General features: G+C 49.3%; 93 protein-coding genes, 2 rRNA genes, 3 pseudogenes and 1 riboswitch (2 of these 99 running past the window's edge). Of the genes and pseudogenes, 84 read left to right on the forward strand and 14 right to left on the reverse strand.

Annotated features, from left to right (window positions below; translation table 11 throughout):
• The 12 genes from NNL35_RS06750 to NNL35_RS06805 form a co-directional block, all read left to right on the forward strand.
• A 23S ribosomal RNA gene (locus NNL35_RS06750) occupies positions 1-2,284 on the forward strand; it begins 644 nt to the left of the window's first position.
• Positions 2,285-2,344: 60 nt separating this feature from the next.
• Positions 2,345-2,461, forward strand: a 5S ribosomal RNA gene (gene rrf, locus NNL35_RS06755).
• 212 nt (positions 2,462-2,673) lie between these two features.
• Positions 2,674-2,886, forward strand: a complete 213-nt coding sequence (locus NNL35_RS06760; RefSeq protein WP_006679060.1) for a hypothetical protein — start codon at positions 2,674-2,676, stop codon at positions 2,884-2,886.
• A 186-nt stretch (positions 2,887-3,072) separates the two neighbouring features.
• A complete protein-coding gene (locus NNL35_RS06765; RefSeq protein ID WP_138985669.1) occupies positions 3,073-3,345 on the forward strand; it encodes a hypothetical protein in 273 nt (90 codons plus the stop codon).
• Between the two features lie 135 nt (positions 3,346-3,480).
• Positions 3,481-4,473 carry a hypothetical protein gene (locus tag NNL35_RS06770; protein WP_006679061.1) on the forward strand — a complete coding sequence of 331 codons (993 nt, stop codon included), beginning with the start codon at positions 3,481-3,483 and terminating at the stop codon, positions 4,471-4,473.
• 31 nt (positions 4,474-4,504) lie between these two features.
• Positions 4,505-5,512 carry a hypothetical protein gene (locus NNL35_RS06775; RefSeq protein ID WP_006679062.1) on the forward strand — a complete coding sequence of 336 codons (1,008 nt, stop codon included), beginning with the start codon at positions 4,505-4,507 and terminating at the stop codon, positions 5,510-5,512.
• 220 nt (positions 5,513-5,732) lie between these two features.
• Complete coding sequence (locus tag NNL35_RS06780; RefSeq protein ID WP_254553039.1) at positions 5,733-6,674, forward strand: extracellular solute-binding protein; 942 nt, start codon at positions 5,733-5,735, stop codon at positions 6,672-6,674.
• Positions 6,675-6,959: 285 nt separating this feature from the next.
• Positions 6,960-8,297 carry an ABC transporter substrate-binding protein gene (locus NNL35_RS06785; protein ID WP_040733825.1) on the forward strand — a complete coding sequence of 446 codons (1,338 nt, stop codon included), beginning with the start codon at positions 6,960-6,962 and terminating at the stop codon, positions 8,295-8,297.
• 542 nt (positions 8,298-8,839) lie between these two features.
• Positions 8,840-10,183 carry an ABC transporter substrate-binding protein gene (locus NNL35_RS06790; protein ID WP_006679065.1) on the forward strand — a complete coding sequence of 448 codons (1,344 nt, stop codon included), beginning with the start codon at positions 8,840-8,842 and terminating at the stop codon, positions 10,181-10,183.
• Between the two features lie 34 nt (positions 10,184-10,217).
• Positions 10,218-10,754, forward strand: coding sequence for a MauE/DoxX family redox-associated membrane protein (locus NNL35_RS06795; protein WP_006679066.1), 537 nt, complete (start codon positions 10,218-10,220; stop codon positions 10,752-10,754).
• Positions 10,755-10,759: 5 nt separating this feature from the next.
• Complete coding sequence (locus NNL35_RS06800) at positions 10,760-11,338, forward strand: hypothetical protein (RefSeq protein WP_006679067.1); 579 nt, start codon at positions 10,760-10,762, stop codon at positions 11,336-11,338.
• 22 nt (positions 11,339-11,360) lie between these two features.
• On the forward strand, positions 11,361-13,166 hold the full coding sequence (locus tag NNL35_RS06805) for an ABC transporter ATP-binding protein (RefSeq protein WP_006679068.1): 1,806 nt from the start codon (positions 11,361-11,363) through the stop codon (positions 13,164-13,166).
• Positions 13,167-13,302: 136 nt separating this feature from the next.
• Here NNL35_RS06805 and NNL35_RS06810 read toward each other — a convergent pair whose 3' ends face one another.
• Genes NNL35_RS06810 through NNL35_RS06820 form a run of 3 tightly spaced genes read right to left on the reverse strand, consistent with a single transcriptional unit; the run spans position 13,303 to position 16,797 of the window.
• Complete coding sequence (locus tag NNL35_RS06810) at positions 13,303-14,388, reverse strand: Ger(x)C family spore germination protein (protein ID WP_006679069.1); 1,086 nt, start codon at positions 14,386-14,388, stop codon at positions 13,303-13,305.
• Positions 14,381-15,451, reverse strand: a complete 1,071-nt coding sequence (locus tag NNL35_RS06815) for a GerAB/ArcD/ProY family transporter (protein ID WP_006679070.1) — start codon at positions 15,449-15,451, stop codon at positions 14,381-14,383. The genes NNL35_RS06810 and NNL35_RS06815 overlap by 8 nt, the downstream gene beginning before the upstream one ends.
• Positions 15,448-16,797, reverse strand: coding sequence for a spore germination protein (locus NNL35_RS06820; RefSeq protein WP_006679071.1), 1,350 nt, complete (start codon positions 16,795-16,797; stop codon positions 15,448-15,450). Before NNL35_RS06820 ends, NNL35_RS06815 begins: the two co-directional genes overlap by 4 nt.
• Before the next feature lie 236 nt (positions 16,798-17,033).
• Between NNL35_RS06820 and NNL35_RS06825 the strand changes: the two genes are divergently transcribed.
• Together NNL35_RS06825 and wrbA are read left to right on the forward strand one after the other, a co-directional pair.
• Positions 17,034-17,807: a pirin family protein gene (locus NNL35_RS06825; protein WP_006679072.1), complete on the forward strand. Its 774-nt coding sequence runs from the start codon at positions 17,034-17,036 to the stop codon at positions 17,805-17,807.
• A gap of 66 nt (positions 17,808-17,873) precedes the next feature.
• Positions 17,874-18,491: an NAD(P)H:quinone oxidoreductase gene (gene wrbA / locus NNL35_RS06830; protein ID WP_006679073.1), complete on the forward strand. Its 618-nt coding sequence runs from the start codon at positions 17,874-17,876 to the stop codon at positions 18,489-18,491.
• Between the two features lie 78 nt (positions 18,492-18,569).
• Here wrbA and NNL35_RS06835 read toward each other — a convergent pair whose 3' ends face one another.
• Together NNL35_RS06835 and NNL35_RS06840 are read right to left on the reverse strand one after the other, a co-directional pair.
• On the reverse strand, positions 18,570-19,160 hold the full coding sequence (locus NNL35_RS06835; protein WP_006679074.1) for a hypothetical protein: 591 nt from the start codon (positions 19,158-19,160) through the stop codon (positions 18,570-18,572).
• A gap of 139 nt (positions 19,161-19,299) precedes the next feature.
• Entirely contained in the window at positions 19,300-20,706 is a 1,407-nt protein-coding gene (locus tag NNL35_RS06840) for an ABC transporter substrate-binding protein (protein ID WP_006679075.1), read from the reverse strand.
• A gap of 490 nt (positions 20,707-21,196) precedes the next feature.
• Between NNL35_RS06840 and NNL35_RS06845 the strand changes: the two genes are divergently transcribed.
• Positions 21,197-22,144: a transglycosylase domain-containing protein gene (locus NNL35_RS06845; RefSeq protein ID WP_006679076.1), complete on the forward strand. Its 948-nt coding sequence runs from the start codon at positions 21,197-21,199 to the stop codon at positions 22,142-22,144.
• Positions 22,145-22,482: 338 nt separating this feature from the next.
• Here the strand turns inward: NNL35_RS06845 and NNL35_RS06850 are convergent, their stop codons facing one another.
• Positions 22,483-23,928 (reverse strand): transposase, encoded by a 1,446-nt coding sequence (locus NNL35_RS06850; RefSeq protein WP_006679700.1) that lies wholly within the window; start codon positions 23,926-23,928, stop codon positions 22,483-22,485.
• 840 nt (positions 23,929-24,768) lie between these two features.
• Here NNL35_RS06850 and NNL35_RS06855 point away from each other — a divergent pair.
• The 15 genes from NNL35_RS06855 to NNL35_RS06925 all read left to right on the forward strand — a co-directional run bounded on the left by NNL35_RS06855 (position 24,769) and on the right by NNL35_RS06925 (position 41,917).
• Entirely contained in the window at positions 24,769-25,047 is a 279-nt protein-coding gene (locus tag NNL35_RS06855; protein ID WP_006678217.1) for a DUF1294 domain-containing protein, read from the forward strand.
• 110 nt (positions 25,048-25,157) lie between these two features.
• A complete protein-coding gene (locus NNL35_RS06860; protein WP_006678218.1) occupies positions 25,158-25,592 on the forward strand; it encodes a universal stress protein in 435 nt (144 codons plus the stop codon).
• 198 nt (positions 25,593-25,790) lie between these two features.
• Positions 25,791-25,891: riboswitch (purine riboswitch) on the forward strand.
• Between the two features lie 197 nt (positions 25,892-26,088).
• A complete protein-coding gene (gene purE, locus NNL35_RS06865) occupies positions 26,089-26,583 on the forward strand; it encodes a 5-(carboxyamino)imidazole ribonucleotide mutase (RefSeq protein WP_006678219.1) in 495 nt (164 codons plus the stop codon).
• Positions 26,580-27,779 carry a 5-(carboxyamino)imidazole ribonucleotide synthase gene (gene purK, locus NNL35_RS06870; protein WP_050979464.1) on the forward strand — a complete coding sequence of 400 codons (1,200 nt, stop codon included), beginning with the start codon at positions 26,580-26,582 and terminating at the stop codon, positions 27,777-27,779. Before purE ends, purK begins: the two co-directional genes overlap by 4 nt.
• A complete protein-coding gene (gene purB / locus NNL35_RS06875; protein WP_006678222.1) occupies positions 27,776-29,077 on the forward strand; it encodes an adenylosuccinate lyase in 1,302 nt (433 codons plus the stop codon). Before purK ends, purB begins: the two co-directional genes overlap by 4 nt.
• A 359-nt stretch (positions 29,078-29,436) precedes the next feature.
• Entirely contained in the window at positions 29,437-30,381 is a 945-nt protein-coding gene (locus NNL35_RS06880) for a phosphoribosylaminoimidazolesuccinocarboxamide synthase (protein ID WP_006678223.1), read from the forward strand.
• Between the two features lie 15 nt (positions 30,382-30,396).
• The gene (purS, locus tag NNL35_RS06885; RefSeq protein WP_006678224.1) at positions 30,397-30,639 is read left to right on the forward strand and encodes a phosphoribosylformylglycinamidine synthase subunit PurS; all 243 of its coding nucleotides are present in this window, start codon (positions 30,397-30,399) and stop codon (positions 30,637-30,639) included.
• Between the two features lie 4 nt (positions 30,640-30,643).
• Positions 30,644-31,327 carry a phosphoribosylformylglycinamidine synthase subunit PurQ gene (gene purQ / locus NNL35_RS06890; protein ID WP_006678225.1) on the forward strand — a complete coding sequence of 228 codons (684 nt, stop codon included), beginning with the start codon at positions 30,644-30,646 and terminating at the stop codon, positions 31,325-31,327.
• 82 nt (positions 31,328-31,409) lie between these two features.
• Positions 31,410-33,641 (forward strand): phosphoribosylformylglycinamidine synthase subunit PurL, encoded by a 2,232-nt coding sequence (purL, locus tag NNL35_RS06895; protein WP_040732428.1) that lies wholly within the window; start codon positions 31,410-31,412, stop codon positions 33,639-33,641.
• Entirely contained in the window at positions 33,626-35,098 is a 1,473-nt protein-coding gene (gene purF / locus NNL35_RS06900) for an amidophosphoribosyltransferase (RefSeq protein WP_006678228.1), read from the forward strand. Before purL ends, purF begins: the two co-directional genes overlap by 16 nt.
• Positions 35,099-35,311: 213 nt before the next feature.
• Complete coding sequence (gene purM / locus NNL35_RS06905) at positions 35,312-36,352, forward strand: phosphoribosylformylglycinamidine cyclo-ligase (RefSeq protein ID WP_006678229.1); 1,041 nt, start codon at positions 35,312-35,314, stop codon at positions 36,350-36,352.
• Positions 36,352-37,035 carry a phosphoribosylglycinamide formyltransferase gene (gene purN, locus NNL35_RS06910; protein WP_006678230.1) on the forward strand — a complete coding sequence of 228 codons (684 nt, stop codon included), beginning with the start codon at positions 36,352-36,354 and terminating at the stop codon, positions 37,033-37,035. Before purM ends, purN begins: the two co-directional genes overlap by 1 nt.
• Positions 37,036-37,274: 239 nt before the next feature.
• The gene (gene purH, locus NNL35_RS06915; RefSeq protein ID WP_006678231.1) at positions 37,275-38,822 is read left to right on the forward strand and encodes a bifunctional phosphoribosylaminoimidazolecarboxamide formyltransferase/IMP cyclohydrolase; all 1,548 of its coding nucleotides are present in this window, start codon (positions 37,275-37,277) and stop codon (positions 38,820-38,822) included.
• 70 nt (positions 38,823-38,892) lie between these two features.
• Positions 38,893-40,191 carry a phosphoribosylamine--glycine ligase gene (gene purD / locus NNL35_RS06920; protein WP_006678232.1) on the forward strand — a complete coding sequence of 433 codons (1,299 nt, stop codon included), beginning with the start codon at positions 38,893-38,895 and terminating at the stop codon, positions 40,189-40,191.
• Positions 40,192-40,951: 760 nt separating this feature from the next.
• On the forward strand, positions 40,952-41,917 hold the full coding sequence (locus NNL35_RS06925; RefSeq protein WP_254553041.1) for a hypothetical protein: 966 nt from the start codon (positions 40,952-40,954) through the stop codon (positions 41,915-41,917).
• Between the two features lie 849 nt (positions 41,918-42,766).
• On the opposite strand, the gene NNL35_RS06930 is transcribed toward NNL35_RS06925, so the two are convergent.
• Positions 42,767-42,940 carry a hypothetical protein gene (locus tag NNL35_RS06930; RefSeq protein WP_158000464.1) on the reverse strand — a complete coding sequence of 58 codons (174 nt, stop codon included), beginning with the start codon at positions 42,938-42,940 and terminating at the stop codon, positions 42,767-42,769.
• Between the two features lie 276 nt (positions 42,941-43,216).
• Here NNL35_RS06930 and NNL35_RS06935 point away from each other — a divergent pair, with 276 nt between their 5' ends.
• The 8 genes from NNL35_RS06935 (at position 43,217) to NNL35_RS06970 (ending at position 52,660) form a co-directional block, all read left to right on the forward strand.
• Positions 43,217-46,306, forward strand: coding sequence for a polysaccharide lyase family 8 super-sandwich domain-containing protein (locus tag NNL35_RS06935; RefSeq protein WP_254553042.1), 3,090 nt, complete (start codon positions 43,217-43,219; stop codon positions 46,304-46,306).
• 262 nt (positions 46,307-46,568) lie between these two features.
• A complete protein-coding gene (locus NNL35_RS06940; RefSeq protein ID WP_254553044.1) occupies positions 46,569-47,519 on the forward strand; it encodes an ABC transporter ATP-binding protein in 951 nt (316 codons plus the stop codon).
• A 2-nt stretch (positions 47,520-47,521) separates the two neighbouring features.
• Entirely contained in the window at positions 47,522-48,313 is a 792-nt protein-coding gene (locus NNL35_RS06945) for an ABC transporter permease subunit (RefSeq protein ID WP_006678238.1), read from the forward strand.
• A gap of 58 nt (positions 48,314-48,371) precedes the next feature.
• On the forward strand, positions 48,372-48,956 hold the full coding sequence (locus tag NNL35_RS06950) for a TetR/AcrR family transcriptional regulator (RefSeq protein ID WP_006678239.1): 585 nt from the start codon (positions 48,372-48,374) through the stop codon (positions 48,954-48,956).
• A gap of 58 nt (positions 48,957-49,014) precedes the next feature.
• Positions 49,015-49,248, forward strand: a complete 234-nt coding sequence (locus NNL35_RS06955; RefSeq protein ID WP_006678241.1) for a hypothetical protein — start codon at positions 49,015-49,017, stop codon at positions 49,246-49,248.
• Positions 49,249-49,551: 303 nt separating this feature from the next.
• Positions 49,552-50,382: an alpha/beta hydrolase gene (locus tag NNL35_RS06960; protein WP_006678242.1), complete on the forward strand. Its 831-nt coding sequence runs from the start codon at positions 49,552-49,554 to the stop codon at positions 50,380-50,382.
• A gap of 566 nt (positions 50,383-50,948) precedes the next feature.
• On the forward strand, positions 50,949-51,560 hold the full coding sequence (locus NNL35_RS06965) for a DUF47 domain-containing protein (protein ID WP_006678243.1): 612 nt from the start codon (positions 50,949-50,951) through the stop codon (positions 51,558-51,560).
• 98 nt (positions 51,561-51,658) lie between these two features.
• Positions 51,659-52,660, forward strand: coding sequence for an inorganic phosphate transporter (locus tag NNL35_RS06970; RefSeq protein ID WP_006678244.1), 1,002 nt, complete (start codon positions 51,659-51,661; stop codon positions 52,658-52,660).
• 94 nt (positions 52,661-52,754) lie between these two features.
• Here NNL35_RS06970 and NNL35_RS06975 read toward each other — a convergent pair whose 3' ends face one another.
• Positions 52,755-53,390 (reverse strand): hypothetical protein, encoded by a 636-nt coding sequence (locus NNL35_RS06975; protein ID WP_006678245.1) that lies wholly within the window; start codon positions 53,388-53,390, stop codon positions 52,755-52,757.
• Positions 53,391-53,689: 299 nt separating this feature from the next.
• On the opposite strand from NNL35_RS06975, the gene NNL35_RS06980 reads away from it, so the two are divergent.
• From NNL35_RS06980 to NNL35_RS07020, 9 genes are all read left to right on the forward strand, one after another.
• The gene (locus NNL35_RS06980; RefSeq protein ID WP_006678246.1) at positions 53,690-53,980 is read left to right on the forward strand and encodes a YerC/YecD family TrpR-related protein; all 291 of its coding nucleotides are present in this window, start codon (positions 53,690-53,692) and stop codon (positions 53,978-53,980) included.
• Positions 53,981-53,983: 3 nt separating this feature from the next.
• The gene (locus tag NNL35_RS06985; protein WP_276540122.1) at positions 53,984-54,940 is read left to right on the forward strand and encodes a sirohydrochlorin chelatase; all 957 of its coding nucleotides are present in this window, start codon (positions 53,984-53,986) and stop codon (positions 54,938-54,940) included.
• 176 nt (positions 54,941-55,116) lie between these two features.
• A complete protein-coding gene (locus NNL35_RS06990) occupies positions 55,117-56,031 on the forward strand; it encodes a diacylglycerol kinase (RefSeq protein WP_006679189.1) in 915 nt (304 codons plus the stop codon).
• An 802-nt stretch (positions 56,032-56,833) separates the two neighbouring features.
• Positions 56,834-58,366: a 23S rRNA (uracil(1939)-C(5))-methyltransferase RlmD gene (gene rlmD, locus NNL35_RS06995; protein WP_006679190.1), complete on the forward strand. Its 1,533-nt coding sequence runs from the start codon at positions 56,834-56,836 to the stop codon at positions 58,364-58,366.
• Between the two features lie 969 nt (positions 58,367-59,335).
• Positions 59,336-60,268: a VirB4-like conjugal transfer ATPase, CD1110 family gene (locus NNL35_RS07000; protein ID WP_476638821.1), complete on the forward strand. Its 933-nt coding sequence runs from the start codon at positions 59,336-59,338 to the stop codon at positions 60,266-60,268.
• Positions 60,269-60,500: 232 nt separating this feature from the next.
• A complete protein-coding gene (locus NNL35_RS07005) occupies positions 60,501-60,908 on the forward strand; it encodes a hypothetical protein (RefSeq protein ID WP_254553048.1) in 408 nt (135 codons plus the stop codon).
• A gap of 98 nt (positions 60,909-61,006) precedes the next feature.
• Positions 61,007-61,897: a helix-turn-helix domain-containing protein gene (locus NNL35_RS07010; protein WP_006679193.1), complete on the forward strand. Its 891-nt coding sequence runs from the start codon at positions 61,007-61,009 to the stop codon at positions 61,895-61,897.
• A gap of 40 nt (positions 61,898-61,937) precedes the next feature.
• Positions 61,938-62,915: an ABC transporter substrate-binding protein gene (locus NNL35_RS07015; RefSeq protein ID WP_006679194.1), complete on the forward strand. Its 978-nt coding sequence runs from the start codon at positions 61,938-61,940 to the stop codon at positions 62,913-62,915.
• A gap of 53 nt (positions 62,916-62,968) precedes the next feature.
• Complete coding sequence (locus NNL35_RS07020) at positions 62,969-63,307, forward strand: cupin domain-containing protein (RefSeq protein ID WP_006679195.1); 339 nt, start codon at positions 62,969-62,971, stop codon at positions 63,305-63,307.
• 548 nt (positions 63,308-63,855) lie between these two features.
• Here the strand turns inward: NNL35_RS07020 and NNL35_RS07025 are convergent.
• A pseudogene (locus tag NNL35_RS07025) lies at positions 63,856-65,062 on the reverse strand (IS1634 family transposase); the annotation flags it as partial.
• Between the two features lie 224 nt (positions 65,063-65,286).
• Between NNL35_RS07025 and NNL35_RS30620 the strand changes: the two are divergent.
• The 8 genes from NNL35_RS30620 (at position 65,287) to NNL35_RS07065 (ending at position 74,132) form a co-directional block, all read left to right on the forward strand.
• The gene (locus NNL35_RS30620; RefSeq protein WP_202947086.1) at positions 65,287-65,646 is read left to right on the forward strand and encodes a recombinase zinc ribbon domain-containing protein; all 360 of its coding nucleotides are present in this window, start codon (positions 65,287-65,289) and stop codon (positions 65,644-65,646) included.
• Complete coding sequence (locus NNL35_RS07035) at positions 65,615-66,157, forward strand: hypothetical protein (protein ID WP_050979484.1); 543 nt, start codon at positions 65,615-65,617, stop codon at positions 66,155-66,157. The genes NNL35_RS30620 and NNL35_RS07035 overlap by 32 nt, the downstream gene beginning before the upstream one ends.
• A gap of 286 nt (positions 66,158-66,443) precedes the next feature.
• The gene (locus tag NNL35_RS07040) at positions 66,444-67,148 is read left to right on the forward strand and encodes an ABC transporter ATP-binding protein (RefSeq protein WP_006679197.1); all 705 of its coding nucleotides are present in this window, start codon (positions 66,444-66,446) and stop codon (positions 67,146-67,148) included.
• A gap of 2 nt (positions 67,149-67,150) precedes the next feature.
• Positions 67,151-69,475 carry an ABC transporter permease gene (locus NNL35_RS07045; RefSeq protein ID WP_006679198.1) on the forward strand — a complete coding sequence of 775 codons (2,325 nt, stop codon included), beginning with the start codon at positions 67,151-67,153 and terminating at the stop codon, positions 69,473-69,475.
• A gap of 341 nt (positions 69,476-69,816) precedes the next feature.
• A complete protein-coding gene (locus tag NNL35_RS07050; RefSeq protein ID WP_006679199.1) occupies positions 69,817-70,353 on the forward strand; it encodes a hypothetical protein in 537 nt (178 codons plus the stop codon).
• A 203-nt stretch (positions 70,354-70,556) separates the two neighbouring features.
• Entirely contained in the window at positions 70,557-71,645 is a 1,089-nt protein-coding gene (locus tag NNL35_RS07055; RefSeq protein ID WP_006679200.1) for a serine hydrolase domain-containing protein, read from the forward strand.
• Positions 71,646-71,951: 306 nt separating this feature from the next.
• A complete protein-coding gene (locus NNL35_RS07060; RefSeq protein ID WP_006679201.1) occupies positions 71,952-73,166 on the forward strand; it encodes an MFS transporter in 1,215 nt (404 codons plus the stop codon).
• Between the two features lie 432 nt (positions 73,167-73,598).
• A complete protein-coding gene (locus NNL35_RS07065; protein ID WP_006679202.1) occupies positions 73,599-74,132 on the forward strand; it encodes an SMI1/KNR4 family protein in 534 nt (177 codons plus the stop codon).
• A 103-nt stretch (positions 74,133-74,235) separates the two neighbouring features.
• Here NNL35_RS07065 and scfB read toward each other — a convergent pair whose 3' ends face one another.
• Entirely contained in the window at positions 74,236-75,615 is a 1,380-nt protein-coding gene (gene scfB / locus NNL35_RS07070) for a thioether cross-link-forming SCIFF peptide maturase (protein ID WP_006679203.1), read from the reverse strand.
• Positions 75,616-75,710: 95 nt separating this feature from the next.
• Entirely contained in the window at positions 75,711-75,860 is a 150-nt protein-coding gene (gene scfA, locus NNL35_RS07075) for a six-cysteine ranthipeptide SCIFF (RefSeq protein ID WP_006679204.1), read from the reverse strand.
• Between the two features lie 573 nt (positions 75,861-76,433).
• On the opposite strand from scfA, the gene NNL35_RS07080 reads away from it, so the two are divergent.
• The 3 genes from NNL35_RS07080 (at position 76,434) to NNL35_RS07090 (ending at position 85,892) form a co-directional block, all read left to right on the forward strand.
• Positions 76,434-82,778 (forward strand): DUF7601 domain-containing protein, encoded by a 6,345-nt coding sequence (locus NNL35_RS07080; protein WP_254553052.1) that lies wholly within the window; start codon positions 76,434-76,436, stop codon positions 82,776-82,778.
• A 19-nt stretch (positions 82,779-82,797) separates the two neighbouring features.
• Positions 82,798-83,577 carry a class B sortase gene (locus NNL35_RS07085; protein WP_006679320.1) on the forward strand — a complete coding sequence of 260 codons (780 nt, stop codon included), beginning with the start codon at positions 82,798-82,800 and terminating at the stop codon, positions 83,575-83,577.
• A gap of 578 nt (positions 83,578-84,155) precedes the next feature.
• Positions 84,156-85,892 (forward strand): S8 family serine peptidase, encoded by a 1,737-nt coding sequence (locus NNL35_RS07090; RefSeq protein ID WP_006679321.1) that lies wholly within the window; start codon positions 84,156-84,158, stop codon positions 85,890-85,892.
• A 229-nt stretch (positions 85,893-86,121) separates the two neighbouring features.
• Here the strand turns inward: NNL35_RS07090 and NNL35_RS07095 are convergent, their stop codons facing one another.
• The gene (locus NNL35_RS07095) at positions 86,122-87,060 is read right to left on the reverse strand and encodes a helix-turn-helix transcriptional regulator (protein WP_006679322.1); all 939 of its coding nucleotides are present in this window, start codon (positions 87,058-87,060) and stop codon (positions 86,122-86,124) included.
• A 108-nt stretch (positions 87,061-87,168) separates the two neighbouring features.
• On the opposite strand from NNL35_RS07095, the gene NNL35_RS07100 reads away from it, so the two are divergent.
• The 12 genes and pseudogenes from NNL35_RS07100 (at position 87,169) to NNL35_RS07155 (ending at position 102,376) form a co-directional block, all read left to right on the forward strand.
• Positions 87,169-87,618 (forward strand): VOC family protein, encoded by a 450-nt coding sequence (locus NNL35_RS07100; protein ID WP_006679323.1) that lies wholly within the window; start codon positions 87,169-87,171, stop codon positions 87,616-87,618.
• 131 nt (positions 87,619-87,749) lie between these two features.
• A complete protein-coding gene (locus NNL35_RS07105) occupies positions 87,750-88,280 on the forward strand; it encodes a GNAT family N-acetyltransferase (RefSeq protein WP_040734055.1) in 531 nt (176 codons plus the stop codon).
• Positions 88,281-88,458: 178 nt separating this feature from the next.
• Positions 88,459-90,816, forward strand: a complete 2,358-nt coding sequence (locus NNL35_RS07110; protein ID WP_006679325.1) for a helix-turn-helix domain-containing protein — start codon at positions 88,459-88,461, stop codon at positions 90,814-90,816.
• A 201-nt stretch (positions 90,817-91,017) separates the two neighbouring features.
• Complete coding sequence (locus tag NNL35_RS07115; protein WP_006679326.1) at positions 91,018-92,229, forward strand: M20 family metallopeptidase; 1,212 nt, start codon at positions 91,018-91,020, stop codon at positions 92,227-92,229.
• Entirely contained in the window at positions 92,204-93,625 is a 1,422-nt protein-coding gene (locus tag NNL35_RS07120; protein WP_006679327.1) for an MFS transporter, read from the forward strand. The genes NNL35_RS07115 and NNL35_RS07120 overlap by 26 nt, the downstream gene beginning before the upstream one ends.
• A 79-nt stretch (positions 93,626-93,704) precedes the next feature.
• A complete protein-coding gene (locus tag NNL35_RS07125; protein WP_006679328.1) occupies positions 93,705-94,892 on the forward strand; it encodes an amidohydrolase in 1,188 nt (395 codons plus the stop codon).
• Between the two features lie 380 nt (positions 94,893-95,272).
• Positions 95,273-95,713 carry a helix-turn-helix transcriptional regulator gene (locus NNL35_RS07130; protein WP_254553054.1) on the forward strand — a complete coding sequence of 147 codons (441 nt, stop codon included), beginning with the start codon at positions 95,273-95,275 and terminating at the stop codon, positions 95,711-95,713.
• On the forward strand, positions 95,710-96,891 hold the full coding sequence (locus tag NNL35_RS07135; protein ID WP_254553056.1) for a macrolide family glycosyltransferase: 1,182 nt from the start codon (positions 95,710-95,712) through the stop codon (positions 96,889-96,891). Before NNL35_RS07130 ends, NNL35_RS07135 begins: the two co-directional genes overlap by 4 nt.
• 54 nt (positions 96,892-96,945) lie before the next feature.
• Positions 96,946-97,407, forward strand: a pseudogene (locus tag NNL35_RS07140) (M20/M25/M40 family metallo-hydrolase); the annotation flags it as partial.
• A 272-nt stretch (positions 97,408-97,679) separates the two neighbouring features.
• The gene (locus NNL35_RS07145) at positions 97,680-98,636 is read left to right on the forward strand and encodes a HamA C-terminal domain-containing protein (protein WP_006679106.1); all 957 of its coding nucleotides are present in this window, start codon (positions 97,680-97,682) and stop codon (positions 98,634-98,636) included.
• A complete protein-coding gene (locus NNL35_RS07150) occupies positions 98,626-100,839 on the forward strand; it encodes a DEAD/DEAH box helicase (RefSeq protein WP_040733847.1) in 2,214 nt (737 codons plus the stop codon). Before NNL35_RS07145 ends, NNL35_RS07150 begins: the two co-directional genes overlap by 11 nt.
• 526 nt (positions 100,840-101,365) lie before the next feature.
• Positions 101,366-102,376, forward strand: coding sequence for a DUF4062 domain-containing protein (locus tag NNL35_RS07155; RefSeq protein ID WP_006679104.1), 1,011 nt, complete (start codon positions 101,366-101,368; stop codon positions 102,374-102,376).
• A gap of 219 nt (positions 102,377-102,595) precedes the next feature.
• Here NNL35_RS07155 and NNL35_RS07160 read toward each other — a convergent pair whose 3' ends face one another.
• On the reverse strand, positions 102,596-103,153 hold the full coding sequence (locus NNL35_RS07160) for a hypothetical protein (RefSeq protein WP_006679103.1): 558 nt from the start codon (positions 103,151-103,153) through the stop codon (positions 102,596-102,598).
• Positions 103,154-103,569: 416 nt separating this feature from the next.
• Here NNL35_RS07160 and NNL35_RS07165 point away from each other — a divergent pair, with 416 nt between their 5' ends.
• From NNL35_RS07165 to NNL35_RS07200, 8 genes are all read left to right on the forward strand, one after another.
• Positions 103,570-104,019: a beta-ketoacyl synthase N-terminal-like domain-containing protein gene (locus tag NNL35_RS07165; RefSeq protein ID WP_238535440.1), complete on the forward strand. Its 450-nt coding sequence runs from the start codon at positions 103,570-103,572 to the stop codon at positions 104,017-104,019.
• 55 nt (positions 104,020-104,074) lie between these two features.
• The gene (locus NNL35_RS07170; protein ID WP_254553057.1) at positions 104,075-104,239 is read left to right on the forward strand and encodes a hypothetical protein; all 165 of its coding nucleotides are present in this window, start codon (positions 104,075-104,077) and stop codon (positions 104,237-104,239) included.
• Positions 104,211-104,534, forward strand: coding sequence for a 3-oxoacyl-[acyl-carrier-protein] synthase III C-terminal domain-containing protein (locus NNL35_RS07175; RefSeq protein WP_238535439.1), 324 nt, complete (start codon positions 104,211-104,213; stop codon positions 104,532-104,534). Before NNL35_RS07170 ends, NNL35_RS07175 begins: the two co-directional genes overlap by 29 nt.
• A gap of 120 nt (positions 104,535-104,654) precedes the next feature.
• Positions 104,655-105,509, forward strand: coding sequence for a restriction endonuclease (locus NNL35_RS07180; protein ID WP_254553059.1), 855 nt, complete (start codon positions 104,655-104,657; stop codon positions 105,507-105,509).
• Between the two features lie 34 nt (positions 105,510-105,543).
• On the forward strand, positions 105,544-106,455 hold the full coding sequence (locus NNL35_RS07185; RefSeq protein ID WP_254553061.1) for a restriction endonuclease: 912 nt from the start codon (positions 105,544-105,546) through the stop codon (positions 106,453-106,455).
• Positions 106,456-106,796: 341 nt separating this feature from the next.
• A complete protein-coding gene (locus NNL35_RS07190) occupies positions 106,797-107,747 on the forward strand; it encodes a nucleoside hydrolase (RefSeq protein ID WP_111157217.1) in 951 nt (316 codons plus the stop codon).
• Positions 107,747-108,703 (forward strand): nucleoside hydrolase, encoded by a 957-nt coding sequence (locus tag NNL35_RS07195; RefSeq protein WP_254553063.1) that lies wholly within the window; start codon positions 107,747-107,749, stop codon positions 108,701-108,703. Before NNL35_RS07190 ends, NNL35_RS07195 begins: the two co-directional genes overlap by 1 nt.
• A gap of 121 nt (positions 108,704-108,824) precedes the next feature.
• The gene (locus tag NNL35_RS07200; RefSeq protein ID WP_006679098.1) at positions 108,825-110,039 is read left to right on the forward strand and encodes a NupC/NupG family nucleoside CNT transporter; all 1,215 of its coding nucleotides are present in this window, start codon (positions 108,825-108,827) and stop codon (positions 110,037-110,039) included.
• A 106-nt stretch (positions 110,040-110,145) separates the two neighbouring features.
• Here NNL35_RS07200 and NNL35_RS07205 read toward each other — a convergent pair whose 3' ends face one another.
• Positions 110,146-111,678, reverse strand: a complete 1,533-nt coding sequence (locus tag NNL35_RS07205; RefSeq protein ID WP_254553064.1) for a flavocytochrome c — start codon at positions 111,676-111,678, stop codon at positions 110,146-110,148.
• Positions 111,679-111,957: 279 nt separating this feature from the next.
• On the opposite strand from NNL35_RS07205, the gene NNL35_RS07210 reads away from it, so the two are divergent.
• From NNL35_RS07210 to NNL35_RS07230, 6 genes and pseudogenes are all read left to right on the forward strand, one after another.
• Entirely contained in the window at positions 111,958-112,497 is a 540-nt protein-coding gene (locus tag NNL35_RS07210; protein WP_254553066.1) for a histidine phosphatase family protein, read from the forward strand.
• Positions 112,498-112,567: 70 nt separating this feature from the next.
• A complete protein-coding gene (locus NNL35_RS07215) occupies positions 112,568-112,771 on the forward strand; it encodes a DUF2281 domain-containing protein (RefSeq protein ID WP_254553068.1) in 204 nt (67 codons plus the stop codon).
• A 207-nt stretch (positions 112,772-112,978) separates the two neighbouring features.
• Entirely contained in the window at positions 112,979-113,113 is a 135-nt protein-coding gene (locus NNL35_RS30330) for a hypothetical protein (RefSeq protein WP_276540123.1), read from the forward strand.
• A gap of 253 nt (positions 113,114-113,366) precedes the next feature.
• Entirely contained in the window at positions 113,367-113,582 is a 216-nt protein-coding gene (locus tag NNL35_RS07220) for a DUF4241 domain-containing protein (protein WP_254553070.1), read from the forward strand.
• Positions 113,583-113,740: 158 nt separating this feature from the next.
• Positions 113,741-113,886, forward strand: a pseudogene (locus tag NNL35_RS07225) (N-acyl homoserine lactonase family protein); the annotation flags it as partial.
• A gap of 329 nt (positions 113,887-114,215) precedes the next feature.
• Positions 114,216-115,343, forward strand: partial view of a copper amine oxidase N-terminal domain-containing protein gene (locus tag NNL35_RS07230; RefSeq protein WP_254553975.1) — the 5' portion only. It continues 105 nt past the right edge of the window; only the first 1,128 of its 1,233 coding nucleotides appear in the window; its start codon is at positions 114,216-114,218; its stop codon lies beyond the right edge, outside the window.

Consider the following 115,343-nt stretch of genomic DNA (forward strand, 5'->3'; position numbering starts at 1 on the left):
TGCAAGGTTAAGGTGAAAAGCCGTAGCCGCAGCGAAAGCGAGTCTGAATAGGGCGAATGAGTACGTAGGCGTAGACCCGAAACCGTGTGATCTACCCCTGTCCAGGGTGAAGGTGCGGTAACACGCACTGGAGGCCCGAACCCACGAATGTTGAAAAATTCGGGGATGAGGTGGGGGTAGCGGAGAAATTCCAATCGAACTCGGAGATAGCTGGTTCTCCCCGAAATAGCTTTAGGGCTAGCCTCGGAGGAAGAGTCGTGGAGGTAGAGCACTGATTGGGTGCGGGGCCCGCCAAGGGTTACCAAGCTCAGTCAAACTCCGAATGCCATGGACTTATTATCCGGGAGTCAGACAATGGGTGCTAAGGTCCGTTGTCAAGAGGGAAACAGCCCAGACCATCAGCTAAGGCCCCTAAGTGTACGTTAAGTGGGAAAGGATGTGGAGTTGCCCAGACAACCAGGATGTTGGCTTAGAAGCAGCCATCATTTAAAGAGTGCGTAATAGCTCACTGGTCGAGTGACTCTGCGCCGAAAATGTAACGGGGCTAAACGTACCGCCGAAGCTATGGATTGATGCTTGCATCAGTGGTAGGGGAGCGTTGTGTACCGGGTTGAAGGCAGACCGGAAGGACTGCTGGACTGTACACAAGTGAGAATGCCGGTATGAGTAACGAAAAGACATGTGAGAATCATGTCCGCCGAAAGCCTAAGGGTTCCTGGGGAAGGCTCGTCCGCCCAGGGTAAGTCGGGACCTAAGGCGAGGCCGAAAGGCGTAGTCGAAGGACAACAGGTTGAAATTCCTGTACCACCGTAGCCGTTATGAGCAATGGGGGGACGCAGAAGGATAGGGACGCGAGCTGATGGATGCTCGTCCAAGCAGTGAGGCTGGTCAGTAGGCAAATCCGCTGACCGTAAGGCTGGGCTGTGACGGGGAGGGAAAATTACAGTACCGAAGGTCTTGATTTCATGCTGCCAAGAAAAGCCTCTAGCCAGGTAAAGGTGCCCGTACCGCAAACCGACACAGGTAGGCGAGAAGAGAATTCTAAGGCGCGCGGAAGAACTCTCGTTAAGGAACTCGGCAAAATGACCCCGTAACTTTGGGAGAAGGGGTGCCCCGGTAGGGTTTATAGCCCGAGGGGGCCGCAGTGAATAGGCCCGAGCGACTGTTTAGCAAAAACACAGGTCTGTGCGAAGCCGTAAGGCGAAGTATACGGGCTGACGCCTGCCCGGTGCTGGAAGGTTAAGGGGAGTGGTTAGCCGCAAGGCGAAGCTATGAACCGAAGCCCCAGTAAACGGCGGCCGTAACTATAACGGTCCTAAGGTAGCGAAATTCCTTGTCAGGTAAATTCTGACCCGCACGAATGGCGTAACGACTTGGGCGCTGTCTCAACGAGAGATCCGGTGAAATTTTAATACCTGTGAAGATGCAGGTTACCCGCGACAAGACGGAAAGACCCCATGGAGCTTTACTGCAGCTTGATATTGGACTTTGGTACGGTCTGTACAGGATAGGTGGGAGCCTGGGAAGCCGGAGCGCCAGCTTCGGTGGAGGCGCCGTTGGGATACCACCCTGATCGTATCGGAGTTCTAACCTGGGACCGTGGAACCGGTTCGGGGACAGTGTCAGGCGGGCAGTTTGACTGGGGCGGTCGCCTCCTAAAGAGTAACGGAGGCGCCCCAAGGTTCCCTCAGAATGGTTGGAAATCATTCGAAGAGTGCAAAGGCAGAAGGGAGCTTGACTGCGAGACCTACAAGTCGAGCAGGGACGAAAGTCGGGCTTAGTGATCCGGTGGTACCGCATGGAAGGGCCATCGCTCAACGGATAAAAGCTACCCTGGGGATAACAGGCTTATCTTCCCCAAGAGTCCACATCGACGGGGAGGTTTGGCACCTCGATGTCGGCTCATCGCATCCTGGGGCTGAAGTAGGTCCCAAGGGTTGGGCTGTTCGCCCATTAAAGCGGTACGCGAGCTGGGTTCAGAACGTCGTGAGACAGTTCGGTCCCTATCTGTCGCGGGCGTAGGAAATTTGAGAGGAGCTGTCCTTAGTACGAGAGGACCGGGATGGACGTACCGCTGGTGTACCAGTTGTCTCGCCAGAGGCATAGCTGGGTAGCCAAGTACGGAAGGGATAAGCGCTGAAAGCATCTAAGCGTGAAGCCCCCCTCAAGATGAGATTTCCCACATTGGTAAGACCCCTTGAAGACGACGAGGTAGATAGGTTGGAGGTGGAAGTGCAGCAATGCATGGAGCTGACCAATACTAATCGGTCGAGGGCTTATCCTAACGAAGATGATTTGATGATTTGCTTTCGCATTCAGTTTTTAAGGTACAATACCTTATCTGTTTGGTGGCGATAGCGGAGGGGTTCCACGCGTACCCATCCCGAACACGACCGTTAAGCCCTCCAGCGCCGATGGTACTTGGACCGCAGGGTCCTGGGAGAGTAGGACGCTGCCAAGCAGACAAAGACCACTGACTTCTGTCGGTGGTTTTTTTCTATATATTCGGAGGAATACAGGGAATGCGGCGAACAGGAGGACGGCGAACCAGACTGAAATGACATCACATTCTGAGGCGTTATCCTAGAGGTATCGTTGCATTCTGATGCGTCATTGCCTCCCGGGGCTGAACTGTAGAGGGAATTGCTGCGATTTTACAGGAATTTCTGCCCAATGAGCCCACATCCAGAGGAATTCCTGCAAATCTACATCATTTTAGTCCCTTTTACTCCAAATCGAAGCGAATCGGGGGAAATTCCTGCAGCTTTGCAGGATTCCCTTTTTGGTGAAGTCGTGGATATCGAATTGATGCACTTTTACAGGATTTTCGGGGCAATACGGCGTTACAACGCTCTGAGCTTGCTCGTCGTTGGTGTTCCCGGCTGACGGTGGGAAATTGTCCAATCTCAGAGAACTCTTCAATTTGAAATAACGTCTTAACTAGTCAAAGCATCCATTATGGGTGCATTTTTTGTATATTGTGACCCAGAGAGTAAGGGCAAGCATTTGAATAGTTATTAAGATTTTCTTAAAAAGGTTTAATCAATTGTTTCGTGGAGTCAATCCCTTATCGTGGGTAATATTAGTAGTGAGCAGGCAGATGAGAAGGGAAGAACAGATGAATACATGAATGCAACTGGCAATCGCTGTTTTAAGCGTCGTCGTCTAGTTGGCTCCATCAATGGCGGCAGTGGAAGCTTCATGATCAGCAGCAAGCAATCTGGCGACAAAAACGGAAGCCATGGAATAATGAACGGGCCAGATTATATAAGTTGCTTAATGTATTCAGATGCCAAAGACAGTGATTACTCTGCTCAATATAGTGAAGCCAATGATCAAAAGTAACTGTTATATCCTGCTGGTTAGTATTAACGTTTTCTTAATTAATATTAATAGAATGTTTTGTGGTTTTTTTCCAATTCGTTCGCTAGGATAGTATGGGTGACCAAGTATTCAAGTAATTACATAGGAGGATTTACCGTGAATTTGAAAAAAGCTATCGTCGCAACGCTGGTCGTATCCGGCATGTTGGCCGCATTGGCAGGTCCGATTCCTGCGAGTGCGGAGGCAGCGCAAGAGAAGCAGCAAGAACAGCAGCAAGCGAAGAGCAAAGAAGTGAAAATCGACAAAAAGATGGCTGCCAAGCTGCAAAAAGCGGTAAATGCATTGGCGGGGAAAGAGATTAAGCTTAAGGATGTCGGCGAACTTAACAATGGGCAGGTCACGGCTCAATCTGCAGACGGAAAATACGGTGTTCACTTTGATCCTAAAAGCGGAAAAATATGGAGTGTTTCCGTCGAGACAACAATCGACAAAGTCGACAAAAAGTTTCAAGACGAAGCCTTAAAACAGTTAAAGAGTACCTACTCAAAGAAGAAATACGTATTTAACAAAAACGTTAGACAGTCACGATCCTACGATAATAGCAAGGGGAAACTTGGCGATTATGTATATTATACATTGGACGGGAAAGATTTTCGCGCTCTAGTACATGCTAATATTTCAGAAGGTTATGCTAGCGCCAGTGTGACGATCGATATTGACAAAAAAGAACTTGATCCGAAATTGCTGAAATCGGCAACGGAAGCGATCAAAACGGCGTTCGATCATCAATTTGACGTGACGAAGGCCGAGATTGAGAGTCAGTGGACGCATCATACGTGGGTACTTGAGGACGACAAAGTGACGGTTTATATGGAGAACGGGAAAGCAATCAGCCTGATCAATGAACAAGGCAATAAGGTCACGACGAACAAAGAGATGACAGAAAAAGAAGCCAAAGAAGCGGTCGCCCCGCTCGCGAAGAAATTATTCAATATCGACATTACGAGATATGAAGTAAAATGGGACAGCTTATTTAAAGATTACCGCTTCATCGAAAAAGATGATATTACGGCGGTGAGAGCCGCATTGGATGCCGAGAAAAATGTCGTGTACATAAAGTCTGGGAGCAGAGCGGCCGCAGGGAATTAAAAAACACAAATAGATGCTAGGAGGATTTATCATGAATTTGAAAAAAGCTATCGTAGCCACACTGGTTGTATCCGGCATGCTGACTGCATTGGCCGGTCCGATTCCTGCGGGCGCGGAGGCAGCGCAAGAGAAGCAGCAAGAACAGCAGCAATCCAAGAGTAAAGAAGTGAAAATCGACAAGAAGCTGGCTGCCGAGCTGCAAAAGGCCGTAAAACAATTTGCGGGGAAAGAGATTAAATTGCAGGATGTTGGCGAGCTTGACGAAATGTCAGGGTGGGTGTGGGTTCGTTCTGAAGATGAAACTTATAGTGTAGCCTATATACAAGAGACAAAAAAAATATGGAGTATTAGAGGAAAGCAAAGCATCGATAGAATCAGCAAAAAGGATCAGGATGAAATCCTGAAAGTGCTGAAAGGAATGCATGCCAAGAAAAAATACACATTTAATAAAGAAGTTGACGTGTCCGAGTACTATGAAAATCCAAAGCAACCTTTTACCCAGTATTCTTTAAGCGGGAAGGATTTTTCCGCCTTTATGATGAAAAATATTCCAGGGTCGACAGAGAAAACTCGTATTGGGGCCGCGATCGAATTTAGCAAGAACGAGCTTGAACCGAAATTACTGAAAGCGGCGGCGGAAGCAGTGAAAACGGCTTTAGATCGTGACTTGGACGTGACGAAAGCAGTGCTTGAGGGTGGCGTTGAGAATAAGACGTGGAAGCTTAATGGCGGCAAGGTTACGCTTGCTCTGGATGCCAAGACGGGGAAGGTACAATACGTTCATGACGGCGGACGAAAACAAGTGTTGAAGAAAGAGATTACCGAAAAAGAAGCGAAAGAAGCGGTGGCTCCGATCGCGAAGAAATTGTTCAATATGGATCTCCAGGGACTTGAAGTGAAATGGGACAACTCGGCTAGAGATTTCAGCTTTATCCAAAATAAGGAGACCAAGATGGTAGCGGCGCTGGATGCCGACAAAAACGTAGTTTTCTTGATGCACGGAGAAAGAGTCTATATTAAAGAATTGTATGAAGAATAAAGCATAGATAGGTAAAAAGGAAGATTGAAAAAGTAGATTCGCAACCGCGCACATGATTAGCAGCCCGTTGGTAACCCGCCGACGGGCTGTTCGGCGTAACGCTGACCAGAATCGTTGCTAAGTATTGTTGAATTATTGAAAATTATAAGAAATAGTTGTTGTGAAGGGGGCGCTGCTGCTCCTGGCAGGGTGCAGCGGCGAAAAGGCAATTCTGCCTGATATGCCAAAGGACGGCAAGGGCGTCGTCAAAGCCATGTATTTTCATGAACAGAGCTTTCATCAAAAATACGGTGATGGGCTGAACCAATTCATAGAAAAAGAAAATCCCGATCTGATCCTGGTTGATGCGGAACAGTTAACAGCGCTGGCGGAAAAGGGAAAGCTGCTGCCCTTGGATGCGGTGCTGAAGCAGGAGCGGTTCGATACGGCAGGCATTCCCTTTTTGACGGTGGATTTTTTCCGTCAGTTGGGGGGCGGCCACATTTATGCGTTGTCTCCTACTTACAATGTCGAAGCGATTTACTATAATGTGGATCTGTCCCGGGAGCATGGGATAGAGCCGCCACTCAACCAGATGACGTGGGAGGAATTGTTCGAGCTGGCTTCCCGATTCGGACAACTCGGCAATTCTCCGACTTCGTCCAAGTCGCTGCAGGGAAATTCGACATTTGAGGTAGGCATTGTCACCATGCCGGTCAATCCGGCCAACCCCGGCGTATCGCCTTTTATGTCCTTCAATGAAATGTTCGCCATCAATTCGAACTCCGCCAATAAGCGAATTGCCTGGGAACTGCTATCGTATATGTGCAGCCCGGAAATGGCCAAGACGCTGGTATCCGGCTATAGCCTCAGACTGCCAATCCGCAATGAGGGCATAGCTGAGATAGGCGGCTTGCCGGCCGAGCCGTTCACGATGCTGAAGCCTTATGCGGGGGGCGGCCCTGGCCGAAACGTACTTGAGAGGGTGAAGGCATCTCCGGAATTCAACGCGCAGATCTATCAGACGATGAACCAGACGCTGATCTGCATTGTCAAGGAGGATAAACCGGTGGATGAAGCGCTGGCCGCGATGCAGAAGGAGCTGCAGGAGAGGCTGGAATTGGAGAAGAAAAAAATAATACCAGAAGCTCCGTGTTTGAACACTAATGCTGTGAATAGTTGAAAAGTATAACATTTAGTTGATTTTTATAACATATATTTGTTGTTTATTGGAAAATGACACGATAAAATATTTGTAAATAGATCTTATGATAAAATTATTCTTTTATATATTTAATTTACAAAAAATGAAGGGTACATTATTTGATCTATATAGCTCATTTCTAACTTGCGCGCCGTAAAGCATGAATTTTTCAGAACATCGAAAAATTTTTTTCCGCAAGGTTGGACGAGGTGGAATGAAAAAATGCGGGTATCCTCTTGGAGAAATAGAGCAAGGAAAATGATTATGGTTGAGATGTATTGTGTAGGCATCATCGTCATCCTGCTGTTCGCAAGCGGCTGTGCTCAGGGGAAAAATACGCTTCTTCCTGACCACCCTGCAGAAGGTGAAGGAATGTTAAAAGTGCTTTACTATGATGAACAATCCTTTCAGCAGAAGTATGGGGATTTTTTTAGCAAGAAGTTCCCTCGGGTTCAGATACATGTAATTAGCACCAAGACGCTGCAAGAAGACAGCAGGCATGAACAACTGGAGATTGAAGAGCTTACGAGGCTTATCGAACAAGAAAATCCCGATCTGATCTGGCTCCAGGATAATCATATCATCCCGCTGGCTGACAAAGGCATGCTTCAGCCGCTTGATGTCATCATCGAACAAGATCAATTCGATCTCACCGGTATTCCGGATAATACGATGGATTACTTCCGCCAGAAAGGCGGGGGAATCCTGTATACATTGTCCCCGACCTACACCACGCAAGCGATTTACTACAATGCGGATCTGTTCAAAGCACATCATATTGATCTTCCACGCAACCAGATGACTTGGGAAGAACTGTTCTCGTTGGCATCCAGGTTTAGTGAATTAGGAACGAAGGAAGAGCCTGTATATGGACTTTCTCTCCATGTTCCTGTAACGATGATGAACCTGTTGTATGTCGCTCAGACGGACAATTTGAGAGTAATCGATGCAAGAGGCGAGAAGCTGCAGTTCGATACGGAGGGATGGAGGCGAGTCTTCCATTTAGTAGCAGAGGCCATCAAGACAGGGACACTATATACGTCAGGGCCGGAGGTTACAGCCAAGAATCTGCTTGAGAATCCATTCTCCCAAGGAAGAGTGGCCATGACGATCAAGGAACCGTCGATGTCATCCATACGAGGCTCATCTACCTTCGAAATTGGAGTCGTAACGATGCCGATCAACCCCATGCAGCCGGATATCAATCCATTTCTATATTACCCGGATTTGTTCGCCATTCATCAGCGCAGCGAAAATAAGCGGTTGGCTTGGGAGATGTTGTCGTACATGCTTAGCCCAGAAATGGCCAAGACGATGGCGCAAGGGTGGGCAGTGCGTTTACCTACCCGCAACGGTGATCTAAAGCAAGTCGGCGAGTGGAGCGCTGAACCATTTACGATGCTTAAACCGTCCTTGCACGGAGGCCCGAGCTATAACATTGTAGAGCGAGAGAACTTTTCCGAGTCATTTAAAAATGAAATATACGGTGCGCTTGTGGAGACGTTAGATGAAATCGTTAATAATAATAGGCAAGTGGAAGAAGCTCTGGCTAGTATGCAAGAAGAGCTTGAAGTCAAGTTAGAGCAGGAAAGAAATAAATAGTTTGCGCTTCTTTATTTTTGCCGATGGGTACAGCTCAAGCTCGATTGTTACCACTCCATAGGAGTGAAACAATAAAATGACTCTAGTGAAATTAGGCAGGAGTGTACACTGGAAACATTTCCGCAATGGAAGTGAAAGGAGGTGAAAAGAATGAATACTATGACTTGTTATGAAGAGTCATCCTGGTGTCTCGATGTAAGATGTCCGAATCAGGATGGTAAGATTAGACAACATTATGTAAGCTGCATTGGCGAAGTAGGTACTACGTGTTCATGCTAGTTCTGTGGAAGGAACCTGACTCCCTCATTGATTGATAGTAAGGTTCCTTCTTTTACTTTATGGTCAATTAAGGTAGCGCCTCATCCGTATGCTTGAGTATAGCATGTCCACCGGAATTGGGCCCGAATCGATATATCCGACAACACTATGTTAATGGGCTTCCAGTAAGTAAATCGTGCTCATGCTAGATCATTAAAAAATGGAAGCCGATCTGAAAAGTCGTTTCATTTCCCTTCATATCTAGAGGTGTGGGAGGTTCCGTCATGGGCAAAAAATTGTATCTAACATGTGTATGGCTAAGTATCATGTTGATGCTGTCTATGGTTGGATGTGCAAAGGAACCTTTGCCGGATCAAGCAGTGACGCTCAAAGTTATGGTCTATGATAAGGACACATTTACTAAGGAATATGGTTCGCAGTTAACCGTTGCATTTCCAAATGTTGAGTTGCAGGTTATTGAAACGCTAACATTAAGGCAAGACGATAGTCCTGAGGAGGAACCCGGGGAGAAGTTAATCAAGTTCATTGAGCAAGAGAATCCTGACTTAATTTTGCTAGAACCCGATCAGGTGATGCCGTTGGCAGATAAGGGGAAATTACTAGAACTGGATCCTGTAATGAAGCAAGAAAATTTTGATCCGACCGGTATCCCGGAAAATATGATGGATTATTTTCGTCAGACAGGTAACGGTACATTATATGCGATAGCTCCTACATACACACCATCTGTTATTTATTATAATATCGATCTGTTCAAGCGGCATCGTATCGAATTTCCCCGTAACCAGATGACATGGGAGGAATTGTTTACACTTGCTGCACGTTTTGGCCAATTGGGGACGATGGAGAAGCCTATATACGGAATTGCTGATCATTTATATGCATATAAGTTAACCTCTATATTTAACGTAGCTCACACACTCAATCTAAGCATTACAGACCCACGGGGCGAGAAGCTGCAGTTTCAGGCCGAAGGCTGGAAATACGTTTTTCGGATGGTAACCGATATGATGAAAAATAAAGCTTTATACACGACAGATGAAGAAGTTATGTCCTCGAATGCCAATGACAACCCATTTTCACGGGAAGAAGTAGCTATGCAGGTTCATACCCCGATAACCTCCAAGTATACGCTAATTGGTGAATCGAGTGCCCAATTGGGCGTTGTTACTATGCCGGTCAATCCAGGTAATCCCGAGGAATCTCCATTTATTTCTCTTGATAGTATGTATGCGATAAATGCTGCCTCCGATCAGAAGCAGCTGGCTTGGAAAGTGTTGGACTATATGATTGGTCCGGAAATGGCAAAACTGAATACACAGAACTTTATATCTACCGGATCTCTCCCCATTCGAAATGCACACATACAAAAGGTTGGCGAATGGGAGGCACAGCCTTATGTTATGCTGAAGCCTTCTGTACACGCCGGATGGTCGGGCGATATCATCCGGAAATCAAAAATTTCAGATTCAATGAAAGAGGAGACTATCAATGCCATGGAAAATGCGGTAGATGAAATCGTAAAAAATAATAAACCGGTTGATGAAGTGTTGGCAGCGATGCAGAATGAACTCCAGGCCAAATTAGACATCGAGCTGAACAAATAAAGTCACGAAAAAAAGTTTGCAAGGAGAGCCGTCTGTGAATATAAGTTTGATTTGCCTATGGTTGCTTATTGTCACTTTTATTTTCTCGGGAGTTGTAAAGTTGTTCGCACTTCAAAATTTCAAGTCTACACTTGAAAGTTTGCGTCTACCCGTTCGACGTTTCCCTTTTATTCCTGCTTTTATCTGCGTGTTTGAAATATTGACGGCAAGTTGTTTGCTCTTTTCCGTTAGCAGAGTATTTGGACAATTGGCGATTTTTGTTATGATGATAGGTTTCACCTGGGCTATATATCAGGCAAAAGTTGTCCAGAAGGAGAAAATCTCTTGCAACTGTTGGGGGAATATGACTTCGGAGATACTGGGAACGAGCACGATGATTAAAATAACGATCCTGACTTTACTAAATGGATATGTGCTATGGGATGCTCCGCAACTTACGATAGCAGAGAAGACACCATCAACAGACCATATCCTTTATTTCTTGTTCGCTTTGGGAACCATATTCTTGCTATTACTAGGTCAGAATTACTATGCGCTTCATCGATTGCAAAAAGAAAGGAGAGCACAGTAATCGATATGATCATCTACGTACTGGTACTAGAGTTTTTATTAATTGTAGCGATTTCCTTATTTGTGCTCAAGCTTTTTCGCTTTGTACAAAATATGAGAACAATGAATGTTCCTTTCGCAGCAGAGTTGATCCCAGATGATGGACTTGACATAGGACATCGCCTCGTTGGACACGAATTCCAATCCCTGAATGGAGAGGTGATAGACCTGCAAGACAACAAACCTAAAATGCTGGTCTTTACCATGGCCAATTGCAGCTCCTGCAATGATACATATGGCGCAGTGAAGACTTTTGTGAATATTAATCCCCATATATCCGTAACGATGTTCCTTAAGACGGATACTTGGGAAGAGGCTGTCGCATTGGCCGAATCCAAGGACCTTCCATCCTCTGTAAGATGGGTATGGGCGAGTGATGAGGTAAGAAGTGTGTTTAAATTATCGAAGTTTCCTCTAGCCTTCTTTCTGTCAAAGGATCATATTATTTTGAACAAAGCGATCGTGAATAATCTGAAGCAAATGTTGACGATGGTGAACCATTTACCAGATTTGAAATGGCTAAAATCCCTGACAAAGCCGGCATGATTGTCCCTGCGGAGGATGTGTCGTGAAAAATCTAAAACTCTTGTTCATTGTCCTGGGCCAAGTGTACCGTGTCTCGCCAATGATATTCGCGGGGATAGCGGGAATTCATCTTCTCCAGGCTTCCCTGCCTGTCCTGCAAATTTATTTTACGGCTCAAGTTGTAAATATGGTAACCGCTGTTTTGACGGGAGATGCGCTTGTTGCCGAAGCTTATATCTGGTTATCGCTCCAAATGGTTGTGCTTATAGCAGGAATGCTTTTAGCATCTCTAAGAACGTTTATGGAGCAGAGAATGAATGCATATGTGTCGTTCTGGTTCCAACATCGTGTCGCCGAGAAATTAAATGAACTTCCGTTTATCTTCTTTGAGCAGCCTGAAAGCTATGATAAGCTGCAGCGCGCACTTCGCAACTTAGATTTTTGCGGCGTTAAAATTGTTTTCTACATATTCTCCATTATCCAGAGCTTTATTACACTGACGGGGCTGCTCATCTTACTAGCTAATTTTCATTACACCCTTCCTCTCGTCATGTTGCTATTCATACTTCCGCTACTTGTTGTTCAAAAAAAAGAGGGAAGCTCTCGATTTATTGTAGTCCATATGCAAACAGCCTCATCCCGGATGGGGTATTATTTGAACGAACTGCTTCGATCAAAAGAATCAGCCAAGGAAGTGCGACTGTTTAACGCCAAGGACTTCCTTGTTCAGAGATGGAGGGATATATACTTCCGAAATACGGAGGAGAAGCTTCAGGTAGAACGAAAAAACGCTATCAATCGCTTCTCAGCCGAGTCGATCGTGACCATATCATCTTTCGCCATTCTCGCAGTATTTATCTGGTTCGGCACACGGTTGAAGCTAACCATCGGCAGCTACGTTGCGTTGTATCAGGCAATTCAAGATACCCGTTCTTCGATTCAGAGTATTAGCTACAATTTAGGCCAAATTTATCAGGATAGTCTGTTCATTAAGGAATTATTTAACTTCATGGAGATCCCTGTATCAACCCGTAATCCCGACTTACTGCCATTCCGAACCCCTCTCAGCAAGGGAATCGAAGTAAGGCATGTGTCATTCCGCTATCCCAACCAGCAGAAGGACATGTTGCGCAATATTTCATTCACGATTAAGCCGGGAGAAAAAATCGCCATTGTCGGAGAGAATGGCGCGGGTAAAAGTACATTGGCAAAGATTATGCTCGGACTTTATCAACCGACAGAAGGTGAGGTTCGTTACGATAATCGATTGATTGATGAATATGATCCCGCAAGCTTTCATGAGCGAATTACGGCAGTATTCCAGGACTTCTTCCAGTATGAATTTACGCTCAGAGACAATATTGTCTTACATCGTCCAGCGGAAGATAGGATGGACGATTCTAAACTGCGGGAAGCAATAAAAAAAGCGGAGTTGGATTCATTAGTAGAGACACTAACAGAGGGAGTAGATTCTCAACTGGGAATTCGCTTTTCGGGGGGGCGTGAATTATCACAGGGACAATGGCAGAAGGTTGCCATAGCAAGGGCATTTTATCGGGACTTTGATATGATCTTTCTGGATGAGCCAACAGCGGCAGTAGACCCGCTGACAGAATCCGCAATCTTCGAAAATTTAATGGAATTGACGAAAGGAAAGACAGCCGTATTTATTTCCCATCGATTAGGCAGCTGCCGCCATGCAGACCGGATCCTTGTCCTTCATGAAGGGACGATTTGTGAGGAGGGGAGCCATGAAGACTTAATCGCAACCGGAGGTGTGTACGCGAACATGTTCGAAAAACAGGCCAAGTGGTATAGAGAGGGATGCTTGCAAGCGGGGGCTGGCTAGGAAACTTTTGTTCGAAACAAAACCGGCAGCGATCGAGGATAGAGGCACAACTTGCTTCCGCTGGCGCATAGGTAAACATAACAAAGCCAGCCAAGCCGCAAACTGCTTCTGAGCGATGGCTGGCCTTCCGGTCGAGTTATTCAATCTCGCCTGTGCTGTCCAAGGTGACATCCGCCTTGACGTTGAACTTGACAAGAGGATATAGCGTCTTCCATTCCTCCCAATCTTGATCTCCTCCATGCCGTGTCGCAATATAGCGCAATCCGAATCCGATCGGATCCAACTGCTTTTTTTTCATGCTGTTCAATAGCTCAAGATAAGATGTTGCGATCGTTCGTTCGGCCGCCCGCTCGATTTCTTTCTTGCTGGACTCGATCGTAGTATCGGCAGACTCTTCCGCAATCCCTCTCAGCTTCACAACGAAATCTATCGTAGGCTGGCTGCGGTTAGAGGTGTTGATCTTGTAACGGTAATCATATTTATGGACGGCCAGGGAGACTTTCAGGTTCTCTTCCCTAATGTTTACTTCAAAGCGGGGATGTCTGTACATCAATTGATTGAGGATAAGGGTTTGATCCGGATCGAGCACCATTTGGATATTACGCTTATCGAATAGGGCAACCTGATTAATCTCATAGGTTTGATTTCTGATTTTAATGACCGGCAAATAAGGGTCTTTTCCTTTCTCTAAAAGGCGTTCATAAAAATCGTACAGGTATTCGGTAATAATATAGGACGATTCGGTTCCTTCCCGGCCAAAGCTGAGAATCAGGGAATTGCCTGCCAACCGCTCCGACCGCTGGCTGAGCGCAAGGATGTCCTTGGCGGAAGCTTCCGCGACGGCTACATATTCGATCCGCTGGACTCCGCGGCGGCGTACGAACCAGTCGACATGCTTCTTCATGTCTCCTTGGGCAATCTTGTTGCCGAATATCGTAACTTTGGCATGGCTCAGATCCAGTTGTTTATCCACATCGGATTTCATCAGTTCCAATGCTTCGGAGATACTGTCCGCTTCTTTGCTAACGATTTGGAAGTTGGATTTGCCGGGTTCCGTCAATGTCGTGGGAATAATGAGTTTGACGGTTACCTCATATTTTTTCTCCGTTCCTTGATCGATACCCAGCGCCACAATCAGAAAACGCTTGTCAATATCCTTGAACCCGCACCCCGGGAGCAAGAGGACAGCGATCAGGAGCAGGGCCAACCATCCTTTATGCATTTCTCCCCCTCCTACCGACTCCAACCATGACGGCGACCAGAAGCAGTTCTGCGGCGAAGCGAACCGAGAACCAGTAATGAGTGAGTGTGATTAATTGCTTTTCGTTCACGTAATAACCGGCGGCCAATACGGCAATCGCGGCAACTCCTACCAGTATGCGCTTGACCTGAGCCGGGCGGGCCTGGAAGACGCCGCTCATCCATTCGGCTGCTACATTCCAGCATGTCGCCGCAAATAGCAGTGACATGATGATGTAGCTGAATAAAAGCAGAAACACTCCACGCTCAATGATTCCATACTTGAACTGGATCGAATCGGCCGTATTTACCCAAATATGTATATATTGATCGACCGCCTGAGTGCCGTGGATTCCGAGCGGAATGAAGACTACCGCACCGAATACGACAATGCCGATGACGGGAATCCACCATAGCCTGTGAATGCCGTCTCCCTGAAGAGTGGCTTGGCACACAGATAAGGAGATATATCCAGTAAATAAGAAGCTGGCGGCAGCGATTCCGCTCCAGGACGGAGCGTTCAATACGTAATCGCTTAGGGTGAACACCGCATCCCAAGAAAAGGTTTCATTGCGCGTTGCTTTGAGCCAAATAAACATGATGATCGGGATTATGATGAATAACCATAACTCCAGATTGTAGAGAATCGCGATAGAAGCTCTCAGCGAGGCCCAGCAGATGGCGGCCAGGAAGCACAAGAGCAGCACGAGGAAATCCATATTCGGATTCATAAATCCCTTAATGACATAACAAATGGTAATCAAAACCGATGCGCCTGCCGCAAACCAAATCAAGCCGAAAACAGGATACAGAATAAGCCCGACGGAACGAGGGACGTGCCGCTTCATAATCTCCAATAGGGACAGCTCGCGAAAGGGCTTCAGGCTTGCCTTGAACAGGAAGGACATCACCAATCCCAGCAGCATGGCGATGCCAACCGAAGCAATGGCCCCGTCGTACCGGGCCTGAAGGAGCGCTCTTGGCAAGTACAGGGCAGGGCTGACGACGGCACAGAGCATGAAAAGATAGAATTGATAGCGGCTCATGACCATTTCCTTTGCTTATAGTTAGTGGGTGAATATTCTCCTCGGTAGATGCGGAAATAAGGCTGGCCGAAGCTCGTAATGCTTGCCAAGTACAGTGTAAAGCACACCAGTCCAACCAGGATGCCGGTAATGCCGAGCATCATGGCGAGCAGGATGAAAGGGTACTTCATCACGCGCATCGCAAAGCTCATGGCATTCACGGGGATGACAAAGTTAACGATAGCGACGGCTGAAGCCACAATAATCATGATGCTGCTCACTAACCCGGCTTCGTGGGCCGCTTGGCCCAGAATCAGGCCGCCGACGGTCGTGGCGGTTTGGCCTATGTTATTGGGAAGCCGGATACTCGCCTCGATTAACGTCTCGAGAATAAACAGCATAATGAAGACTTCGAAAAAGGATGGATACGGAACGGTGGCTCTGCTTCCGCTAATGGAGACAGCGAGCTGCACACGGAAGATCTCCGGATTGTAGGAGACGACGGCGATATAACAAGCCGGCAGAATAATCGTAATGATCAGCGCCAAGTACCGAAGGATGACCAACGCGCGAGTTACCCAGTAGGATTGATACACATCATCGACGGCAGACATAAAATCATGGAACACGACGGGAGCGAGCAAAGCGTAAGGCGTTCCTTGCATCAGGATGACGATCTTGCCCTGCGCGAGGTTCAACGCGATCCGATCCGGTCGTTCCGTACTCAGCATGACGGGAAAGAGCCGATACTTCGAAGGTGTAAGGAGCGCTTCGAGCTGCTCCACATCTTGAACAATATCGGCGTCGACGGCTTGAAGCTTTTCCTGAATGTTTTGCAATGCATCGGTATGTACAAGTGCGGAATCATATAGAATAGCGGCTTGGGTTCGGGAAATCCGGCCTGCCCGCCATTCTTCCGCTACAAGACAGGAAGAAGGATAGCGGTTGCGAATCAAATTGATATTCGACTTGATGTTTTCCGATAATCCGAAGTCCGACCCTTGAATCGTAGCTTCAACGGCAGCTTCATCGGGCTGATTGATTAAAACATCTGCTGCTGAGAGAGCCCATAACCGGTTATTGAAAAACACAATCGCACAGCTTTCCAGCAGTTTTGCGGACATTGCGCCGGCCTCCCGAAGCTCCTCGCATAATAGCTCGGACTGAAGCACTCCCGTGAACGCTTCGATGGTGGAGCATTTGGCAAACGGGCCTGAAATCCGCTCTCTGATGACTTTCGTGTCGCATAGCGTTTCGTAGAAATAAATCATCGCTTGCAATGGGCCGTTCTGCAAACGCTGAACTCTGAAATCGTACGAACGCGATGCCTCCTTCACGCTGCCGCCAATATCGCCGATGGTGATCAAGCTTATCCCCTCTTACCTTCAATATTCCAGTTGTTTAGGGAAAGTATGCCCCTTTTTGCCAGGCGTATGCGATGAAGGTCGTGGCATGAAAATATCTTGACATCGAGATAAATTCAGATTATGATGTTACCTGTAGGCGTTCAAGGAGCGACCGCATTGTTACTGTCATATATCTCGAAATAAAGATAATTAGACTTGCATCGCCAGTACAAATTTATGGCAAAGGGAGGATGGATATGAAGATTCAGCAGTTTACGGCGAGCCAAATGGGGACAGGAGCATTCGACGGCGGCCGGATTACAGAGATTAAGCCGGTAGGCTTCCCGCAGGAGGGCGGGGCCGTCACTCGCGTCAGCACGTTGTTCTACTGGGCTTGGGCGAAGGCGAAGGAGGAGGGGTATATTCCGCCTCATCCGCATCAGGCGTTCGAGATTCTGTCCTATGTCATTCAAGGCGAGACGCACCACGGCGATTCGCTCGGAACGGAGAGTGTCGTCGGCGCAGGAGGCGCGCAATTGATTCAGGCGGGGAGCGGCGTGGAGCACAGCGAACGCATCGTCGGTCCGGATGCCGATATGCTCCAGATCTGGTTCGAGCCGAATCTGCTGGAAGCGAGAAAGCGCCCGCCCCATTACGCGCAATTTGAGCACGAGGCGTTCCCGATTCATGAATCCGGCGGCGTCACCGTGAAGACGGTGCTCGGCGAAGGGTCGCCGTGCCGCATTGTAGCGGATGCTCGCATGTGGGACATTACGGTGCAAGCCGGCCATCGCTATGAGGCAGTCTTGCCGCCCGGCCGTACATGGACTGCGCTCATCATTAGCGGCAAGGGGAGCATCGGCTCTGCGGAAGCGGGAGAAGAGCACATCCAGTATGGCGGCGAACAATTCATCATCTCGACGGGCAACGAAGATAATAAGGATGTGCTGCGCATCGAAGCGGAGGACGCGACCCGGCTGATTGCCATCGAAGTGCCGACGGACGTCGATTATCCATTGTACCGCAAATAACGTACCAAAGAATCAATCACAGATTGACCATATACACAGCAAATGAAAATAAAGGAGCACTTGCAGATGACAAATGTAAACTTGGCAGTAATCTATTACAGCTCGACAGGCACGAACTATCAGTTGGCGCAATGGGCCAAGGAAGGGGCGGAGGCGGCAGGAGCCGAAGTCAAGGTGCTCAAGGTGCCTGAGCTGGCGCCGCCGGCGGCGATCGAGAGCAATCCGGCCTGGAAAGCGCATGTGGACGCGACGCAGCATGTGCCGACGGTACAGCCTGCGGACCTGGAGTGGGCGGATGCCATCATTTTCAGCGTGCCGACACGATTTGGAAATATGCCATCCCAGATGAAGCAGTTCCTGGACACGACCGGAGGCCTGTGGGCGCAAGGCAAGCTGACGAACAAGGTGGTCAGCGCGATGGCCAGCGCCGGTAATTCTCATGGCGGACAGGAAGCGACGATTCTGAGCCTGTATACGTCGATGTACCATTGGGGCGCTATCGTGGTCGCTCCCGGCTATACCGATCCAGTGGCGTATGCGGCAGGAGGCAACCCGTATGGTACCAGCGTAACCGTGGGCCAGGACGGCAAGATGGTTGAAAATGTGGAGGCCGCTGTCAAGCATCAAGCGAAGCGCACCGTGACGACAGCCGGCTGGGTGAAAGCAGGAATGGCGCAAAGTTAAGCGATTTTTGAAGAAAAGGGTGTCCGGGCCGGCATGGCCTGGGCACCCTTTAAGCATAGAAGGCGATAGGCGGGAAGCTTAATCATCCAATTGGACTTTACGGATCGTCCCGTCCGGATCGACAACCCATTCGATCTCGGTACCGATCTTGAAGCCTTGTCCGGTCTCGTCATCCACGATAATATGTTGGGGAATCTCGATCGTCTTCTCCCCGCCATGCTCCAATTGTACGGTTACTTCACTTCCGCTCACGGAGCTGATCGTGCCTTCATATTCGATTTTACGGACCGTCGCCTTCCCGTTCGGATCGGTAATGGTGACGCGCTTGCCGCCGTCCTTCAGCAGCTCTATCTTCTTATGGTAACCTTTCCCCGTATCTATGGATTGGATAACCCGCTCAACATCGGCGTCCTCCGCCGCGGATTGATCGTCTGGCTTGCCGCTCCGATCCGGCTCGTTCTCGTTCGAAGCTTCTTCTTGTCCGGATGGAGCCGGCACTGAGGGCGTCTCGTGTGCCGCTCCTCCCCCCTGCGGATTCGTCTGATCTTGTCCCGGTGACAGTGAGGCATCGGGTGCCTTGCCGTCTGCGCAGCCGGACATCAATCCGCTGAATGCGATGAGCAGCGCCGCGCAGACAGTCAGCCATGGTATTCGGTGTTTGTTCATCATGCTATGTTCCCTCCTCTAGTCAGTATACCCATTGGAGGCGGGAAAGAAAATGCGGCCAGGTAGAATTCAATACGGAAAAGCAAATTCGGGCCAATGCTTGGCGCTGGCCCGAACCGCATCTAAGGAAGGAGGCATCGTGCTATTTCAATTCCTTCATTTCCTTAACGATGGTCGCATACTCCTCCTCCATCTCCCGCAAGAAAGTCGCCACATCCTTGTCGGGGGTCGTTACGAAGGTACGCGCTTTCTGATTGATGTAATCGTCGTAGAAGAATGTGACCAACGGCCCATAAGGGGAAAAATTCGAAATGCTCGCCATTCGCTGCTCAAAAATCGGGCGAATGTTATATTTTTTGTCGGCCGCTTCCATATCGGCCGCCGAATACTGATCGAACGCTTCCGCGTTCCTGATCGTTGGCGGGCTGCCGACACGGGACAGCACAAGCTGGCCTTCCTGCGATGCCAGATGGGCGATGACGGCCCAAGCCGCATCCTTATGCTTGCTATGCTTGTTAATGCTGATCGAGATCGCCGGAACAGATGGTCCAATACCTGGATGATCCGGCCATTCCGGCACGGACACGATATCGAAGTCGAGTCCCTGGATGGCGTTATATAGCGGAAGCGTAGGGAGTGAGACGATCGTCATCGCCACATTTTGATCATTGTTGAAGGTGTAGGAATAATCGCTTGGGTCAACCATGCCGGGGATGCTGCGGTATTTGTCCAGCATTTCAAAAAATTGCTGAAACGCCGGCTCCTTCGTAAACAACACTTCTCCGGTCTCCGGATCGGTTCCATTCACGCCGAATTGGGTGATTGGGATGGAGTAATGGCCGAAGGACAACCCTCTGTACTTCACGCCATCCCGTTCAGCGGTCACCTGCTTCGCCAGATCCAGGATGTCATCCCAGGTCATGCCGTCACGCGGATAGTCGACGCCGAATTTATCGAAGATGGCTTTGTTGTAATACAGAGCTCTCTGCGTGCCTTCGATCGGCATGCCGTAGAGCAGACCGGTTCCGTCCGGATCGAGCGCGCGCTGGATCTCGACGATGCCGTCGTTGATGACCCCGAGATCGAAGCCGCTTTGCTCAATGTACGGATCGAGCGGCTCCAGCATATCCAGATCCTTCAACATGTCATATCCCTGATGCATAACATATAAATCAGGAATATCTCCGCGCGCATTCAATTCCTGGAGTCCTTCCGGAGTGAGCGAAGCGTTGGCCAACTCCAGCGTGATGTTCGGGAATTTCTCTTCGATCTGCTCTTTGTAGCGGATGCGGAACGTCTCTTCATCGACTTCGATAGCGAACTTCAAGGTTACCGGTTCGCCGTCATAGGTGACGTCATTCGCACTCGAGGCTTCGTTCGGCTGCGTGGTGTCCGAACCATCTGTCTGTTCAGGGGTGGAGCGGGGCGTTCCGTCCTGCTTCTCATCCGCAGGTGCAGGAGGCGGTTCCGCGGCCGTTCCGCCGCAGCCTGACACCAGCAGCACCATCATGAGGAAGGCCATGCATAGGAGGGGAAGGTTTTTTTTCATTATAAGCGAGCTCCCTTCTTTTCGAACAAATAATATGAACTTGTTCAGACCCACCCGGTTCCGCCTCTCGCATAGGCGAAGCGGAGACCTGGAATGGTTCCGAGTCGTTCCCGCGTCCATGATCGAAAAATATAAGCAAGTTCTCGCTGGTTCCATTTCCACGAATAGATGGAAGTCATAAAGAATAATGCCGGGCAATGTGGAGTCGCGATGCCGCTTGGTAAACGTTTTCAAAATAAATGAATGAGTCCGCTCTGATCCGGCTAGAGAAATCGTACTAAAAATGGTGTTAATTTGGTGTTAAGAAATGTAAAAACGCTATAACTACATCCGCTTCCGGAGTCGCAGATTCGGGGGCTGACGATGCTGTCCCATATCAGGGGAGAGGGATGGCATAGCTTTCGTACTTGTAAGCTTCATGCAACCGAATTCGATGGGAAGAGCGGTCTCTATTTTGTACACTGGTACTATCGAAAGGAGGTCGCTTCCGATGAAAATCATCAGATGGGAGCATCCGGCGAAGAGCACGATAGCGCTGCATTCGCCGATTCGAGCGCTGCGCGCGCATCAAGGGGAATGGACGGGCTCTCCGGGCAGAGACGGCGCGTCGGCTTCGGAAGAACGGCCTGTGAAGCAAGAGCAAGTGCAGATAGATACGGAATCAACATCAACGTCCATCGTCCGGAGCATCGCGCATGTCTGGAAACGATGGGTAATATATGGGCTGATCGCGGCGATATTGGCGCCGGTTATCGGATGGTTCATGATGGCCGGGGTCGCTCCGGCCTGGATGAACGAAGCGAAGCTGGGGGCGCTGCGGGAAGAGCTACGGGAAGGAGGGGTCACGGTGGACGGGAGGCATGTCGTCCATCTGAAGGACATGCCGGCCTATGTAACAGAGGCGCTGCTGGCCATCGAGGACCATCGTTACCGTTACCATCCGGGCATCGATCCGATCGGCCTCGCCCGCTCGGTATGGATCAACGTCACGAAGCAGCAAAAAGCGCAGGGCGGAAGCACGATTACGATGCAGCTGGCCCGCAACCTGTTCCTGACCCAGGATAAGCTCTATTCCCGCAAGCTGAAGGAAATGGCCATCGCGGCCAATCTGGAATGGAGATATACGAAGGACGAGATTTTGGAGATGTATCTCAATAAGGTCTATTTTGGACACGGGAAATACGGGATTGAGGATGCCGCCCGCTTCTACTTCGGCAAGACAGCCGGGGCGTCTGATACGCTGGAGACGATTAATGAAGCGGAAGCGGCGATGCTGGTCGGACTGCTGAAGGCGCCCGAACGGCTGTCTCCGCGGAAGCATCCCGCAGAGGCCGAACAACGCCAGAATGTCGTGCTGCGCCGGATGGTCGAACTGGGCTGGATGACCGAAGGGGAGCGCCAGCATCTGAAGAAGGCGGAAGTCGTCCATCCTTCATGATGGAGCGGAGGGGGTTGTCCCGTAAGCAGTGTGCAGCTGCGGCGAGACAGCCCCCTGATTGTTGCAAGCCTGCCTTGCCGGAAAATGCAGGGAAGTGCCGGGAAGTGCGGGAAAACTGCAAAAATCAGGCTATTGAGAAAGTCCAAAGGATTTTTGGGCACTTCATCAGGACCTGTCTCTCAGTAGAAAAATTTTATCTGATCGAAGTGCCTGAAAACTGCACGGTTTCGCAAGACACGTTGATTCAGTAGGCAAAATCCTGCACAAAAAGTCAATTTCATAATTCCTTTCGTTCAAAGGGGTTGGACTAAGCCAAAATTGCAGATTCATTTTTTTTATTACGCAACCTTCTTAGCTCCAAGGATGCTTTTGTTTAGGCGGTCTAACGCAAGTTTGCATAGGGTGTATGTCAGACAACTCAAGTCTAGATCGACAAAAGCACGTTTCTTCAGTTTTCTGCTTGAGCCCAATTCCATGTACAGCTTCAAATAGGCAAAAACACGTTCAATCGCTACTCGCTGCTTGAATAGTTCAGCAAACTTTTTGCTTCCACGTCCGGGTGCAGTGTATTTCCGAACATCTTCATCAATGCGAAATTTGAAAACTTTCTGGCAGCCGTCCGCTTGAAACGGGCAGGAGGCACATTCCTTTGGCCTTGTGAATTTTATGGTATCTCGCTTGGCATCGTAACTGTCGTAGACGTACGCATGACCTTGCTTGCAAGTCGGGCGAAAGTGCTTATCCACCCCTTCAGGTAGCTTGCTGCGATGGATAAGCGGGATGATCGGTAACGCACCAATATCCCGGATTTGGCGGTAAACCGGTTCGCTGTCATACCCCTTATCAGCTAGCACATAGTTTGGTTTGAGAGAGGGAAATCGCTCCTTCATATATTTCAGAAGAACAATCGCCGCTCGCTGATCGTTCACATGAGCAGAACAGGTCACTCCGGCCACAATGTACTGGCTTTGGCAATCCACCAAGAGATTCTGTTTATAGCCATGCCAATATTTCACCCGGCGCCGCCCTCCCCGTGGGTCACCCTTTGCACCTACACTTGCGTGTTGCGGCATATCAGCGAGAAGCTGCTCGTAAGTGGCGGGCAACATATCGGCGACCTCCCGTTCAAATAGGCTGAGCGAGGCCTCGTACGCTTCAACTTCGGCACGCCAAGCCGCTTCTTCGGCTTTCGGAACGCGTCCACGCTTTGCACGCTTGGGTTTCTCTGGTTTAGGTTTCTCTTCTGCCTTGCTGGCAGACTCGTCCAGAAAAGTAGGTTCATCGGTTTCGGGCGTGAGCTTCGGTAATGATTTACCGGCGTCCAAATGGGGATTGCGATCAAAGGACTCGATGTGAGAGGAATCTATGGCCAGTACGTTTCCCTCAAGAAACCCTTCCGTAATCGCCTGGTTTACAAGGTCCTCCTGTGTCGTTCGAAAGAAACCGCATTGACTGAGCTTTGTAGTGAGCCGGGAATAGGCTGCTTCGCTGGGCACACGATCGGAACCGGTAAAACGGCAGCGAGTACGAAATTCAAGACTTTCCTTCAAACGGCTGACCAAATCCTTGGTAAAGCGGATGTGCTCCATTTTGCCGATGACGAGTGAGTATATCATCGCTCTTGTATTTAAACTTTCAGGACGGCCCCGACGATTGTAGCTGCTAATGGCGTGAAGAATTTTTCCGATCGGCAGATGTTCTAAAACGAAATCCGCTTTAGGGGCAGGCGCCATTTTCATCATTTCCTCAAAGGAAAATAGCTCTTCTTGTCGAATATGATACATGGGAGTACTCCTTTCTCAGTTTTTTGGTTTAGTCACCTATAACTTCGAGAAAATGGGGAGGTACTCCTTTTTTCTGCGCCTAAAACTCCAGCAACCGCAAGGGTTTCGAATTATGAAATTGACTTCAAATACAGCAATTCGGTAGGGACGACTTCACCAGAAAGGGAATCCTGTAAAACTGCAGCAATTTCACCCGTTTCTCCTCGACTTAGCTAAAAAGGGCCTAAAATGATGTAGCCGTGCAGCAATTCCTCGAAATATGGACTCATTGAGCCGAAAATCCTGTAAAATAGCAGCAATTCCCTCCACACGTTAAAACCCCAGGAGATTAGGATGTCTCCAGAAGGCGATGACGCTCTGAATGCCAAGTTTCGATTAGGTACTCACCCTCCGAAAAAAAGGGGTTTTCCAACAGCCTGAAAAATGCAGCATTTCCTTTCGGCGTTTACTCCGTTACAGGAGTTCCTGCAAAACCGCATCAATTTCGGCCTAAACCATAAATAGAAAGCAAAATTCGGCGAAAAAGATGCCCTTTTGCAGGAATTTAATAAAATACGGGCGCCAATAGCGTAAATTCCTGCATTGACGCAGGATTCACTGCTTCGTTCATCTCCTCGTCCATCTACCGCCGCTTTTCTCACCCCCGTATTTCCCTCCTCTTTATTCGCGCTCTATACTTCTGCCTCTACACTCCTGTCCCTGCATTCTCTGTTGTTCCGTCTTGCCCCGCATCCTTGTGTACGGTCTATGCACCGCCTGGAGGCCGTTCTTTATCTGCACAGTAGCCGCTTGCAGCGTCAAGTTGTATAATATTTGTAGGGAAAGGGGGATTCTTCATCTATGGACGGGACGCTGCTTGTTTTTGTGTATTTGCTGGCCGTCAATATCGCAGGCTATCAGATGATGGCGGCGGACAAGCGCCGGGCGATCCGGCACCGCCGGCGCATTCCTGAGCGGAGACTGTTCCTTACAGCCTGGGTGGGAGGCGCCCTCGGCGTGCTGACCGGAATGTACAACCAGCGGCACAAGACGCAGCATGTGACATTCACGGCGGGAATCCCATTCATCCTTATCGTAAATATTGTGGTGTTCGGTTATCTTTTTGTCAAAATCGGGTAATAGAGGAGTATCGGTTCCGCAGGCGTGTCAAATATGCGATGTGGAACGTTCTTGGCTGTGCGATACTCTTATTACATAGCGTTGACTATAAAGAAAGCGTGGTGGAATGTATGGTATTCAATCGGATTCTTGTCGCTTATGACGGATCGGAGCCATCGAAGAAGGCTTTGCGCCATGCCATCAGCCTGGCGGAGAACAATGCGGAAGCGAAGCTTCGCGTTGTGCATGTATTCCAGTTCCCGCAATATTTTATCGGAACCGCGTATGCGACGGCGACCGTCGAGACGAATGAGGAGTTGTACCAGTACGCCGAGCAGACGCAGAACGATGCGGAGCAGCAGGTGGCGCTGCTTGGCGATCGCGCGGAGGTGAAGCTGCTGCAGGGGCCTCCGGGACAATCTATCGTCGCCGAAGCCGAGGAGTTCGGCTGCGATCTGGTCGTGATCGGCAGCCGCGGGCTGAGCGGATTCAAGGAATTCGTGCTTGGCAGCGTCAGCCACCACGTCGTGCAGCATGCGAAGGTGCCTGTCCTCGTCATGAAATAATTTGATACAATGGGAAGAACCGGAAGATGCGTATGCAGACGCCGGTTCTTTGCGTTAGATAGGCATAATGAACTAAATCCGAACAATATGATGTATTTGATGGATTATATTCGTATTTTAATCCTTGACATGGCTGTTACCCCTTGTTACACTGGAGGTGCTTGAACCATTAACGAATAATTTTGAACTACTATCGATATAATTTCATCTTTCTGAACTCGTATAATTCCGGGAATATGGCCGGAAGTTTCTACCCAAGGACCGTAAATCTTTGGACTACGAGAATGACGACCAGACGGATGCGCCGCAGGTCTGTTTGCTGCTGCCTGTCATCAGGAGGCGGAAGGACGGACTTGGCTTTTTCGGCAGCCGTGGCTCCTCATTCTTGGGTTCGGAGATTGCGATCAGGGGGTAGCCATCCGCTGATTTTTTTATGCTCATGACAGGGATTATTCGGAAGCCGGGCAAAAAATAGGATGAAAGCAGGTGCACGACGATGGACAAGGACAACGTGCGGGTAGGCGTCATTATGGGAAGCAAGTCCGACTGGGAGACGATGCGTCTCGCATGCGAGGTGCTGCAGGAATTCAATGTTCCGTTCGAGAGCAAGGTCGTATCGGCTCACCGGACGCCGGACGAGATGTTCCGCTATGCGGAGACGGCGGCGGAGCGCGGACTTCGCGTCATTATCGCGGGCGCGGGCGGGGCCGCCCATCTGCCGGGCATGGTCGCCGCGAAGACGGTGCTGCCGGTCATCGGCGTGCCGGTGCGGTCCTCGCAGTTGAACGGGATGGACTCGCTCCTGTCCATCGTGCAGATGCCGGCCGGCGTACCCGTGGCGACGGTGGCGATCGGACCGGCGGGCGCGACGAACGCCGGGCTCCTGGCCGTGCAGATGCTTGGCATGCACGATGAGAAGCTGCGCGCGCAGGTGGAAGCGCGCAGGGAAGCGGTGCGGCAGCAGGTGCAGGCCGCGGGGGACCTCGCATGAGGGCCCCTGCGGACGGCCGCATGCGGCCGGGGACGGAGGCGCCGGTGCTGGCGCCTGGCGCGACGGTAGGCGTTCTCGGCGGCGGCCAGCTCGGCCGCATGCTGGCGCTGGACGGCGTGCGCCTCGGCTACCGCTTCGTCGCGCTTGACCCGGCGGCGGATGCGCCCTGCGCCGCGGTGGCCGACCTCATCTGCGCCGATTACGGCGATGAGGAGGGGCTGGCGGAGCTGGCGGCGCGTTCGGACGTCATCACGTACGAGTTCGAGAACGTGGACGCCGCCGCCGTCGAGCGGCTGGAACGGGCCGCTCCGGTGCCGCAGGGCAGCCGCCTGCTTCGCCTGGCGCAGCACCGCCTGCGCGAGAAGGAAGCGCTGCAGGCCGCCGGCATTCCCGTCGCGCCGTTCGCGGCGGTGGCTTCGGCCGACGAGGTGCGCCGCGCGCTGCGGGCGTTCGGCGGCGCGGGCGTGCTGAAGACGGCCACCGGCGGCTATGACGGCAAGGGCCAGCGCATGCTTCGCCGGGAGAGCGAAGCGGAGGCCGCCTATGCCGAGCTGTCGGCGCTGGCCCCGGAGCTGGTGCTTGAGGCGTTCGTGCCGTTCGAGCACGAGTTGTCCGTCATCGCCGCCCGCAGCCCGCGCGGCGAGATCGCCGTCTTCCCGGCGGCGGAGAATATTCACCGGGAGCATATCCTCCACCTGTCCATCGTCCCGGCGCGCATTCCGGCCGGCGTGCAGGCGGAAGCCGAACAGCTGGCCCGCCGCATCGCGGAGGCGCTTGATGTCGTCGGCCTGATCGCGGTCGAGATGTTCCTGACCGCGGACGGCCAATTGCTCGTGAACGAGCTGGCGCCCCGCCCGCATAATTCCGGGCATTACACCATGGATGCGTGCCGCACCTCCCAGTTCGAGCAGCATCTGCGGGCCATCTGCAACCTGCCGCTCGGACCGGCCGATCTCGTGTCGCCGGTCGTCATGGCCAACCTGCTCGGCGAAGACGCGGCGGACATGGTACAATGGTTCCGTACAGACGACCCGGCTGCCGAGCGCTTCGGCGTGACGCCCAAGCTGCACTGGTACGGGAAGTCGGAAGCGAAGCCGAAGCGGAAGATGGGGCATGTTAATATCGTCGCCCCGGACACGGAAGCGGCGCTCGCCTGGATGAGAGAATCGAACATGTGGAGGAATACGAGACGATGATTGAACGTTATTCGCGCCCGGAGATGCGGGCCATATGGACGGAAGAGAACAAATTCAAGGCTTGGCTCGAAGTGGAGCTGTGTGCCTGCGAGGCATGGGCCGAGCTGGGCGTCATTCCGAAGGAGGATGTCGAGGCGCTGCGTGCCAAGGCGGGCTTCGATGTCGATCGGATCTATGAGATTGAAGCGGAGACGCGCCACGATGTCATCGCCTTCACGCGCGCTGTGTCGGAGACGCTCGGACCCGAGCGCAAATGGGTCCATTACGGGCTGACCTCCACCGACGTCGTGGACACGGCTCTGGGCTACCTGATGAAGCAGGCCAATGAGATTTTGGAGCAGGATCTGCTCCGGTTCATTGATATATTGAAGGACAAGGCTTTGGAATACAAGGATACCCCGATGATGGGCCGCACCCATGGCGTCCATGCGGAGCCGACGACGTTCGGCTTGAAGATGGCGCTCTGGTATGCGGAAATGCAGCGCAACCTGGAGCGGTTCCGCGATGCGGCGGACGGCGTTCAGTACGGGAAAATCTCCGGGGCGGTCGGCACGTATGCCAACATCGACCCGTTCGTGGAGAAATTCGTCTGCGAGAAGCTCGGCACGAAGCCGGCGCCGATCTCGACCCAGACGCTGCAGCGCGACCGCCATGCGGAGTATATGGCGACGCTGGCCTTGATCGCGACGTCGCTCGACAAGTTCGCGACCGAGATTCGCGCGCTGCAGAAGAGCGAGTTCCGCGAGGTGGAGGAAGCCTTCGCCAAAGGGCAAAAGGGCTCGTCCGCGATGCCGCACAAGCGCAATCCGATCGGCTGCGAGAACATTTCCGGCCTGTCGCGCGTCGTCCGCGGCTATATGCTGTCGGCCTACGAGAATGTGCCGCTCTGGCATGAGCGCGACATCTCGCACAGCTCGGTCGAGCGCATTATTTTGCCCGATGGCACGATGCTGCTGAACTATATGCTGAACCGCTTCATGAACATTGTGAAGAACTTGACGGTATTCCCGGAAAATATGAAGCGCAACATGCAGCGCACGTATGGCGTGCCGTTCTCCGGCCGCGTTATGACGAAGCTCATCGACCGGGGCTGGAGCCGCGAGCAGGCCTACGACACGGTGCAGCCGCGCGCGATGCAGGCGTGGGAAGAGCAGCGCAGCTTCCGCGATATCATTGAGAGCACGCCGGAGATTACGGCGGTGCTGAGCGCGGAGGACATCGAGGACGCCTTCAACCCGTCCTGGCACTTGAAGCATGTCGATACGATTTTCCGCCAGCTTGGATTGCTCGAAGGATAGGCTGATTTTCGCTTTCAATTCCTGCGAGGATTCATACCTGCGAGGATTCATTATAGAGACAAGTCTATCAAGTGGATGTCAATGCAAAGCGAGTTAATGAATGCAGGTTCAATTCATTCACGTTCAATAATTTCAAGTTAATAAATGCAAAACTCAATATATGCAAGTTCATGCTTGTTCGCCGTCCCCCTGTATACGGCGGATAAGCTGCTCACGCAGGCCCTATCCCCAACGGGCCGAATGCGGCGGCCGGCTCCCTGCCCTCCTGTCTTCCGGGATCCGTCCGCCGCAGCGGGAGCAACCAACGGGAGGGTAAGCAAGACCGCTTCAGCTTAGGAGAAACCGAGAGGAGCACAGGCATGTCTACCAACTCTATCGTATCAACGCTGGCGGATGCGATTCCATTCCCGCTGCTTCACCGCGGCAAGGTGAGGGAGCTGTATGAATGGGATGCCGATACGCTCTTGATTGTCGTATCGGACCGCATTTCGGCCTTTGACTGCATCCTTGAGCCGGCTGTGCCGGACAAAGGGACGGTGCTGAACCGGCTGAGCCGCTACTGGTTCGAACGGACGAAGCATATTATCGGCAATCATGTCATTCCTTGTGACGAGGAATGTCTGCGGACTGCATTGTCCGCCCGGCTCGGTACCGAACCGGAACCTCATCAACGCATCTCATCTCTAGTATCCCTGTTATCTGAACGAATGACGCTCGCCAAGCGGGCGCAGCGCGTGGACTTCGAATGCGTCGTCCGCGGCTATGTCACCGGCGGAGGCTGGCGGCAGTATACGGCGACCGGCGAAGTGAACGGCATCAAGCTGCCGGAAGGCCTGCGCATGAACGAGCGCCTGCCGGAGCCGATATTTACGCCGGCGCGCAAGCATGATGAAGGCCATGACGAAGATGTCTCTTATGAAGTGATGGAGGCGCAGCTCGGGCCGGATCTGGCCGGGCGGCTGCGGGACGCGAGTCTCCGGCTGTACCGATTCGCGGCGGAGGAATGCGCAGGCAAAGGATTGCTGCTCGCCGACTGCAAATTCGAGTTCGGCCTCATTGACGGTGAACTGGTGCTGATCGACGAATTGTTCACGCCGGACAGCTCCCGCTTCTGGGACGTCGGCAGCTATGCGCTCGATACGGATATCGACAGTCTCGACAAGGAGCCGGTCCGCCGCTATCTGGCCGCTTCCGACTGGGATCGGAGCAGTACGCCGCCGCCGCTGCCGGCGGAGGTCGTCGAGGCTACACGAGGACGTTATATCGCTTTATATGAACGAATAACCGCACAGAGATGGGCGTAACGGGAGGAATTCACAGTGAAGGTAAAAGTGATTGTAACGACGAAGGCGAACGTGCTTGACCCTCAAGGCGCTGCGGTGGAGCGGGCGATGCATTCGATGGGGTACGAAGGCGTGGAGCATATGCGCATCGGCAAGTATATGGAATTCGAGCTGTCGGCCGCGACTGAGGCCGAAGCGAAGGAACAGGTCGAGCGGATGTGCAAGGTGCTGCTGTCCAATCCGGTCGTGGAAGATTACCGATACGAATTGGAGGCGTAGAGCGATGAAGGTGGCTGTGCTAGTTTTTCCGGGATCGAACTGTGATATGGATTGCGTGCATGCGGTCCAGGATACGATGGGGATCGAGGCGGACCGCGTCTGGCATACAGCGACGGATCTGGCTGGCTACGATCTGATCATCGTGCCGGGGGGGTTCTCTTACGGCGATTATTTGCGCTGCGGCGCCATCGCCCGCTTCGCGCCGGTGATGAAGGCGGTCGAGCAGGCCGCGAGGGAGGGCGCCTATGTGCTCGGCATTTGCAACGGCTTCCAGATACTGACGGAGGCGGGCCTGCTGCCAGGCACGCTGCGGCGCAATGTCGGCCTCCAGTTCCGCTGCCATGCGGCACCGATTCGAGTCGCCCGCCGCGATACGCCGTTCACGGCGGAATACGGCGAGGGCGAAGTGGTCAACATCCCGATTGCCCATGGGGAAGGCAATTATTACTGTGACGAAGAGACGTTGCTACGCTTGAAGGAGCGGGGGCAGATCGTGTTGACCTACGAAGATAATCCGAACGGCTCGGTTGAGGATATTGCGGGTATCTGCAATGAAGCGGGCAATGTGCTCGGCATGATGCCCCATCCGGAGCGCGCGGTCAGCGCCTGGCTCGGTTCCGAGGATGGCAGCCGGATGTTCACGTCGATTTTGAACGCTTGGAGGGAGAAGCATGCAGTCAACGCGTAACAATACGACCGCCGTATCGGCGGAACGGGCAGAACAGGAAGCGCGCCGGAAGCGGCAGTCGATGGAGAGCGCCCGCGACAATATGCGGCGGGAGCCGTCTCCGGATCAGATTGCGGCCGAGCGGCTGTATGCGGGCATGGGCGTCACGGATGACGAGTATGAGCTTATCTGCGGACTGCTCGGACGCCGTCCGAACTATACGGAGATCGGCGTGTTCAGCGTCATGTGGTCAGAGCACTGCGCGTACAAAAATTCAAAGCCGCTCCTGAAGCGGTTCCCGACGACGGGCGAGCGGGTGCTCGTCGGTCCGGGCGAAGGCGCGGGCATCGTCGATATCGGCGACGGCCAGGCTGTCGTGTTCAAAATCGAAAGCCACAACCATCCGTCCGCCATCGAGCCATACCAAGGCGCGGCGACGGGCGTGGGCGGGATTATCCGCGACATTTTCTCGATGGGGGCCCGGCCGGTGGCCTTGCTCAATTCGCTGCGCTTCGGAAGCTTGAAGGAGGAGCGGGTCAAGTATTTGTTCGAGCATGTCGTCGCGGGCATCGCCGGCTACGGCAACTGCATCGGCATCCCGACGGTCGGGGGCGAGGTCGTGTTCGACGACAGCTATGCCGGCAATCCGCTCGTCAATGCGATGTGCGTCGGCCTCATCGATCATGAGGATATTCAGAAGGGCGTTGCCAGCGGCGTCGGCAACCCGGTCTATTATGTCGGTCCTCCGACGGGACGCGACGGCATTCACGGCGCGACGTTCGCTTCGGAGGAACTGACGGCCGAATCGGAAGCGAAGCGCCCGGCGGTCCAGGTCGGCGATCCGTTCATGGAAAAGCTGGTGATGGAATCGTGTCTGGAGCTGATTCAGTCCGGCATCGTGATCGGGATTCAGGATATGGGCGCGGCGGGACTGACCTGCTCGAGCGCCGAGATGGCGAGCAAGGCGGGCAACGGGCTGGAGCTGGTGCTCGACGAGGTGCCGCAGCGGGAGACGGGCATGACTCCGTACGAGATGATGCTGTCCGAATCGCAGGAGCGGATGCTGTTCGTCATCGAGGAGCAGAACGAGCCGAACGCGATGGAAATATTCGAGCGCTGGGGCGTCATCTGCCGCAAAGTCGGGCGCGTGACGGACGACGGCCGCCTGCGGCTGCTGTTCGACGGCGAAGTGGTCGCCGATATGCCGGTGCGGGGTCTGGTCGATGAATGTCCGGTCTATCACAAGCCGTCGCAGGAGCCGACGAGCTATGCAGCCAACCAATCGCTCGATACGACCGGATACCCGGAGGTGACGGACGTCAACGCGGCGCTGCTGCAAGTGCTGGCCTCTCCGTCCGTCGCCAGCAAGGAATGGGTGTACCGCCAATATGACAGCATGGTGCGTGCTAGTACGGCGGTGACGCCGGGCTCGGATGCCGCGGTGGTGCTCGTGCGCGGGACGCGCAAGGCGCTCGCGATGACGACGGACTGCAACGGCCGCTATGTCATGCTCGATCCGCTTATGGGCGGACGCATCGCGGTGTGCGAGGCGGCGCGCAATATCGTATGCTCGGGCGCCGAGCCGCTTGCCATTACCGACAACCTGAATTTCGGCAATCCGGAGAAGCCGGAGAACTTCTGGCAGATGGAGCAAGCGGTCGACGGCATGGCGGAAGCGTGCCGTGTGCTGAATACGCCGGTCATCGGCGGCAATGTCAGTCTCTACAACGAAAATGCCCACGGATCGATCTATCCGACGCCGGTCGTCGGTATGGTCGGACTCGTGCATGATGCGGATCATATTACGACGCAAGGCTTCAAGCGCGAAGGCGATGCCGTGCTGCTGCTGGGCCGGACGAAGGCGGAGCTGGGCGGCAGCGAGTTCCAGTCAGTCGTCCATGGTGTGGCGGAAGGCTGTCCGCCTGAGGTCGATCTCGAGACCGAGCTGCGCCTGCAGCGGACGGTGTTGGCGCTCATTCAGGACGGTCTCGTTCAATCGGCGCATGACGTGTCGGACGGCGGGCTGGCGGCGGCCTTCGCGGAGTGCTGCATCAGCGGCGGCATCGGCGCAAGCTTAGAACTGGAAGCGGCAGGTCTGCGCGGCGACATCGCGCTGTTCAGCGAGAGCCAATCGCGCATTCTGCTCTCGGTCCAGCCGGAGCGGGCCGAAGAGGTGAAGGCGCGCTGCGCGGCAGCGGGCATCCCGGTCGAAGGGCTGGGCCAGGTCGGCGGCGAGCAAATTGTCATTCGAGTCAATGGCAGCCCGGCTATCGAACTCCCGGTCCGGGAAGCGGAGCGGGTATGGAAGGATGCGATCCCATGTCTTATGCAATAAGCGGGGCTTATTATAACGAGGGCAGCGGCCGGGAAGGCCCGTTCGACCGGTTGAAAGAGGAGTGCGGTATTTTCGGCGTCTTCGGCTACAAAGACGCGTCGACGCTGACGTACTACGGGCTGCACACGCTGCAGCACCGGGGAGAGGAAAGCGCGGGCATCTGCGTCTCCGGCGGCGATTCGTTCCGTTATCACCGTGGAATGGGGCTGGTGAAGGAAGTATTCGACGCCGAGCGGCTCGCGGAGCTGGGAGGCGATCGGGCGATCGGCCATGTCCGCTATTCGACGTCCGGCGACAGCCGGCTGGCGAACGCGCAGCCGCTCGTCTTCAAGACGCGGGACGGCGAGCTGGCGGTCGCGACGAACGGCAATATCGTCAACGCTCCGCATATCCGCCACGGGCTGGAGCAGAAGGGCTCCATCTTCCAGACGACAAGCGATACCGAGGTCATCGCGCATCTGATCGCCCGCTCGGAGCATGACTTCGTCCAGGCCGCGAAGGAGGCGCTGAAGGAGCTGGTCGGGGGCTTCGCCTTCCTGCTGATGACCAATGACCGGCTGTTGGCGGCATCGGATCCGCACGGGCTGCGTCCGATTGTGATGGGCCGCCTGGGCGATGCTTATGTGTTCTCTTCGGAGACATGCGCCCTGGAGGCGGTCGGAGCGGAGCTGGTCCGCCCTCTGGAGCCGGGCGAACTGGTCGTCGTCGATGCGTGGGGCCACCGCTCGGAACGGTTCGCGCCGGGGGCGAAGCGCTCGCTGTGCGCAATGGAATTCATCTATTTCTCGCGTCCGGACAGCCAATTGCATGATGTAAATCTGCATACGGCCCGCAAGCATATGGGGATGCAGCTGGCGGAGGAGGCGTTCGTCGACGCGGATATCGTGACGGGCGTGCCCGATTCCAGCATATCGGCGGCGATCGGCTACGCGGAGAAGACGGGCATTCCGTATGAAATGGGACTAATCAAAAGCAAATATACCGGCCGAACGTTCATTCAGCCGAGCCAGGAGCTGCGCGAGCAGGGCGTCAAGATGAAGCTGAGCGCCGTGCGGAGCGTCGTCGAAGGCAAGCGGGTCATCCTTATTGACGACTCGATCGTGCGCGGCACGACGTCGCGCCGCATCGTCAACATGCTGCGCGAAGCCGGGGCGCGGGAGGTGCATCTGCGCATCGCCTCGCCGCCGTTCCGCCATCCGTGCTTCTATGGCATCGACACGCCGAAGAGCGAGGATCTGCTCGCTCATATGCATACCGAAGAGGAGATGCGGAAGCTGATCGGCGCCGATTCGCTCGCTTTCCTGTCGAAGGAAGGGATGATTGAGGCGATTGGCGGCAGCTATGCGGATAAGCCGAGCGGCGGCTTGTGCCTGGCCTGCTTCGATGATGATTATCCGACCGAGCTGTACGGCGCGCGCGCCACGGCAGGCTCGGAGGCGGCATCTGTCCGCCGGTAACAGAGACATTGAACACCAAGGAAGAAAAAGGATGACGAAGTTCCATCGCATCGAGCTTGATAGAATTGGAAATAAACTTGATGGACTTAGAAAATAAAACAAAAACGAGATGCACGGAAGCATCGCAGAAATCAAGGCTAGAGCAGCGGAAATTGCAGGAGGAGGGCGTCCCGCCTGGAGCGGGGCGAACCGGAGAGGGGAGACGCATAGGTTATGTCTGAAGCTTATAAGCAAGCCGGGGTCGACATCGCGGCAGGCAACGAAGCCGTGGAGCGGATGAAAAAGCATGTGCAGCGCACATTCCGGCCGGAGGTGCTGTCGGGTCTGGGAGGATTCGGTGCGCTGTTCGGGTTGGATGCGAAAAAGTATGAGGAGCCTGTGCTCGTCTCGGGCACTGACGGCGTCGGAACGAAGCTGATGCTCGCCTTCGCGGCGGAACGGCATGACACGATCGGCATCGATGCGGTGGCGATGTGCGTCAATGACATCGTCGTGCAGGGGGCCGAGCCGCTCTTCTTCCTTGATTACCTGGCTTGCGGCCAGGTGGTGCCTGAGCGTATCGAAGCGATCGTCAGCGGCATCGCCGAAGGCTGCCGGATGGCGGGCTGCGCCCTCATTGGCGGCGAGACAGCGGAGATGCCGGGGATGTACGCCCCGGGCGAGTATGATATCGCCGGCTTCAGCGTCGGCGTCGTCGAGAAGCGCCGCCTCATTACGGGCGAGACGATTCGTCCGGGCGATGTGCTGCTCGGCCTCGCCTCCAGCGGCTTCCACAGCAACGGCTATTCGCTCGTGCGGAAGCTCTTCCTGGAGCAGGCCGGTTATACCCTGGATGCGCGCGTGACGGCCGACGGACGCCCCCTGGGCGATGTGCTGCTTGAGCCGACCCGCATCTATGTGCGCCCGCTGCTGGAGCTGATGAACCGCGTTACGGTCAAGGGAGCGGCCCATATTACAGGCGGCGGCTTCCTCGAAAATATTCCGCGCATGCTGCCGGAAGGCACGGCGGCGCAGATTGATTATGGCACATGGCCGGTACCGGAAGTATTCCGTCTGAGCCGCGAGATCGGAAGCCTAACCTGGACGGAGCTGTTCACGACGTTCAATATGGGCATCGGCATGGTCATCGCGGTTAGCGCGGATGAAGCGGCTGCGGCGGAAGCCTGCCTGGCGGAGCAGGGCGAGGCGGTATACCGCATCGGCACGGTCACGGAAGGCGAGCGCCAGGTTCGGATTCCGGAGGTGGGCTGCTGATGCGCACGGGATTTGAAGGGCAGGAGGCGGAGTACGCCGGCACGGCGGCGCTGCAAATCGCGCCCCGCACTTCCTCCCTGCCGCGCATTGCGGTGTTCGCCTCCGGCTCGGGCTCGAACTTCCAAGCGCTGGCGGAGGCGTCGCAGGCGGGGCAGCTCGGCGGGGAGGTCGCGCTGCTCGTGTGCGACAAGCCCGGAGCCCGCGTATTGGAGCGGGCGCGCGAAGCCGGCGTGCCGGCCGCAGTGTTCGAGCCGAAGCGCTACGAGAGCCGCGGCCATTACGAACGAGACGTCCTGCGAACGCTGAGCCGGCATGGCGTGCAATGGATCGCCCTGGCCGGATATATGCGGCTTGTCACGCCGGTGCTGCTGGAAGCATATGAAGGCCGCATCCTCAATATCCATCCCTCCTTGCTCCCGAGCTTTCCGGGCCTGCACGCGGTACGCCAGGCGCTGGATTACGGCGTGAAGGTGACGGGAGTGACCGTGCATCTGGTCGATGCCGGGATGGATACGGGGCCGATCGTCGCGCAGGAGGCGGTGGCGATCGCCGAAGACGATACGCTTGAATCGCTGCTCGCCAAGATTCAGGAGGTGGAACACCGCATCTACCCGCAGGTGGTGCGAACTCTGCTGGCCGGGTCCCACGCTGGCCAACGGGCCGGGCAAGAGGACAAAGCATGATCCAATTGACCGCTGTACCGTTTCGTTGAGGCCAGATGCCTTGCGAAGTGACGGCTCCTGTGTCCAGAGGAAATGATCTTTTGATGGACAGTAGGATGTTTCAAAGGGCCACGATGGATTGCAGGGTGTTGAATCTGGACGAGGGTTCTTTATCGCATTACAATGATAGCAGAGGAAAGTGTTTTATAGATATAAGTGATGAGTTGGAAATGGCGACTTGAATTAAGGGAGAGAGCAGAATGACGATTCGTAGAGCGCTAATCAGCGTATCCGATAAGACGGGGATTGTGGAATTCGCCCGCGCCCTGGCGGAAGCCAGCGTGGAGCTTGTATCGACGGGCGGCACCAAGTCGCTGCTGGAGCGCGAAGGCGTTCCGGTTATCGGCATTTCGGAGGTGACCGGCTTCCCGGAAATTATGGACGGGCGCGTGAAGACATTGCACCCGGCTGTGCACAGCGGCCTTCTGGCGGTGCGCGGCAACGCAGAGCATACGCGGCAGATGGAAGAGCTCGGATTGTCCTATATCGATCTGGTGGCGGTCAATCTGTATCCGTTCCAGGAGACGATTGCGAAGCCAGGCGTAAGCTATGAGGAGGCAATCGAGAACATCGATATCGGCGGCCCGACGATGCTGCGTTCGGCCGCGAAGAATCATGCCGATGTGACGGTGGTTGTCGACGCGGCAGATTATGCGAACGTGCTGGACGAAATCCGCCAGCAAGGAGATACGACGCTGGAGACGCGGAAGCGCCTCGCGGCGAAGGTATTCCGCCATACGGCGGCGTATGACGCGCTCATTGCTGATTATTTGACGAAGCAGACCGGCGAGGCATGGCCGGAGCGGCTCACCGTCACCTATGAGCTGGCGCAACCGCTCCGCTATGGCGAGAACCCGCATCAAGGAGCGGCATTCTACCGCCAGCCGCTGGCGGGCGCGGGCAGCGTCGCGACGGCCGAGCAGCTTCACGGCAAGGAGCTGTCCTACAACAATATCAACGATGCCAATGCGGCGCTCTCGATCGTGGGTGAATTCGCGGAGCCGGCCGTCGTGGCGGTCAAGCATATGAATCCTTGCGGCGTTGGCATCGGCACTACGGTGGAGGAAGCGTACCGCAAGGCGTATGAATCGGACCCGACTTCGATCTTCGGCGGCATCGTAGCGGCGAACCGGCCGATCGACCGCGAGACGGCCGAACTGCTGCATGAGATTTTTCTTGAGATCGTCATCGCTCCCGATTTCAGTCCGGAGGCGCTCGACATCCTCAAGCAGAAGAAAAATATCCGCCTGCTCCGCACCGGCACGGAGCCTGCGCCGTCGGAACGCAAGGCGGCCCGCCAGCTGACTTCGGTAGAGGGCGGATTGCTGGCGCAGGATACCGATGTGCATACGCTTGATCCGTCTGCCTTGAAAACGGCGACGGAACGGGAACCGTCGGCGGAGGAATTAGAGCAGCTGTTGTTCGGCTGGAACGTGGTCAAGCATGTGAAGTCGAATGCGATTGTGCTCGTCAAGGACGGCATGACGGTCGGCATCGGCGCCGGTCAGATGAACCGCGTCGGCGCGGCGCGCATCGCGATCGAGCAGGCCGGAGAGAAGGCGCGTGGGGCGGTGCTGGCATCGGATGCGTTTTTCCCGATGGGCGATACGCTGGAGCTTGCCGCGGCGGCGGGCATCACGGCGATCATTCAGCCTGGCGGCTCGGTGCGCGACGAAGAGTCCATTGAGGTGGCGAACCGGAACGGCATGGCGATGGTGATGACGGGCGTGCGTCATTTCAAGCATTAGCAGGAGAAGGCAACAGGACGGCAAAACAACTGGCTGAAGCGGAGATAACAGGAACGGGGGACTTCATCACATGAAAGTATTGATCATCGGCTCAGGCGGGCGCGAGCATGCGCTGGCATGGGCGCTGAAGCAGAGCCCGAAGGTCAGCAAGGTGCTGGTGGCTCCGGGCAACGCAGGGATGGAGGATGTCGCGGAGACGGTTCCATTTCGGGTGACCGATTATGAAGGCATTGCAAAATATGCGCGCCACCATGACATCGATCTTGTCGTCGTCGGCCCGGATGATCCGCTGGCGGACGGCATCGTCGATGTGCTGCAGGCGCACGGGGTCCGGGTATTCGGCCCGGACCGGAAGGCGGCCGAGATCGAGGGCAGCAAGGTGTTCATGAAGGATCTGCTGCGCGCCTACGGCATTCCAACCGCCGCGTATGCCGCATTCGAGGATGCGGAGGAGGCGAAGCAATATGTTCGCGCGCAGGCGATGCCGATTGTCATCAAGGCAGACGGCCTTGCCGCCGGCAAAGGCGTCACGATCGTGCAGACCTTCGAAGAAGCGGAGCAGGTATTGAATGAGGTGATGATCGAAGGCAAGTTCGGCGCCTCCGGCAGCCGGGTCGTCATCGAGGAATTCATGCGAGGGCAGGAAATGTCGGTGCTGGCGTTCGTGGACGGAGAGACGGTGCTGCCATGCGTGCCCGCCCAGGATCATAAGCCTGCATATGACGGCGACACCGGTCCGAACACCGGCGGAATGGGTACGTACAGCCCGCTGCCGCAGTTCCGGGAAGAGGTCTTTACGCGGGCGGTGGAGCAGGTAATCAAGCCGACGGTGCGGGCGATGGCGGCGGAAGGCCGCCCGTTCCGCGGCCTGCTCTTCGCCGGGCTGATGATAACGCCGGAAGGGGAGCCGAAGGTGATCGAATTCAATGCCCGCTTCGGCGACCCGGAGACGCAGGTGGTGCTGCCTCGCCTGAAGACGGATCTGTTCGACGTGCTGTGGGCCTGCACCGACGGCACGCTGAATCAGATCGAGCTCGAATGGCGTGACGAAGCCGCCGTATGCGTCATCGTCGCCTCGGAAGGCTATCCGGGCAGCTATCGCAAAGGCGATGTCATTACCGGGTTGGAGGAAGCGTCGAAGCAGGCGCTGCTCTTCCATGCGGGGACAGTTCGCGAGCAGGACGGGACTTGGCGGACGAACGGCGGGCGGGTGCTCGGCGTTGTCGGACGCGGCCCGGATCTGGCGGCGGCGAAGGCCAATGCGTATGAGGCGGTTCGCCAGATTCGCTTCACCGGCATGCATTATCGGACCGACATCGCCGACAAGGCGAACCGCCAGTTGGGGGCCGGTTCTGCGGGCACCCAGTAACCAGTCGTCGTCCTGATACAGTATACCGAGCCCGGCTGTATATTTGCTTTTCATCCAGGCATGCAATAGAGAAAACCGTGACTCTTGGCCGCTTAACTGAGGCTGTGAAGTCACGGTTTTTTACTTTTGATGGTGAATAAGTGTTTTAGGCTCTTATGGGCAATATCCCCGTTACTCAGGAACTGATTTTTTTTAGTCATTTTCACCTTATAGGTATGAACTCTTTCCTTGTTGGACTGGGAGCCAAACCTTGAACAACTGGTTAGAGAGTTCCGGTGAAATTGAGGCTGCTTGAAAAGGAGCATTGACAAAGGCTGGTGAAGGGCGTACTGGTGTACCGGCTGCACCTGATCGGATGGGATACTGGAGCAAAGGGAACTGGAGAGGAACGAGCCTGACTGGATGGGATACTGAAGTGAAGGGCGGAGAGCGTGATCTTTGGTTTGTCCAAGTCGTGAAAAAACTAAAAGGGAACAGAAAGGGGATAGGTGTGACAATTATCGGTGCTTCTCTACTGAAAAAATAGAGTATTAGACTAGGAAAACATAGTTGTAGACTAGAAAAGCATTAGTCGAAAATCTCATCAAATCAAAGTTGCCAGTCTAATACTCTATTTTCTCCATACATTAGGGAATTGGTTGTTCGCATTTCATTTCTGATTTTATTCTTAAATTTTATTCATTGAATGATAAGTTCAGTATTAGATGTTCAATGTTAGCATAAAAAGAGGGTTTAAATATGAACCTTAGGAGGAAATAAAATGAATGTCAAAAAAGCAATTCTTGCATCTATGATCGTATCCAGTATGTTAGTGGCCGTGGCAGGCCCAATTCCTGCAGGAGCCGAGGCTGCGCAAGAGCAGAAGCAAACGAATAGTAAGAAGGTTCAAATCGACAAAACGATGGCCGCCAAGCTGCAAAAAGCGATAAAGCAGTTTGCGGGGAAAGAGATCAAGCTGCAGAATGTTGCCGAGTCATTAAGCGGTTCAGATGCGAAGGTTACATCGGTAGATGGTAAGTACATTGTCTACTTTAATTATAAAGAAGGAGTAGAGTCGATAGACGGACCGCTTCCACTCGATAAAATCAGCAAAGAGACTCAGGACAAGGTTCTGAAAGCGCTGAAAAAGGTATACGCAAAGAAAACATACGTCCTTGATAAAGAAGCGGTTCTGATGCAAACTTATGATGGAAAAAAAGAGAAACTAAAAGATTTTATCTCGTATAAGTTGACAGGGAAAGACTTTGAGGCAGTATGGAGGAATGGATCAGGTTTTGTCAGTGAGGTTACAATAAAGCTTGCCAAGGAGGATCTTGATTTGAAATGGCTGGAAACGGCAGCAAAAGCGATAAAAACGGCTTTCGATCATGATTTGAATGTAACAGAGGCGTTGCTTGTTTCTAGCGGGGAAAATTATTATATGTTGTCACTTGAGGATAACGCTGTATCACTTGTGATGGATGCAAAAAAGGGAAAGATTGTGAACGTATTTCATAATACAAGAAAAAAAGTAACGACCGACCAAAGGATTACGGCAAAAGATGCAAAGGAAGTGGTCGCTCCGCTTGCCAAGGAATTATTCAATATCGATATTGCGGGATATGAAGTGAAATGGGACAACACAACTAAAGATTACCGTTTCGTTAAAGGCAAAGAAACGATAGTGAGAGCAGCATTGGATGCTGATAAGAACGCAGTGTATATTATATCAGATGGCTCAGAATGATTGGTGCGTCAATGTCATCGGTCTAAAAATACAGGCTCAAATGCATGTACAAATTCTAATTTTTACCCAAATGGCTCGGGGGTCGCACCTCCCGAGCTATTCGTGTTGTGAATGGACTGTTGTGTCAGTCTAATACTATATTTTCTGATTCAAATCTATTTATGGACTTTATCGGTGGCTTAGTCTAAAACAATGCGTAATTTTTCAATTCTTGAAAAGGAACCACTTGGCCCTGATTTATAGCCAGCATATGTTATCACTAAGTTGAATGTGCATGATATTGCGCTTTATAAGTTCACCCCTATGGCGGATGATCTGGTTATTGGTGATATCAGCGATATATCGGTAGTGAGATGCGGGTCCTTTGCTTATATTAGACGGTACATATGCTTTTTATATTGGGTTTGTGGAATGTCTCCGTATATGCAAGCTGAGTCCCCCAAATATACCCAGATGATGCAGGCACACTGGAGGACTCCTACTCTACTCGTTAAAGTTTTTTTTGAGGATATACTTTAATGCCAACCCGATAATGAATAACAAGGCGAATATTGAACCTAATGTCATATAGTAGTAGTCAATTTTATTTTTTGTGATTAGGATAGTGAAAAATTTAGAACCAAAGATAACAACACCTGGGATCCCGGCGTAAATGAAAAGAGTTTTAAGTGTTTTCAGCAGTTTGATTTTCATTTTTCTAATCACATGCGCAATTATCGCAAATTAATTTGGTAGCCACTGTACACACAAGACCGCCAACTCCTTCGAATGCTGCACCTTGGCTTCTTTGTTAAGTGAAAGATTGCCGGTGAGCTTCTCTATTATTTTATTATCATGAACTGTAAAAAATTAGGAGCTGTGGCTTTCAACATATTCCCCTAAGCTGTGGATATCATTCATTCGAATGGTTGCATCATCGTAGCCATTAGCGATACCTTCGTCCAAACCTACCGATACGATCGTCAGCATTGAGAAAACCAACACTAAGCTCAAAAAAGTTTTAAATATGGAATTATGGATCATTGCAATTATACCTCCTTCAATTTTAACATTGTGGATTGGTTGTAATCCACAAATATTTACAATATTATCCTAACATCATTGTTTCGGGTTGAGTCTTTAAAGTAATTCATAAAATCGCCCTTTTTCCATAAAACGGGTTAAGCGCGAGCGAATCTTGAAATTCGTCAACCGATCATGAAAACGGTATATTGCCTGCATGTCGGCTCATCTCCTATGCTGGGGGGAGGGAATGATTTCCAATCAAAGAAAGGGGATGATGCAATGATGAACCTGATTATGAAAAGATGGGCTAAGGTCCCTCGCATGATGGCGGCTTGGCTTGCTCTGCTGCTCGTTGTCGGTTGTCTTCCGGCATGGCCGGTGCAGGCAGCGGCCGAAACGGTAGAGGGGGCAGAGTTCGATCAGCTGCGCGCGCGTTGGGTGGAGTTTTTGACCGGGGGGACGGCTTATGATCCGGCGGATCCGGATATTGCGCTCGCGATCGAAGCGGTAAGCTCGAATGTCTCCAATGCGGAGGGGAGCGGGCTGTGGGATCGGATGAATAAGGAAGCGGGCCGCGCCTATTTGTGGAGTGATCTGCAGGGCACCGCTTCGGATCAGATGTCCGCCGGTTATGTGCGGCTGAAGCAGATGGCGCTCGCTTATTCGACGTACGGCTCGCCGCTCTACCGGAACGAGGAGTTGAAGCGGGATATTGTCGGCGGGCTGGACTGGATGTATGCCAACCGCTATAACGAGAACAAAAGCGAGACTGGCAATTGGTGGGATTGGGAGATTGGCACGCCGCAAAATCTGAACGATACCGTCGTGCTTATGTATGATGCGTTGACGCCGCAGCAGATCGGGAATTACATGAAGGCGGTGGACCGCTTCGTGCCGGATCCGACGCGGCGGACGAATCTGCCCAGCCTTGTAGAGACCGGGGCGAACCGGCTTGATAAGGCGCTCGTCGTTATTATTCGGGGCGTGCTTGAGGAGCGGAGCGCGAAGATCGAGCAGGGGCGTGACGCGATCAGTCAAGTGTTCGATTATGTGACCCGAGGGGACGGATTTTATAAGGATGGTTCCTTCATTCAGCATGTCAATATCGCATATACGGGGAGCTATGGCGGCGTGCTGCTCAATGATATGGGCAAGCTGCTGACCGTGCTGGCCAATTCCCGATGGGCGATCACCGACCCGAAGCTGGAGCATGCCTACAGTTGGGTGACGGATTCCTATGAGCCCCTCGTGTATCGGGGCAAAATGATGGATTTGGTGTTCGGGAGGGCGCGGTTCCGCAGCTTCGAGAAGAAGAACCCGCCGTTCACCGGCATCCTGCGCATGGCGCGGTATGCGCCGAAGGAGATCGCGGACGATTTCAACGGAATGGTCAAAAATTGGATTCTGTCCGATACGACACGGACCCGGCCTTATGACGGGTTGGGGGTGGCAGATATTGTGCTGCTTCGCTCCGTCCTCGACAATCCGGACGTTCCTGCGCATCCCCAGCGGATTGGGCATACGACCTTCGCCGGCATGGATCGAATATCGCATCTGCGAGAGGATTACGCCTTCGGCATCGAGATGTCTTCCTCGCGCATTGCCAATTATGAGAACAGCATCAGCGACAGCGTGACGAGCTGGCATATCGGGGAAGGGATGACGTTCCTGTACAACGCCGATGCGCAGCAGTTCAACGATGGATTCTGGCCGACGGTGAATCCGTTCCGGCTGCCGGGAACGACCTCGGACGGCGCTCCGCGGCGGTCTCCGAAGACGACGTCGAAGTCATGGGTCGGCGGCACGTCCATCGACGGGTTGTATGGAGCTGCCGGGATGGATCTGAACCCGGACAACAGCACGCTCGCCGGCAAAAAATCATGGTTCCTGTTCGACGACGAGATCGTTGCCCTGGGCGCAGGAATCGGCAGTACCGATAACCGGAAGATCGAGACGATCGTAGAGAACCGCAAAATTAACGCCCATGGAGACAATGCGCTGACGATTAACGGACAGACGCAGCCGGCGGAGCTTGGCTGGTCCGATACGGTGAAGGGCGTCCGGTGGGCGCATCTGGAAGGGAATGTTCCGGGAGCCGATGTCGGATATTATTTCCCGGAGCCGGCTGCGGTCACCGGATCGCGGGAAGCGCGCACCGGGGCGTGGAGCAATATTAATCAGGGCGATTCCCCGGCGCCAATCACCCGCCATTATGTCAGTCTGGCGCTGGAGCATGGAGTGCAGCCGTCTGACGCATCGTACTCTTACGTGCTGCTCCCGAATAAGGATGCGGCTGCGACTGAAGCGTACAGCGCCCGGCCTGACATAGAGGTTATCCGCAATTCGGCGGATATCCAAGCCGTGAAGGAAACGCGGCTTGGCTTGACGGCGGCGAATTTCTGGCATGCGGGCACTGTCGATCTCGTGCGCAGCGAGCAGCCGGCATCGGTGATCGTGAAGGAGGAAGGGAACGAGCTGACGATGTCCGTGTCGGATCCGACGAAAAACCAAGGCACCCTCATCCTCGAGATCGGGAAGCCGGGATTCGAGGTGCTGTCGAAGTCCGACACGGTGACCGTCCTGCGGACATCGCCAACGATTCAACTGAAGGTGAATGCCGCCGGGTCGCTGGGGACGGCGCATCAGGTGAAGCTGACGTATGATGCGGAGGCGCCGGTTTATTTTCCGCCCGTTCAGGAAGAGCAGTTCGCTCCCGTTGGCGATTCCTTCGTATGGGATGGAGCCAATGCCAATACGAACTTCGGCAGCTCCACCTACCTTGTGGCGCGGAACGGAGGCAGCGGCTTCAAGCGCCAATCGTTCTTCAAGTTCGATCTGGGCGGCTACACGGGTGAGGTGAATGCCGCTAAATTGTGGGTGTATGGCAGTACGGATCAGCCGGGAGGCGTCACGGCTTTGGCGGTAGCGGATGACAGCTGGACGGAATCGGAGGTGACCTGGAGCCGGAAGCCGGCGCTGGGCCAGAAGCTGGATACAGCCTCCTTCGATACGGCGGCGGGGTGGAAGGCGTTCGATGTCACTTCCTTCGTTCAAGCGGAGCTCTCCGGCGACGGGATCGTCAGCATCGGCATCGATACGGTCGATAACCGCTATGCGAGCATGAACAGCCGGGAAGCGGCGGAACATCGGCCATATCTGCAGGTGCTGTCCAGCGGGAATGATGCGACGCCGCCGGTTACGTCCGATGATGCCGATGAGGAATGGCACCGGACCGCCCGGCAACCGGGAAGCGGTGAAGTCGGCTCAGGTGAAGATCGACAAGATGGGGCCAGTCATTGCCCCGACGGTAACCGAAATCGTGTACCAGACGGAAGCGGCGGTGTTCCATGCAGCGGTGGAGGATGCCTTAAGCGGGGTATCTGAAGTTACCTATTCATTAGAAGGAAATGTAACGAAGGAACCGCTGGCGAGGCGCAGCAAATTAAATAACAATTCCAAGGATAAGCATGCAGAATCTCGTGCCGCGGGGTCTGCATGCTTTTCTCGTGTCTCCGGGAGAAGTAATGAGCATGAAAGAGGGATAGCGAGAACGAATGTATACTTCTCCTGTTTTCGGGGTACAAAACGGGCTTGTTAATTCTGGATTACGGGCATATAGTGTACTTGTAATTTGATTTCAGTATAAATGGAGCGTGATGAGATGGATGTCGTTCATTTCGCCGAGTTGACGAAGAGATACGGGAAACAGCGCGGGATTGAACAGCTTCATCTGACGGTGAAGCAGGGAGAGATGTTCGGATTTATTGGACCGAATGGAGCCGGAAAGTCTACAACGCTTCGCACCTTGATGCAGTTGATTCATCCGACCTCCGGCACGATCGAGCTGTTCGGGCAGCGGGTGGAGCGTGATCGGCCCGATCTGCGCCGACGGATGGGCTATTTGCCTTCGGAGGTGCATTTTCACGAAGATCTGACGGGGCTGGAGGTGCTGGATTTCTCGGCACGCGTGCATGACAAGCGGTTGAAGGAGACGCCGGCGCTGGCCGATGCCGAGCGGCTCGGGCTGGATGTGCGCAAGCGGGTGAAGTCGTATTCGCTGGGCAACCGCAAGAAGCTGGGGATTGTGCAATGTCTGCTCCACCGGCCGGAGCTGATCGTCATGGATGAACCGACATCAGGCCTTGATCCGCTTATGCAGCATACGTTTTTCGAGATGCTGCGGGAGCATAATGAGCAGGGGGCGACGGTGTTCTTCTCGACGCATGTGCTGAGCGAGGTGGAGAAGCTGTGCTCCCGTGTCGCCTTCATCCGCGACGGCCGCATTCTGCGCGTGAGCGAGGTGGACCGGATTCCGGGCAAGGATGAGCGAATCGCTCATATCCGCTTCCGGCAGCCGGGCAATCAGATCGAAGCGTATCATCTGACCGCGCTCGATCCCGGAGCCTCCTTCGACGGAACCGAGCACCGCCTTACGCTGCGCCGGCCGCTGCAGGGGGCTTTGCGGCAGCTGTCCGCTTACGATATCGATGATATCCGCATCGATCAGCCGACGCTGGAGCAGTTGTTCATGGCGGAATACGAAGGGCCGGCCGCAACGGAACCGAAGCTCGCGGCCGATGGAAAGGAGCGTGAATAATCATGCGCGAGCTGTTCCGATATGAATGGCGCACGAACCGGAGAAGCTTCCTCATCTGGGCGCTGATTATCGTGCTGTTCCAGATGATGTTCGCCGGGTTCGGCGATCTGTATATGAGCAATGAGGATATGCTGAAGCTGCTGGAGCAGCTGCCGCCGGCTCTGCTGGAGGGCTTCGGCCTGCATGCCGAATTGATGACGAGCTTCGAAGGCTGGATGGGGAGCGAGCCGCTCGTCTTCTATATGCTCCTGCTGGGGGCGTTCGCTTCGATCTGGGCCGCCTCGGCCGGGGTGCGGGAGCGGGATGCGGGGACGGCCGACTTCATGTACACGCTGCCGTTGTCCCGCGGCCGCATCTTCCTGGGCAAGGCGGCGGCTCATCTCTCGGGGGTGCTGCTCATCGCGGTGCTGAGCTATGGGGTGACGCTATTGTTCGGCAGCCTGTTCAGCACGGTAAGCGATCCGGGGATTCTGTTCGTGTATACGGCGGCCAGCGTGCTGACGGCGTTGGCTTTTGCAGGCATCGGTTATGCCTTGTCGGTCTTCGTCTCTTCTGAACGGGCGGGGATGGCGGTCAGCATCGGCATTGTGATGTTATCCTTCCTCTTCCATATGCTTGCCGGCATGCATGAATCGCTGTCCTGGCTGTCCCGGCTCAGCCTGTTCACCGCCTTCAGCGGCCAAGACCTGTTCCAGGACGGAAGCTTGCCATGGCCTGCGGTATTCATTACGATAGTGCTATACGCAGGGGGCCTGGCAGGCGGCCGATGGCGGCTGTCCCGGAGAGATCTGTAGCCGGACGCCCCCTCGAAGTCGAGTGTTGCAGGTGGCAGCGAAGGGGGAGATTTGGGCGATGGCGAAGCGGAAAGCAGAAGCGATTCTGGAGGCCGGGCAGCGCTTGTTTTTTGAACGCGGCATTCAAGAGACGAGCATGGAACAGATCGCCGAAGCCGTACCGGTGGCGAAGATGACGATCTATAAATATTTTCAAAGCAAGGAAGGGCTGCTGGAGGCCATAATCGATCGCTTGATGGAGGAATCGTTCCAGCTTATGCAGACAGTTATGAACGAGGCAAAGGACATCCGCGATCTGTTCGAGCGGCTAATGAATTATCGGGATTTCGATCACATCTCGCCCTCGTTCATGTCCGATCTGGTCCAGTATTATCCGGCCATCTTCGCGAAATTGATGTCCTATCAGGAGAACCGGGTCATTCCCGCATTCGAGGAAGCCTTATTCCGCGGCCAGCAGGCGGGGCAGGTCCGCAAAGATCTGTCGCCCCATCTGATGGTGCTCTATATGATGTCGATGAAGGAATTCATGTCGCAGCCCGGGAGGCTGGAGGGGGGCTTCGGCCTGCGCACGCTGGCGGAGCAATTGATGACGATGCTGTGCCACGGCATTTTGACCGATAGGGACGTGAAGCAGGGAGAATAATTTAGGTTCGGATCCTCATACTAAGGTCGTAAGCTGCGTACGACAGGAGGAACGACTGGTGAAGGATCCGTATCCGCTGGGTCACGCGCTGACCCAGTTGTATTTATCCCAGGAGCATACCCGGGGACAGGAGGAAGCCTCTGCCATGGAAGCGATGCACCGAGCGGAGGAAACCGATGCTTCATTCGAGGGCGATCCCGATGCCATCAGTGACCATCTGCATGCAGGCATGTCAGACGGTGCGTTGGAGACGCACCAGATGGTGCAGCGTTCTTACGGGCTGTACGATTGATGAATAGGCGGCTCTGCCTTGGCAGGGCAGCCGGGGAAGGCCGCAGCGCCGCGCAAGCGGAGGCTGCGGCTTTGTCGTGCTGGCGGTCGAATTGGAGGAAGAAATCTTAACCGTAACAGGGTTGACACCGGGACGAAGCAGGAGTACACTATGTTCAATAACATAGTAAATTAATCGGAATTATAAGATATAAACTGCGCTTCGGGTTGGACATTCGGGATGACTGGGAGAGGACCGGGAACCGAGCGGTGCGCAGATGCCGGAAAACAAGAACAATTGCGGCGGGAAAGGTGAGGAAGAGCGATGGAACGACATGTTGATATCCGGTGGCGGGACGAAAGGTTGGCCGCTACGATACATTATCCGGGAGAGCGCGCGCCTTATGAATTGTGCGAGGAGAAGCGCGTGCCGGTCACGATTATTTGTCACGGCTTCGTCGGGAGCCGAATCGGGGTCGACCGCTTGTTCGTCAATGCGGCGCGCCGCTTGGCGGGGATCGGCCATATCGTCATGCGCTTCGACTTCGCCGGCTGCGGGGAGAGCACCGGGGAATATGGGCGGCTCGGGCTGGACGATATGATCGAGCAGACCGGGGCGGTGCTCGATTACGCGCTCGGGTGCGGCAATGTCGATCCGCAGCGGGTGACGGTTATCGGGCATAGCCTCGGCGGCGCGGTCGCACTGCTGACGGCGGTCCGGGATGTGCGGGTCAAGCGGCTCATTCTCTGGTCGCCCGTCGCTTATCCGTTCAACGATATTGTCCGCATCGTCGGCCGGGAACGGTATGATGAAGCGGTGACGCGCGGGCAGTCCGATTATTTGGGCTATTCCTTCACCCAGACGTATTTCGATGCGCTCGGCAGGCATCAGCCGTTCCAGGAGGCACCGAAGTTCAACGGCGACGTGCTGCTTGTTCACGGGACGAGCGATGATGTCATTCCGGCTGATTACAGCTTTCTCTATCAGAAAATATTTTGGATGCGGGGCGACGGTCAGTGCGATAAGGAGATCGTCTTCCAGGCGGATCATACGTACTCGAGCGGGGAACACCGGGAGAAGCTGTTCGACTGCACGCTGCAGTGGCTGAAGCAGTGGGAGCAGCGCCAGGAGGAATGGGCGAATTGGAGCATTTAACGGCAAGGAGCCGAGGGGGCAGGGGCGGCAGGTCCCTTTTTTCAGCAAGATTAAGGAAGTAATGCAGGCAAGAATACGGGTTCGAACGACGGAGCAGGCGCGGGGTGCGCTGCTCTGTTTTTTTATGGCGGAATGCTCTACCTGGTCATTTGGCGGGAGTCGTTTCGCAATGCGAAGCATAATCTATATACAAATCTTGAGAAGATGATACGCTTCGGTATGACGATGAGGAAAAGAGCGGAAACTATACCCGAACGGTGAATGAGGAGCTGTATCTCGATAGGGAGACGGCGCCGAGCGCGGCGGGCTGGTGGAGATAAGGACATCGTTCCATCTTGAAAAAAATTGCAATGAAAACGCTTCTTTCAAGCGATTTTCGAAAAGTTGTGAAACTTGTCGAAAAAGCATGATTTATAAGTCTGGTTCAGGCTACAACATTCGACAAATGCTCACTTTCCATTTACGTTTTCTTTACAAAACCACCGGGTCATGTGATAAGATATGTAAGGCTTGAAAAGTTTGCAGTACCAGACATACGCAATATTGATTGCAAAGGAGATCGCGGAATGTTCAAGAAAAAGGACGTGTTTTTCGAAACGCTGCAAAATATGGCGGATACGCTCGTCCAGGCAGCGGAAACGTTCGCACAAGGGGTAGAAGATCTGCAGGACGTCTTAGCGTTCACGAAGGAAATGAAGGAACTGGAAAGCAAATGCGACGTTTATACCCACACCATTTTGACGGAGCTCAACAAGGTGTTCATTACGCCGATTGAGCGGGAAGACATCATGGCGCTGACGACGGCGCTGGATGATGTTCTGGACGGCATGGAGGCTAGCGCTTCGCGTTTCGACATGTACCAATTGCTTGAACGGGACGAGATCGTCGTATTGTTCGCCGATGTTATCAAGCGCAGCGCCTACGAGATCCAAAAGGCCATCCGCTTGCTGTCTCAAAAGAAACTTCTGGCTATTCGCGAGCACAATATTCGAGTCAACGAGCTGGAAAATGCGGCTGACGATATTTACCGCCGCGGCATCCGGGCTCTGTTCGCGGATGTGACCGATCCAATAGAACTGATCAAGCGCAAAGACATTTATGAGCGGTTGGAGCAGACGACCGACAGCTGCGAGGATGTAGCGAATCAGCTGGAATCGATCGTCATGCGGAATTCCTGATAACTGTCGTAACAAAGGTGAGCCAAGGTACGAAGGAGGTTGGGGATTGCGCGGACGCATCCGGCTGCCCGGCTCTGTGCAATCGTGAATAAATGGGAATGGATATTAATTTTTGGGTCATCGGGATTGTCATCTTCCTGGCCCTGGCGTTTGACTTCATCAACGGCTTCCACGACACGGCGAACGCCATCGCCACGTCGGTCTCGACGCGGGCCTTGCCTCCGCGCGTAGCTATTCTAATGGCTGCGGTGATGAACTTCGCCGGCGCGTTGACCTTCACCGGCGTCGCGAAGACGATCGGGGGAAGCATCGCCGATCCGACGCAGCTCGACAACGGGCTTGAGATTGTTACCGCCACGCTTATCGCGGCGATTATCTGGAACCTGGTCACCTGGTGGTTCGGAATTCCGTCTTCGTCCTCGCACGCGCTCATCGGCGCGCTGGCCGGAGCGGTATTCGCGGGAGCCGGGGCCGACAAGCTCAATCTGAGCGGCTTCAACAGCATTGTCATCGGACTTATCATCTCGCCGATTATCGCATTTGTCGTCGGTTACATCGTCATGACGATATTGAAATGGATTTTTGGCAGGCGCAGTCCGCATACCGTGAACAAAGGCTTCCGTACCTGTCAGATCATTACGGCCGCGTTCCAATCGTTCACGCATGGCACGAACGATGCCCAGAAGGCGATGGGGATTATTACGTTCGCGCTGGTCGCCGCCGGCCTGCAGCAGGAGATGGAGGTTCAGACCTGGGTCAAGCTCGCGGCTGCCACTGCGATGGCGCTCGGGACCTCGATCGGGGGCTGGAAGATTATTAAGACGATGGGCACGAAGATATTCAAGATTGAGCCTATCAACGGCTTTGCCGCCGATTTGTCGGCTGCTTCCGTCATCATGTCCGCCACGCTTACGCATTTGCCAATCAGCACTACGCATGCGATTACCTCCGCTATTCTGGGGGTAGGCTCTGCGAAACGGTTCTCGGCGGTCAAGTGGGGCGTGGCTGGACGCATCGTGGTGACCTGGTTCATTACGATTCCGATCTGCGGGGGATTAGCGATGTTGATCCTCAAAATCATTGACGTTCTGTTCTATTAAAAAGGGAAAAAGCCGGCTCGGTGGAGTCGGCTTTTTGGCGTTCCTGGAGCTATGCTTCCTGTCTGTTTTGACGAGTGCCGTTCGCGGTGCGGGGCTACCTTTTACGCCTTGAGGCGCTGCCTGTGCGGCGGGCCGTCGATCTCCGGCGGTTGCCGCTTCCCGAGCGCGGGCTGCCGCTCGAATATCTCCGTCGTCTGCGCGGTGCGGCGTCGTCACCGCCATCCGCGGTGCTCAGCTTTTTGCCACCTCCTTTGCCGGGCATAAGGGTTCCCATGAACATTTTGGCCACCGGCATGATCTGCTGGACGCTGCTCATGATCTTCTGCACCTTGCCCATCGTATCCACGATGCCGTCGATGCCTCCGAGCTTGTCGATCATCGATTTGAGATCGCCCATGGAGAAGTTGCCCAGCAGCTTTTTGTCCGGCTGAGCGGCCACCTCAATCGGCGTCTCGGCCACGGCATTGAACGGGACGATCGGGGCTTCCGGGTAAGGCGTATACCCGGACAACTCGGGATATCCTTGAGGCATTCCGGGAGGCAGGCCGTTGAGGCTGCGGGTGTTCATGCGGCTGCCGGCGGGGCGTGCCCGGGCCTGATTCCGGGCTGCCCTCTCCCTGGCCAAGGGAGATGTGGAATGCGTCGCATGGGGTCCGTGCATGCGGGGCACCGACATCAGCTCCACCGGATCCGGCATGCCAGGCCGCCCATTGCGGTGAGGAACTTTCATCTCATCACGACCTTTTTCATTAAAATCATCATGCGTGTTCCAAAAGACGGCTGGAGATCGCCGTATGACTTTTTGCACTATCGTCATATTTTGGATTGTAATTGGGGATAGGTTACTATACAGTATGTGGTAGGCGAACAACACGTGTGGACGATCGCCCGTGGGTGGACGCCCAATCCTTCATGAAAGCGCTATTATGAATGCCTTTATTCATTAAAGCACGAACACGGTAACGCTTGAAAAGGCGTTGTAAAGGCAGTACAATGAAATTACATGCGAAGAAGTAGGAGTGGATAAGGTTGCAATTGAAGAAATTGAATGATAAATCGATCGACCAGCTGTTTGAAGCGATTTTGACGCTGGAATCGCTCGAAGAGTGCTATATTTTCTTTGATGATCTGTGCACGGTGAATGAAATCCAATCCTTATCCCAGCGGCTGGAGGTCGCCCGGATGTTGGGCAAGGGCTGCACTTATAATCAGATTGAAGCGGAGACGGGCGCAAGTACGGCGACGATCTCCCGCGTGAAGCGTTGCTTGAATTACGGCAATGACGGTTATAAAATGACGCTGGAACGTCTGGGGCGCTAAGTGATGCGTTCGGGCCTGTTGGTGATTAGCCACGGTTCTCCCGACGGTTCTTGGGTTACACTGGTAGATGAAGCGATGGCGCAGGCGGCGTGGCCGGAAGGGGTGCCGATCGCTTCTTCTTTTTTGGACTGCGTGCCGGGACGGACGATTCAGGACGGCATCGATGAACTGGAGGCGCAAGGGGTGGATGCCATTGGCGTCATCCCTTTGTTCATATCCGGCGGAAGCACGCATGTCGATGAGATCGCTTATGCGCTCGGCGTCACTTCGGCCCCGCTGTCCGACACCAAGCTGGCGCCATACCGCCTGCGGGCGCAGGTGCGCTACGGCCGCCCGCTGGACGGGGCGGCCTTGTTCGCCGCGACGAGCGGCGGGGATGGGCCGGGCGATGCGGGCCCGGCAGGCGAGCCCGAGGCGGGCACGGTCCTCCTCCGCATGGCGGAGGACCGCTTGCGCGGCCTCGGCGCCGGCGCGGGCGACGCGGCGCTGCTCGTGGCGCACGGCAGCCGGCACGAGCCGTTCGCGGGCCGCTGGCACGCGAGCCTGCGCCGCCTGGCGCGGCAGCTCGTGCAGCGCGGCGCCTGCGCGGCGGCGTCCCACGCGCTGCTCTGCTGCGAGGACATCGCCGAGGCCGCGCGCAGGCTGCAGCAGGCGCTGGCGGTGCTGCCCGCCGATGCGGGCCCCGGCCTGCTGGCGGGCGACCGCACGCTGGCGGCGCGCGCCGCGCTTGCCGAGGCCGCGGCCCGGGCGGGAATCGGCCGCCGGGAGCGCCGCGTGGCGGTGGTGCCGGTGTTCCTCAGCACCGGCTATTTCACGGCGCGCGTCATTCCGGAGCGGCTGGGCGATGTGCCGGCGCTCTATGACGGGCGCGCGCTGCTGCCGCATCCGGCCTTGGTGGAGTGGCTCTCCCTGGAGGGAGAGCGCCTGCTGGCCGGGATGAAGGCCGAGGACGGACGCTAGCGCGGGGCTCGGGCAGGATCAGGAAGATGCTCGACGGCGCATTTCACAGTGATATGTTGGATTTTCCATAGTATAATCAAGTAAGTAATCAATCTGTGAAGGTGCCCGGGATCAGGGAGCTGCGGAGCAGGCATGGCGCCGGAATGGGAATAGAATGCAAACGGGTGACTTAAGGAATGATAAAAAAAGCAAGGTTAATCTATAATCCGACTTCCGGGCGGGAGGAAGGGAAGAAGCGGCTGGCGGACATTCTGCATAGGCTGGATGCCGCCGGCATCGAGGCGACGGCGCATGCGACGGATGGCGCGGGCGATGCGACGGCCAGCGCGGCGGATGCGATCGACCGGGGCTATGACATGATCATCGCCGCCGGCGGGGACGGCACGCTGAACGAGGTCATCAACGGCATGGCCGGCAAGCCGTCACGGCCGCCGCTCGGCATTATTCCGCTCGGCACGACGAATGATTTCGCCCGTGCGCTGGGCATCCCCCGCCATTGGGAGGACGCCTGCTCGATTATTACCCGGCAGAAGACGCGAGTCATCGATCTGGGGCAGGCGAATGACACGTATTTCATCAATATCGCGGGCGGCGGGTCGCTGACCGAGCTGACTTATGAGGTGCCCAGCAAGCTGAAGACGATGATCGGGCAGCTGGCTTATTACATGAAGGGCCTGGAAAAGATGACGAGCCTGCGGCCGACGGAGCTGCGCATCGAGGTGGACGGCCACGGCGTGTTCCATGAGGAGTTCATGCTGTTCCTGATTGCGAATACGAACTCGGTCGGCGGCTTCGAGAAGCTGGCTCCGGGGGCGCGCATCGATGACGGCCTGTTCGATGTGATCATGCTGAAGAAATGCAATCTGGCGGAGTTCATCCGCGTGGCGGGGATGGCGCTGCGGGGCGATCATATTCTCGATCCGCTCATTATCCACGTCCAATCGAAGCGGGTGACGGTGACCTCCCCGGATACGGTGCAGCTCAATCTGGACGGCGAATACGGCGGCCTGCTGCCGGGAACGTTCCAGGTGCTGCCGTCGCATTTGCGGATATTTGCCGACGTTCCGGAGGCGCAGCCAGAGCAAGGATAGGAACGGCTTCCCGTGTTCGTCTGCGGTTGGCGCAGGCGGGTTATGGGGGAAGGCTGCCCATGTTGCGTGTGCCAACTCGGCCTTGCTGCGGGCTCGGCTGCGGCGTAGGGCTATGGCGTTGTTCCCTGGCTGGGGCCGATGGCGTTGCGGGTGTTATGGACTCGGACGCGGCGTATGCGTTGCGGCCTTGGCTGCGGTGTATGGCGTTACGGAAGCTGGAGGGCTTGGCCTGCTGCCGGTGAGGCGGAGGCCAGGTCTTTTTTTGATAAGATGGGACATGCTAGGAGAGGTTGCGGCTATTGATATCTGGTGTGATACGGTAGGCTGTTGCACTAATTTGAAGGGAACTAGTCCAGTAATTTACAGGAAAGCAATACAGTAATTTGCCGGGAAGTACTACAGTAATTTGAAGGGAATTATTTCAGTAATTTTCAGGGAAGTACTACAGTAATTTGTAGGAAAGCTGCAAATATGCAGTAATTTTATGCTTTTGCTTGTCTATTTTGCAGAATTGCTGCCAGGATGCAGTTTTTTGATGGGAAAATCGGAATCTGCGTGGTTATGAAGCGAAATTGATGTATATTTGCAGGATTCTTTTTTACGCGAAGAGGGCTTGGCGGGAAAGCTGTAGTTTTGCAGGATTTTTGCAGCTATTGATGGGAAATTGAAAAGAATCGGTGCATCTTGTTAGCCCGAAAGTTCTGGCTGTATGTTCATGCAACAGTCTAGACTGGTGGAAGGCATAAGGAGAGCATCATCTTGACATAGAGGAATAGCAATCGAGAGAGCGGAGGATGTTGTTGTGACAGGGAAGAAGCTAGGCAATGGGGAGCGCCGGAAACGCCGGGGAACGGGGGCAGCCGCCGGAGCGCGAGCGGCGGAGGGAGCCGCAGCCAAGAAGCGTGGCCGGACGGGACAGGCATTGTCTTCCGCTCCGGTAAGCAAGAATGACGAGGTCGTGCTCGATATTATCGGGCTCACTCATGACGGCGAAGGCGTCGGCCGGGTAGACGGATTCACGCTGTTCGTGAGCGGCGCGCTGCCGGGCGAGCAGGTGCGGGCGCTCGTGCTGAAGGTGAAGAAGCAGTACGGCTATGCCAAAGTATTGGAGCGGCTCATCGACAGTCCGCATCGGGTGGAACTGGAGCATCCGGCGAAGGCATACGGCGGCTGCCAGCTGCAGCATCTGGAATATGGCGAGCAGCTGCGCTGGAAGCGGCAGCATGTCGTCGATGTGCTGGAGCGGATCGGGAAGTTCCAGGTGGATCATGGAGCCGAGACAGGGGGCGCAGACGGGCAGCCGCCGATTAAGGTGCTGCCGGTCATCGGGATGGAGCATCCTTGGCGCTACCGCAACAAAAGCCAGATGCCTATCGGGGCCGATCCGCGGACAGGCGAGCTGATTGGGGGCTATTTTGCGAAGGCGAGCCACCGGATTATCGACACAGATGTAAGCCTGCTCCAGCATGAGCGGAATGATGAGGCAATGCGCGCTGTGAAGCGGATTGCCCGCAAGTACGGCATCGAGCCGTACAATGAGGAGACGCATACGGGCCTGCTCCGCCATGCGATTATGCGCGTTGGCTTCCGCACGGACGAGCAGATGATTACGCTCGTGACGAATGGAGACAAGCTGCCGCATGAGGCGGAAATTGTAGCCGATCTGGTTGAAGCGCTGCCGCAGTTGAAGAGCATCTGTCAGAACATCAACACGAAGCGCACAAACGTGATTATGGGGGACAAGACCCGAGTGCTATGGGGTTCGGAGTATATTACGGATTATATCGGGGATATAGCATTCAAAATCTCCGCGCGCTCGTTCTACCAAGTGAATCCGGTGCAGACGGAGGTGCTGTACGAGAAGGCGGTGGAGTACGCCGGCCTGAGCGGGCAGGAGACGGTCATCGATGCGTATTGCGGCATCGGAACAATCTCGCTCTTCCTGGCACAGCGCGCGCAGCAGGTGCTTGGCGTCGAGATCGTGGAGGAAGCGATAGCCGATGCGCGCCGCAATGCCGAGCTGAACGGCATCACGAACGCGGAATTCGCCGTCGGCGGGGCCGAAGAGGTCATCCCGCAGTGGAAGGAGCGCGGCCTGACCCCAGACGTCATTGTCGTCGATCCGCCACGTAAGGGCTGCGACCCCGCGCTGCTGGACACGATGCTGGCGATGCGTCCCGAGCGAATCGTGTACGTCTCCTGTAATCCGTCTACGTTGGCGAGGGATTTGCGGGTGCTTGCTGATGGCGGATATACTGTGGCTGAGGTGCAGCCGGTGGATATGTTCCCGCAGACGGCGCATGTGGAGTGCTGTGTGTCGCTGGTTAGGAAATAGACTATTGGAGCCATATTTACCTATAAGATTGAACCTCAGGTGAAGTTATCGCTTGGGCCTTTTGCACACTTTATGCGTCATTACCTGTTCTACAATTAAAGGATATGAATAATTCATCTTGCATTTGGAGTACTGATGCCGTTTGTAGGAAAGCAGATTTGCTGAGCCGTATTTTTCTGCCTGTTGAAACCCGATCGTTTCAGTGTTTGGGGTTTTATGAATAAAAGAACAGCGGGGATAGTTCTGACCAGTTATGTTCGAGAAAAAATTATGAAATATGCGGATATATTTCATAATATTAGTAGGTGTAAATCGGTTTTTCTGGAGGATATAAAATGAATAGTATGGAAATTTCAGGTCTCTGGAATATTTCAGGGTACGATGAAAATAGTGTAGAAGGTATTTTACGTTTAAAGCATTGAACTGTGACCCGAGAGATGGACACTTAAAAAAAGTGCCCTCTCTCGGGTTTTTTGCGTTTATAATTGAATTTATTTATAGAGAACGGAGTATGAGCATGCGGTATAACGAGTCAGAGATCAAAAAAACTTGAAGAAAATCCAAATGTAAAGCGTGTATCAGAGACGAATATATCTTTCACTCCAGCCTTTTACACTGATTCAAGATGCCGTTGATGCCGGTGCTAGAGAAGCAGCTGCTTGCAGAGAGCTTGGACTGACACAGCGAACGTTGCAACGGTGGCGCAAGCAAGGCGGCACCATTGACGGACGTCCTCACGCAGAGCGGAGGGTGCCTGCTAACAAGCTAAGTGAAGCGGAAGAGCAGCAGGTGCTGGAAGTTCTTCAACAGCCGCAGTACAGGAGCCTGCCATCAAAGCCAGATCGTGCCTGCGCTGGCCGACGAAGGGACATACATCGCCTCCGAAGCCTATTCAGGCTGCACAAAAATCGCAATCTTGACAGTATACTATTTTTTGAGAAATCGCGACAACTATCTTGACAAACACCGATAGCGGATAGCAAAGAGCAGCTTGACCAGGACACGGAGGCTTTGCTGACGACAGCGCGCAAGCATCTGTGCCAGCTTGCCCCGCTGACCTTCCAGCAGATGGATGGTCTGAATACGGTACTGCCCTATGGGCTTCGCAAAGTCCATGCGCTTCGAACACTGACGACCGAGAGCACGGCCGTTTTTATTCCTTTCCCCGCTCAGGAGGTGATGCATCCCGGCGGTGTTTATCAAGGACAGAACGTCATTAGCAAAAACATGATTTTTGTCAGCCGTAAGCAATTGCTGAATGGAAACAGCTTTATACTGGGCGTCCCCGGCTCTGGCAAAAGCTTTACGGCGAATCGCGAAATCGTCAACCAGGTATTGGCGAGCGACGATGATGTCATTCTGATTGATCCCGAAAGGGAGTACTCCGCTTTGGTGAAGGCGCTTGGGGGCGAGACGATTCATATCTCGGCCACTTCATCCAATCATATTAATGCGATGGATATGAATCGGCAATATGGCGATGGAGCCAATCCGGTCATTCTGAAATCGGAGTTTGTGCTGTCGCTGTGTGAGCAGTTGATGGGCGGCTATCCGTTGGGGGCGAAAGAAAAGTCATTGATTGATCGTTGCACAGCCAGCGTCTATCGTACTTTCCTACAAAATCAGTACAAAGGAGAGCCGCCAACGCTGCGGGATTTCCATGCGGAATTGCTTAAGCAAGCAGAGCCGGAGGCACAGGATATTGCATTGGCGATTGAACTGTTCACGTCGGGCAGTCTAAACACCTTCGCCAAGCCGACCAATGTGAATGTAGATAATCGCCTGCTCAGCTACGATATTTTGGACTTGGGCAAGCAATTACTCCCGATTGGCATGCTGGTGGTGTTGGATAGCATTTTAAATCGGATCACGCAAAATCGGGTGAAGGGTAAAAATATTTAGATTACCATACAGAGTAAGAGGTTTGGCGAAGGAGTGCGGACAATGCGAGAAGAGAACATACACATATTCACACCGGAAATGCTCGAAAAAAATATAAAATGCCCAGCAGTATGCTGGTCTATGCCTATGGGGGAATCGCTAACGTTCAATTGAACGAAGCGATATTCTCCATGGAGCGGTTTGGACTTTTCCATGGTGGAAAAGGAACAACGCTAGCATCACGCCTGAAGAGGTGGTACTCAGAAGCTACATGGTGCTGTATAAGGCAGAGACGCCGCCCTTCTTCAAGAAGGACTTGCATCGATTGCTGGAGCAGGTGAACCCGTTTGTGCTGCAGTTTGGGTATGCGCCGAGCAATCCGGTGGGGCTGCTCCACTTGTTCGGGCAGATGATGGGCAGTTGGAGCCGTACCACAGCGATGAATCATTTTCATACGAAAAATATGTTTTATCAATCCATGTATGAAATTTATAAAGATTTGGAGGATGAGCAGGCAACGTTTCTACATCCAGACCCTGTGATATCGGCTAAACCGTATTTGGATGAGCATTATGTGCAGTCGATTACGTTTCAGATTAATGTCAATCAATGGGCATCTTGTTTTTTTTGTAATTATTGGAAATTTTACAATATTGGGTGAATGTTGATTTAAAGGGCTTGCTGTTTAAAGTTGAACAGGGTGTGTAAAGATTAATCTATCGGATTACAGAAAACTATTAATGAGAAGGGGGATGCTTTGTGAAAATAGACGTTAATCAGTTGGCTGAGTTTCTTGCAGCTAATCCTTTTCGAGTTGAGGGAATATTTCGTTATGCCCAAAATCCAGGTATACCCTATGCAGAATATACAGATTCGTTTCCCGGATTTGTATTTCCACTTATGGGAAAGACACAATTCCAATTTAATGGTACGCCTTATATTCTGTCACCAGGGAAAGTTGTGCATGGAGGTGCAAAAATGAAACTTGTACAAAAAATGTATGGTAACACAAACTGGGAATATATACTTGTATTATATCAGATAAGCAACTCAAAAAATGCTAGTTTTTCTCAGCAACATTTTGAATTGCTGACAGGACAGTCTCCTCGCCTTGTCGAAATACTGATGCGACTTTGGCATGTGTATAATAGGCGAGTAGGCCTCTCTTTATTTCAGACCGAAATGTTGTTTCGAGAAGTGCTAAATGAAGCCTTATTATGTGCAGTTAACAGGCAAAATAGCAATGAATCACTAACTGTATTTGAACGGATAGCTAGTTATATTCATGATTATTATGATCAAAATATAACAATAGCCTCGCTTACAGAACAAAATAACATGAATAGAAATCGACTTTCTTATGTATTCAGAAGACATGCAGGTATGGGGCCAGCAGAATATGTACTGAACTATCGAATAAAGATGGCGCAAAAAATGCTAGTTACAAGTGATGTGCCTGTACAACAAATTGCACAAGCTGTTGGAATTCCAGACCCCTTTTATTTTAGTAGGGTGTTCAAGAAGCAAGTTGGTATTTCGCCTACTAAATATCGGGAGGAGTTCATCAATAATCCATGCTCATTTCACGGGCATCCATCCATATCTGAAACTGAATGTACTACACTAAGGGGGGGAGTCAAGAAAACATAGTAATAGGAGGAATTATAGATGCAAATTGGAGGAATTATAGATGCAAAAAGGTAAAGTACAGCTGTTCTTAATAATATTATTTGTAGGTATTTTAGCAGGTTGTAATGAAACCCCTACAGGAAATAAAGGATCAGCTACAAACGTAGAATCTAAGCCAGAAATTAATAATGATATAACTGATTGGCCAAGAACATTTAAGGATGGATTAGGGAAAAATATTGTCATCAAGGAAAAGCCAAAAAACTTAGCAGCACTCTGGTATTTTTATCCCGAAATATTAGTTGCACTAGAAGAACCGCCCGCTGCTTCAACTGAAAAAGAGTATCTCTCTTCTTTAATCTATTTAAAAGGAAAGTTGGATTCTACTGAAGAATTGGGCGATAAATTGTCTCCTAATATTGAAAGTATTATTTCTATTGATCCCGATTTAATTCTTGCCACAGAAATTCATGCGGAACAATATGAGGCGCTAGAAAAAATTGCGCCCGTCATTACGCTAAAAACCAAGGACATCTATGAAGATTGGCAATATGGACTTCGTACCGTAGCCGAGATTATTGGCAAAGAAGATGAAGCGGAAAAAGTAATTGATCAAATGATGAACGAGATTACAACTGGGCGCGAAGCATTAAAGTCGATTGAAGGAGAATCAGTAGCACTTATAGTGTCTTGGGATGGAAAAACTTTCAATGTTCTAGGTGAAGGGAACCCTGTCTATACATTGGCGTTTGATCAAGAAAAAGGGTTAGGGCTTACACCAGATGCTGCATTTAAAGGGAATAATAATGAATTTACTACGTTTGAGGGGATTTCAACTATCGAAGCAGACCATATTTTTCTGATAGGTGAAATTACAAAAGAGAAAGCATTAATGAATAACTTAGAACAAAGTAATGTTTGGAATAGTCTTAACGCTGTAAAGAAAGGCAATGTCTATTTAATGGATACTTCCGCTATTACAGGCGGTCCATTAGCCACCGAATATGCACTACAGAATATAATAAATTCCTTACAGTAACTCTATTCAATTTGCTGTATCAGTATAGTAGGACAAAAATAGGAGGAATTAAGATGTACTACCAATCCATTCAACTGAAAAACGAGTTTTCTAAAATGAACGATTATTGGTCCCCAAAAGTTATTGGTGAAATAAATGACTATCAATTAAAGATTGTTAAAATTGCTGGCGATTTTGAATGGCATAATCATGAAGGTGATGATAAGGTATTTATCGTGCTTGAAGGGGAGATGTTTATTGATTTTCGTGATGGACAGGTGAAGGTTTCAAAAGGTGAGCTTTTTATTGTCCCAGGAGGATTTGAACATAAGCCTTTTGCTGAAAAGGAATCTCACATCATGTTAATAGAGCCTAAGCGTGGAGTTGACACTGCCGATACTAATACTGAATAACAACTGGCAGTGATAATTGAACGGTTGTTTAATACTCGACTTCGGCTGTGTCATTATTGCTAAATTGCTGGAACTTGCGTTCTCGGTGGCCGTGAATGTGTTTATAGACGATCTGCTGCTCGACGCTAAATGGGATCTTGATCATCTGGGTTTCCATTGAGGTTTATATGCGCCCAATACGTTTCTAATGTATATCGTCAACTATTGGGGCTATTTGCACTGCATCAATATTCAACCGGAAATGCGGAGAAAGTTGTTTTTACATATTCAAAAGCTTCATTTCGACAATGCGGAAACCGGGCATTTGGTTGGCTGACTGACCAATGATATGAATATGATCGGTGAAGTGGAGCACCATGGTCCGGAGGAACTGTTTATTGCCGTCATCTGACGTTTCGCACCCTACTGATGCAAACGGAAAACATTTCAGCTATTTTTTTAATCCGGAATGAATGAGCAGCCTAAACCAACCATGGACTTACTGGCTCAACCATCATCAATGAGAACAAACGGCCATTCTGTACGAAAACCAGTGACTTATGTTCGGATCACGCTCCTACATAGATCGATTCATCCAGCCAAACATGGCTAACAATCGCCGCTGCTCCGACTTCAGCGGTTGACCCAGTTGACGATACCGGCTGCCATCGGGGATACGAAATACAACGACCTGCACATATTCGAGCAGGCGAAAAATCTCCCGCGTCGTCGGCTGGACCAGTTTCCGTTTGGTGGTAGCGATTAGAGGATTCCGTCCTTGCCTTGAATGGTATGGTAGACCAACAGTGCGATCAGAAATAAGTAGCCAAGCACTTCCACTCGATGTGGCTTCTTCAGGTAGATTTCATCGACAAAATAAGGATCCTTCAAAATCGAAAAGTTGCACTCGACTCGAATTTGTCCTTTGTACGTTTGTAATAGCGCCGCCGAATCCATCGCTCTCCCCTGAAACTCCGTAGGTACCGTAGACACCAGCACAAATCGGGACGCCCTTCGGCGGGCGGCCTGAATCGCTTCTTCATTGGGCAGAACCGGATCAAACACCAGTTTGTAGCGCGTGACGATTTCGGGTACTGCCCCTTTCTTCGGGCGACCTTGTGGACGCAGGATGTCTTCGTAGCTCCCGATTCGTCCTTCTAATTGATGAAAGGTCAGCGGGTGGTCGATCAGCCATTGTTTCAACGCGCTCTGCGCGTCGTGTTCGCAATGAAACACGCGCTTCGCTTGCGCCCCGATCGCTGCCATCACGCATTCGCGTTCTTGGTTCACCTGCTTCTCCAGCGCCTGTTTCACGATCTTCAAGTTATTGCCGCCGCGCGTAATCAGGTACGCTTTGGCCTGCCGGACTTGATCCAACGTTTCGCGCGTCATCGCTGCAGAATCGGCAACGTAGATAAAGCCTTGCAAATTCACCCTTTGCCGTTGGGCATCGAGTTTCTGGAGCACTTCGGGATTCCAGGATTTATCGCTTTTATTCCCATCATGGACATCGCCATAGACCGGACGACCTTGTCCGTCTACGATAAGACCAAACTGAAACTGTTTATCTCCATGGCGGTCGCAGCTGTAACCTTCCGTAATGAGTAAATCGCCTTCCTCAGCATCCTTGTAAGCGCCGTATACCGATTTACTGGTTGTATCGCTGTGAAAGGCCAGCACTGTATCGGGGTTGTACTGCCATGCTTCTAGCGCCAATGTCGAATACAGTTCATGCACTCTTGCATCGCTGATCCGATCCAGATGCCTGGCCAAGGCATTTTTTTTGAGAAAGAAAATATTAATACTTTGACGATGGACGGGGAGTTATTGCTTACAATCCTCAGTTCAGTAGTACAGCAAGAGGTTGAGAATATTTCATCAGTTGTTAAACTGGGCTTGAAAATGAAAATGCAGCGCGGTGAACTCGTAGGGTTCCAAAGCTGCCTTGGGTATGACTACGACCCCACTACCAAAAAATTTCAGTAAATGAGGAAGATATTTTGTTCAGACGTGGAAAGCCGCGTGGGAAACTTGAAAAAGGCAGTAAACGCGAAAAATTCATCAGGAAGTTTACATTCAGTTGCAAACTGGAATGTGGATTCTGTGGTAAAAACTATTCCCGAAGAAGTTGGAATAGCAGGACGGTTTACGCAAAAGTTATTTGGCAATGTGTCACTTTTTCGAAAAAGGGAAAAAGGTATTGCCCGCATTGTAAGGGAATTGAGGAAACCATAATTGAGGGGGCGTTTGTTGAAACATATAATCGGGTATGCGGCAATCATAAGGACGTATTAGATGAACTGTTGTTAAGAATGGAGTCCGTGCTTGGTGATAAACAGCCATTCCAAACATTTAAATAAAGTGAAGCACGAAATTCAAGCCATGGAACAAAAGCGTTCTAATCTGATTAACCTTCATCTTGACGAGAAAATTGATCGCTCCACGTATGAGCGAAAATATAATGAACTGGAGTCCACGTTAACGGAATTAATTGAAGCAAGCGAGCAATTGGAGGCGGCGGCTCAAGAAGAAATTGATGTTGAAAAGAGGGTGCAGCACTTTCGTAATGTGCTTCAATCCAATACGGTTCTTTCGGAATTTGATCGAAATGTATTCGAAAGTGTCATTGAAAAGGTTATAGTGGGAGATGAGCAAGAAGACGGGAGCGTAGAGCCGTATCAGTTAACATTTGTATTCAAAACGGGATTAAAGAGCGCTATGCAATGCAAAGGCGGAAGGCAAGAACCAAAAAAGCTAACAGTAGCGGAGAGGAGTGATGTATGTCCCCATGTCCCAAACAACACATGTGGAGTGCTGTGTGTCGCTCGTGAGGAAATCGTAGAGCCACATTTACCTTTCACTGTTAAATAAACGGGTGCAATTTCTTTTTTTCTGAAGCAAGCTTCAGTTAATTAAATTAATGAATCGAGCGGAGCAGCCATTTAGAGGTTGCTCCGTTTTTTTGCGAGCAAATCGGCGAGATCAAACTCCTTCTGGAGACCGATAACAAAATACATCGGATGCAGGATGCAACTTTTTCGGTTTGGTATATTATGGAAGTAGAGTGCGAGGAGGTCGATTACTAGCTGATCTCAGACTGGGTGCACGGCGGAACTACTTACCTGTACCGTATGACAATAACGAGGAGATGGAATAAGTGAAAAAGTTAATCGAATTCAAAAAAGTAACGAAAGAATACAAAATAGGAGAAGTGCCAATCAAGGCCCTTGATGGTGTTGATTTTTCCATATCAGAGGGAGAATTCGTCGTTATTTTGGGTGCAAGCGGTGCCGGTAAAAGTACGATTTTGAATATACTTGGCGGTATGGATACGGCTACTTCAGGTCAAGTGTTTGTTGGTGATCAAGAAATAACAAGATTTAACGAAAAAAAATTAACAGAATATCGCGGTGAGAAAGTTGGCTTTGTATTTCAATTCTATAACTTAATTCCGAATTTAAACGCGCTAGAAAATGTTGAATTTGCCACGGAAGTATGTAAAAACCATCTGGATGCGAAAGATATTTTACATAAAGTTGGATTAACGAATCGCATCAAAAACTTCCCTTCCCAGCTCTCTGGAGGAGAACAACAAAGAGTTGCTATCGCGAGAGCTGTTGCCAAAAATCCTTTACTTTTACTGTGTGATGAACCAACCGGAGCTTTGGATTATGTGACAGGCAAGGCCGTCTTAAAGCTTCTTCAAGATTTGAACAGGGAAACGAAAAAATGCGTCGTTGTGGTCACCCATAATTCCGCAATCGCTCCTATGGCTGATAAAGTTATCAAGGTTAAAAGCGGAATGATAGAAAGCATTACGATGAATGATGAGAAACAAAGTGTTGAAGGGATTGAGTGGTAATTATGAAATTAATTTTGAAATTAGTAAGGGATATCAAACAATCTATAGGCCAGTTTCTAGCCTTTGTTTTGGTTGTCGCGGTAGGAGCTTTTTTCTATGCGGGGCTAGTCACTTTGAGCGACAATCTTAGCACCTATACGAAGGCTTACTTTGAAGAACATAATTTAAGCGACTTGAATGTATATTACAGCCAAATTTCCAAAGATGATGTGGCTGGTTTAAGCGAAATGGAAGGTATAAATAAAATAGAAGGACGTTATACCTTTGATGCCACGCAAGCCGTTGAAGATGATAAAGCTTCATTAAAAATTCATTCGATCCCTGTAAACAATGAAATAAATACGCCTGCTGTAATTGAGGGCAGTATCCCGTCAAAAAAAGGCGAGATCTTATTAGATTCCCATTATGCAAAAGAACATCATTTTCATGTCGGTGATAAAATCAGTATAAGTACGAATGGAAGAAGTTTTAATTTTACAATTAGCGGCTTGAGCGAAAATGTTGAATATGCCAAAAAAAACGCAACACAAGACCATAAAGCCTACGGAATAGCTTATATTGCCGAAGAAACAATACCTGAAATCGCAGACAGCTTTTACTACAATGAAATCATGATTGATGCTCAAGAAGGTTACAATATTGAGATCTTAGGTCAATCCATTGAAGCACAATCCAAACAACTTCCTTATTTGGATCAAGTAAGTAAAGAACGGACTTTCAACTATTCTCAAATCAATCAAACGATACATAATAATAAATTGATGAGTAAGGTTATCCCTTTCGTTCTCTTTTTGATTGAAGCGCTTATCCTATTTCTTACCATGTCGAGGATTATAGATTCGCAAAGAAATCAGGTAGGTATTATGAAGGCTTTGGGTGTAAAAAATAGAAACATCATGCTTCATTACATGGGATACCCTGTGCTCGTAGGTATAATCGGTTCCATCCTAGGTTGTGCCATTGCCGCTGTTGTATTTATTCCATTAGTAACGGAGTCGATTGCAAGGGCCTACTCTCTGCCTGGCATTACATTCTCACTTTCATTATTTTCTGTCATTCCCCCCATCATTTTCTCTAGTGCTTTTGGAATTCTGTCATGTTACTTAAGCGGCAGAACCATATTAAATGAACGTGCCGCTCAGGCTATGCGTCCGAAACCGCCAAAGAAGATGAAAAAGCTATTAATTGAAAGAGTTCCGGGTATTTGGAGTCATATTTCCTACAGTTACAAGCTCATTTTGAGAAATATATTTTTAAATAAACCTAAAGCTTTAGCGAGCTCAATTGGTGTTGTTATCAGCACTGTTTTATTGATAACTGCTTTTGGCACTCAAACGGCCTTGCTAAAAGTAGCTAACCAAATTGAAGATGTATATACGTATGATTTAAGAGTAGATTATACGATGGGAACATCACCTGATGCGGTAAAACTGCCCTCCGGTATTAAAAATAGTTATTTTTTATCCACTTTTCCTGTTGAATTCATAAAGGATGATGAAAAAGAAAATGCCACTTTAGTTGTTACTGAAAAAGAAAACAATCTCATTCATTTCTTTGACGAACATGACAATCGAATATTTTTAGAAAATAGTGGTGTGCTGGTCCCCAAATCTTATGCTGACAAATATCATATTGTGGAAGGGGATATCATCCAACTAAAGTTCACAGCACCAGAGCTTAAAAATAAAGCTGTAGATATGAAGGTTTTACATATATCTACACAGTATTCGAATCCGTCGTTTTATAGCACACCCGATTATGTAAAGAGCTTTGACATAGACTACAGTCCAACCTCGCTTTTAGTTGAAGTAAATAGCTCTGCAGATCTGACAAGCGTTCGTAACTTCTTTGAACAAGATCATCATGTAGATACCATTGCAGATAAGAATGATCTAAAGAAATCAGCTCAATATATTTTGAAACAAAACAGTTTTGTCTTTATCATGTTTATCATTTGTGCCGTCATCCTCTCCTTTGGCGCCATATATACGATATCTTCCATAAACATTTATGAAAGGAATCGTGAGCTTGCAACACTGAAGGTATTAGGCTACCAAAAAAACAAAATAAACAGACTTATATTTTTTGAAAACATCGTACTAACCACATTTGCGGTCATTGTAGCTTTACCGATAAGTGGCTATGTTTATACAATTATTGTAAAGGCACTGTCTAGTACCCATCAACAAATCCCAGATAAGTTAAACATGGTTATCATGTTGGTTTCCATTATTCTTGCGTTCTTCCTTACCGTTCTATCTAACCTGCTGCTTAGGAGTAAAGTTACCAAAATAAATATGACTGAATCGTTAAAAAGTATAGAATAATGTGACAGGTTCGCTTAAATAAATTATGTTTTTCATTCGTCCAAGGTGTATAATACTTGGACTTTTTTATCGGATTGTGTATACCTAAGCTGTATTAACCTTGACGAGGTGATGCGGGATGTGGTTGCTATTGAGCACAAGTGATCCGTACACGGTCAATTCCCTTTTTGGTATGATTTAACTAGATTGATGTCGAAATATGATGAGAAGATGAAAATCGTTATATTCATAACGGCTTGGGACGGATCTATTATGACGATCAGATCGGCAGTCACACCATGTCGACATGTTGGGGACGTTACAGCTACGAGCAGAATTCTGATTCCGGGAGAGGTGTTACGATGAGTATTGGATTGAATGAGATATGGGATAGAAAAATCCCTGCGGATGATATGGATTTAGCGGAATTGTCCGATAAAATATGGGAGATCGGCGAACTGGATGCCATTCAAGAGAAGGTGTCGCCGGAGTTATTTCAACTTCACATCGCCATCAATATGATCGGCAACTGGCAGTCGGATGGCTGGGACGGTATCATTGCCTATCAGCCGCATCTCGTGCCGTATATTTCCGAGGTGTTGGCGAAATTTGGCTTGCAGCATTTGCAGCATGCTTTTGACGAAGTCATTGCCATTTTCCCTGATTTCATTACCTTTGAAGATGGTTCACTTTATTGTGACATGATCAACTTTCTGCATAATATGCGACTTAAGGTAAGTGACGAACGTTTGAATGCGTACACGCAAGAAGAGCGTCAAGCCATGGTGAAGCAATATCAGGAAAAGCTCGATCAATTGGAAAAAATGACGGGGCCCCTATGGGGATATGGCAGCCCTATGGACGGTTGGGCCATGATCTTCGATTATATTCAGGCATAGGACGCAAGAGGGGGATTACATGCAAAAAATAGAAACGTTATATAAACAGCGCTTCGGAGAATGAAATTAGGAAACCAGGTTGATGGGAATGATCGCGTGCTACATGTAAGACTTTACTTTTTAAAAGCACTTCCACTTCTGTAATCCGCTTCGCTTTGATCATTATGTCACGGATTCAGGATCATAGACTGAGAGGTATAACTATGAAAAAATTCTTAAAAATTTTCTCTATTACTATTCTTGTTATTGTAATCGTCTCTATAATGGCTTTGCCATTATTTGGACGTAACAACCATAGTAATTTATCTGGAAGCGTTTCTGATAAAATCGATCAATATTTGACAAATGAAAAATTTCAAGGAACCGTCCTAATTGCAAAGGAAGGTGAAATTTTATTTGAAAAAGGTTATGGATTGGCAGCCACTGATTTACCAAATAGCCCAAGCACGCTCTATCAGATTGCTTCATTATCGAAAACATTCACTGCAGTAGCAGTCATGCAACTAGTAGAAAAGGAACTTCTACACTTAGATAATCCAATTTCGCAATACTTTCCGGACTTTCCGAATGGAGAGTCTATTACAATAAGTCATCTGCTAAGTCATAGCTCGGGAATTCCGGATTATCTAAAGGCGAATTTCAAATTTGACTACAGCCAAGAATGGAATCCAAATGATATTGTAAAAATCGTTAGCGATTCTGAATTAGAGTTTACCCCAGGTAAAAGCTTTCGTTATAGTAATACTGGTTATGTGATGTTAGGACTTATTGTTGAAAAAGTCAGCGGACAGTCATATGCAAATTACATAGAAGAGCATATTTTTAAGCCAAGCAACATGTCTCATTCTATGTTTACGGTTTCGGCTGGTATACCAAAAGCGGAAGGACATGTAGAGGGGAAAATCGGACCCTTCATGCATAATTCTGCAGCGTATGCAGCTGGGGATATCATTTCTACAGTTGAAGATTTAGAACGGTTTGACAGAGCTCTGCGTAATCATGTATTGATAAGCAAAGAAACATCAGAACTGATGAGTATGACGCATGCTAAAAAGTTTCCGTCTCAATATGGATATGGATGGTATACGCAAGATGTCATGGGGAAAAAGGCAGTTGGGCATCCAGGAGGATATCCAAGTGGTTTCCGTCATTATGTTACGCGGCTAATTGACGAGGAATTAACAGTGATCGTTCTTAGCAACGAGATGACGGTGAATTCAAAAAGAATCAACCGTAATCTTACATCCATCGTTCTTCAGGAGCCAATTTGGATATGGGAGGAGCGACTTTAATTAGATAAACCTTTTCTTTTAACATTTAATGGATGTTGACATTATCTGCTCTATTTTGCTAGTATGTATCACGAAATAAATTTTCCTTTAATACAGTCCAGAGAGGCTGAAAAGGGCTACGTGATATTTTAAGGCTAATAATATCTATGTTTTCGCATGCCCTTTTGCCCTTTGTGCCAGAAGGGCATTTTTAGTACCTCTTTTAAAGGGAGTCCCGTGAGGCTTCAAAAGAGAATGGAAAAGTCTTATGTAATCCATTCCCTCAAACACACTAAAAGATCAACAAGAAACTGGAGGAACGTTAGAATGGATTATCGTAAGAAAACAGTGGCAGCTTCAGTAGCTGGTTTAACGTTGGAAGGAATGGACATTATGTTTATTTCCTTTGCGATGACAATGATTATTTCGGAATTTAACATTGATTTCGCAACGGGTGGACTGATTTCTTCTATAACGAATATTGGCATGCTGCTAGGCGGTATTATTTTTGGGGTTTTAGCTGATAAGTATGGGCGGGTAAAAGTGTTTACGTATACCGTCTTGTTGTTTGCAATTGGGACGGCTTTAACTGGATTAGCAACGAATATTGAACAAGTTTATATTTTCAGATTTATCGCAGGTCTTGGCGCAGGGGGAGAATATGGAATTGGCATGGCTCTCGTTGCCGAGGCTTGGCCGAAGAATAAACAAGGAAGAGCTTCCGCATATGTTAGTGCAGGCGCCCAGTACGGGGTTATTTTAGCAGCGTTACTAAGTGCTGTTATTCTACCGTTCTTGGGATGGAGAGCTTTATTCTTTGTTGGCGTGGTACCTGTCATTTTCGCCTTTATTGTGCGAAAGAATCTTGAAGAGTCTCCGGAATGGCTGGCTTCCCAGAAAAATAAAGAAATCAACAGGCAACCTGAAAAAGGCAAGCTGGCTCAGCTATTTGAAACGCCTAGAACAACGATGACGACAATTTCCTTGATTATTATGGCAACGGTGCAAATTGCCGGCTACAATGGTTTAATGATTTGGCTGCCATCCATGCTGCAGAAATCGCAAGGTTTATCCGTTTCAAGCTCTGCTCTTTGGACCATTAGTACAGCGGTTGGCATGATTATTGGGATGCTAACGTTCGGTCTGTTTATGGACCGATTTGGTGCAAAGCGTGCTTTTGGCATCTTCTTGCTTGCCTCTGCGTGTGCTGTGTTTTTATACTCCTATGCTGCCGGAAGTGTCGCTATTTTAATCGGTGGCGCGATTGTCGGATTCTTCTCGAATGGCATGTTTGCCGGGTATGGAGCTTTAATTAGCAGCTTCTATCCTGTGCAAATTCGAAGTACAGCGACAAACACAATTTTTAACTTCGGTAGAGCAATTGGAGGATTTTCACCAATCTTTGTCGGCTATATTCTTCAAAGTTATGATATGACGGTCGCAATGATCTACTTAGCTGCCTTATACTGCATTTCCCTTATCGTCATGTTGACTCTACAAAAAGAGTCAAGTGAGGCTTTGCAACCCGTTGAAGTTAAATAAGCGTAGAGCGTTAAAAAAGAGTAGCATTAATCCTTAGAACTTGGATTATCATGTTACTCTTTCTTTTTAAATTGCTAAGTGATAACCTGTCGGCTCTTGCGAGAAAGATATAACTGCTCAAGTTGCTTATCGATATATTCTATTTTCAGTAGGGGAGTTAATCATGGAAATAAGAAAAAGGCTTAGCAGTCAGCTAGAAGGACATAATAGGGTGGAACGTACATCGAATATGATGAGAGGGATTCAAACCGTTTATAAAGAAATTAGCTTTCAGGATTTGCAAACATCTTGCTTTTATAAGTAATGTAAATACTTAGACAACAAATACAATCAGAATGCAATTTGTACACGAAGACTATTATAAACACTCACATATAGTCGGCGCTCTAAAAGAAGACGAAAAATAAAAGGAAGATAGGATGTGGAACTTACATGTACAACCATTCTAAAGGGAAAAATAATAGATTTCTGAATCAGGATATTTGTTTTGAGGATTCTTGGAAGGAGATATCAGTCTCCCAAATAAATGAAGTTGTATCTGATGAGTTTCCGGGAAAAAAAGATTTTATCGCGTTTTACCTTGCTAATAATGGTGGGGTTTTTACTAAAGGGGCATATATTTACCCTGATCATTTTTATGAAATATCAAACAAGGATTATTTATCGATAGAGATTGGGAGTTTTTTTCATATTCCGTTAATCGAAGATGAGGATGATTCCTATTACACAATGTCTATTGAAAGAGCAAAAGATAGAAGGGCAGATTATTCTGAGGATTTTGATCATTTCATTCTATTCCATATCCCTTTTGCTGACAATCATGCGGATAATGATTTTTGGATTGATATCCAAACCGGGGAAATTAAATATATGGATTACGAAGAAAGTTACGACCCTGATGATGCAATAGTTGTAGCACCTTCATTCTTGGAATTTTGCAAGCACATTCAGGCAAATCGTAGGTAATAGATGATGTTATCATTCTATGTTTCGCAAAATGATTCAGATACATATGACAGACAAGTACGGACGAAAATGCAAAGAGGGGCCGGTGCCCCTCTTTCATCTACTACATCTGATTCTCTTCCATCGCTCTGATCGACTCCGCAACCTTCGCCATCATGGAACATTCAATCCGTTTCCGGAAAACATCACAACTAAACTCGTAGGTTCCGTTGATGGAGCCCGTCGCATGCAGGGCATTGGCGGGACAGCCGCCGCTGCAGTAGAGTTTAGCCCAGCAATCCTTGCACTCCGGCTTCGTGTAGCAGTTGCTCTCTTTAAATTGGCACTGCAGCTCAGGCCGCGTGATGCCATCCCAGATGTTCCCCATGCTGTACGCTTCATCCCCGACAAACTGGTGGCATGGGAACAGTTCGCCCCATGGCGTGACAGCGAGGTATTCTGTGCCTGATCCGCAGCCTGTTATTCTCTTCTGGATGCAAGGACCTTCCGAGAGATCAAGCATGTAATGATAGAAAGTAAACCCTCTGCCTTGTTCGCTGCGCTTAATCATTTCCTTGGCGAGAATTTCGTATTGATTGTAAATTTCCGGGAGATCGTTCTCGGTAAGCGCATAGGGCTCCCGTGGATCACAGATGACAGGTTCCATCGAGATTTTGTCAAAACCAAGATCTGCGATATGGAATATGTCATTGGTGAAATCGACATTGTTCCGCGTATATGTTCCCCGTACATAGTATTCCTGGTCTCCGCGCTTTTGGATGAATTCCTGGAATTTCGGCACGATAGAATCATAACTGCCTTTGCCGGTAACGGTTGTGCGCAGCCGATCATGAACCTCTTTTCTTCCATCCAAGCTTAAGACGACATTGTACATTTCCTGATTTAAAAAATCGGTGACCTCATCGTTTAGCAGCATGCCGTTCGTTGTGAAGGTGAAGCGGAATTTTTTCTTCCATTCCTTTTCCTTGCTTCGTGCGTACTTTACAATCTCTTTGACGACTTTCCAAGCCATAAGCGGCTCTCCGCCGAAGAAGTCGATGTCCAGGTTACGGTGATGGCCCGAATTTTCGAGGAGGTAATCGATAGCTCTTTGTCCAACCTCTACGCTCATAATTGCTCGATCGCCATTGTACTTCCCTTGGCTGGCGAAGCAATATTCGCATGACAGATTGCAGGTATGCGCGACATTGAGACAGAGCGCTTTCACATACGTTTTTCGTTTTTTTAAATCCATGGACAGCTCCTCATACGCATCCTCTGTAAAGAGCTGCCCATTGCTTTTAAGTTCCTCGACCTCTGAGATGGTCTCACGAATGCATTCCTCAGAGAAATGTTTTTCCTTCATTATCGTCAGGATTTGTTCGGGTGTTGCGTGCTCATAAAGCGCAATGATCTCATACGCCAGGTCATCAACAACATGCACTGAGCCACTATAGGTGTCGATCACGATGTTGTATCCGTTCAGTTGATATTGATGAATCATACTGCGAATCAAGCTCCTTTTTGCCTACAAATTGCAACGGCTCTCCAGCATAAACAACTTCGCCGTCCTTGCAGGACGGCGGTGAGTTTCACATTCTATTTGTTCATTGCGTTTTCACAACGCTGGTTGGCCACGCCACAGGAAGTCTTGCAAGCAGACTGGCAAGATGTCTGGCAAGCGCCGCATCCGCCGTGCTTTACAGTGTCCATCAGTTTGCGTGTACTCAGTGTTACAATTCTTTTCATGATGAATAACTCCTCTGCCATTTCATTAGTTTACCTTGCTGCGTTGAACTATCGTAGCAACAACTTTGGATGCATATCAATCAAAAAGGTCACACCTAAACGTACCGTCAGCAATCCACACATGTGGAGCACCTAATATTGATGGTTGGCATCACCTCTTGCCCCTATCCGCTACGAGTTCGGATGCTCGGTTATTTCGCTAACTCGTTTCCAATTTTCCTAAATAAGTCTGGGCGGAAGATGAGTTACTATTGTCGAGTGGTTGTATAAGTTTTGTATAGGTCGTGCTAGTAAAATAGTGAAATACGCTGTCTAAACTTGATGAATTCTGTAATTTTTTCAGGATTTGATGGCGAAAAATGGTCGAGGTGAGGAGGGAGGAAAGTTATAAGCATTGATCAATCGCCTGCACACCCACGGAGCTTGCTCGGTCATCTCGAACTCCGCAAGATTTCGAAGATGTGAAGGGTCGCTGGGTCAAGCAAATAGCATATGTCTATTCGCTTGTGCATGATATTGGGCAGATGATCTTGTTATCGACAAAAACTTCGGAAAATGGGGGAGAATTTTGCAATGAAGCGAAAACGCAGTATAAGCAAATCTATGCTGTCTTTCTGCCTAGCGGTTTTGCTTATTTTGCAATCGGTGACGTTCTCTGCTCCTGCATATGCGGAGAGCGCGCAAGTCGATTCCGGGACGGAAACAGTCAGCGAGACTGGCTCACCGACCGCGACAGAACCGTCGGTAACTGAGGCAGTGTATGATACGCCGGCCAGCTTCGCGGCGATGGTTTTAGGTCCATCGGACAAAACAACGGTGTTTATGGGAGCGAATTCAACCTTTCCGCTGGAGGTGAAGCAGGGAACTCCCCTTGCTGTTATTGAGCCTGGCGGGACTATCCAGGGCAGACAGCCATTCACGCTCATGTCGGAAGGCCTCAAGGTGCCAGTGAATGGTGATGACGATGATCCGACGAATGCGAATCCAGCCCTATACATTCAGAAGGGTGACTGGATCGAACTCAGACGGGATGACTACTTCAAGGAAGTGGTGTTGCCAACAGCTACCAAAACCTTGATGGCAGCAACTGATTATGGCCCGAAACAGCTTGGCACGGCCTATTTCACCCCGAATAGCATCAAGATTGTGTTTAATGGCGACGATGGCTTTTTCAATGGTGTGGGAACAGGGGTTACCTTCGGCTTTGAAACCACCGCCAATTCGGATGTAACGGGTATAGAGCATGGCGATTCAAAGCCTATCTCCATTTTCGGGGGAGCGTACCAGCTAAAAAACCCGGACGTTACGCCCGATTACAGCATCACATTGAGTTCGACCGGAATGATCAGGTGGGATCAGTATGGCTATCGCGGTATTCAACCCGCACAGTTTGTTGAGGGTGCGGTTACCTGGCAGTCAACCGTCTCTGCTTTCGATAAGTTTGATAAAACACTCAAGCTACCGCTCGACGGGACGAAGTTTTTTACGGACCCTGCATCTTATAATACCGGCTTTGGCAATGTCCGCGGTATCTATGTGCATGGTTCCTTCAAGGTCAACGACATAGCGGTAGAACCGAATATCGACGCCGACGGTAAGCTGAGCTACATCTTCCCGTCGGGTACCGGTATAGAGCCGAAGGTTGAGTTTAAGACGTGGATCCCAAAGGAAGCTTACTATTACGAGTACAAGAATCCACCGGGGAATCTTGGCCGCAGCTATCGGGACATGAATGGAAAAGTGCAATTAAAGCAGAGCGATGACACTGTTTTAGTGAGTGCAGGTCAAGAGATTTCCTTTGCACCCGACTGGATTCAAGCATCCGGCGTGTATGACCATGCAAATGAAACCATCACATGGACTACTGATGTCAACTGGTACAACAAGAAGGGACTAAAAAACCTTACCATTAGAGATGTGCTGCCCGCGGGTCTTGAGTTCGTGTCAGCGACATATCAGACATGGGAGGACGGAGTGGCATCTGAAGTAAGACCGATTACCCCGGATGAAAACAGCGTTTACTTCTTCGGCGATGTAAACGGTAAGGTTCAGCTGGTGATTAAGTCCAAAGTGAAAAGCGGCTCTAGCTTTACTAACATACCCCGGGCCAACTGGGATTTGGATACGAAGGACGTAAACGGAAACTTCATACAGAACAACGATGTTACAACCGGTACAAGACCCAACGCGGTAACTGACGAGGCAATCATCACCGTCGGGGCGCACACGTTCACAAAAGCAGGCTCTATCTCGATGGAGGATTTCAACCTAGGCGGCATCACATGGACCGTCAACCTAACGCCACAGTATGCCCTGCCAAATGCGGTGGTATACGATGTGCTGGTGCATGGCGGAGATCTGAACGTCTTGAACGACGCGGTGGATGAAACCGGCGAGGTGAGCGCGGAAACGATTGCGAAAATCAAAGAAAATGCTAATACTGCGCAGCTTTGGAAGAAGTACCACAAGAATACTCTCAAGAGCGCGAACGGCTTGACCTTGAAGCATATTCCTTTGACCGTGAACGGTGAAGTGGTGGCGGATTTGATCAAGGTGACCGGATACACCACCGACCGAGCTGCATCCTTCAGCTTCCGTGCACTGGAGACCAACACGGACGTTCTCTTCAGGCAGGATAATAACGCAGAGAAAACACGCTGGAATCGGGCTTTGCTCTTTGACGGCGAAACCGTAAAACAAGCGCAAAACAGTGTCAACCTTCACCTGCGTATGCTGAACAAGGATATGCTTACGGCATCCTATCCTATTAAGAAGGACGGGACGGCTGACACATGGTATACCCCGAACGACGTTCACCGCTATATCGGTTATGACGGCTCATCAAGCGGCGACGAATACACCTTGGCTGGTTATGACCGGGCGACCAAGACCGTCACCTTCCGCCTAGGGGTAAATATGCCGGGGTACAACACGGTCGAGATGGCAAAGGAAGGCGGCAATCGGGTGATCAGCGACATTAAGCTGGTGGACACCCTGCCTGAGGGCTGGGAGTTCGTTCCGTTTTCCGAGGGGAAGGATTTTGAGCTTTATAAGGGCTATTCGGACAATGGCAGCGGCACCGGCTATGGGGCTCGAAACAACGCCAGGGCCATCATCGAGTCGAACGACCCTGCTCATGTGGTGAGTTTCTCTCATAGCGGCAACGTAGGCACCTTCACCTTCTCCAAGTTGGAAAGCCCTTATGTCATTCTGGTGAAGGCAAGACCTTCCAATGAAGCTCTGGAAAAATACCTGGAGGAATACACCACTAACGGTACAGACAGGCAGGTGCTGTATAACAAAGCCGACCTGCATATGACATGGGGCGGAGTGGAAAAGGTGGTAACCGAGCAGCGCAAGGTCATTGTGCCGATTCAGGCGCTGGGCAAGTCGGTAACTAAGCCGGTTCCAGGGGTGCTGGAATGGACGGTGAACTATACCCCGCCATTCAACATGGAGCAGGGCGTTTATTTACAGGATACTCTAGGTGCAGGCATGAATCTGCGCTATGATGAAAACGGAAAGCTTGTGCTAATAGCTCCCAGCATGGCGGTTTATCGTGCCAAGCTGACTGCGAGCGGTGCTCTGGAGCGGGACGGTGCAGCACTGAATCTCAGTGACCCGAATTGTGAAGTTCAGGTGGAAGCCGAACCGGGCGCGGGCGGCACGACAGTTCTGAAATTCAAAATGAACGACCCGAATAAGTTTTACCAGTTTGTGTACCAAACAGAGGTTGATCCTTCTAAAGCGAAAGCTGGCGACAAAATGGGCAACGAGGTAAAGCTGACGGGCGATGATAAGCTGAAATCTATCGGCGCCAAAAGTGAGAGCACGCTGGACAGTTCTGACGTAGCCGGCAGTTCAAACACCAATGCTCTGCTGCCGCTGAAAAAGGTGGACCCTGACGGTAATCCGCTGCAAGGCGTAGAGTTTACGCTATATAACAAAGACGGCGGAGCGCAAGCTGCTAGTGGAAAAACCGGCAAGGACGGCAAGCTCAATTTGCTCTTTCCGAATCCAGGCTATTATGAGCTGAAGGAAACCTATATTGACACAACGACATGGTTGCCGACTACAAGAATTTATCAGGTGTATGTAGGTAACACACCCGGGAAGCCCATCTGGGTAGACGGCGTAAAAGTAACCTCTGATAATCCGCTGATCGTGCCAACTCCTATTGCCGGCAAGCTGACGATCAGGAATACGGTGGCAGGCAACGGCGGCGATCAGAATAAGGAATTTGTGTTCACCATCACCTTTGAGGGTGAGGGCAAGGGTGACAGTTATCCTTATATCAAGCCAGATGGCACGAATGGAATGATCAAAAACGGCGATAAGATCCAGCTGAAGCATGGACAAACTGCTGTCATTCCGAAACTACCCAAGGATCTGGTCTATACCGTAACCGAAAATGATTACTCGGCGGTCGGCTATAGCACTGACCCGGCGAAGGGAATTCATACCGGCACGATCGTTGGGAATGGCGACCACAAGGCACCGTTCGTCAACACTCGGATGGTATACGGCCGTCTGCTGATCGGTAATACAGTGACCGGTAACGGCGGCGACAAACATAAGGAGTTTACCTACAAAGTCAACTTCACAGGTCCATATGGCGCAGGAGATGAGTATACCTATACCAAGTCGAACAGTGGTACAAGTGGTACAGGAACGATCATATCCGGCGGGACTATCACGCTCAAGCACGGCGAGACGGTCACTGTGGATAAGCTGCCCGAGGGACTTACTTACACCGTCGAGCAGACAGCTTACACTAGCGAGGACTACGTTACCACCCCGGCGGAGCTGACACTTACAGGCAGCATCGTGCAGGCGACAACTGCCGAAGCCAAGTTCGTCAATCATAGAGATTTGCCTGGCGGTCTGTTGATCAGAAATACGGTGACAGGCAACGGCGGCGATGTGAACAAGGAATTTGAGTACACCGTCACCTTCACCGGAGCAGGCGCAAACAGAACGTATACCTATACTAAGCCTGACGGTACTACAGGAACGATCCAATCGGGAGACAGGCTCCTGCTCAAGCACGGACAGACGGTTACCATTGTGGGCATCCCCAAAGACTCGTTCTATATCGTAACCGAAGCGGATTATACATCGGACGGGTATACGACCGACCCGGAGAGCCGGGAGTATACAGGCAATATCAAGGAGGATGAAATCGCCCAGGCTCCTTTTGTGAATGCCAGATACCTTCCGGGTACGCTTGCCTTAGAACCAAAAACTGCGAAGGTGCCTGGGGACGGCAAGACTCCCTCCGAGTTGACAGCCACTCTCACGGGAACGGATGGCAACCCGGTAGAGGGCAAGGAGATTGTGTTTAAGCTGGAGGATGGTACGGTAATAGGAACGGCGATTACCGACGAAGACGGCAAGGCAAAGATTCACTATACGCCGCCGAAGTTGAGTGATACAACGCCGAAGGAGTACGAGATCACTGCAACCACCACAGCCACCAGTCCATCGGGTGTGCCATACAACGAGGATAAGGCAATTGTAATCGCTATGCCGGCGGCGCTTACGGGTGTTCTGCGGGACAATAATACTGGATTGGTCATTCCCAATGCGGTCATTATCGTGAAGAACGTGAAGACCGGTGAGGAGCAAACGATCACCACTGATTCGGAAGGGAAATACTACCATCCGGTTCAGCGGGATGAAGAGTATACCATTACTTACATTAAAATGGTTGACATTGACGGAATACCAACGCCTGTTCCATTCACACAAAAGGCATACATTGAGGGCACCAACCCGACAACGGAGGGTAACCTGATTCCGGCAGAAATCACTGCGGTAGGTATCGTGCTCTTCAAGCAGCCCGATGGGAAGACTTCGCTCCTTAACAATGCCTTTGCCGGCAAGCTGCACGTCTACTTGAAGGATGAGAACGGCAGCTATATTTCGGAGAACGGCGTTCCGAAAGCATTCCCTTTGCAAAACAATGGCACATTCTCTGCGGCAGGGCTGTCCACAGGTAAGTATACGATGGAAGTACGTTATGAATTTGAGCAGGGCAAAGAACTGACGCTTATTCGGGATGCGAAGCTGGACGTGAAAGCGAACGGTGAATTGAATATTTCGCAGGAGCTCGTTGACCCGTATGGCATCATTACGGACGCAACCACTGGCGCAACCATCGAAGGCGCTGAAGTGACGCTGTATTATGCGGATACCCCGAGGAATATAGCGAACGGTCTCGTTCCGGGCACGAAAGTAACGTTGCCTGTGATTCCGGGCTTTGCTCCGAATGATAACGCCAGCCCAAGCCAGAAGAGCGACGCAAACGGAGCATATGCATATATGGTGTTCCCGGACACGGATTATCATCTGGTTGTAACCAAAGCCGGGTATGTGACACATACGAGCGCAACCATCTCGGTCGGAAGCGACATCGTACGCTACGATGTACAGTTGACGCCGACGAGTGGTTCCGGCAACGGCAACAACGGAACCGGCAACGGCAATACCGGAACCGGCAACGACAATACCGGAACCGGCAACGGCAATACCGGAACCGGCAACGACAATACCGGAACCGGCAACGACAATACCGGAACCGGCAACGGCAATACCGGAACCGGCAACGACAATAACGGAACCGGCAACGGCAATAACGGAACCGGCAACGGCAATAACGGAACCGGCAACGGCAATAACGGAACCGGTAACGGCAATAATGGAACCGGGAACGGCAACACCGGAACCGGCAACGGCAACACCGGAACCGGCAACGGCAATAACGGAGCCGGCCACAGTAACAACGGGCTGGACAATGTTCCGAAAACAGGAGATAATAGCCCATCGCCAATCTTCTATATGGCTTTGGCACTGATGTCCCTGATTGCGATCGGATTCTGTCTGCTCAGCAGCAAGAAGAAAAAGAACATTCAGTAACAGGAAAGGCGGTAAGAAAATGAGCAAAACGAAAAAAATTCTTACCGCCTTTTTCACTATTCTGTTGGTTTTTTCTCTCGTCTCGATTGCGAGAACTTACCTGCAGGATTATGCTGAACAGCAGCAAATTAAAGAGTTGGCAGAAATACGGGAAAAAGAAGCGGAGACAGGCGAGGGTGCAGCAACACCATCGCCTTTTATCTCGAAGGCGTATGAGCGGGTCATGCTCCCCGAATTTCAAGAGCTTTACAAGAGAAACCCGGACATCGTCGGTTGGCTAAAAATTGACGGCAGCCGAATTGATTACCCGATTATGCAGAACCAACAGGATGCGCAATACTATCTCAATCATGGTTTCGATAAAAAGGAAAACAAAAACGGACTCCCCTTTTTAGATGAACACAGCCGGATAAACGGTTCAGACATTTTGCTGATTCACGGGCATCACATGAAAAGCGGCGTGTTGTTTGCGGATTTGATGAAGTATAAGAAAGAAAGCTATTATAAGGAACATGCTACGTTCCAGTTCAGTTCGCTTTACGAGAAGGAAGAATATGAAATTGTTGCCGTTATTCTCTCAAAGGTTTATCGCCAAACGGACGACGTTTTTAAATACTACCAGATTGAGAAGGTAGGAACATCCGATGAGTTTGACTCGTATATTCAGAACATCAAAAAACTCGCGCTTTACGACACTGGCGTGACAGCCCGGTATGGCGACAAGCTTATTATTCTGTCTACGTGTGAATACTCAACCGAAGACGGCCGGTTAGCGGTGGTTGCCCGAAAGCGTACATGACGATGATGGGCTTACACCTCAAGGTAACGTAGCGGAACTTCTTCGCCAACCTCTAAATAACGAGAAAGCAAACTTTTCAGCCCTTTCGCTTCCCAATAGGAGGTCGGAAGGGCATTATTTACATTTTCGAGCCATTCCCCAAGGGCCGCGGCGGGAATTAGCCATCATGAGGATTCAGCGCGACTTCTCAGCCGCGGTTACGAAGATACTTTGCATATTCGCAGGCCTCCCCAGATAAGAACGTCATCTTTCCGCCCGCGCTTGCCACCCCCCATTCCGGACTTTCATCGTATAGATGACAATTTTATTTTTTAAATTTTCTGTTTACTTTTCCAAAAAAATGATGATAAAATAAAGTTAGTTGGGAAAAAGAGTAATTTATTTACCGAAAATCCCAATTAATTAATGACATTAAGAAGGGGGGGAATCAGGAAATCAGGGAGTAAGAACCGAAAAAAGGAGGCTTGGTAAATCTAAACTTTGAATGCGCTTTCTCAGCATCGTGACGAACTCTATTTCATCATGCTGAACACCAGAAAGCAGCACAAATTATTTATTCCATGGAGGAGGGATATTTGATGAAGAAGTTTCTAAGCTCTGTTTTAGCTGCCATTTTGTTAATGGTCACTTTATTAACAGGGGTGTCGTTTGGCAGCCCCGCTGAGGGTCACTCGAGTGATTATATTGAAGGTCAACTCGTGGTGTCGCTCGAGGAACCGTTCATGGATTCGAGCCAAAGCGTGGATGATATATTGATGGAAGCCGATTCACTCACGGAGAGCGGTTTTGCTATTGCCGATTCACTGTTCGGGCAGGATGCCGGCACTTTCTCGGTGCAGGCGCTGGATAGCGATGTCAGGGCTACGGCGATAGAGAAAATGGGATTGGTCTATTTGGTCGAGTACTCTGTAAAGGACTACAAGTCAATCGAGTCCGCCAAAAACACTTTGGAGAAAAAATTAGACAACCTTGGTTTCCATGTTCGGTACATCTCGGAAAACCGCAAAATGTACGCGCTTGAAACGGCAACCGTGCAAGATGTTTCACCTCAAGCCATTCACAACAACCAACGTTGGCATTATGAGATGATTAAGGTTCCGCAAGCCTGGGAGATCACGGCCGGGTCGAGCTCAGTCCGGATCGGCGTGCTTGACACGGGAATTGACAGCAACCATCCGAGCTTGAAAGATCTCGTGAACACTAGCTTGGGCAGCAGCTTTGTAGGCGGTACCACAAACGATGGTAATGGGCATGGCACTCATGTCGCTGGAACGATTGCCAGTTATGGATCGGTGTCAGGCGTCATGCAGAACGCGACCTTGATTCCTATTAAAGTGCTTAACGACAGCGGTTCAGGTTCGCTGTATGGCGTTCAACAAGGTATTGTTTACGCCGCTAATATTAGAGCCGATGTCATCAATATGTCGCTGGGTGGCGGCGGTTACGATCAAGGGATGGATGAGGCGATTCAAACCGCAGTCAGCTTGGGCACCATCGTGGTGGCGGCCGCTGGCAATGACGGACGCCCAAGCATCTCTTATCCGGCGGCTTACAGCGGCTCGATCGCGGTTGGTTCCGTGACCTCGAGCAGAACGCGTTCAAGCTTCTCCAATTATGGACCGGGTCTTGATGTGATGGCTCCTGGGTCGAACATATACAGCACATATAAGAACGGCCAATACACAACTTTGTCTGGAACCTCGATGGCAACCCCTCATGTGACTGGCGTATTCGGACTGATGAGATCGGTTAATCCGAATCTTAGCCCTGCTGCGGCCGGAGATATTCTCCGCAATACAGCGCAGCCTGCCGGAAGCTCTGATCAGTATGGGCATGGCATTGTTGATGCGCACGCTGCTGTGCTAGCGGCAGCCGGCGGGGGCGATACGCCAGCCCCGAGCGCACCTGGCGATTTAATATCCACGGGCCAAACTGGCACAAGCGTATCGCTTAGCTGGAATCCTCCCACGGACAACGAGGGCGTAACCGCTTATGAAGTATATAACGGAGACTCGTTAGCCGCCACAGTCGCGAATACTTCGGCGACGGTTACCGACTTGACGGCCGATACCACATATACGTTCACAGTTAGAGCGGTAGACGCCTCAGGCAATCGGTCCGAAGCAAGCAATGCCGTAACGGTAACGACGGATTCCGATTCGTCACAACCGTCTCCGACTTGGGCTCCGGGTATATCGTATAAGATCGGGGAGGAAGTGACTTACGGCGAAGCAACGTACCAGTGTCTTCAAGAACATATTTCGATGGCGGGCTGGGAACCGCTTAACGTACCGGCATTATGGTTAGAGAAATAGCATTGTTCAATTGATCCGGGGTAACAGCTCCCCGAACAAAGCGCCTTCGCAGATCCGTCTGCAAGGCGCTTTTATTTATTCCGCTACAATAATGAAAATGAATGAGTTGGGCACTGAATCGTCAGATCCAGCAATCTGAAGCGATACGCGGTCGTTGCAAGTGATCTGATGGGAGAGAAGCGAAGGCAGGTAAGGAAACATTATTCCCCTATTGGGGCGGAGAAAACTGTTATAATTTTTGATAGTGATTAAAGAGACTCTCTGCTCTTTCCTGGATAAGTTGTTTTAAGGATTCAGGCTTCACGGATACCACATGATGACCATATCTCATAAAATAGTCCGCGATAAACTCCTCTTCTCCTGGATTATAGAAGCCCTTAATAACTGTTTTATGATCATTTTCTATTTTCATGGAAGGATAATGCTCTTTATAAAACAGATCCTTTGCTTGTTCTATAATCTCTACTTCAAACTCAATACTCTTCTCTGATTGATACATTTCTAATGAACGACTAAGGAGTTCATCTATCGAAAAGTGTGGCTTGTTGTCCTCTTCTTCGATCCCGGTTATTCTATCACATCTGAAAACTCGATATTTATTTGTATTTAACTCGATTCCAGTGGCGTACCATTGACCAAATTTAGCGGAAATTTTGAAAAATTGAACCTGGTAGCTTTTTTTCTCATTATTTTTTACATATTGAAGCTTACAGGTACTCTCATGAAGAATGCTTTTTAGAATCTTATCTAAAAAACGGCTCACATGATGATGCTGATATGCTTCAAATTCCAGGATTTTTTTCATTTGGTGAATCTGTTTGATTTGATTTTTGGAAAGACAGTTTTCAAACTTTTCATTAAGTTGGGTAACGCTTAAATGAAACGGGGTTGATTGATAAGCTTCTAACGTCAACATGGCAAAGTACAGCGCATGCACTTCATCCATCGTAAAAGTAATGGGGGATAACAATCTATTTTTTAAGATACCATATCGGCCATGTCTGCCATGCTCCGCATAAATAGGCATACCTAATTGTTCCAATGAACTAATATCGCGCAGAGCTGTACTTTTTGAAATATGGTACTTCTCCATGAGGTCCTGTAAATTAAAGAACTCTCGACTGTTCAAGTATCTTATCATGTCATTTAATCTTTCTGATTTCTTCATACATAAATCCCCTCATAAAGGTGTCATGTTTTGATACCTTTCTATATTATAGTAAGCTCAAGGTATATATCAAATTGCCTGCATCATGATATAAAAGGAGACTGAACAATGAGTGCCACATTAGAAGCAGCTATTTTCTTATCCATGAACGGAAAAGCAAAAGAAGCTGTAGATTTTTACAAGAAGCATTTTAATGCCGAGGAATTGTTGCTTGTTACTTACGAAGATATGGCAAAACGCGACAGCTCGCTGCAGCTTACCGATGAAAATAAGAATAATATTGCTCACTCTGTCTTATCCCTCGGAAAAACCAAAGTCATGCTGGCAGAAGATACAATGGATGCAACAGAAATGTATGTAGTTGGCAACAACACCTCATTGTGCATTCAAAGTGCGGACTTAGAGGAAATCGAACATTTTTATAAGAGCTTGACTACAGATGAACGAGTGAGAATCATTGTTCCTTTATCTGCTAATGTGTTTAGCAAGGCATACGGTATTATTGAAGATCCGTTCGGTATTCAAATACAGTTAATGTTCGATGATAGATTACAATAAGGGCGGCCCCATTTAAGGGGATTCGTTTTTATAAAAAGATGCTTAAGAAGGAACAAAAAAGCATTGATAAAATGTTCAAAAACGGATAAGTATTATAAGATAACTATTAAAAATTTTTGGAGGGAAAAATATTGAATCCAGAGTTACACACAGAACGTTTACATTTGAGAAAAATGAAGGTATCGGATTCGTCTAGTTTGTTTAAAATTTGGTCTGATCCAGAAGTTACGAAGTTCATGAATATAAATTGTTTTACTGATGAAAATCAGGCAAAAGATATGATTAAACTCCTTGATGAACTTTCTCAAGATAACAAAGCTATTCGTTTCTCCATAATTGAAATTGAATCAAATGAAATCATAGGTTCTTGTGGTTACAATTCCATAGATTTTGAAAATGCAAAGGCAGAAATCGGATATGACATTGCTAGAGCATTTTGGGGAAGAGGATACGCTTCAGAAGCTATCTGTTCTTTGTTAGATTACGCATTCTCATCTTTAAAGCTGAATCGAATCGAAGCAAAAGTAGAACCCGCGAACGTGAATTCAGTAAAAGTATTACAAAAGTTAAACTTTACGTTTGAGGGAACACTGAGACAGTATGAAAAAGTAAACGGAAAGCTTAACGATCTCAATATGTATTCAAAATTAAGAACAGATTGAAGCGTTAGATGCGATTCATGGAGGTTTCAAGCCTTACAGCTTGAAGCCTTTTTGGTTGGAAATGGCTTACTGGAGCGTCTGCACTTGTCTGGACAATAAAAATAGGCTCACGTAAACTGAACTAAACCTAATGTTTTTCAACCAATGCGGTCATACTTAAGCCAAGGAGGCGTTCATCATGCCGAATGCAGCAACCCACAACAACTATGAGATCAGCATGGAAAATATTCGGTCGATGCCGCCAACGAGTTATTTTGGAACGAAGATCCTGTTTGTGATCAGCGGGAGCCTGACCGTGAATTGTACAGCTCGTGATTATAAGCTGCAGGCTCATGATATCTTGATCCTGAACCGCAATGTCAGGCATGAGATGTCAAGCCAGGAGGACAATATCGTCATCGTGCTGAGCCTGACGGCACAGTTCTTTGCCCAGCATGATAAATCGTACTTCTCCTATCACTTCGACTGCTTCTCGCGGGAGATGGACCGCGGGCGCGAGCAGATGGTCGCCCTTCTGCGGCGTTATCTTGCCGAGATCATGATTGCCTACTCGCGAACAGGCGAGCTTCCGAACCTGGAACTGCAGAGCAGCTTATTCCAAACGATGCTGCTGCTGACTCGTTTCTTTAAGACCGAGGCTCCCATGCGGGAAGGGAGTTCTCACGACGACGAACGGATTATGCGCATCATTCAGGAGATTGAGCAGCGCTACGACGAGCCGATTACCTTACATGAGATCGCTCAGAAGGAGTATCTATCCGTTTCTTACCTCTCTCGATATTTCAAGAAAATGACAGGCTTTGGATTCGTCCAGTACGTCAATCTGGTACGGCTGAAGCATAGTCTGGATGATCTGCTTCATTCCACAGATTCGTTATCTCATATCGCGTTAAAGCACGGATTTGCAAGCTCGAAAAACTTCAATGCCGTATTTAAATCGGCCTACGGGATGTCCCCGGCCAAATACCGGAAGGAGCATTTGGAGCGGCAGGACGATGCACAGCCAGCGGCTAACCATGCTTCCGAGCCCAGAACGGTGCTGCAATCCCCGGATATTCTGGCGAAGCTTGCTCAGTACATTGAGACAGGGGAGCAGATCTCGGATATTAGTGAGGCTGTATTTGAGAAAAGGCAGATCGAGCTTGACCCAACCCGGCAGGAGGAAGTGGCGGCTTCCACGCATGTTCTCTTCATCGGACAGCTTAAGGAACTCCTCAATGAGAATGTCAAAGAGCAGCTTCTCATGGCCAAGAAGGAGCTCCGTATCCGTTATATCGGAATTCGCAACCTGATCTTTGGCAAGACGCTGCTTCCCGAAGTGGAGACGGATGAACTGGTGGCGACCTCTACGCCGTTCATGAATTCCGATCTGGCTCTCCAGTTCCTGCAAGATCATCATCTCCATCTCCTGATCCGCATCGAATACCAGGAGATTTCCTCCGACGAGAACAAGTATTTCGAGCTGCTGGACAAGTTTATCCGTCACTCGATTCACATTTTTGGACGGGATACGGTAGCGAAGTGGCGCTTCCTGTATTATGAGCCTCATGTCACGATTGCCTCCCCGGAAGAGCTTCGGCGGATATATCTTCGCCTTCAGTCTTTAGTGAAGAGCAGGGAAGAGCGAGTGCAGGTGGGGACCTATCTTCCTTTTTCCGAACGAACAGGGACAACGACTGCACCGCATGAATGGCAAGTAAGCCACGGCGGCGTGATTGACTTCCTTGCCTACGAAGCGAATCCGAACGAAGTCGTTGATTTCGATAAATCGGCTGATGATGATTTCACCGAAACGCAGGACTATATCCTCTCCGTTACGACCAAACTGAAAGCTTTTTTAAGGAAGTATCGTATGGAAAAACCGCTGTTTCTCATGTCTTGGAATACGTTGACCGGGAATACGAGATATACAAACGGAACGTTTTTCCGCGGTGCCTTAGTGATGAGGGCGGTGCTGGATCTAAGCCGTGAGGTTAACGCGATCGGCTTCTGGATCAATACGGAGCAGCATGAGGAGGAGCGCAGTGCTCGCAATATAAGCATTGACGGGCTGGAGCTGTTTCACTTTTTCAATGGAAAGAGACCTGCTTATTACGCGGTCATGTTCAAGGAACGTTTGCGGGGGCGAATAGTCGCACAAGGGAAAGATTATGTAATGACGGAGCATGCAGATGGATACCAGCTTGCTCTATTGAACTGCAATAACTTCAATCCACGCTTCTCGGTGGAAGAGCTGTTTCTGAGACAGCGGAAGAAGGAGATGCATATTCGCCTGCTTGGCATGAAGCCAGGCGCGTATCAGATTCGCAAATTCCAATTCGACCGCGATCATGGGGCCTTGTATTCGGAGTGGGGGAAGCTCAACAGCAAGCATGGCGTCGATCAGGAGATTATGAATTATGTCATTCACCGATCTATCCCTTCCTTGAAAGTCATTGACGAGCAGGTCAGCGAGGATTGGTCCTTTTATGTGTACTTGGACATGAACGCGATTCACTTTTATGAGTTCCGCAGAACGTTCGATGCTATGCTATAAATCACATTTGACGAAAGTGGGTAAAAATGACCCCTTCGTTTTGTCCAGACAGCAAGGTCAAACAAGAAGACGGCAAAAATAGAGGACATGGGAGTGCAAAAATGGGGCCGATTGCAACCGCTTTCTTTCCTATAATAAAGGCGTAGAACAAGTTTCTACACTGGCCGGTGATAAGCATCATGTTATAGGAGGGAAGAGGTCATGAAGACGGAACTATTTAGACGACTGGATGAGAAAAAAGAACGCATCATTGAGATCAGACGGTATCTGCATGCGCATCCGGAGCTTTCCTTCCAGGAGGAGAACACCGCGAAGTATATCGCTGAATTCTATACAGATAAGCCCTGTGACGTTCGCGAGCATGTCGGCGGCCACGGGGTGGTTGTCACAATTGATAGCGGCAAGCCGGGCAAGACCTTGGCGATCCGCGCGGATTTCGACGCGCTGCCGATCACGGAGCAGACGGGACTTCCCTTTGCCTCGAAGAATCCGGGCGTCATGCACGCTTGCGGACATGATGGGCATACGGCTTACATGCTTGTCCTTGCCGAGACGTTGATGGAGATGAAGGATCAGTTAGCGGGCAAGGTCGTTATTTTGCATCAACCCGCGGAAGAAACGCCGCCCGGCGGAGCGATTCATATGATTCAGGACGGCTGCCTGGGTGGGGTGGACCATGTGCTCGGCATCCACGTCATGTCTACCATGGAGACGGGAGGAATCTTCTACCGGGAAGGACCGATCCAGACGGGACGCGCCTACTTCAAGGTGAAGATTCAAGGGAAAGGCGGTCATGGCTCCTCGCCGCATATGGCCAATGACGCCATTGTTGCCGCAAGCGAATTCGTATGCGCCGTGCAAACGATCGTGAGCCGCCGCTTGAATCCATTTGATGTCGGCTCCATTACGATTGGCTCCTTTGACGGAAAAGGAAGCTTCAATGTCATTAAAGACTCGGTCGAGCTTGAAGGCGATGTCCGGGCGATGACGGAAGAGACCCGCAGCTTGATTGAAAAGGAAATTCGCCGCATCTTATCCGGGCTTCAAGAAATGTTCGGGATCACGTATGAGCTTGAGTACAACAATGACTATCCTGTTCTTATCAATGATCCGGCATTCACGGAATTCGTGGTGAAGTCGCTGACTCAGAGCGACATTCCTGAGGTCACCTCGATCGAACGCTGTGAACCGCAGCCGCCTTCAGAGGATTTCGCTTATTACGCGCAGCAGCGTCCAAGCGTATTTTTCTATATAGGCGCGATGCCTGACAATGGAGAGTATTACCCTCATCATCACCCTAGATTCGATATCAATGAAGACTGCTTGCAGATTGCTGCTAAAGTCATGGGTGCACTCGTTATAGACTACATGAAAGAGGGCGAAAGAGATGAAGACACCAACAGTTCCGTATAAAGGCACCGATAAGCTTATCATAGGGATCGTGTTCGGGGTTATCACTTTCTGGCTCTTCGCGCAATCCATGGTTAACATCGTTCCTGACGTCCAGGCTGATCTCGGAATATCTCTTGATACGCTGAATATAGCCATCAGCTTGACGGCGTTATTCTCGGGGATTTTTATCGTCGTTGCCGGTGGCCTGGCGGACAAGTTCGGACGAATGAAGCTGACGTACATTGGGCTCATTCTTAGTATTATAGGTTCCTTGTTGCTCATTCTCGCGCATGGTTCCGGAATGCTGATCGCAGGCCGGGTGATCCAAGGTCTGTCTGCAGCCTGTATCATGCCGGCTACGCTGGCTCTGATGAAGACGTACTTCGAGGGAGCCGAGAGACAACGGGCGCTAAGCTTCTGGTCCATCGGATCTTGGGGCGGCTCCGGGGTATGCTCCTTCGCCGGCGGCGCCATCGCAACGTACATGGGCTGGCGCTGGATCTTTGTCTTCTCGATCGTGTTCGCTGTGCTCGCGATGCTGCTCATCAAGGGTACGCCGGAGAGCAAGAGTCAGGTCGAACCATCGGACAGCAAGGCTCGCTTCGATTTCGGCGGCCTGGTTGCGTTCGTGATTACGCTGGTTACCCTGAACCTGATCATTACGCGGGGCTCCTCCTTCGGCTGGACAAGCGCGATTACATTGTCTCTTGCTGCCGTGTTCCTTGTGTCGATGTTCATTTTCTTCAAAATTGAGCTCCGCCATGCGAATGGATTCATTGACTTTACTCTGTTCAAAAATAAAGCCTATACCGGGGCAACCGTGTCGAACTTCTTATTGAATGCCGCAGCAGGCACCTTGGTTGTCGCGAATACGTACGTTCAGATCGGGCGCGGATTTACCGCCTTCGAATCCGGGCTATTGTCCCTTGGCTACTTGGTGTGCGTTCTCGTCATGATTCGTGTCGGCGAGAAGCTGCTGCAGAAGCATGGCTCCCGTAAGCCAATGATTACGGGCTCACTCATTACGGCGATTGGGATTGCCTTGATGTCATTCACCTTTGTCCCCGGCTTTCTCTATACGCTGCTCGTCTTTGTCGGCTTCATGCTCTTCGGTATCGGACTTGGCATGTATGCGACGCCATCGACGGATACGGCGGTCTCCAATGCGCCGGAGAGCAAGGTCGGTATTGCGTCCGGGATCTATAAAATGGCGAGCTCGCTCGGCGGTTCGTTCGGTGTCGCCATCTCCGCAAGCGTGTACGGGGTTATCGCTGCTGCCGGAAGTATAGAGCTGGCCGCCATGATCGGGCTGTTGACGAACGTTGCATTCTGTGTGGTATCCTTACTGTCGGTTATTATCACGGCACCAAAGGGCAGCAAAAAAGAGAATGCAGCTCTCGCTCCGGCTGCAAAATAAGAATACCGATTAGAGAGCTTGGAAGCTTGGAGGTTTGGGATTAGATTCAAGTTATACAGATTCACAGGAGGATATGAACATGCGTGAACCATTATTAGCGATGCTCGATGCACGTAAGGATGAGATCATTGCGATTCGCAGACATCTGCATGCCCATCCGGAGCTATCTTTCCAAGAGGAACAAACCGCGAAGTATATTCGCGACTTCTATCAAGGCAAAGACGTGAAGCTGGATACGGAAGCCGGAAACGGGCATGGCATTATCGTCACGATTCAAGGCGGCAAGCCGGGCAAGACGATAGCGCTGCGGGCTGATTTTGATGCACTTCCCATTCAGGAGGAGACGGGTCTTCCCTTTGCTTCTGAAAATCCCGGCGTCATGCACGCTTGCGGCCACGACGGGCATACCGCTTACTTGCTCGTGCTGGCGGACTGCCTGATTCAGCTCAAGGATGAGCTTCCCGGCACGATTAAGATCATTCACCAGCATGCGGAGGAAACGCCTCCCGGGGGTGCGAAGAGCATCGTGGAGTCCGGCCTTCTTGATGACGTGGATCAGATCTTCGGCGTTCACGTTTTCCCTACGGGGGATGTTGGTGAAGTCATGTATCGCAGCGGATACGCGATGGCAGGCCGCAGCTACTTCAAGCTCGGCATTCAAGGGAAAGGCGGCCACGGCTCCTCGCCACATATGGCCAATGACGCGATCGTGGCTGCCGCGCACTTCGTCACGACGGTGCAGACGATCATTAGCCGGCGCCTGAATCCATTCGATACCGGCGTCGTGACGATCGGATCCTTCGACGGCAAAGGCAGCTTTAACGTCATCAAGGACTATGTCGAGCTGGAAGGCGATGTGCGTTACATGACGACAGAGACCCAGGCGCTAATCGATAAAGAGATGCATCGCATCGTCAGAGGGATTGAAGAAACGTTCGGCGTACAAGCGACCTTAACCTATACGGCCGATTATCCGCCGCTCTACAATCATCCCGAGGTGACCGCGAACGTCGTTCGTTATCTGGAGCAGGGAGTCGGCGATTATTTGACAGCTATCCATGAAGGCGATATGCTATCCGGGTCTGAGGACTTTGCGTACTATTTGGAAAAAATCCCGGGCTGCTTCTTCTACATTGGCTGCAAGCCGAAGAACGCAGAAGAGGTCTACTTCAATCACCATCCGAAGTTCGATATCGACGAAGATGGGCTGCTCGTGGCCGCGAAGTCGGTTGCCGAAGTGGTGTGCGGGTATTATGGGTTGAAGTGATGGGCGCAGTTGATGGATGGAAGGTTATAGGCAGCATTTGAGAGTGGATTAGGGTTCTGAACATTGAAAGTAAGCTGAGTTTTGTAAAAATCGAATAGCGTTGAAGGTATCCCCTCGTGGTTGACATCTTGAGATTGTTGGTAATGATAATCTTGGGTGTTGAGCGGAGGGGATATTTGTGTAATTAAAACGCATCCTTTATATTTGGCGTCAAAGTAACGCTTAGAAATGTCCATGACAGCCAAGTCTTTGAAGATGTTCTACTTGTACTGAATGGATGAGTGCTTTGCCACAATTTTTAACAAAAAATGTTGCGGACTGTTGCTAGATCTTCACCTTGGATCTTCTATATATTTAAATGTATATGGAGATGAAAAAATATGATTGGTATGAATATTTGTGTTTTGCGTAAAAAGCATAAAATGAGTCAGGAACAATTATTTGAGAAGGTAAACGTATCACGACAGACCGTAGCCAAGTGGGAAAACGGGGATGCCTTGCCCGATATTTTTAAATGCAAGCTACTCGCTGATATTTTTCAAGTAACCCTGGATCAATTATCCCGTAATATGAGTGAAGAAGAGGCGAATCGGCTCGGTCCCAAGGGGAAGCAGTTCTTTGGTGTTGTGAAGGTAGGAGAGCGGGGACAGATTGTGATTCCCAAACAGGCACGCGAAATGTATCAGATTCAAGCGGGTGATAAGCTGATTGTCTTGGGAGAAGATGCGACAAAAGGAATTGCTCTCTTAAAAAGTAATGAATTCATGGAATTTGTGGAGATAATTCAAAAAGCTGAGCGGGAGGTAGATGACTCAGAATGAGCAAAATTGTATTTTTTTCGATACCCGCACATGGTCATACCAATCCGACCATTCCGGTGGTAACCGAGTTAGTCAATAGAGGACATCAAGTTTGGTATTATTCCTTTCTAGAATTTCAGGGGAAAATAGAAGGTGCTGGCGCTGCATTTATTGCTTGTGATGAATTCTTGCCCCAGCTATCACATAAAGAATTGAATCGTAAGGTTGGCAAAGATTTTGCAGCATTGATTGAAATGGTTGCCGATACGACCATTGCTTTGGATGAAAAGGTTTGTAAGGAATTAAGGGAAATTCAGCCGGATTGTATTGTATCCGACTCTTTATGTTTTTGGGGAAAATTATTTGCAAAAAAACTAGGAATTCCATATATTTGTTCGACTACTACCTTTGCTTTTAATCAGTATACAGCGAAACTGATGAAGCGGGGTTTCATAGAATTATGGAGAATGATCGTGGGTTTGCCCCGAATAAACAAAAAAATTCAGTTGTTAAAGGATCATGGGTATGAAGTAGAGAATTTTGTCTCGATTATTCAAAATAATAATGAAACGGACACCATTGTTTATACTGCGAAAGAATTCCAGCCGATGGCGGGTACCTTTTCTGAGCGATATGCTTTTGTCGGACCATCCATCAGGCAGTCTCCGCCGGTACAGAATAATAAAAAAGATAGAAAAATAATCTACGTTTCCCTTGGGACTATACTTAATCAAAATCAAGATTTTTACCAAAACCTTATCCAGGCATTTGCAGATACGGACTATGATGTTGTGATGTCAGTCGGTGAAAAAACTGAGATTTCTTCTCTTGGCAGCATACCAGGAAATTTCACTGTGAAAAACTTCGTGGATCAGATATCGGTATTACAGACAGCAGATGTATTTATTACCCATTGCGGCATGAATAGTGCGAATGAAAGCCTGTATTTTGGAGTTCCAATGGTTTTATTTCCGCAACATAGCGAACAAAGAGTAGTGGCTGATCGGGTTGCTGAACTGGGTGCAGGATTAAAATTGAAAGGAAAGAAGCCCAAATATTTGGCAGCAGCGGTATCTGAGGTATTGGCGAATCGGACATATCAGGAAAATGCGCAGAAACTGTCAGAAACTTTTCAGAGTGCTGGCGGTGCAGTAGAAGCAGCCAATATGATTTTAAGTAAAATTAGAGAGAGATCTTAATGGTAAATGTTTTTTGTTCGGTTTTACAACGTCCTATACATTGATACAAAGCTTACATTCGACGGCAAAGGAAGCTTTAATGTCATCAAGGACTATTTCGAGCTTGAAGGTGACGTGCCTTACATGACGACCGAGACCCAAGCTTTGATCGATAAAGAAATTCATCGTATCGTAAGAGGGATTGAAGAGACATTCAGCTTACAAGCGACCTTAACCTATGCGGCCGATTATCCGCCGTTCTACAAACATCCGGAAGTGACCGCGAACGTCGTTCGGTATCTGGAGCAGGGAGTCGGCGATTATTTGACAGCTATCCATGAAGGCGATATGCTAGCCGGGTCTGAGGACTTTGCGTACTATTTGGAAAAAATCTCTGGCTGCTTCTTCTACATTGGCTGTAAGTCGAAGAACGCGCAAGAGGTCTACTTCAATCACCATCCGAAGTTCGATATCGAAGAGGACGGGCTCGTGGCCGCGAAGTCGGTGGCGGAAGTGGTGTGCGGGTATTATGGGTGAAGTAATGGGTATAGCTTTGGTAAGAAGGTCATAAGAATACTTGAGAATGGAATAGGGTTAAAATAGAATAGCTTTGAAGGTATCCCCTTGTGGTTAGCATCGTGAGATTGTTGGTAATGATGATCTCGGATGTTGAGCGGAGGGGATATTTGTTTTGTAGTAGTTGGCTGAATGGGTAATTGCCGAATGGGTTCTGTATTGGGAAAATTAAGGAGGAAAAATGCGAACTATGTAGAATAGGGATAACATACTAGGAAAAGAAGGTACAAAATATGACAAGTATATTTGGTTCTGAGAATGTAGTCATCGAGCAAATTACGGAATCAGCACTAAAAGCTTATCTTGTTGGTTTTGATATTGATGACAAAGGTCAGAAAAAATATAGATGGAGAAACCTGGTGAATATATTACAAGATGCCCTTACTGAATTTGCTTTTGGGTACCATGAGGGTGAGGTTGTCCATATCTCACAATCTACGAGATTATTGTATGAAGCGGCTAGTGCAGTGTATAAAATCGATGAGTTTGTTGAAACCAAAAAGATTTATGTCGATGAAGATAGCTTTATAGAAGATGATGACATAGATAAAAAGTACCTAAAAAGAGGAGAGTTCGGCGAATTAATACTTCACCTACTCTTACGTGATTACCATAATACTATACCGTTATTATCAAAAATTTATTTTAAGGATTCATATGGTGTCCCTGTACATGGTTTTGATGCTGTACACATTGAACCAAACTCAAAGACGCTGTGGTTGGGTGAGTCGAAGTTATACATTGATGGAAAGAAAGGCATTGAAGCACTTATTGGTGACATAAAAGAACACTTTAAACATGATTATTTGAATCAGGAGTTTACTTTAATTAGCAAAAAAATAAAACATATGTCTGGAGATACAATTCCCGAAAAACAACATTGGATAAATTTAATGGATCGAAATAAGGCTTTAAAAGAGGTATTTTCCTCAATAAATATTCCATTAATTTGCACCTACTCAAGTAATTTGTTTTATGAGTACGATGATGAAACGGATCCTGAATTCATAGCATTTTTTGAGGATGAAATAAGGAATTTAGTGAATCATTTTAACCTAAAAAATGACCATCCCTTAAAATCACATTTAAATATCATCCTCTTATTATTTCCAGTTCAGTGCAAAAATACATTAATACGGCGGATGCATAAAAAATTATATACTTTACAGGGGATATACGATGATGAATAGTTCTCAAGTAGATGATGTAGTCGAAAACTTTAGAATGGCAAATCATATTAGCGACAATGCAATGTTTGAATATACTCAACTGTGCTCCAAATTGCTTAGGCATTCTGAAACAGAGTACCTTGGCCGTAAAATTATTATTAATGTTCTTGATAATTGGAAAAAAATAAGCCCGCAATTTCATGAAATATGGACTGATTTAATAGAATCGGCAGGCTTCTATCCATACCTTGAGAAAAATAAAGAACAATTTCCTTTAAGTAGCACTGCTTCACTAATTAGAAAAAAACTACATGTATCCTCTAATTTACAAGGTAAAATCCTTCATGAGGAGCAGTATCTTCTAAAAAAACTTCTTCAAAACGAAAAGAATTTAATTGTAAGTGCCCCAACAAGTTTCGGTAAAAGCCTACTAATTGAGGAAGTCGTTGCAAGTTTAAAGTACAATAATATTGTTGTGATTCAGCCTACTCTAGCTCTATTGGATGAGACTCGAAAGAAACTAAATAAGTATAAAGACAATTACAAAATTATAGTACGAACAACTCAAGAGCCTTCAAGAAACAAGAGAAATTTATTTTTGCTAACGGCTGAAAGGGTTATGGAGTATAAGGGCCTACCCAAAATAGATTTTTTTATTATTGATGAGTTTTATAAATTAAGTGCAAAGAGGGACGATGAGAGGTCTGATGTTCTAAATAATGCTGCTAATTTGCTTTTGAATAAACATGGAAGCAAGTTTTATTTGCTGGGTCCAAACATTAATAAAATCTCGGATGGATTTGCAAAGGAGTATAATGCAGAATTTTACTCTACTAATTATTCTTTAGTAGATAATATTTCAATAGATGTATATTTGGAGCATCAAGGTTTATTTGGAAGTAGAGGGGCAAAAAGAGAATATAAGGAGAAGGTACTATTCGAATTGCTCGATGATTTGAAGTTTGAACAATCATTAATATATTGTTCATCACCACATCGTGCCAGACAACTTGCAAAAAAATATTTAGATTATTTAGTTACTAAAACTCAGCATAAATTGCAAGAACAGTTTGAATTAATTGCATGGGTTAAAGAAAATATTAGTGATAAGTGGAGTCTTATTTCATGTCTAGAATATGGTATTGCTTTTCACGATGGTGCACTTCAAAAACATATATCCTCAACACTCGTTGATTATTTCAATAACAATAAAATATCATACTTGTTTTGCACATCAACCATAATTGAGGGTGTAAATACAAGTGCAAAGAACGTAATTTATTTTGATGAGTCTATCGGGAAAAATAAAGAAATAGATTTTTTTGACTACAGCAACATAAAGGGTCGCTCGGGAAGAATGATGATTCATTATGTCGGTAAGATTTACAATTTTAATAAACCTCCTAAAAAGCAAGATATTGTTATAGATATTCCGTTTTATGAACAAAACCCTATTTCAGATGAAGTATTAATACAACTAGATGACTCGGATGTTAAAGATAAAAATAGCGAACAATACAAAAGATTGAAGAGTATTCCTTTTGAAGAAAGAGAGTTGTTTAAGAAAACTGGTGAAATAGTTGTTGGGCAGCAAAAAATAGTAGAAATTCTAAAAAGAGATATTAGAGAGCAATATAGTAATATTGGGTGGAGCAGATATCCAAATTATGAGCAGTTGCAATATGTCTTAACTCTAGGTTGGAACAATTTGATAAGAGAAAATGAAAATGTAAAGCCGATGACCTTAAAAAAACTTGTTAAGGTAACAAATGATTATAGTAGACTTCAAAATATTATGATATTGGTTGAGAATAATATGAAGTTCTACAAGACACAGAAGAGTTATGAAAAGTATGATGAGGATGAACTGTTTGACTTCGCTATCAGAGAAGCATTTCAGACATTAAGACATTGGTTTCAATATAAAGTACCAAAATGGTTGAATGTTGTAAATGAATTGCAAAAATATGTGTGCACACAATATAATATGAGGGCAGGGGATTATTCATTCTATGCCAGTCAAATCGAAAATGATTTTATCAGAGAGAACCTTGCTATATTAGTGGAGTATGGGGTTCCTAATTCAGCAGTAAAAAAATTAGAATCAATGATTCCATCAAATATTGGTGAGGATGAAGTATTAAATACTATCAGACGTAATAAGTATTATGAATTAAGTTCATTGATTGACTATGAAAAAGGTAAAATTATGGAATTATTCTAGCTTTGAAATTATTGAAGCACTTCCACTATAGAAGAAGTGCTTCATTATATTTTTGAGCAAATGTCATTCCTTTGATAATCGTGTTGTACTCCCTGTCACCTCTTCACATAGATCTGGAACGTAAATAACCACATTAGAACTCTTTCCAATGAGTGCTTGCAAGCTGGAAAAAGTGGTCCTTAGGGCTTGGGCTTGTATAAAATTTAAACGTAAATGGAATTATATTTGCTTTAACAGATTTTTTTAACAGTGAAGTCATTGGTTTCAATACAGGATGGAAAAAGGATTCAGGGGGGAGTTTGCCGTGCTTTGGTCTTTATTATAGCATCCGACACTTGAATTTAGTGATTATGTAAATCTGGTACAAGAAGCATCGCATCCACGGCATATTAAGCTATGTTAGCCCGGTGGACTTTAGAGAACAATTCCATAAAAAATTCTCTGAATTAGTGTTGACATTTTAAGCCTTCTTTGTTTTGGGATAATGAAAAATAGAAAAACGACATATCAAAGGGAGAGAGGTATATTGGAAAAGAAATTACAGGTTTTCGTATCCTCAACATATCTTGATTTAATAGAAGAAAGACAAAAAGCAGTAGAAGGAATTTTAAGGGCAGGTCATATACCTGCAGGAATGGAGTTATTTACTGCAGCAAGTAAGAGCCAATGGAATGTAATAGAAGAATGGATTAAAGAGTCGGATATCCTTATGTTAATTTTAGGTGGGAAGTATGGTTCCATTGAGTCAGAGAGTGGCAAGAGTTACACACATTTAGAATATGAGTTTGCTTTAAAGCATAATATACCTGTATTCGCAGTTGTTCTGAGTGAGCAGTATTTATTGAATAAGAAGAGCAAGAATATTAATTTAGCTGTTTTTGAACGAGAGGTGGCAGACCCTCAAATTGAAAAATACAAGGATTTTAAAAAACTAGTACATACTAATTCAATTAGAAATGTTAATGATATTAATGAGATTACAGGTGAAGTTGCATTTTCTTTACAAAGATTTACTAATAAGGATGGAACCGAATATAATTTTAAAGGATGGATTAGAGGAACTGAAATTAATCAGAAGACTGTAGTTCACAATCCTCAAAATAACAAACTATTTCGATTGGATGAAACATTGCTAGATGAAGTCATTAGTTCAATTGAACTGGAGTCTTTTATAGATACTATTGAGTACATCGCCACTTATTGTTCTTATGAGTCTGAAACTAGGCAGAAAATAGATGAGTTTGTTTACACTTATTCACAACCATCTAAGAGGTTTTTTAATGAGGAAGTACAAACGTTATTTAGGAAATTATTAAAGTCTCTTGATGATTACACAAATCATTTAGCGTGGAATTTTTTTCCTAGGAACGAAAGACAATACTTATATCCTGACTTAAATATTGACTTAACATGGGTAGATGAGAAGGGAAGAGAACTATACGCTAAGCATTTAAGTAAGTTATCGCAAATCTCAAGGCAAACTATTGATGAAATCAGAAATTTTGTACATGACTCAAGGGTTACATTTTATAAGTAATAAGAAATTAACTACTACTCCTGTATGCACTGTTAACTCAACAAATGTGGAGTGTGTGTTAATAGTAAAAAGTTAAGAATAGGTAATGGGTTCGAAAATTTGTAAAATCTTCGAACCCCCCTCAAATTTTGATATGGTAAATTTGTCGGTACCAAAATTCTAGTACATCTTTGATTGAAATCTAAAATGTACGAAACACTTTCCATTGACCATCCACTTTTACAAAAAAATATATTTTCCTGTCAACAAAGATTCCTCTAAGTTCAGATTTAAAGCTTTTGTTGTAATCTCTACAATAGCTACGTCACTCGAAAAGCTAAGGAGATTATGTTCATCAATCATTCCTTTAAGCTCCGTATTGTCCAACGCTATTTTGGTGAACTCGAGTATGTAGGGTTCTTCTAGAGCGTCGAAGGTGATCCAATTCGAATCATAATGAAGCTTTAATTTTTCCTCATTGTCTTGATTCTTCACGGTTTCTAGCAAAGCCATAACCCCTTTAAGCAAACTTCCCTCTACGCCTACAGTTTCTAGGTTATCCATTTTAATTTCGCCTTTTCTTCTCCGTTTCTTATCCAACTCAGCTTGTTCTCTTTCCCGGTCAGCCAGAGTAGGTGGTGGAGTTGCGATTACGATGGGGATGTCTGCTGTTGTTCTAGGATTAGTTCCTTCTGTTGGCATCGTTGGAGGAGTTGTTTCTTTTTTGTCTGCTTCTTCACGTGTGCATGCAACCAGAAAAATACTCACTAATAAAAAAATCAGGCTTATTTTTCTCATTGATTCATCCCTCTTTACTGTAAGAAATAATACAAATCAGTATGCACGAGATGGAATGGATTTAAGCGTTAGTTTATGAGGCAGGCCGACGTGATTAGAAGCTGAGAAGCATGAGGCGTGCGCGATCTAAGTCTGCTTGCTGAGGGATTGAGCCTGTTCCATAAAAGGTGGGTATATCATGTTCTTCATCCAACACTTTACATTTAGCAAGATACCCATAATAATTAATAATTATATCATAATTAGTGGGGTGTTCTATGAATCCGGTCTATATTACAAGTATAGGTAAGTTTCTTCCTGTCTCTCCGGTTAGTAATGATGAAATTGAGGATTATCTCGGCAAAATTGGAGGCAAGCCTTCGAAAACCAAGCGGCTCATTCTTGAGAAGAATGAAATCCGGTATCGCTATTAAGCAATGGATAAAGAACAAAAGAGTTTATACACGAACGCAGAGATGGCTTCCCTAGCTATTCGCGATGCATTAGAACGAAATGGGAATGTAGCAGAGCGTGGTATCGGGTTCCTTGCGACAGGTACGACAAGAGGTGACGTACTTCTGCCTGGCTTTGCCAGTATGGTGCATGCAGAGACCGGGTTGCCCGCTATGGAAATTGCATCGCATTCCGGGTTATGTGCTAGTGGAACGCATGCGCTTAAAAATGCTTATGTACATATAAAATCTGGTGAGCATAATGCGGCGATCGCTTGTGCCAGTGAGTTTCTGAGCCGTGAATTTAAACATACAAAATTTGAAGCGCAGAGTATTTATAGCAATGGACGAGTACCGTTCGACACGGATTTCTTGCGATTTATGATTTCAGATGGAGCGGGTGCAGCTTGCAAAGGGACAGTCCCTGCATATTGAATGGATTGATAACAAATCGTATGCGAATCAATATGATGTCTGCATGTATTCTGGAATGAGCAAAGAGGACGGAATTCGTTCCTGGCTTGATTATTCATCCATTCATGAAGCGGCGGATCATGGAGTTATCAATCTGAAGCAAGACGTTAGACTTGTTAATGAAATAACAAAAGTAGGCGTTCCGTCGGTTAGTGGAGCTTGTGGAGGAGGGCTGGTTTGACCCTGAGGCAATTGATTGGATGGTCTGTCATTATTCATCGCATTTTTTCAGGGAAGAAATATTCCGATTATTGAAACTTGGTGGAGTGACGATCCCGGAAGAGAAATGGTTTACGAATTTATACACGAAGGGTAATACGGGTTCCGCTTCGATTTATATTATGCTGGAGGATCTGCTGAATGCAGGACAACATCTCTCCGAGGGTGAACAATTGTTGTGCATCGTTCCCGAAAGTGGCAGATTCCAAACGTCTTTTATGCTGTTGACTGTAGTGGGATCTTCATTTGGAAAATGAATAAATTAAATTTACGAAGCCGGGAGCCAGTTGAGACAAGGGATTTCTGTGGTTTCAAACTTAATGGGGAATAATCAACAGACCTGGATGTACACAGATTTGGAAGGATGAATAATTTTAATGGCTAAAACTTACTATGCAGAAGGAAGACAGCTTGCTTATTTATTGAGGGGCTTATTCATTATTGGTGGACTTGCTATTTATTTCAGCATTCCAGGATTGCACTGGGGGTTCTTTTTCGGCATTCTTATTGGTTCGATCGTAGTAGCAGAGATCTGTGGGGCCTTCTGGACACGGAAGAGACGTAACAAGAAGCAGAAAAGCAAACCAACGAATAAGAAAACCGCTCAGACAACCTCAAGGCGAATAACTAAGGGTTGTAGAGACGATGAGGTCATCTTAACCAGCCGATTAGACGATTTATCTGGAGCAGAATTCGAGCGGTTACTTGCTCTTTACTTCAGAGATCAGGGATATGCGGTGAAAGAAGTAGGTGTTGGCGGCAATGATGGCGGAGTGGATCTTGTGATTATCGATGGCCGCGGCGAGAAGACCGCCGTACAGGCCAAGTGTTACGCTGAACATAATCTCGTTCCTGTTATGACTGTCCGTGAACTGGTTGCGGCAAAACGAAATCATGACTGTATTCTGTCGTTACTTATCACGACATCAGATCTTACTTCCCCTGCAAAAAAGGAAGCAGAGCAGTTCAAAATTGACTACTGGCATGGAGCACTTGTTGAGCAGAAGCTGAGGTCATGGGGGAAGTGGCAACCGAGTAAGAAGCGTCGTCCTGTTGAAAAGAGCAACGCGGCAGCAAACTCGGAGATCGCAAAGGCAAGGAAGGAAGTTGCAGCATCACATACAGTGACATGCAAGTGTGGTGCTCCCATGACACGAAGAAGGAACAAGCAAGGAGTTGAATTTTTGGGGTGCAGCAACTTCCCAAGATGCCGAAATACGAAATCCATATAAACTAAAATATCGATGATTCGGAGGGGGATAGAAAATGACAATTCCTGATTTCCAATCTATCATGCTGCCATTCTTGATGCGGGTAAGTGATGAACAAGAACATAGGCACCGCGATACTAAAGAAAGCCTCGCCAAACATTTCAGGTTAACTGATGAAGAACTGGATGAAAAATTGCCAAGTGGTCGGCAGACCATATTTGATAATCGAGTAGGTTGGGCACGAACTTATTTAATGAAAGCAGGGCTGCTTGAGTACCCACGACGGGGCTATTGTAAAATTACGACAAAGGGCAGAGATGTCTTAAAGTCAAATCCCAGCATTATCAATATCTCCTTTCTTCGTCAGTTCCCTGAATTTCTGGAGTTTCATACTGCCAAGAATAATGATGATCAAAAATCAGATGAACAGCCGTTGCATTCGGAACAACGTACTCCTGGTGAGAATCTTGAGTATAGCTATTTAGTTCTTCGCAAAGAGCTTGCCTTTGAGCTTTTACAGCGGTTAAAAGCGGGTAGTCCACAGTTTTTTGAGAAGGCGGTTGTGGAACTTCTAGTTAAGATGGGATATGGAGGATCAATCTCAGACGCTGGGAAGGCCGTAGGGAAAAGTGGGGATGGCGGCATAGATGGGATTATTAAAGAAGACCGGCTGGGGTTGGATATGATATACATACAGGCAAAACGCTGGGAAGGTGTGGTAGGCCGCCCTGAGATTCAGAAGTTCGTGGGCGCATTACAGGGACAAAAAGCCCGAAAAGGGGTCTTCATTACAACATCCAGCTTTACAAAAGAAGCACTAGAATACGTCACTTTTATTGATAATAAAGTAGTGTTGGTTGATGGTGAGCAGCTTGCCCAGTTGATGATTGATTACGATCTTGGGGTTTCCACCGTTGCGGTATATGAAGAAAAGAGGATAGATCTCGACTTTTTCTCGGAAGACTAACCCAAGTTAATAATCCTGAAAATGGAAGCTTTCTCGGTCGGCCCTCTCCTCACAGAGAGGGCTTTTTCCTTTTATCTCGAAAACCGGAGCAGGATGAGCACATCTACCATCCGGCACATTTTGCATCAATTCGCTCGCCGCCCCCCACTTTTTGGATTCTAATATTTTTTCATTAAGTATATATTTTTCAGAGAAATTTTAGTATTATTTTTAATTGGAATCCGAATAATAAATGTTGATCTAATATTTTTGTTCGGTTTTACAACGTCTTATACATTGATACAAAAATTACATTTCCTGCAAAGGGCGTGTTGATGTATGGGGATGGGAATGGAGATAAGATGAAGAAGAACATTTATTTTAACCATGATGGCGGCGTTGATGATTTAATTTCGTTATTTTTGTTACTGCATATGGACAATGTGGAGCTGACGGGCGTGTCGGTCATTCCGGCGGATTGTTACTTGGAACCGGCTATGTTTGCCAGCCGTAAAATCATCGATCGTTTCGGCAACGGCGGGTTGGATGTAGCCGCGTCGAATTCCCGCGGGAAGAATCCGTTCCCGAAGGACTGGCGCATGCATGCGTTCTATGTTGACGCCCTGCCGCTTCTCAACGAATCCGGTAAAGTGGTGACTCCCGTAGCGGACAAGCCGGCACATCTTCATATTATAGACACGCTGCGCGCAACGGAAGGCAAGACGACCCTGCTGTTTACGGGCCCACTTACCGACCTTGCCCGCGCATTAGATATCGATCCGACGATCGAGGAAAAGGTAGAACGCCTCGTATGGATGGGCGGAACCTTCCGTGAAGCAGGCAATGTGCATGAGCCTGAGCATGACGGAACGGCAGAATGGAACGTATTCTGGGATCCGGATGCGGCTGCTCGCGTATGGGACAGCGGGATCGAGATTGATCTGGTGGCACTGGAAAGCACGAATCAAGTGCCGCTTACGCTCGATGTTCGTGAGCGCTGGGCTGCGGAACGCAAGCATATCGGCGTTGATTTCCTGGGCCAATGCTACGCGATGGTGCCGCCTCTTGTTCACTTCTCGACGAACTCGACATACTATCTGTGGGATGTATTAACGACTGCGTTCGTTGGCAAGAGCGATCTGGTGAAGGTGCAGACGATTAACAGCATCGTGATTACGGAGGGCGCAAGCCAAGGCCGTACCGTAGAAACGGCGGACGGACGCCCGGTCCATGTCGTCTATGACGTGAATCGTGACGCATTCTTTGATTACATTACCGAATTGGCGAAAAAAGCAACGGAGAGGGATTTGTAATGTCCGAGAAAAAGCGAGTCATTATTGATACCGACACAGCCGGCGACGATACGATTGCCATTTTAACCGCGCTTCACTATTTTCAAGTTGAAGGCATTATGATTACCGGCGGTAACGTCCAGTTCGATCAGCAGGTGGAAAACGCGCTCTACACCGTGCAAGTCGCGGGAAAAAGCGGACAAGTCCCTGTCTACAAAGGGCATGAAGGCCCGATCATGGGGATCGGCCAGAAGGAGCATCGTACGGTCGAGGACGTGCATGGCAAGGATGGAATGGGGGATTCGTTTTTCGAAAAAGCGATTCAATCTCCCGAAAAAGGCCATGCTGTCGACTTCCTTATCGAAGCGGTTCATAACAATCCAGGAGAGATCCATCTTATTGCGATTGCGCCGTTAACGAATATTGCGATGGCGATCAAGAAGGATCCAACCATTGTGCCGAAGATTCCGCATCTCTACATTATGGGCGGAACGAACAATGCGCTCGGAAATATTACGCCGAGTGCGGAGTATAATTTCTACGTTGATCCGGAAGCCGCCAAAATCGTGCTTCATTCGGGGATTCCGATCACGATGGTCGGTTGGGAAATGTGCACGCAATATTCCATCATGGACGATAACGACCATGAAGAGATTGAAGCGCTCGGAACGAAGGGCGCGAAGTTTTTCAAGGACGTCAACAAGGTCGTCATGAGATTCAATAAAACGGTTCACAGACTCAACGGTACGACGCATCCGGATACGCTCCTAGCAGCCGTAGCGGCGGACGAGAAGATGATGACGAAGTCCAATCTGTATCATGTGGATGTCGAAACGGTCGGTGAGCTGACAAGAGGCTACAGCCTTGTCGATATTAACAATCGTCTGGAACGCACGCGCAATGTCCGCGTCTGTGAATCGATTGATCGAGATGCTTTTAAAGACATGCTGTTGGACGTATTGAAGTCCATTAACTAATGTGAATAATAACCGCAAATGGCCGCATTTGTATAGAAGGAAGCACTAAAATGAAGAGCGGCCGTTTGCCCCTTTCGCTTTACATTCTTGGTCATTGACACGATGAAGAAAGGACAGGTATATGCAATACATTTGGGGACTTCTAGGAATCTTGGGCATTTTTTTGATAGCATTTGCGTTTTCGAAAAATCGCAAAGCGATTAATCCGAGAACGGTGATTGGCGCGTTTGCGATTCAATTCATTTTTGCATTGATCGTGTTGAAGTGGGAATTCGGCAAGAAGATGCTGAACTACTTGGCTGCGGCCGTGCAGAGCATCATCGATTCCACGAATGCGGGCATTCAGTTCTTGTTCGGCGGGATACTGGGTGCGGAAAAGGCGGGCTTTACATTCGCCTTGCAGGTATTGCCGATTATCATCTTCTTCTGTTCCTTGATCGCGGTTCTGTACTATCTCGGCATTATGCAGTGGGCTACGAAAATTATTGGCGGATTTCTGGCGAAGGTGCTTAAAACGAGTGAAACGGAATCGATGTCAGCGGCTGCGAATATTTTCCTGGGTCCGACCGAAGCGCCGCTTGTAGTTAAGCCTTATATTGAGAAAATGACCAAGTCGGAGCTGTTCGCGATTATGGTTGGCGGACTGGCGTGTGTCTCCGGTTCCGTCCTAGGCGGATACGCGATGCTTGGCGTTCCGATTGAATATTTGCTTGCAGCGGCATTCATGGGAGCGCCGGGCGGCTTGCTGCTGGCCAAAATTATTATGCCTGAAACCGATCATCAGCTCAGAGCGGAACGCGTCGAGATGGTGAAGGATACAGAGTCCCGAAATGTCATCGATGCCGCGGCTCGCGGAGCCTCGGACGGGCTCAAGATCGCTGCCGGCGTAGGCGCCATGCTGCTGGCGTTTATATCGCTCATTTTCTTGGTGAACATGATCATTGGCTGGGTTGGCGGCGTGTTCGGAATCGAGGCCTTGACGTTGGAGCAAATTCTAGGCTACCTGTTCGCGCCGATTGCCTTCCTGATCGGTGTTCCATGGAGTGAAGCGCTGCAGGCAGGTTCCTTCATCGGTCAAAAGTTCGTCCTGAACGAATTCGTAGCGTACACTTCGTTTGCGCCTGAGATTGCTCATTTGTCTCCAAAAAGTGTTGTCATCATCAGCTTCGCGCTGTGCGGCTTTGCCAATCTGGCGGCGATCGCACTCCTCATTGGAGGCTTGGGCGGGATTGCACCTTCTCGAAGACAAGATCTGGCCGAGATGGGCTTCCGTGCGGTCATTGCCGCAACCTTGGCTAACCTGATGAGCGCGGCGATTGCCGGGATGCTCGTGTAGAAGCACCGACACCATAAAAGTAAAAGCTGGGAAATAAAACAAACGCTTGGGCTATGATGAGCCCAAGCGTTTGTTGTTGGCTAAGAGAAAAGTGGAAGCTGATCTCTTATTGTGCTTGTACGAATTCAGCCGATTTAATGCCGGCTTGGCGGCCGAAGATGATGATCTCGGCAACGGAGTTGCCGCCGATACGGTTTTGACCGTGCAAGCCGCCTGTAAGCTCGCCTGCTGCGAACAAGCCAGGAATAGGTTGGCCGTCTTTATTCAACACTTCGGTGTTTGTATTGATTTTCACGCCACCCATGGTGTAATGAATCCCAGGGGCGATTTTGATTGCATAGTATGGCGCGCCGGACAAGTCGTTGTCCATCGCCGTTGTTCTGCCGAATTCGGCATCCTCTTTATTCTTCACGGCGCTGTTCCATGTATCCAGCGTGGCTGCTAGCTCATCTGCCGGAACGCCAATTTCTTGGGCTAAAGCCTCGATCGAATCGCCCTTAATGACAAAGCCCATTTTTTCATACTGCTCAATCGCTTTCGCGCGGGATTTTACGCCGGAATCAAATACAAGATAAGCCGATTTTTCAGGCAGCTTATTGATTGCCGCCGTGACATTGTCACGAGTATCCAGCTCGTTGGTGAACCGTTTGCCCTCGCTAGACACAAGGATCGCGCCTTCACCGCGGACCGCTTCCCCGATCAGATACGAATTGTCCTGCTGTACCGTAGGGTGAACCTGGATTTGATCCATATCTACCGTGACACCGCCGAGTTTTTCAATCATCTTAATGCCGTCACCGGTGCTGCCTTCTTGGTTGGTTGTCACAAGACCTTTCAGATCGGAGCGAACCTCGCCAATCATATCCATGTTAGCGCCATAACCGCCGGTTGTCACCACGACAGCATCCGCGGCAATTGTTTTCTCATCGTTATTGTTGAAAAGGACCTTCACGCCGTTTACTTTGCCGTCCTTCTCCGTAATTTCCGTTACATTCGCATTTACGAAAAGAGGAATTTCTTTCTCTTGAACATTTTTCACCAAGCCGTTGACGAGATATTGACCCACCGCGGAGCCGTCTTCAGGACGGTGTGTGCGCTTCTCGTTCATACCGCCCGTAATCGTGATATTGTTCAAACGAATTCCGATCGAATCAAGCCATTCGATGGCACTTGCGGAATTGTCAACGAAGAAGCGAAGCATCTCTTTGTCGTTCGTGCCATGACCGCCTTTTAACGTCTCTTCGTAAAAGAGGTCATTGTTGTCCTCAATGCCTTGCTCTTTTTGGAACTTGGTCTGGGAAGCATTCATACCGGAGGATGATTTCATCGTATTGCCGCCGGCAATCGGCATTTTTTCGAAAATAACCGGGTTCATGCCTTTTTCTTTGGCTTCAAGCGCGGCAGACATTCCGGCACCGCCTGCACCGACAATGATGATATCATATTTATCTTTTAATTGATCGATAGGTGTATAGTTGGTTTGAGAAGCACCCGACACGGCTTCCGTTTCTTGGGACTCCGCCGGTTTTTCATTGCCCTGGCTCTCGTTTTGATTCTGGTTCCCGCCGCTGCCGCATCCCGCGATCACGAGCATGAAAGAGAGAACGAGAATCAACATTGCTGCTGCTTTCTTCTTCATGTTAACAACCCCCGTTTTTCTATGATGTTAGGTACACTTCATTTTAATATAATATCGCCCTCATTAATAGTGATTTTTTTCACAATGTTTTGAATTTCTTGTGACCGTGCATCGGGTTTCATGACACCTCATATCTTCCAAATCCAGGGAGTCTATGTTATCATAATCAATTACACAGAAACGGCGGGGCCACAGGCCTGCCATTCAAAATGGATTTACCCAGTCCGGAAGCTGCCAAGGCCTGAAATCCAAATTTGGCCTATAAGGAGGATATTGTTCATGAAAAATGTATACGTTGTGCGGCATTGCCAGGCAGAAGGGCAAGCTCCAGACGCGCGGTTAACCGCAGCCGGTGTGCAGCAAGCCCACAAGCTTGCGGAATTTTTGACGGACAAACATATCGAACATATCATTTCAAGCCCTTATGAGAGAGCCTGTCGCTCCATAACGCCCTTCGCCGATCAACATGGCGTTGCAATCGCTCTGGATGACAGATTGATGGAGAGGGTGCTGTCAGGCAACGATCATCCCGATTGGCGTGACATGCTTCAGAAGACATACGATGATTTGGACTTGTGTTATGAAGGCGGGGAGTCCAGCACTACGGCGATGAAGCGTGCCAGCAGCGTGATCGCGGAAGCGCTGGAGAGCGGGCACAACAACATCGTCATTGTGTCGCACGGGAACCTGATATCGCTGCTGCTGAAGCATTTCGACGACCGGTTCGGCTTCAAGGAGTGGGAATCATTGTCCAATCCGGATGTGTATCATCTAACCTTCGACAAGGATGCTCCTAGCATACGTAGAATATGGACATAATGATGGTAAATGACATGGCTTATGGTATGTTATATGGATTTATGAGGGAAAGGCGGTGCTATCTGTAGGCATGAATCGTGAAGAATTAAAGCGAATGATTGATCATATCACTGAACAAGATGCAGCAGAAGTTCTTATTGGCTATCTGAATATGAAGCGAGAACGCGAGGCAATTCGTAATCTAGAGTATGCCAGCGTGACCAGCATGGAGTTCTGGGATAATCCCGTCGACGATGAGGTATGGAACGATAGCCCCAAATGTTTAGTAAAGTGAAAGAACAGATAGACGAATTAATTCATATTTGATGCAGCATTAACCTTCAGTAACCAGGCTGTTGGAAAACCTCTGTTTTTTTCGGACGGGTGATTACCTAATCGAAACTTGGCATTCAGAGCGTCATCGCCTTCTGGAGACATCATAATCTCCTGGGGTTTTAACGTGTGGATGGAATTGCTTCTATTTTACAGGAATTTCGGCTCAATGAGTCCACATTTCGAGGAATTGCTGCACAGCTACATCATTTTAGGCCCTTTTGAGCTAAGTCGAAGAGAAACGGGTGAAATTGCTGCAGTTTTACAGGATTCCCTTTCTGGTGAAGTCGTCCCTATCGAATAGCTGTAGTTGTGCAGGATTTTGCCTACCGAATCAACGTGTCTTGAGAAACCGTGCAGTTTTGAGGACCTTGCCTATCGGATAGACATTTCATTGTGCAGTTTTCAGGCACTTCGATCAGAGCGTTTGAAATCAAAATTTTTCTACTGAGAGACAAGTCCTAATGAAGTGCCCAAAAATCCTTTGGACCTTCTCAACAGCCTGAGTAACGGAGGTTTTTTCATATGGGCGTGTTTTAAGGAGAAGGGAGATAGCCATGATGATTCCATTGGGCCAATTTGAAATTACATCCGGTAAAGTGGTTGTGTCCGATCCTTGCTACGAATTGAATGAGAATACGATAATTATGGGTGTGCTGAACAATGTAAGCAACGGAACGTGGGCCGCTCATGTACAGAAAACCGAGGTTCGGGATTGGGGAGAAGCTTGCGCCAAGCTCATTGCTTACCACATCAAGATTATTTTTATTTAAAGACGCGGATCTGTAAATGCCCAAGCATAATGATGTCCTGAAGGTGAATGGACGTTATGCTTTTTTGTCATGTCTCAAGTTTAGTTTATAACTCTCCATTTTGGATCATTGGATCAAAGTGTACCTGAGTTGTACATAATACATGGGAGGAAATGAACATGACGAATGTGATGAAAGCCCGTCCCAAGCTGTATGTCATGGATAACGGCCGCATGAGCATGGACAAAAACTGTTGATCGGCATGCATTATCCGGCTACGATCCTGAATCCGAATGCAGCGGCGGAGTTTGTGGAGTTTCCGGTCTAGAAGGCACCACCTCCCCATACGGTAAATAGTGAAAAGGAGTTCATATTGCGATGAACTCCACACTGTAGGCCCGGAGAGGGCATTTTTTGTGCATTCCAGATGCTATGCAGCAGCTCGGCCTTGAGGACTGGGCGGGTGCCTAGGGACGGAAAGATGACTACAGTACGGACATCCTGCTTTACAAAATTGCGCAACTTGGTTCATAGGGTGGATTTTCTGACAAGTGTTGCATATTATATAATCCTTTTATGCGATATTCGTTCAATGTTACAGAGAAAAAATCCGAACCCATCGGAGAAGCTGAGGTAGTGTCATATATGAGCTGTATGAGAAAATTGTGTTTTGGCATGTTAGTTATCGTTTTAAGTTTAGGAATCTGTCTCCCCAATGTGAGTGCTTCCCCCATCCAAGTCACTGTAGACGGGCGTGAGGTGGCGTTCCCGGATGAACCTCCCTATGTGGATAAGACATCCAACCGCACGATGGTTCCCGCCAAATTCGTATCCGAAAAGCTTGGCGCAAACGTAAAGTGGAACGAGGCATTGAAGCAAATCAATTTTTCGTATAAAAATGACACCGTCATTTTGGGGATTGGCGACAATCATGCGAAAGTGAATGGCAAGACAGTAACCTTCGGTGGGGGAGCGACGGTCAAAAACGGCCGCACGATGGTTCCGCTTCGCTTCATCAGCGAAGTCTTTCATGCGGATGTAGATTGGAAGCCGGAGCGCAATCAGGTCATCATCACTACTTCTGTACATAACGTTCCCAAAGGCACGTGGATCTGGGATAGCCGCATCATCGAGAGGGAGCCGGACAAGCTAATCAACTTTGCAAGCGATAATCATGTGACATCCGTGTATCTTCAAATTGATGCCGATATGGCTCCGGCGATATATCAAGACTTTATTCGAAGCGCCACAGAGAAGCGTATCAACGTGGAAGCCCTGGCGGGTCGTCCCGATTGGGCATCCAAGTCGAAGCAGGATCAAATCAAGAAGTTTATTGCATGGGTCCAAAACTATAATGCCTCCGTTAAACCCGAAGAGAGGTTTGACGGTCTGCACTTTGATATTGAACCTTATCTGCTGCCCGAATGGAAGACAGACAATAAGGCGATTCTGGCAAGCTGGATGGGCAATATGAGGCTGATTGAGCAGGAAACCAAAGGAAGCGGTATAAAAATTACGCTGGATGTTCCTTATTGGCTGAATACCGTAAAGGTTCCCGGCACGGAATACAGCTTCAGCGCTTGGTTATTGGAGAAGTTCGATTGTCTGGTGATTATGGACTACCGCAATTTTGCCTTAGGCAAGAATGGGATTGTGGAAAACGCAAACGCGATGATGAGAGAAGCAGCGACATTGAACAAGCAAGTCATCGTTGCCGTGGAGACCGCTAAAAATATGGAGAGCGATCGGACATCATTCTATGCCAAAAGTATCGAAGCGATG

The sequence above is a fragment of the Paenibacillus dendritiformis genome (assembly GCF_945605565.1).
Lineage (GTDB): Bacteria > Bacillota > Bacilli > Paenibacillales > Paenibacillaceae > Paenibacillus_B > Paenibacillus_B dendritiformis_A.

Coding starts and splice junctions, on each gene's coding strand:
- NNL35_RS06925 (WP_254553041.1), top strand. CDS start 40,952: ATGAATGTCAAAAAAGCAATTCTTGCATCTATGATCGTATCCAGTATG.
- purH (WP_006678231.1), top strand. CDS start 37,275: ATGACGATTCGTAGAGCGCTAATCAGCGTATCCGATAAGACGGGGATT.
- NNL35_RS06760 (WP_006679060.1), top strand. CDS start 2,674: ATGAGCCCACATCCAGAGGAATTCCTGCAAATCTACATCATTTTAGTC.
- NNL35_RS07090 (WP_006679321.1), top strand. CDS start 84,156: ATGAAGAAGTTTCTAAGCTCTGTTTTAGCTGCCATTTTGTTAATGGTC.
- purB (WP_006678222.1), top strand. CDS start 27,776: ATGATTGAACGTTATTCGCGCCCGGAGATGCGGGCCATATGGACGGAA.
- scfB (WP_006679203.1), bottom strand. CDS start 75,615: ATGATTCATCAATATCAACTGAACGGATACAACATCGTGATCGACACC.
- NNL35_RS07190 (WP_111157217.1), top strand. CDS start 106,797: ATGAAGAAGAACATTTATTTTAACCATGATGGCGGCGTTGATGATTTA.
- NNL35_RS06930 (WP_158000464.1), bottom strand. CDS start 42,940: ATGATCCATAATTCCATATTTAAAACTTTTTTGAGCTTAGTGTTGGTT.
- NNL35_RS07185 (WP_254553061.1), top strand. CDS start 105,544: ATGACAATTCCTGATTTCCAATCTATCATGCTGCCATTCTTGATGCGG.
- NNL35_RS06945 (WP_006678238.1), top strand. CDS start 47,522: ATGCGCGAGCTGTTCCGATATGAATGGCGCACGAACCGGAGAAGCTTC.
- NNL35_RS07215 (WP_254553068.1), top strand. CDS start 112,568: ATGAATCGTGAAGAATTAAAGCGAATGATTGATCATATCACTGAACAA.
- NNL35_RS07080 (WP_254553052.1), top strand. CDS start 76,434: ATGAAGCGAAAACGCAGTATAAGCAAATCTATGCTGTCTTTCTGCCTA.
- purF (WP_006678228.1), top strand. CDS start 33,626: ATGTCTTATGCAATAAGCGGGGCTTATTATAACGAGGGCAGCGGCCGG.
- purM (WP_006678229.1), top strand. CDS start 35,312: ATGTCTGAAGCTTATAAGCAAGCCGGGGTCGACATCGCGGCAGGCAAC.
- NNL35_RS07120 (WP_006679327.1), top strand. CDS start 92,204: ATGAAGACACCAACAGTTCCGTATAAAGGCACCGATAAGCTTATCATA.
- purD (WP_006678232.1), top strand. CDS start 38,893: ATGAAAGTATTGATCATCGGCTCAGGCGGGCGCGAGCATGCGCTGGCA.
- NNL35_RS06850 (WP_006679700.1), bottom strand. CDS start 23,928: ATGTATCATATTCGACAAGAAGAGCTATTTTCCTTTGAGGAAATGATG.
- NNL35_RS07065 (WP_006679202.1), top strand. CDS start 73,599: ATGTACAACCATTCTAAAGGGAAAAATAATAGATTTCTGAATCAGGAT.
- purN (WP_006678230.1), top strand. CDS start 36,352: ATGCGCACGGGATTTGAAGGGCAGGAGGCGGAGTACGCCGGCACGGCG.
- NNL35_RS06950 (WP_006678239.1), top strand. CDS start 48,372: ATGGCGAAGCGGAAAGCAGAAGCGATTCTGGAGGCCGGGCAGCGCTTG.
- NNL35_RS06780 (WP_254553039.1), top strand. CDS start 5,733: ATGCCAAAGGACGGCAAGGGCGTCGTCAAAGCCATGTATTTTCATGAA.
- purK (WP_050979464.1), top strand. CDS start 26,580: ATGAGGGCCCCTGCGGACGGCCGCATGCGGCCGGGGACGGAGGCGCCG.
- NNL35_RS07125 (WP_006679328.1), top strand. CDS start 93,705: ATGCGTGAACCATTATTAGCGATGCTCGATGCACGTAAGGATGAGATC.
- NNL35_RS06835 (WP_006679074.1), bottom strand. CDS start 19,160: ATGATGAACAAACACCGAATACCATGGCTGACTGTCTGCGCGGCGCTG.
- NNL35_RS07195 (WP_254553063.1), top strand. CDS start 107,747: ATGTCCGAGAAAAAGCGAGTCATTATTGATACCGACACAGCCGGCGAC.
- NNL35_RS07145 (WP_006679106.1), top strand. CDS start 97,680: ATGACAAGTATATTTGGTTCTGAGAATGTAGTCATCGAGCAAATTACG.
- NNL35_RS06845 (WP_006679076.1), top strand. CDS start 21,197: ATGAAAATCATCAGATGGGAGCATCCGGCGAAGAGCACGATAGCGCTG.
- NNL35_RS07115 (WP_006679326.1), top strand. CDS start 91,018: ATGAAGACGGAACTATTTAGACGACTGGATGAGAAAAAAGAACGCATC.
- NNL35_RS06880 (WP_006678223.1), top strand. CDS start 29,437: ATGTCTACCAACTCTATCGTATCAACGCTGGCGGATGCGATTCCATTC.
- NNL35_RS30330 (WP_276540123.1), top strand. CDS start 112,979: ATGAGTCCACATTTCGAGGAATTGCTGCACAGCTACATCATTTTAGGC.
- NNL35_RS07200 (WP_006679098.1), top strand. CDS start 108,825: ATGCAATACATTTGGGGACTTCTAGGAATCTTGGGCATTTTTTTGATA.
- purE (WP_006678219.1), top strand. CDS start 26,089: ATGGACAAGGACAACGTGCGGGTAGGCGTCATTATGGGAAGCAAGTCC.
- NNL35_RS07100 (WP_006679323.1), top strand. CDS start 87,169: ATGAGTGCCACATTAGAAGCAGCTATTTTCTTATCCATGAACGGAAAA.
- NNL35_RS07135 (WP_254553056.1), top strand. CDS start 95,710: ATGAGCAAAATTGTATTTTTTTCGATACCCGCACATGGTCATACCAAT.
- NNL35_RS07210 (WP_254553066.1), top strand. CDS start 111,958: ATGAAAAATGTATACGTTGTGCGGCATTGCCAGGCAGAAGGGCAAGCT.
- NNL35_RS06990 (WP_006679189.1), top strand. CDS start 55,117: ATGATAAAAAAAGCAAGGTTAATCTATAATCCGACTTCCGGGCGGGAG.
- wrbA (WP_006679073.1), top strand. CDS start 17,874: ATGACAAATGTAAACTTGGCAGTAATCTATTACAGCTCGACAGGCACG.
- NNL35_RS07045 (WP_006679198.1), top strand. CDS start 67,151: ATGAAATTAATTTTGAAATTAGTAAGGGATATCAAACAATCTATAGGC.
- NNL35_RS06815 (WP_006679070.1), bottom strand. CDS start 15,451: ATGAGCCGCTATCAATTCTATCTTTTCATGCTCTGTGCCGTCGTCAGC.
- NNL35_RS06940 (WP_254553044.1), top strand. CDS start 46,569: ATGGAGCGTGATGAGATGGATGTCGTTCATTTCGCCGAGTTGACGAAG.
- NNL35_RS07085 (WP_006679320.1), top strand. CDS start 82,798: ATGAGCAAAACGAAAAAAATTCTTACCGCCTTTTTCACTATTCTGTTG.
- NNL35_RS07095 (WP_006679322.1), bottom strand. CDS start 87,060: ATGAAGAAATCAGAAAGATTAAATGACATGATAAGATACTTGAACAGT.
- purL (WP_040732428.1), top strand. CDS start 31,410: ATGCGGCGGGAGCCGTCTCCGGATCAGATTGCGGCCGAGCGGCTGTAT.
- NNL35_RS07150 (WP_040733847.1), top strand. CDS start 98,626: ATGATGAATAGTTCTCAAGTAGATGATGTAGTCGAAAACTTTAGAATG.
- NNL35_RS07180 (WP_254553059.1), top strand. CDS start 104,655: ATGGCTAAAACTTACTATGCAGAAGGAAGACAGCTTGCTTATTTATTG.
- purQ (WP_006678225.1), top strand. CDS start 30,644: ATGAAGGTGGCTGTGCTAGTTTTTCCGGGATCGAACTGTGATATGGAT.
- NNL35_RS07110 (WP_006679325.1), top strand. CDS start 88,459: ATGCCGAATGCAGCAACCCACAACAACTATGAGATCAGCATGGAAAAT.
- NNL35_RS06785 (WP_040733825.1), top strand. CDS start 6,960: ATGGTTGAGATGTATTGTGTAGGCATCATCGTCATCCTGCTGTTCGCA.
- NNL35_RS07130 (WP_254553054.1), top strand. CDS start 95,273: ATGATTGGTATGAATATTTGTGTTTTGCGTAAAAAGCATAAAATGAGT.
- NNL35_RS07220 (WP_254553070.1), top strand. CDS start 113,367: ATGATGATTCCATTGGGCCAATTTGAAATTACATCCGGTAAAGTGGTT.
- NNL35_RS06855 (WP_006678217.1), top strand. CDS start 24,769: ATGGACGGGACGCTGCTTGTTTTTGTGTATTTGCTGGCCGTCAATATC.
- NNL35_RS06975 (WP_006678245.1), bottom strand. CDS start 53,390: ATGAAAGTTCCTCACCGCAATGGGCGGCCTGGCATGCCGGATCCGGTG.
- NNL35_RS06970 (WP_006678244.1), top strand. CDS start 51,659: ATGGATATTAATTTTTGGGTCATCGGGATTGTCATCTTCCTGGCCCTG.
- NNL35_RS07015 (WP_006679194.1), top strand. CDS start 61,938: ATGCAAAAAGGTAAAGTACAGCTGTTCTTAATAATATTATTTGTAGGT.
- NNL35_RS07060 (WP_006679201.1), top strand. CDS start 71,952: ATGGATTATCGTAAGAAAACAGTGGCAGCTTCAGTAGCTGGTTTAACG.
- NNL35_RS06960 (WP_006678242.1), top strand. CDS start 49,552: ATGGAACGACATGTTGATATCCGGTGGCGGGACGAAAGGTTGGCCGCT.
- NNL35_RS07050 (WP_006679199.1), top strand. CDS start 69,817: ATGAGTATTGGATTGAATGAGATATGGGATAGAAAAATCCCTGCGGAT.
- NNL35_RS07205 (WP_254553064.1), bottom strand. CDS start 111,678: ATGAAGAAGAAAGCAGCAGCAATGTTGATTCTCGTTCTCTCTTTCATG.
- NNL35_RS06775 (WP_006679062.1), top strand. CDS start 4,505: ATGAATTTGAAAAAAGCTATCGTAGCCACACTGGTTGTATCCGGCATG.
- NNL35_RS07160 (WP_006679103.1), bottom strand. CDS start 103,153: ATGAGAAAAATAAGCCTGATTTTTTTATTAGTGAGTATTTTTCTGGTT.
- NNL35_RS06985 (WP_276540122.1), top strand. CDS start 53,984: ATGCGTTCGGGCCTGTTGGTGATTAGCCACGGTTCTCCCGACGGTTCT.
- NNL35_RS06790 (WP_006679065.1), top strand. CDS start 8,840: ATGGGCAAAAAATTGTATCTAACATGTGTATGGCTAAGTATCATGTTG.
- NNL35_RS07165 (WP_238535440.1), top strand. CDS start 103,570: ATGGATAAAGAACAAAAGAGTTTATACACGAACGCAGAGATGGCTTCC.
- NNL35_RS06860 (WP_006678218.1), top strand. CDS start 25,158: ATGGTATTCAATCGGATTCTTGTCGCTTATGACGGATCGGAGCCATCG.
- NNL35_RS06825 (WP_006679072.1), top strand. CDS start 17,034: ATGAAGATTCAGCAGTTTACGGCGAGCCAAATGGGGACAGGAGCATTC.
- NNL35_RS07055 (WP_006679200.1), top strand. CDS start 70,557: ATGAAAAAATTCTTAAAAATTTTCTCTATTACTATTCTTGTTATTGTA.
- NNL35_RS06800 (WP_006679067.1), top strand. CDS start 10,760: ATGATCATCTACGTACTGGTACTAGAGTTTTTATTAATTGTAGCGATT.
- scfA (WP_006679204.1), bottom strand. CDS start 75,860: ATGAAAAGAATTGTAACACTGAGTACACGCAAACTGATGGACACTGTA.
- NNL35_RS06810 (WP_006679069.1), bottom strand. CDS start 14,388: ATGCATAAAGGATGGTTGGCCCTGCTCCTGATCGCTGTCCTCTTGCTC.
- NNL35_RS07170 (WP_254553057.1), top strand. CDS start 104,075: ATGAGCAAAGAGGACGGAATTCGTTCCTGGCTTGATTATTCATCCATT.
- NNL35_RS06935 (WP_254553042.1), top strand. CDS start 43,217: ATGAAAAGATGGGCTAAGGTCCCTCGCATGATGGCGGCTTGGCTTGCT.
- NNL35_RS06840 (WP_006679075.1), bottom strand. CDS start 20,706: ATGAAAAAAAACCTTCCCCTCCTATGCATGGCCTTCCTCATGATGGTG.
- NNL35_RS07020 (WP_006679195.1), top strand. CDS start 62,969: ATGTACTACCAATCCATTCAACTGAAAAACGAGTTTTCTAAAATGAAC.
- NNL35_RS06965 (WP_006678243.1), top strand. CDS start 50,949: ATGTTCAAGAAAAAGGACGTGTTTTTCGAAACGCTGCAAAATATGGCG.